70 protein-coding genes, 1 tRNA gene, 3 rRNA genes, 1 other RNA gene and 2 pseudogenes (1 of these 77 running past the window's edge) are annotated in these 82,302 nt (G+C 59.1%); 54 read left to right on the top strand and 23 right to left on the bottom strand.

The features are described 5' to 3' along the window. Positions 1-33: the 3' end of a sulfite exporter TauE/SafE family protein gene (locus HMPREF1267_RS03640; RefSeq protein WP_023028432.1), read on the top strand. Its footprint begins 987 nt before the window's first position; only the last 33 of its 1,020 coding nucleotides appear in the window; the start codon falls outside the window, past its left edge; the stop codon is at positions 31-33. Here HMPREF1267_RS03640 and cobA read toward each other — a convergent pair. Beyond that, complete coding sequence (gene cobA, locus HMPREF1267_RS03645; RefSeq protein WP_023028433.1) at positions 30-782, bottom strand: uroporphyrinogen-III C-methyltransferase; 753 nt, start codon at positions 780-782, stop codon at positions 30-32. The genes HMPREF1267_RS03640 and cobA overlap by 4 nt on opposite strands. A 41-nt stretch (positions 783-823) precedes the next feature. Here cobA and HMPREF1267_RS03650 point away from each other — a divergent pair, with 41 nt between their 5' ends. Continuing rightward, entirely contained in the window at positions 824-1,873 is a 1,050-nt protein-coding gene (locus tag HMPREF1267_RS03650) for a hypothetical protein (protein ID WP_023028434.1), read from the top strand. Positions 1,874-1,879: 6 nt separating this feature from the next. Next, positions 1,880-3,133, top strand: a complete 1,254-nt coding sequence (gene manA, locus HMPREF1267_RS03655) for a mannose-6-phosphate isomerase, class I (protein WP_023028435.1) — start codon at positions 1,880-1,882, stop codon at positions 3,131-3,133. Between the two features lie 76 nt (positions 3,134-3,209). Here the strand turns inward: manA and HMPREF1267_RS03660 are convergent, their stop codons facing one another. Then, on the bottom strand, positions 3,210-4,082 hold the full coding sequence (locus HMPREF1267_RS03660; protein WP_005277506.1) for a hypothetical protein: 873 nt from the start codon (positions 4,080-4,082) through the stop codon (positions 3,210-3,212). Between the two features lie 212 nt (positions 4,083-4,294). On the opposite strand from HMPREF1267_RS03660, the gene HMPREF1267_RS03665 reads away from it, so the two are divergent. The 8 genes from HMPREF1267_RS03665 to secA all read left to right on the top strand — a co-directional run bounded on the left by HMPREF1267_RS03665 (position 4,295) and on the right by secA (position 14,028). Continuing rightward, on the top strand, positions 4,295-4,648 hold the full coding sequence (locus HMPREF1267_RS03665; protein ID WP_005277508.1) for a DUF4259 domain-containing protein: 354 nt from the start codon (positions 4,295-4,297) through the stop codon (positions 4,646-4,648). Positions 4,649-4,711: 63 nt separating this feature from the next. After that, positions 4,712-5,326 (top strand): dTMP kinase, encoded by a 615-nt coding sequence (locus tag HMPREF1267_RS03670; RefSeq protein WP_023028436.1) that lies wholly within the window; start codon positions 4,712-4,714, stop codon positions 5,324-5,326. Positions 5,327-5,329: 3 nt separating this feature from the next. Continuing rightward, positions 5,330-6,022, top strand: coding sequence for an MtrAB system response regulator MtrA (gene mtrA, locus HMPREF1267_RS03675; protein WP_005281774.1), 693 nt, complete (start codon positions 5,330-5,332; stop codon positions 6,020-6,022). A gap of 90 nt (positions 6,023-6,112) precedes the next feature. Next, entirely contained in the window at positions 6,113-7,984 is a 1,872-nt protein-coding gene (mtrB, locus tag HMPREF1267_RS03680) for an MtrAB system histidine kinase MtrB (RefSeq protein WP_034667007.1), read from the top strand. Beyond that, a complete protein-coding gene (lpqB, locus tag HMPREF1267_RS03685; protein ID WP_023028438.1) occupies positions 7,985-9,730 on the top strand; it encodes an MtrAB system accessory lipoprotein LpqB in 1,746 nt (581 codons plus the stop codon). It begins immediately after the preceding gene. Positions 9,731-9,800: 70 nt separating this feature from the next. After that, positions 9,801-10,424 carry a ComF family protein gene (locus HMPREF1267_RS03690; protein ID WP_232215115.1) on the top strand — a complete coding sequence of 208 codons (624 nt, stop codon included), beginning with the start codon at positions 9,801-9,803 and terminating at the stop codon, positions 10,422-10,424. A gap of 136 nt (positions 10,425-10,560) precedes the next feature. After that, positions 10,561-11,205, top strand: coding sequence for a ribosome hibernation-promoting factor, HPF/YfiA family (gene hpf / locus HMPREF1267_RS03695; RefSeq protein WP_005277524.1), 645 nt, complete (start codon positions 10,561-10,563; stop codon positions 11,203-11,205). 237 nt (positions 11,206-11,442) lie between these two features. Beyond that, positions 11,443-14,028: a preprotein translocase subunit SecA gene (gene secA / locus HMPREF1267_RS03700; protein ID WP_023028440.1), complete on the top strand. Its 2,586-nt coding sequence runs from the start codon at positions 11,443-11,445 to the stop codon at positions 14,026-14,028. Between the two features lie 80 nt (positions 14,029-14,108). On the opposite strand, the gene HMPREF1267_RS03705 is transcribed toward secA, so the two are convergent. Beyond that, positions 14,109-14,492, bottom strand: coding sequence for a hypothetical protein (locus HMPREF1267_RS03705; protein WP_023028441.1), 384 nt, complete (start codon positions 14,490-14,492; stop codon positions 14,109-14,111). A gap of 176 nt (positions 14,493-14,668) precedes the next feature. On the opposite strand from HMPREF1267_RS03705, the gene HMPREF1267_RS03710 reads away from it, so the two are divergent. Together HMPREF1267_RS03710 and HMPREF1267_RS03715 are read left to right on the top strand one after the other, a co-directional pair. After that, positions 14,669-15,079 (top strand): HAD-IA family hydrolase, encoded by a 411-nt coding sequence (locus tag HMPREF1267_RS03710; protein ID WP_005281786.1) that lies wholly within the window; start codon positions 14,669-14,671, stop codon positions 15,077-15,079. Between the two features lie 38 nt (positions 15,080-15,117). Then, positions 15,118-15,594, top strand: coding sequence for a hypothetical protein (locus HMPREF1267_RS03715; RefSeq protein WP_051141756.1), 477 nt, complete (start codon positions 15,118-15,120; stop codon positions 15,592-15,594). A gap of 6 nt (positions 15,595-15,600) precedes the next feature. On the opposite strand, the gene rsgA is transcribed toward HMPREF1267_RS03715, so the two are convergent. Both rsgA and aroA read right to left on the bottom strand, forming a co-directional pair. Further along, the gene (gene rsgA / locus HMPREF1267_RS03720; RefSeq protein ID WP_023028443.1) at positions 15,601-16,635 is read right to left on the bottom strand and encodes a ribosome small subunit-dependent GTPase A; all 1,035 of its coding nucleotides are present in this window, start codon (positions 16,633-16,635) and stop codon (positions 15,601-15,603) included. Beyond that, on the bottom strand, positions 16,628-17,929 hold the full coding sequence (gene aroA, locus HMPREF1267_RS03725; protein ID WP_034666842.1) for a 3-phosphoshikimate 1-carboxyvinyltransferase: 1,302 nt from the start codon (positions 17,927-17,929) through the stop codon (positions 16,628-16,630). Before aroA ends, rsgA begins: the two co-directional genes overlap by 8 nt. Between aroA and HMPREF1267_RS03730 the strand changes: the two genes are divergently transcribed. After that, the gene (locus tag HMPREF1267_RS03730) at positions 17,928-18,575 is read left to right on the top strand and encodes an SOS response-associated peptidase (protein WP_023028445.1); all 648 of its coding nucleotides are present in this window, start codon (positions 17,928-17,930) and stop codon (positions 18,573-18,575) included. The genes aroA and HMPREF1267_RS03730 overlap by 2 nt on opposite strands. On the opposite strand, the gene ybaK is transcribed toward HMPREF1267_RS03730, so the two are convergent. Then, positions 18,561-19,064, bottom strand: a complete 504-nt coding sequence (gene ybaK, locus HMPREF1267_RS03735; protein ID WP_023028446.1) for a Cys-tRNA(Pro) deacylase — start codon at positions 19,062-19,064, stop codon at positions 18,561-18,563. The two genes, HMPREF1267_RS03730 and ybaK, sit on opposite strands and share 15 nt — an antisense overlap. A 36-nt stretch (positions 19,065-19,100) precedes the next feature. Here ybaK and HMPREF1267_RS03740 point away from each other — a divergent pair, with 36 nt between their 5' ends. Both HMPREF1267_RS03740 and HMPREF1267_RS03745 read left to right on the top strand, forming a co-directional pair. Further along, a complete protein-coding gene (locus HMPREF1267_RS03740; RefSeq protein WP_005277540.1) occupies positions 19,101-19,703 on the top strand; it encodes a sigma-70 family RNA polymerase sigma factor in 603 nt (200 codons plus the stop codon). Continuing rightward, a complete protein-coding gene (locus HMPREF1267_RS03745; protein ID WP_005281801.1) occupies positions 19,703-19,975 on the top strand; it encodes an anti-sigma factor in 273 nt (90 codons plus the stop codon). The genes HMPREF1267_RS03740 and HMPREF1267_RS03745 overlap by 1 nt, the downstream gene beginning before the upstream one ends. A 158-nt stretch (positions 19,976-20,133) precedes the next feature. Here HMPREF1267_RS03745 and HMPREF1267_RS13555 read toward each other — a convergent pair whose 3' ends face one another. Together HMPREF1267_RS13555 and HMPREF1267_RS03750 are read right to left on the bottom strand one after the other, a co-directional pair. After that, a complete protein-coding gene (locus HMPREF1267_RS13555; RefSeq protein WP_369707509.1) occupies positions 20,134-20,208 on the bottom strand; it encodes a 50S ribosomal protein bL37 in 75 nt (24 codons plus the stop codon). Between the two features lie 104 nt (positions 20,209-20,312). Then, positions 20,313-20,573: a WhiB family transcriptional regulator gene (locus HMPREF1267_RS03750; RefSeq protein WP_005277545.1), complete on the bottom strand. Its 261-nt coding sequence runs from the start codon at positions 20,571-20,573 to the stop codon at positions 20,313-20,315. A gap of 517 nt (positions 20,574-21,090) precedes the next feature. Between HMPREF1267_RS03750 and HMPREF1267_RS03755 the strand changes: the two genes are divergently transcribed. Further along, positions 21,091-21,570, top strand: a complete 480-nt coding sequence (locus tag HMPREF1267_RS03755; protein WP_034658073.1) for a membrane protein — start codon at positions 21,091-21,093, stop codon at positions 21,568-21,570. Positions 21,571-21,620: 50 nt separating this feature from the next. On the opposite strand, the gene HMPREF1267_RS03760 is transcribed toward HMPREF1267_RS03755, so the two are convergent. Together HMPREF1267_RS03760 and HMPREF1267_RS03765 are read right to left on the bottom strand one after the other, a co-directional pair. Next, the gene (locus HMPREF1267_RS03760) at positions 21,621-22,859 is read right to left on the bottom strand and encodes a hypothetical protein (protein WP_023028448.1); all 1,239 of its coding nucleotides are present in this window, start codon (positions 22,857-22,859) and stop codon (positions 21,621-21,623) included. Next, entirely contained in the window at positions 22,856-24,214 is a 1,359-nt protein-coding gene (locus tag HMPREF1267_RS03765) for a DEAD/DEAH box helicase (protein ID WP_023028449.1), read from the bottom strand. The genes HMPREF1267_RS03760 and HMPREF1267_RS03765 overlap by 4 nt, the downstream gene beginning before the upstream one ends. A gap of 74 nt (positions 24,215-24,288) precedes the next feature. On the opposite strand from HMPREF1267_RS03765, the gene HMPREF1267_RS03770 reads away from it, so the two are divergent. The 8 genes from HMPREF1267_RS03770 to HMPREF1267_RS03805 all read left to right on the top strand — a co-directional run bounded on the left by HMPREF1267_RS03770 (position 24,289) and on the right by HMPREF1267_RS03805 (position 36,641). Continuing rightward, on the top strand, positions 24,289-24,513 hold the full coding sequence (locus HMPREF1267_RS03770; RefSeq protein WP_005277549.1) for a DUF3107 domain-containing protein: 225 nt from the start codon (positions 24,289-24,291) through the stop codon (positions 24,511-24,513). 66 nt (positions 24,514-24,579) lie between these two features. Further along, the gene (locus HMPREF1267_RS03775; protein WP_042404025.1) at positions 24,580-25,533 is read left to right on the top strand and encodes a DUF3152 domain-containing protein; all 954 of its coding nucleotides are present in this window, start codon (positions 24,580-24,582) and stop codon (positions 25,531-25,533) included. Positions 25,534-25,543: 10 nt separating this feature from the next. Then, a complete protein-coding gene (locus HMPREF1267_RS03780) occupies positions 25,544-26,332 on the top strand; it encodes a hypothetical protein (protein WP_005277551.1) in 789 nt (262 codons plus the stop codon). Between the two features lie 32 nt (positions 26,333-26,364). Further along, positions 26,365-29,472, top strand: coding sequence for an ATP-dependent DNA helicase (locus HMPREF1267_RS03785; protein WP_198011994.1), 3,108 nt, complete (start codon positions 26,365-26,367; stop codon positions 29,470-29,472). Continuing rightward, positions 29,465-32,644 (top strand): ATP-dependent helicase, encoded by a 3,180-nt coding sequence (locus HMPREF1267_RS03790; protein ID WP_023016925.1) that lies wholly within the window; start codon positions 29,465-29,467, stop codon positions 32,642-32,644. Before HMPREF1267_RS03785 ends, HMPREF1267_RS03790 begins: the two co-directional genes overlap by 8 nt. Positions 32,645-32,743: 99 nt before the next feature. Further along, a complete protein-coding gene (locus HMPREF1267_RS03795) occupies positions 32,744-33,862 on the top strand; it encodes a TrkA family potassium uptake protein (protein WP_005277555.1) in 1,119 nt (372 codons plus the stop codon). Then, positions 33,863-34,594: an NAD(+) diphosphatase gene (locus tag HMPREF1267_RS03800; protein WP_023016926.1), complete on the top strand. Its 732-nt coding sequence runs from the start codon at positions 33,863-33,865 to the stop codon at positions 34,592-34,594. It abuts the gene before it with no gap. After that, positions 34,587-36,641, top strand: coding sequence for an ATP-dependent DNA helicase UvrD2 (locus HMPREF1267_RS03805; protein WP_005281820.1), 2,055 nt, complete (start codon positions 34,587-34,589; stop codon positions 36,639-36,641). Before HMPREF1267_RS03800 ends, HMPREF1267_RS03805 begins: the two co-directional genes overlap by 8 nt. Here the strand turns inward: HMPREF1267_RS03805 and HMPREF1267_RS03810 are convergent. Then, a complete protein-coding gene (locus tag HMPREF1267_RS03810) occupies positions 36,619-37,485 on the bottom strand; it encodes a hypothetical protein (RefSeq protein ID WP_232215101.1) in 867 nt (288 codons plus the stop codon). The genes HMPREF1267_RS03805 and HMPREF1267_RS03810 overlap by 23 nt on opposite strands. A 120-nt stretch (positions 37,486-37,605) precedes the next feature. Between HMPREF1267_RS03810 and HMPREF1267_RS03815 the strand changes: the two genes are divergently transcribed. Next, positions 37,606-38,124 (top strand): M48 family metallopeptidase, encoded by a 519-nt coding sequence (locus HMPREF1267_RS03815; protein ID WP_023016928.1) that lies wholly within the window; start codon positions 37,606-37,608, stop codon positions 38,122-38,124. A gap of 6 nt (positions 38,125-38,130) precedes the next feature. Here the strand turns inward: HMPREF1267_RS03815 and HMPREF1267_RS03820 are convergent, their stop codons facing one another. Then, positions 38,131-39,588, bottom strand: coding sequence for a zinc-dependent metalloprotease (locus HMPREF1267_RS03820; protein ID WP_023028451.1), 1,458 nt, complete (start codon positions 39,586-39,588; stop codon positions 38,131-38,133). Positions 39,589-39,681: 93 nt separating this feature from the next. On the opposite strand from HMPREF1267_RS03820, the gene HMPREF1267_RS03825 reads away from it, so the two are divergent. Beyond that, positions 39,682-40,746 carry a PDZ domain-containing protein gene (locus tag HMPREF1267_RS03825; protein WP_034653501.1) on the top strand — a complete coding sequence of 355 codons (1,065 nt, stop codon included), beginning with the start codon at positions 39,682-39,684 and terminating at the stop codon, positions 40,744-40,746. Between the two features lie 22 nt (positions 40,747-40,768). Here the strand turns inward: HMPREF1267_RS03825 and HMPREF1267_RS03830 are convergent, their stop codons facing one another. Both HMPREF1267_RS03830 and HMPREF1267_RS03835 read right to left on the bottom strand, forming a co-directional pair. Then, a complete protein-coding gene (locus HMPREF1267_RS03830) occupies positions 40,769-41,437 on the bottom strand; it encodes a hypothetical protein (RefSeq protein WP_023028452.1) in 669 nt (222 codons plus the stop codon). Positions 41,438-41,473: 36 nt separating this feature from the next. Beyond that, positions 41,474-42,010, bottom strand: coding sequence for a PPA1309 family protein (locus HMPREF1267_RS03835; protein ID WP_005277569.1), 537 nt, complete (start codon positions 42,008-42,010; stop codon positions 41,474-41,476). A 123-nt stretch (positions 42,011-42,133) separates the two neighbouring features. Between HMPREF1267_RS03835 and HMPREF1267_RS03840 the strand changes: the two genes are divergently transcribed. Both HMPREF1267_RS03840 and HMPREF1267_RS03845 read left to right on the top strand, forming a co-directional pair. Continuing rightward, positions 42,134-45,103 (top strand): UPF0182 family protein, encoded by a 2,970-nt coding sequence (locus tag HMPREF1267_RS03840; protein ID WP_034666844.1) that lies wholly within the window; start codon positions 42,134-42,136, stop codon positions 45,101-45,103. Between the two features lie 162 nt (positions 45,104-45,265). Then, positions 45,266-45,342 (top strand) — tRNA-Met (locus tag HMPREF1267_RS03845). 88 nt (positions 45,343-45,430) lie between these two features. Here HMPREF1267_RS03845 and HMPREF1267_RS03850 read toward each other — a convergent pair. From HMPREF1267_RS03850 to HMPREF1267_RS03860, 3 genes are read right to left on the bottom strand one after another with little or no spacing between them, the layout of a single operon-like run. Next, the gene (locus HMPREF1267_RS03850; RefSeq protein WP_005277575.1) at positions 45,431-46,261 is read right to left on the bottom strand and encodes an ABC transporter ATP-binding protein; all 831 of its coding nucleotides are present in this window, start codon (positions 46,259-46,261) and stop codon (positions 45,431-45,433) included. Next, entirely contained in the window at positions 46,258-47,373 is a 1,116-nt protein-coding gene (locus HMPREF1267_RS03855) for an iron chelate uptake ABC transporter family permease subunit (RefSeq protein WP_023028454.1), read from the bottom strand. Before HMPREF1267_RS03855 ends, HMPREF1267_RS03850 begins: the two co-directional genes overlap by 4 nt. After that, positions 47,373-48,398: an iron ABC transporter permease gene (locus HMPREF1267_RS03860; RefSeq protein ID WP_023028455.1), complete on the bottom strand. Its 1,026-nt coding sequence runs from the start codon at positions 48,396-48,398 to the stop codon at positions 47,373-47,375. The genes HMPREF1267_RS03855 and HMPREF1267_RS03860 overlap by 1 nt, the downstream gene beginning before the upstream one ends. A gap of 630 nt (positions 48,399-49,028) precedes the next feature. Here HMPREF1267_RS03860 and HMPREF1267_RS03865 point away from each other — a divergent pair. The 3 genes from HMPREF1267_RS03865 to HMPREF1267_RS03875 all read left to right on the top strand — a co-directional run bounded on the left by HMPREF1267_RS03865 (position 49,029) and on the right by HMPREF1267_RS03875 (position 53,573). After that, positions 49,029-50,045 (top strand): iron-siderophore ABC transporter substrate-binding protein, encoded by a 1,017-nt coding sequence (locus HMPREF1267_RS03865; protein ID WP_023028456.1) that lies wholly within the window; start codon positions 49,029-49,031, stop codon positions 50,043-50,045. A 339-nt stretch (positions 50,046-50,384) separates the two neighbouring features. Next, positions 50,385-51,368, top strand: a complete 984-nt coding sequence (locus HMPREF1267_RS03870) for an ABC transporter substrate-binding protein (RefSeq protein WP_005277584.1) — start codon at positions 50,385-50,387, stop codon at positions 51,366-51,368. Between the two features lie 348 nt (positions 51,369-51,716). Then, the gene (locus HMPREF1267_RS03875; RefSeq protein ID WP_023028457.1) at positions 51,717-53,573 is read left to right on the top strand and encodes a siderophore-interacting protein; all 1,857 of its coding nucleotides are present in this window, start codon (positions 51,717-51,719) and stop codon (positions 53,571-53,573) included. Between the two features lie 40 nt (positions 53,574-53,613). Here HMPREF1267_RS03875 and HMPREF1267_RS03880 read toward each other — a convergent pair whose 3' ends face one another. Both HMPREF1267_RS03880 and HMPREF1267_RS03885 read right to left on the bottom strand, forming a co-directional pair. Next, positions 53,614-54,975, bottom strand: a complete 1,362-nt coding sequence (locus HMPREF1267_RS03880; protein ID WP_023028458.1) for a DHA2 family efflux MFS transporter permease subunit — start codon at positions 54,973-54,975, stop codon at positions 53,614-53,616. A 74-nt stretch (positions 54,976-55,049) separates the two neighbouring features. Continuing rightward, positions 55,050-55,493 (bottom strand): MarR family winged helix-turn-helix transcriptional regulator, encoded by a 444-nt coding sequence (locus HMPREF1267_RS03885; RefSeq protein ID WP_034667011.1) that lies wholly within the window; start codon positions 55,491-55,493, stop codon positions 55,050-55,052. 317 nt (positions 55,494-55,810) lie between these two features. Between HMPREF1267_RS03885 and HMPREF1267_RS03890 the strand changes: the two genes are divergently transcribed. Beyond that, positions 55,811-56,428, top strand: a complete 618-nt coding sequence (locus HMPREF1267_RS03890) for a hypothetical protein (RefSeq protein ID WP_023028460.1) — start codon at positions 55,811-55,813, stop codon at positions 56,426-56,428. Positions 56,429-56,492: 64 nt separating this feature from the next. Here HMPREF1267_RS03890 and HMPREF1267_RS03895 read toward each other — a convergent pair whose 3' ends face one another. Continuing rightward, entirely contained in the window at positions 56,493-56,933 is a 441-nt protein-coding gene (locus HMPREF1267_RS03895) for a DUF1990 family protein (protein ID WP_023028461.1), read from the bottom strand. A gap of 210 nt (positions 56,934-57,143) precedes the next feature. Between HMPREF1267_RS03895 and HMPREF1267_RS03900 the strand changes: the two genes are divergently transcribed. The 4 genes and pseudogenes from HMPREF1267_RS03900 to HMPREF1267_RS03915 all read left to right on the top strand — a co-directional run bounded on the left by HMPREF1267_RS03900 (position 57,144) and on the right by HMPREF1267_RS03915 (position 60,950). Beyond that, complete coding sequence (locus HMPREF1267_RS03900; RefSeq protein ID WP_005277594.1) at positions 57,144-58,235, top strand: S1 family peptidase; 1,092 nt, start codon at positions 57,144-57,146, stop codon at positions 58,233-58,235. 272 nt (positions 58,236-58,507) lie between these two features. Further along, entirely contained in the window at positions 58,508-58,753 is a 246-nt protein-coding gene (locus tag HMPREF1267_RS03905; RefSeq protein ID WP_023028462.1) for a FeoA domain-containing protein, read from the top strand. A 3-nt stretch (positions 58,754-58,756) separates the two neighbouring features. Beyond that, positions 58,757-60,693, top strand: a pseudogene (gene feoB / locus HMPREF1267_RS03910) (ferrous iron transport protein B). After that, entirely contained in the window at positions 60,690-60,950 is a 261-nt protein-coding gene (locus tag HMPREF1267_RS03915) for a hypothetical protein (RefSeq protein WP_023028465.1), read from the top strand. Before feoB ends, HMPREF1267_RS03915 begins: the two are co-directional and overlap by 4 nt. Here HMPREF1267_RS03915 and hisN read toward each other — a convergent pair. Continuing rightward, positions 60,947-61,729: a histidinol-phosphatase gene (hisN, locus tag HMPREF1267_RS03920; protein WP_023016942.1), complete on the bottom strand. Its 783-nt coding sequence runs from the start codon at positions 61,727-61,729 to the stop codon at positions 60,947-60,949. The genes HMPREF1267_RS03915 and hisN overlap by 4 nt on opposite strands. Further along, positions 61,722-62,558 carry an inositol monophosphatase family protein gene (locus HMPREF1267_RS03925; RefSeq protein WP_023028466.1) on the bottom strand — a complete coding sequence of 279 codons (837 nt, stop codon included), beginning with the start codon at positions 62,556-62,558 and terminating at the stop codon, positions 61,722-61,724. The genes hisN and HMPREF1267_RS03925 overlap by 8 nt, the downstream gene beginning before the upstream one ends. A 60-nt stretch (positions 62,559-62,618) precedes the next feature. Between HMPREF1267_RS03925 and prfB the strand changes: the two genes are divergently transcribed. Continuing rightward, the gene (prfB, locus tag HMPREF1267_RS03930) at positions 62,619-63,722 is read left to right on the top strand and encodes a peptide chain release factor 2 (RefSeq protein ID WP_023028467.1); all 1,104 of its coding nucleotides are present in this window, start codon (positions 62,619-62,621) and stop codon (positions 63,720-63,722) included. A gap of 21 nt (positions 63,723-63,743) precedes the next feature. Here the strand turns inward: prfB and HMPREF1267_RS03935 are convergent, their stop codons facing one another. Further along, positions 63,744-65,366, bottom strand: coding sequence for an AbgT family transporter (locus HMPREF1267_RS03935; RefSeq protein WP_023028468.1), 1,623 nt, complete (start codon positions 65,364-65,366; stop codon positions 63,744-63,746). Positions 65,367-65,486: 120 nt separating this feature from the next. On the opposite strand from HMPREF1267_RS03935, the gene ftsE reads away from it, so the two are divergent. The 16 genes and pseudogenes from ftsE to HMPREF1267_RS13560 all read left to right on the top strand — a co-directional run. Next, positions 65,487-66,185 carry a cell division ATP-binding protein FtsE gene (gene ftsE / locus HMPREF1267_RS03940; protein ID WP_023028469.1) on the top strand — a complete coding sequence of 233 codons (699 nt, stop codon included), beginning with the start codon at positions 65,487-65,489 and terminating at the stop codon, positions 66,183-66,185. Continuing rightward, entirely contained in the window at positions 66,182-67,084 is a 903-nt protein-coding gene (gene ftsX / locus HMPREF1267_RS03945) for a permease-like cell division protein FtsX (RefSeq protein ID WP_023028470.1), read from the top strand. The genes ftsE and ftsX overlap by 4 nt, the downstream gene beginning before the upstream one ends. Positions 67,085-67,128: 44 nt before the next feature. Then, entirely contained in the window at positions 67,129-67,632 is a 504-nt protein-coding gene (smpB, locus tag HMPREF1267_RS03950; protein ID WP_023016945.1) for an SsrA-binding protein SmpB, read from the top strand. Then, positions 67,625-67,990 carry a DUF488 domain-containing protein gene (locus tag HMPREF1267_RS03955; protein WP_023028471.1) on the top strand — a complete coding sequence of 122 codons (366 nt, stop codon included), beginning with the start codon at positions 67,625-67,627 and terminating at the stop codon, positions 67,988-67,990. Before smpB ends, HMPREF1267_RS03955 begins: the two co-directional genes overlap by 8 nt. Positions 67,991-68,056: 66 nt before the next feature. Further along, positions 68,057-68,439, top strand: a transfer-messenger RNA (tmRNA) gene (ssrA, locus tag HMPREF1267_RS12630). 71 nt (positions 68,440-68,510) lie between these two features. Continuing rightward, positions 68,511-69,278, top strand: a complete 768-nt coding sequence (locus HMPREF1267_RS03960; RefSeq protein ID WP_023028472.1) for an amidohydrolase — start codon at positions 68,511-68,513, stop codon at positions 69,276-69,278. An 85-nt stretch (positions 69,279-69,363) separates the two neighbouring features. Next, positions 69,364-70,356: a siderophore ABC transporter substrate-binding protein gene (locus HMPREF1267_RS03965; RefSeq protein ID WP_023028473.1), complete on the top strand. Its 993-nt coding sequence runs from the start codon at positions 69,364-69,366 to the stop codon at positions 70,354-70,356. A gap of 68 nt (positions 70,357-70,424) precedes the next feature. Then, entirely contained in the window at positions 70,425-71,390 is a 966-nt protein-coding gene (locus HMPREF1267_RS03970; protein WP_023028474.1) for an ABC transporter permease, read from the top strand. Position 71,391: 1 nt separating this feature from the next. After that, positions 71,392-72,369 carry an iron chelate uptake ABC transporter family permease subunit gene (locus HMPREF1267_RS03975; RefSeq protein ID WP_051141748.1) on the top strand — a complete coding sequence of 326 codons (978 nt, stop codon included), beginning with the start codon at positions 71,392-71,394 and terminating at the stop codon, positions 72,367-72,369. Beyond that, complete coding sequence (locus HMPREF1267_RS03980) at positions 72,366-73,121, top strand: ABC transporter ATP-binding protein (RefSeq protein ID WP_023028476.1); 756 nt, start codon at positions 72,366-72,368, stop codon at positions 73,119-73,121. The genes HMPREF1267_RS03975 and HMPREF1267_RS03980 overlap by 4 nt, the downstream gene beginning before the upstream one ends. Before the next feature lie 587 nt (positions 73,122-73,708). Then, positions 73,709-75,226 (top strand): 16S ribosomal RNA (locus tag HMPREF1267_RS03985). Positions 75,227-75,740: 514 nt separating this feature from the next. Then, positions 75,741-78,819 (top strand): 23S ribosomal RNA (locus HMPREF1267_RS03990). A gap of 160 nt (positions 78,820-78,979) precedes the next feature. Next, positions 78,980-79,097 (top strand): 5S ribosomal RNA (gene rrf / locus HMPREF1267_RS03995). The 16S, 23S and 5S rRNA genes sit together here, the layout of an rRNA operon. Positions 79,098-79,211: 114 nt before the next feature. Further along, positions 79,212-80,393 (top strand): hypothetical protein, encoded by a 1,182-nt coding sequence (locus HMPREF1267_RS04000; protein WP_023028477.1) that lies wholly within the window; start codon positions 79,212-79,214, stop codon positions 80,391-80,393. 768 nt (positions 80,394-81,161) lie between these two features. Then, positions 81,162-82,075 (top strand): annotated as a pseudogene (locus HMPREF1267_RS13340) (IS3 family transposase); the annotation flags it as partial. A 64-nt stretch (positions 82,076-82,139) separates the two neighbouring features. Continuing rightward, positions 82,140-82,302: transposase (locus HMPREF1267_RS13560; protein WP_156906117.1), on the top strand; the 163-nt coding region annotated here is incomplete at its 3' end.

Consider the following 82,302-nt stretch of genomic DNA (forward strand, 5'->3'; position numbering starts at 1 on the left):
GAGGAATCCGCACCGCAGGCGGATAAAGCCTAATCGCTGGCAGGGTCGAGGCCGGCAACCTCGCCAATGACATACACGGCGGGGGAGGAGACGTTATTGTCCTCCATCGTCTGCGCCAGGCGTTCTAGATCGCAGCGAAATTCCCGCTGCGTATCCAGGGTGCCCTCCTGAATAATCGCGCACGGCGTCGACCCAGCAAGCCCGCCGTCTTGCAATGCCCTGGCAATCGCCGGGGCATTTTTCACGCCCATGATGATGGACAAGGTCGCGCCGGACTGGGCCAGGGCGTGCCAATCCACCAGGGACTTCTCGTGGCCAGGCGGCAGATGCCCTGATACGACGGTAAAGCCGTGAACCATTCCGCGCTGGGTGACGGGGATGCCAATGCCCGCGGGCACGGAAACCGCGGAGGTCACCCCTGGAATGACGGTGGTGGGGATAGATGCCTTGGCTAGGGCCTGTACCTCTTCAAAGCCGCGGCCGAACACGAAAGGATCGCCGCCCTTCAGCCGCGCTACCTTCCGCCCGGCTTGGGCGTGCTCGATGAGCAGCTCGTTGATCTTGTCCTGGGTAATCGACTTCTTGTAGGGCAGCTTGGAGACATCGATAAGCTCCTTGGCTGAAATATCGCAGAGTTTATCCAATTGCGGGGCCGGACCCAGGTGATCGGTCAGGATGACCTCGGCCTCCTGCAAGGCGCGCATGCCGCGAACCGTAATCAGGTCCCACGCGCCGGGGCCGCCACCGATAAGGGATACGGGGTGAATCTGTGCGGACGTCATGCCGCACCATCATAGTGGGAGCCAGACTATGCTTGAGCGATATGGATAACGGTTTCACTGAGGGTTCCGCCTATGACACCGAAACGGTGCGATTTTTTGATGTCGCCCACGAGGGCGCGCAGATTCGTCTGCTCGCCGGGCAAATGGAGCGCTGGGGTGAGATCCTCAACGGGCTCAATCCGCGCTCCCTGGTCATCTTGCCCACCGATGCCATCGCCCGCGAGGCAGCGCACCTCGGCGTCGGCTTGGCCGAACCGCTGCGCATCCCGCTGGTGGTGACGGAATCGCTGCCGCAATACGTGGGCGCGCTCGATATCGTCGTGGCGGTGGGCGAGCCCGCAGAATGCGATTGGGCCTCCCGCGCGCTCATTGCGGCGAGCCAGCGCGGCGCCACCACCATCCTGGTGGGCCCGGCAAGCGGCCCCTTGGTAGAGGATTGCCCGGAAGACACCCTGATTGCCCCGTCGCTTCCCACCGCAGAGGGCTGCTCGCCGGCGCGATTTATCACGGCCCTGTACGCGCTGTGCAGCATCGTTCATACCTCCCCGCGCGCGGTGTGCGAAGAATTAGAGGACCTTGCCGCCGCCGTGGACCGCGAGATCGAGCAGCTTTCGCCAGAGCGCGATGATGCCATCAATCCCGGCCGGCAGCTGCGCGAATACGCCGAGGGCGCGCGGATTATTCACTCCTGCGTCATCGATCCCTATGCATATGCCGAGCGCCGCGAGCGCGTACACATCGATACCTTGGTCGCCCGCATGGCAGCAACCATCTGGGCTGTGCACGGGTTGCCCGGCACTTTCGTCGAGCCCGCTGACCTGCGCGGCGCACTCGATCGGGGTGCTGAATCTAGTACGGCGCCCGCGCCTGCCGATGACCTTTTCTACGACCCCTTCATCGACGGTGCTGGGGCGGATGCACCTTTGATACCCTTGAAAGTGATTTTCTGGGGGCAGGAAGAGGCGAACCTGCCCAACTCGCTTGCAGTCCGCAGCACCGACCCGGAACCGGGCCTTGGGCATCTTGCCCGCTCACTGCAGCTTATTACGCGGAGTTTTGCCGCGACCGCCTACGAGATTTCTAAAGGATAGAAATAAATGCAATTACTGGAAGGCGCTACCCGCAACTACTCGTGGGGTTCGCGCACCCTCATCCCTGAGCTGCGGGGCGAAGAAGCCGCAGAAAAGCCGGTGGCTGAACTCTGGTTTGGCGCCCACCCAGGCGATCCCTCCACGGTGGATGGCCAGCTTCTCAATGAGGTTATTGCGGCGGATCCAGAAGGCCAGTTGGGCGCTCGAGTCTATAAAGAATACGGCGAGAACCTGCCGTTCCTGTTGAAGATCCTCGCCGCCGAAGATCCGCTGTCTTTGCAGGCCCACCCGTCTAAGGAGCAGGCCGAGGAGGGTTTCGCCCGCGAAAACGAGGCGGGCATTGCCCTGCAGGCTGCAAACCGCAATTACAAGGACGATAACCACAAGCCGGAACTTATCGTGGCGCTGTCGGATTTCTACGCCATGGCGGGTTTCCGTCCCCTGGCACAAACCCGCGAGCTCTTTGCCGCCTTGGAATGCCCGGAGCTTGAGCGCTACCTGGCCATGCTTGACGATGACCCCGCGGAATCCTCCGAGTCCGCCAACCTCCGGGTGCTTTTTACCACGTGGATTACCATCCCTTCGGCCAAGCGCAAGGAGCTCATTAAGGCCATCGTTGCCGCCGGCGAGCGCCTGATTGCCGTCGATCCCAAGGATTGGAAGGCGCGGGTCATGGCTACGGTGGTGGACCTTAATGACCGCTATCCTGGCGATATCGGTGTGCTTGGTGCGCTCTTGCTCAACCACATCGAGCTTGCCCCGGGTGAGGCCGTCTACCTCGATGCCGGGCAACTCCACGCGTATGTCTCCGGGCTGGGCGTAGAAATCATGGCCAATTCCGATAACGTTTTGCGCGGCGGGTTGACCCCGAAATTCGTGGATGTGCCGGAGCTGGTCAAGGTCCTGACCTATGCGGCCGCCAATGAGCCGCGGGTGCAGCAAAAGGATAAGCAAAACCAGGACAATGTCCACGGCGCCGAGGCGTGGTCCTATCCAGTGCCCATCGATGAATTCCTGCTCGACCGCGCCGAGCTCGGGCCGGATTCTTCCGTCGACCTCGACTATGACGGCCCCACCATCGCCTTGTGCACCGGTGGGTCCCTCAACCTGCGCAATGCTGCGGGCGAGGAATTGATCCTTTCCCCGGGCCAGGCCGCATGGCTGCCGGCCTCCGACGGCATGGTTACCGCCCAGGCTCACGCTGTAGAAAAGGAAAATCCTGAGGGCAGCACGGCGCAATTATTCGTCGCCCGAGTCTAAGCGGCCTCACAACTATGCCCCCTTGCTGGAAAATCCCAGCAAGGGGGCATTTTTAGGCGCTAGCCGCGGTGAAAAGTTAGCGCGCAGCAGAAGAACTGGCGGCTGAGCTTCCCGTTGCCGGGAGATCCGTGGGTTCTTGGTTTCCTGGCTGCTGCGTAGGAACAAGCTTCTCGGTTGCCTGCGGCTCGGCGTGGGACTTATTTTTCGTCTGCTGTGTACCAGAAGGCGCGCCCGCTCCTGCACCGTGTCCCTCTGTAGTGGCATCGGGAGCCGACGGGGTGCGCTGCGTGCTCGACTCGGGACGAGGCTTGTGCGGAGCCTGCGTCGCTGGCGGCGCCGGGATACCGGATTCGGCGGGCTCCTCCGGCTTACCAGGCTTGCCGGGCTCGCCACCTTGATCAGGCTTCTCTTCGCCCGGGGCAGGGGATGGAGCCGGTGAGCTCGGTGCCTGGGACGACGGTGCTAGGTTATCCGGCTTGCTGGGGTTGTCTGGGACCGCCTGCATGGTGCCGGTGCCTGTGCCGTTACCATTTTGCGGCACCTGCCCGCCCTGGTTAGACGGGGCATTATTAACGGAAGTTCCTGGCGAGTACACATTTTCGGGGCGGTACACCTTGGTAGGGCGGGTGGCCGCGTGGGGATGCGTGACGGCATTCGGCGCCAAGTATGGGTCCGTTGATTCAGGGTGCTGGTGGTCTGATTCACCGGCGCCAGAATTGGCCTCTGCGGGGGCAGAGTTTTCCGTCGAAGGCTTCTTATGCGTCGACGATGTCGTCGACTCTTCAGCGGAAGTATTTTTTGGTGCCACGGTAGAGGTAGGGGACTCATTCGCGGCGTTGGAGTAACGGGCGCTCGGCGTGCTCATGCGCCACACGCCCACTCCCACGACGACGGCGGCGATAAGGCCGAGCACGATGAAGACGTACACGCGACGTGAATCTGGTTTCATCGTGCCCTCCTTTCTTGGTTGCATAGGGTGGGTAACAAGTTGATAACGAGAGTATCATGTATTGGAATTTCCGCGACAGGCTGCGGATTCCGTGATATGTAAACAACGTGGAGATGAGAAATGGCAGTGCTTATGCAATCCTTTTCATGCCCGATTTTTCTCCGCCGGAAAAGCGTGTATAAATGGCGCTAAACCCGTCGAAGGAGTGATAGATGAGCAGCTGGGACGAAGAGATTTTTAGCACCGATCTCAACGTGGATTTTCTAGATGAATTAGCAAACCTCGATGAAGAAGGGGTAATCCGCGCAGTACAGGATGCCTGCGAGGTGGCCCGCAGCAAGGACGATATAACCGAAGAGGAACAACTCAACGCCCACGCTGCGGCCACGATCGCCGCCATTTGGGCGGGTGCGCCGTTCAGTGCCAGCGAAACCGTTGAGGACTACCCCTATATTAGGGACTTGGTGGGAACCGTTGACGATACCTTGACCGAAAATGCCCTCGAGATCTTGGACACCGTCGAAGAAGACTACGACGTGGAACCTTTTATCGAGGCACTTTCTTAAAAACCATGTCCTTCGGTGCCAAAGGCGCCGCCACAGAGCAGAAAGGATTCTGCGTATCTCACCATGCTCATAAGCATTGAAGGCATTGACGGCGCCGGAAAAAATACGCTTGCGACCGCAGTGCGAAGCGCCCTCGAAGTCCCGGTAAGGACCATAGCCTTTCCGCGCTATGAGACCTCCATCCACGCGCAGCTCGCGCGCGAGGCGCTGTACGGAAAGATGGGCGATCTCACGGATTCGGCCTACGGTATGGCCACGCTCTTCGCCCTCGACCGCTTTGGGATAAAAGAGGAATTGCGGGCGGCGAAGGAAACCCGCGAGATAGTCATCTTGGATCGCTATGTGGCCTCCAATGCTGCCTATTCCGCGGCCCGGTTGCGCGACGATAGCCTCTTCCAGTGGGTCTACGACCTAGAATTTGGTACCTTGGGCCTGCCGAAAGCGGACCTGCAGGTGTATGTGGATACGGCGGTGGAGGTGGCATCGGCAAGAGCGCAGTCCCGGGCCGCCACCGATTCCACCCGCGAGCGCGACCACTATGAACGCGATGGGGGATTACAGGAGCGCACCGCCGCCGCCTACCGGTGCTTGGTCGAATCCGGTTGGGGTGGGCGCTGGATCGCCACCGCCGATGCGGATACTATTACGGCAGCAATTAATGACCTTGTAGGAGATTAAAACGTGGCGCCAACGATTTTGGTCGTGGATGATGATCCAGCGATCTCGGAAATGCTGACCATTGTCCTTGAATCTGAGGGACTAAACCCCGTCCCCGTCATGGATGGCAACGATGCCGTTCCTGCCTTCCGCGAGCACGAACCGGATCTCATCCTTTTGGATCTTATGCTGCCGGGCATGAACGGTGTGGATATTTGCCGCACCATCCGGCGCGAATCCGCGGTGCCCATCGTCATGCTGACCGCCAAGACCGATACCGTGGACGTGGTCTTGGGCCTTGAATCCGGCGCGGATGATTACATCACCAAGCCCTTTAAGCCGAAGGAGCTCATCGCCCGCATTCGGGCGCGCCTGCGCCGCACCGATTCCGCGGAACCGGAAACCCTTGAGGTCGCCGACCTGATCATCGACGTGCCGGAACACACGGTGCGCCGTACCGATGGCACCGAATTGAACCTGACCCCGCTGGAGTTCGATCTCCTGCTGGAAATGGCGCGCCACCCAGGCCAGGTGCATACTCGCGAGTCACTCCTGGAGTCCGTCTGGGGCTACCGCAATGCCTCCGATACTCGTTTGGTGAACGTGCACGTGCAGCGCCTGCGCGCCAAGATCGAGCACGATCCGGAAGATCCGCAGATCGTGCTGACGGTGCGCGGCGTGGGGTATAAGACCGGCAAGGCCGGTGCCGGGGAGTAAGGAAACATCAGAATTCTGGACCGCGTGCGGCGCATTCGTGACGCCATAGTAGATACGCTGCGCACCTCATTGCAGGCGCGCGTTATCGGCATGATTGTGGTCGCCTCCTCGGTGGTCATGATCATCTTGGCCTACGCCTTGGTCTCCGTGCTGACCCAGCGGTTGGTATCCCAAAAAGAAGACGTGGCGCTGCAGGAACTCGAACGCGCCCGCACGGCGGTGGAACAGCAAATCGATGCCACCAGCTCGGCCAACTCGGTGCAGGTGCGCATCAACTCCGCCCGCGCTTCTTTGGATCAACTCTCTGCGCAACAAGGCGATGCGCAGGCCGTATATGAACCCGTCATCGTGGTGGAAAACCAAGATGGATCCATCACCACCTCGCCGGAGGATTTCCCGGTGCCGGAACAAATGCGGCAGATGGTGGGCCAGGACCAGATTGCGCAGCAGTATTATCCGGTCCCGCGCGGCAATGGCGATTACTATAACGCGCTCATGGTGGGCACGCCCACCGATGCCGAGATTCCGAATCTGCAGGTCTACCTGGCCCTGTCCATGGAATCGGAAGAGTCCACGATGGCGCTGATGCGCGGCCTGCTCTCTGCCGCCGGCGTGGTGGTCGTGGTCTTATTGGTGGGCATTGCCTGGTTGGCTACCCAGCAGGTCATCACCCCGATTAAGTCCGCGTCCCGCATTGCCCAGCGCCTGGCCGCCGGCCATCTCAAGGAGCGCATGGCCGTGGACCGGGACGATGAGATGGGCCGACTTGCCGCCTCCTTTAATAATATGGCGGATAAATTGTCCTCCCAGATTGCGCAGCTGGAGGAATACGGCGATTTGCAGCGGCAATTCACTTCCGATGTCTCGCACGAGCTGCGCACCCCCATTACCACCGTGCGCATGGCCGCAGACCTCATCGAATCCGAGGCCGATAGCCTGCCCGCGGGCGCGCAGCGCGCCTCCAAGCTCATGTCCAGGGAGCTGGACCGCTTCGAGGAGCTGCTCGCGGATCTGCTCGAGATTTCCCGACACGATGCCGGCGTGGCGGACCTGTCCACCACGGCCATTGACCTGCGATCCTGCGTGGATGCCGCCTACCGCCAGGTTGAGCACCTAGCCCAAAAGCTCGACGTGGAGGTGGTCCGCAATATGCCAGACGAGCGGATCACCATCCAGGCCGATTCCCGGCGCATCGAGCGCATTTTGCGCAACCTCTTGGCCAATGCCATCGACCACTCTGAGGGCAAACCCGTGGTCATCGATATCGCCACCACGGAGAAGGCCGTGGGCGTGGCGGTCACGGACCACGGCGTGGGCCTGAAACCCGGGCAAGAAGAGCTGGTATTCAACCGTTTCTGGCGCGCGGATTCCTCCCGTAAGCGCCACTCTGGCGGCACCGGGCTGGGCCTTGCCATCGCCCGCGAGGACGCGGTCTTGCACGGCGGCACGCTCGATGCCTTTGGCGTCTTCGGCTACGGTTCCCGCTTCCGCCTCATCATCCCGCGCGAGCCGAATACCGAGATCGGTGAAGAACCCATCTCCCGCGAGATTCCAGGCGCCCCGGGCACCGGTTCAGACGACGGGCATGATGCGCTTGCCGATGCCCCCGCTATCGCTGATCCCGCTACCGCCGGCCCAGCTACCGCTGCCGCCGGAGAAAACGGCGCCGCTGCTGACTTCGCGGCCGACGCAGCTCATGAGCCTGATACTGCGGATGCTGGGGAAGCGGCTGCTGGGGAAGCGGCTGCTGGTGCAGCAGAAGATGAGGGCGAGGGTGGCGCCGGTGGGGCATCGCCAAGCAGCAGCTCGGTGGTAGGCCGCGGAATTGGCATCGACGATGACTCGGCGGAGGTGGCCGAGGCGGATGGTGACGGAATCTTGTGGCCTTCTGAGCGCAACCGTGGGGCCGCCTCGCCCGAGAGGCGCTCCTATAAGGCGCCGGATTTTAAGGGGGATAAATAAATGAATTCGGTCATACGCAATGGATTGTGGCGGCGGAGCACCGCCGTGGGCGCGGTGGCGGCGCTGTGTTTTGCCACCGGCTGCTCAACCTTGCCGCACGATACGAGCCCCCAGGTCGTGGGTACCTACCACAAACAGGCCGATGGCCCGGAAGAGGTCATTGCCCCAGAGGTGGGGGCGGACCCGGACCTTACCCTGCGCGATTTTTATCGCGCCGCGGCCGTTCCAACCAATGACCACGATGCCGCTCGCGGGTTCCTCACGGATAACGCTCGCGGGGCCTGGGATGCCTCGGGCGATGTCATGGTGGTCGATAGCCTGGATATCGTGACCGCGCCTGATAAGAAGCAGAATACGGCGGCGGATGCGCGTTCCTTCAATGTGCGCGGCACCATCATCGGACGCCTCAAATCCGGCGGGGCCTATGTGCCGGAAAATGAGAGCTACGAAGCTACCATCGACATGAAAATGGTAGATGACCAGTGGCTCGTTGATAGTCTGCCGGCCGGCTTGGTTATCGAGCGCAATGAGCTGCGCAATCATTACACCCCGCAATCGCTCTACTTTTATAAACAAACCGATGACGTCCTCGCCCCGGACCGCCGGTGGCTGTATAAGGGCAGCGAGGAATCCGAGTCCACGCTGATTACCCTCTTGATGGAAGGCCCATCTAGCAGCATTGCTCCGGCCACCCGCCGGGCGGCGGATGAAAAGGTCACCTTCGCCGGCTATGACAACGAAAACGGCTACCAGTTCGAGGGCCTGTCGGACCTGGATGAAAATGACCGCACCCGCTTTGCGGCGCAATTGGTCTGGACGCTTTCTGATGCCGGGCATATCGGCCCCTTCAAGGTCAAGGCCGATGGCAGCAATCTGGTAGAAGGCATGGACACCGTCAGCGTGGATGATTTTGCTGACTATAACCCCAAGGTCAATAGCAATTCCCTGTCCACGCTGTACGCCTTGAACGAGGGCAACGTGCTGGAGGTCGATAGCGGGGTGGCCGAGCCGGTTAAGGGCTCTTTGGGCTCGAGCGGCAATGTGCAATCGGTCGATGTCACCGAATCTGGCATGATCTCGGCGGTTAGCCGGAAGCCTAGCGGCGACTTCAAGCTGCAGATGGGCGAGATTGGTGCCGCGCTGCAGGATTCGGTCGAAGGTAAGACGCTGGCGCGGCCCACCTTTGAATATAACGGGCAGGCCGTCTGGACGGTGGTCGATGGTGACCGTATCGTGCGCGTCGTGCGTTCCAAGACCACCGGGCGGATTTCAGAATCCGAGGTCGATGCCCGCAGCATCGACGATATCGAGGGCGAAATCTCCGTTATCCGCCTCTCCCATAGCGGCGCACGCGCGGCTATGATCATCGACGGCCACGTCTATATCGCTGCGGTAGCCCAATCCAGCAGCGGCGATAAGCGCATCGTCAACGCCCGCGAGGTGGGCCCTGAGGTCTCCGGCTCGGCATTATCGCTGGATTGGAATAACGATGGCTCGCTCATCGTGGGTACGTCCTCTGGGCAGTCGCCGGTATGGCGCATCGAACAGGATGGTTCCTCGGCCTCTACCATGCCGACGGGTAATATCACTGCCCCGGTAGTTGCGGTGGCTACCTCGCCATCGAAGCTTTATATTACGGATTCCCATGCCATGCTGGAGCTTCCCGCCATGGTGGTCGATGAGGTGAACTGGCGCGAGGTGCCTGGCCTGCAGGGTCGGCGCTCTTCGCCTATCGTGTCCAGTTAGAAGGCAGCGGCGCTAGGCGACGCTGCCGCAGAGGACCTTTCGGGGGATGGGGTGGTGTCGCGCCGTGAGCATGCGAGAGCTGATTTTTCCGCGTGCGTGTGCCGGGTGCCCCGCGCCCGGCCACGTCTTGTGCCCGCAGTGCCGGGAACACCTGCGCCAGCCTCCCTACCTGGTAAGCCGGCCGCGGTTGCTCGGGGCGCCGGTATTCGGCCTAGGGCCTTATTCCGATATTCGCCGCAACATCGTCATCAGCATGAAAGAACAGGGCAATAGGGAAGTGCGCGATTATATAGGTGCGGTGGTGGCCGCGGGCGTGGCGCACTTGGCCGCCCGTGGCGAGATTCCCCGCGAGCTGTGCCTGGTGCCGGCCCCTACGCGGCGCCGCTCGGCGCGCATGCGCGGCGGTGATCCCGTGACGGCCATGTGCCAGGGTGCGGCGCGCCGGCAGCAGGGCCTGCGGGTGCGCGAGGCGCTTGTCATGGGCGCGGATACGGCGGACCAATCCGAGCTCAATGCGCAGGATAGGTGGGCGAATCTGCAGGGGCGCGTGGGGATTAGCGCCCCGGTGGGCGGTGAGCAGGCGCTGCTTGTCGATGACGTTATAACCACCGGTGCCACCCTCGCGGCCAGCATGGCGGCCCTGCGCGCCGCTGGCGCTACGGTCTATGGGGCGTTGGCTTTTGCCGATGCTTAAGGCGCATCACACGGTAGGGTGCACGGTGTTACCCCCTAATGCCATCAGGTCATAACCACTGGTATTATTAGAGGTGTCACAGAGGAACAGTTACTGTGATTGTTTCTAGTCCCCACTACCAAAGGGAGGCATCTCAATGTCCCAGCCAAACAAAGCTCAGGTAACGATTACGGGCCGTAACGTTGATGTACCGGAACACTTCCAGGAGCGCGTCAACGACAAGCTGGCAAAGATTGAACGCCTTGATCCCACATTGACCTTCTTCCACGTGGAGTTGCAGCACGAGCCGAACCCACGCCGCGAAGCAGAGTCCGACCGCATCCAGATCACCGCGACCGGCAAGGGCCACATCGCCCGTGCAGAGGCTAAGGAAGACTCCTTCTACGCAGCGTTGGAAACCGCAATGGGCAAGATGGAACGCTCCCTGCGCAAGGTGAAGGTGCGCCGTGAATACGTCAAGGGCGGCCACCGCGCACAGAAGGGCACGGGCGAAATCGCCGCTGAGATGGTTGCGGAGGCAGAAGCACAGCGCGCTAAGGAAGAGCGTTTGGTCGATCCTTATGCTGAGACCGTCGAGGACGTTCGCCCCGGCCAGATCGTGCGCACCAAGGAGCACCCGGCCACCCCGATGAGCGTGGACGATGCTTTGAGCGAGATGGAGCTGGTTGGCCACGATTTCTTCCTCTTTGTCAACGAGGAAAACAACAAGCCATCCGTGGTTTACCGCCGCCACGCCTTCGACTACGGCATCATCTCCTTGTCTGAGGATGCAGAGGGCTAAAATCTCCCGCGCCTGGCTAAAGAGTTAAGCCTCTTTATTCCCCCTTCCTACCCATCACATTAGAACTCGATGAGGTTTGGAAGGGGGATTTGTCATGCTGTGAGTTATCTGTTTTCTTAGTGCCCTTAGTATGAAATCACTATCGTTTAATGGCGGGTAGAACGCGAGAAGGGCAGTGGCGTGAGTACAATTGCGGGAAGTTAACTAATGTGTCGCGACAAGAAGGACTAACGAATAGTGTTTGGACTTTCCAAGCTGCTGCGCGCGGGCGAGGGCCGTACGGTCAAGCGCCTGGGCAAGATTGCAGACGATGTAATTGCACTCGAGGATCAGTACGCGGAGCTTTCGGACGATGAGCTAAAGGCCAAGACTGACGAGTTCAAAACTCGCCTAAAGGATGGCGAAGAAAAGAACGACATCTTGCTCGATGCTTTTGCTACCGTCCGCGAAGCCGCTTGGCGCGTCCTGGGGCAAAAGCACTACCCCGTGCAGATCATGGGCGGTGCCGCCCTGCACTTTGGCAATGTTGCAGAGATGCGCACCGGTGAGGGCAAGACCCTGACCTCCCTGTTGCCCGCTTACCTCAACGCTTTGGAGGGGCAGGGCGTACACATCGTCACGGTCAATGACTACTTGGCCAAGCGTGACGCCGAGATGATGGGCCGTGTGCACCGCTGGTTGGGCCTGTCCGTGGGCGTTATCCTGTCTGAAATGCGCCCGCAAGAGCGCAAGGAAGCCTACGACTGCGACATCACCTACGGCACCAATAACGAGCTGGGTTTTGACTACCTGCGCGATAACATGGTGCGCACCCTCAATGATGTAGTTCAGCGCGGACACAATTTCTGCATCGTGGATGAGGTGGACTCGATTCTTATCGATGAAGCCCGTACCCCACTCATCATCTCCGGCCCGGTCGATGGCTCCTCCCAGTTCTACGGCGTCTTTGCGCAGTTGGCCCCGCGCATGCGCGAGGGAATCCACTACGAAGTGGACCACAAAAAGCGCACCATTGGTGTCTTGGAAGAGGGCGTGGAGTACGTCGAGGATCAGCTCGGCATTGATAACCTCTACGCGCCGGAGCACTCCCAGTTGGTTTCCTACCTCAATAACGCGTTGAAGGCCAAGGAGCTATTTACCCGCGATAAGGACTACATCGTCCGCAACGGCGAAGTGATGATCGTGGATGGCTTTACCGGCCGCGTTCTGGCAGGACGCCGCTACAACGAGGGCATGCACCAGGCCATTGAGGCCAAGGAGCAGGTGGAGATCAAAAACGAGAACCAGACGCTGGCGACGGTTACCCTGCAGAACTTCTTCCGCCTCTATGAAAAGATCTCCGGCATGACCGGTACTGCGGAAACGGAAGCCGCGGAGCTGCATTCCATCTATGGGCTGGATGTGGTTCCTATTCCTACCAATAAGCCGAACCAGCGCACCGACCACTCGGACCGCATTTACAAGACCCAAGAGGCAAAGTTCGCCGCGGTGGTTGATGATATTGCAGAACACGTCGAGCATGGCCAGCCGGTCTTGGTCGGTACCACCTCTGTGGAGCGCTCCGAATACTTGTCGCAGTTGCTTAGCAAGCGCGGCGTGCAGCACAACGTGCTCAACGCCAAGCACCACGAAGAAGAGGGCCAGATCATTGCCCGTGCGGGTCGCCCCGGCACCGTGACCGTGGCAACCAATATGGCCGGCCGTGGTACCGATATCGTGCTTGGCGGTAACCCGGAAGTTGTCCTCGATGAGAAGCTGCGCGAGCGCGGCCTTGACCCCTTTGAGGATGAGGAAAAGTACCAGGAAGCCTGGGAAGCCGAGATCGACGGCGAGAAAGAGCGCTCGAAGCGCTTGGGCGATGAGGTGCGCGAATCGGGCGGACTCTATGTCTTGGGCACCGAGCGCCACGAGTCCCGCCGCATCGATAACCAGCTGCGCGGTCGTACCGGCCGTCAGGGTGACCCGGGAGAGACCCGCTTCTACCTGTCCATGCGCGATGAATTGATGGTGCGCTTTGTGGGCCAGTCCATGGAGCACATGATGAACCGCCTCAACGTGCCTGATGATGTCCCCATTGAGGCCAAGATGGTCTCGAACTCCATTAAGGGCGCCCAGGCGCAGGTGGAGAACCAGAACTTCGAGATGCGCAAGAACGTGCTGAAGTACGATGAGGTGCTCAATGAGCAGCGCAAGGTGGTTTACTCCACGCGCTATTCCATCCTCGATGCCGATGACATCAAGGACGATATCCGCACCATGATCGATGACACGGTCTCTGCCTACGTCGCGGGTGCTACCGCCACCGGTTATGTCGAGGACTGGAACCTCGAGGAACTCTGGAATGCCCTCGAGGCACTGTACGGTCCCACGATGTCCCCAGAAGAATTGGTGGAAGGCTCCGAGTATGGTTCCCCAGGCGAGCTCACCGCGGAGCAGCTGCGCGATGCCCTCGTCACCGACGCGAACCGGGAGTACGACAAGCTGGAGGAAGCCGTGTCTGCCATCGGCGGAGACAAGCAGATGCGCAATACCGAGCGCATGGTCATCCTGCCGATTATTGACCAGAAATGGCGCGAGCACCTTTATGAGATGGACTATCTCAAGGAGGGCATCGGCCTGCGCGCGATGGCGCAGCGCGACCCGCTGGTGGAATACCAGAAGGAGGGTGGCGATATGTTCAATGCCATGAATGAAGGCGTGAAGGAAGAAACCGTGCGCCAGTTGTTCATGCTGCGCAAGCAGTTCAAGCAGCAGGAAGAAAACCAAGAGTCCGGCGGTGACTCGGGCTCTGGTCCTGCAGGCCAAGAAACCGTAGAGGCATAAAACCTCCGCGCTCTTTTGCGCCCCTTCCTTTTCCTCCGGCCCTCGCGCGGTGGGGGAAAGAGGGAGGGGTGCGGTCAGTTTTAGAGCAGCCGAAACGAGCGCAGGCCCTGGTCCGTGGCGGAGCCGGTAAAGGCGTGGCGCTGGGTGCCGATGACTGCGGAACCGAAGTATTCGCCATTAGGCCGCGCGTGCAGGCTGGTAAGGCGCAGGGCATCGGTGTCGTAGGGGCTTTCCCGGCGGTGCACCCAAGAACCAATGTGCAGGCGGATGGAATCCGAAAAGCGCGGGGAATTGAGGTGGGCAATGGGGCGGTAGCCGGCGGCGACCTCAAGGATAAAGACGACCCAGGCTTGGATATGGTGCTGGACGGCAACCTCGGCCGTAGTGGGCAGGCGGCCGTAATGGATGCGGTGCGGGGCGATATATAGCTTGAGATGAGAGTAGCCGGGAATGGGCTCATACATGGTGAAATGAGTGCTCCTGCGAAAAGGGCAGGGAGGCGAACGCGTGATAATTATCTCATGGGGGCGCTGCGCGCGCTATTTCTGGCAGTTTCCTGTATGAGGCGGGCGAGAATATAAGCGCAGTTCGCTATACTTTCGGGAGTTACAAAATATTCGTGTACTGAAGGATTAAATATATGCGTGGTCTCATCGTTGACTATGTCGGCGTCCTCGATGGCGCTGAAGAGGACAATCGCCGCTGGAAGGCTCTTCTATCCGCGGCGAAGGCAAATGGTGCCGCAACCGCTATCTTGTCTAATGACCCGGGCGGTTCCGGCGCTGAGCACATTCGCGAGTGGGAATACCGCGGCAACGTCGATGCCGTGGTGTTGTCTGGCGAAATCGGGGCGGAAAAGCCGGAGGTTGCGGCCTTCCAAGCGGCTGCCGATGCCCTCGAGCTGCCCTTGAGCGATTGCGTCATGGTCGATGATTCGATCCTCAACGTGCGCGCCGCCGTCGATGCCGGGATGATCGGTTTCTTGTACACCAGCTTCGACCGCGTGTCTGTAGAAATTCAAGCCGTATTCGATATTGAAGGGGAATTTTAGTGGCTGAAGCCCGCGTCTATATTCCGGCGACCTATGCCATGCTGGCGGAGCTCGCAGAAACCGGTACGCTCGCGGCGCGCTCTGGGTGGGGATTCATGGTCACCCCAGCCCTGCGCGATTTTTATACCGCAGGCGATGAAGAAGAGATCGCCTACTCCGCCTTCCTCGAGGCCTCCATGGCTTCGCTGCGCCTGTTGACCATTGGGGATGAGGAGAAGTTCCCGCACCGTCGTGTGGTCATTTCCATCGACGTTGATGACACTGCAGTCACCCCGCGCCCAGATATGGGCGAGCCGGTGGTAGAGCTTCAGCCAGCGCAGTTTGGCACCGATAACCTCGCCGCCATTCACGTGGATATTGAAGAATCCGAAGAGGCAACGGCCAAGGCCATCGAGGCCATCGATACCGCGGACCTCGGCGATGAGGATGCGGAGCTCGCGGTGGGCGATGCCCTGGATAACTTCATGGCCTTCTACCACCCCACGGAGCTGCCCTTCCTTGTGGAATTGCTTTAAGGTGTGCTAATTTTCCCACTCCACGTTGGTGCGCAGGGCTTGCAGCAGCCCGCGTACCGCATCGCGGCGGCGGGCGGTAGCGGTGCCCTCGGGAATGATTTCTGGATCATCGAGCCCGCATTCGGGATCCGCCGGTGGCCCCGCGTGCGTACAGCCGCGCGGGCATTCCTCAATGGCCGCGGCGAGGTCCTCGAAAACGCCGAGGACGGTATCCGCGTCCACGTGCGCCAGCCCAAAGGAGCGAATGCCCGGCGTATCGATGATCCAGCCGCCCTGGGAGTCGGTGCTAGGAGCGTCGGTGGGCAAGGGGAGGGCCACCGATTGCGTCGAGGTATGCCGGCCCTTGCCGATGCCCGATACTTCCCCCGTTTCCCTTTCCGCATCTGGGACCAGCCGGTTAACCAGCGTGGATTTGCCCACCCCGGAATGCCCGATGAGCGCGGTGATATGCCCATCTACCTGCGCGCGCACGGCTTCCAAGCCATCCTCGACCCCGGCCTCGACCACCGTGACATCTAGGTCAGCGAATTCTTCTGCAAACGGCGTCGGGTCCGCGAGATCCGTCTTGGTAAGGCACAAGATGGGGTGGAGGTTGCCCACGAACGCGGCAATCAAGGCGCGCTCGACAAAACCGGACCGCGGGGGCGGGTCGGCCACGGCAGAAACGATCAGCAATTGATCGGCATTGGCCACCACGATGCGCTCATACGGATCCGTGTCATCGGCGGTGCGACGCAGCACGGAGGTGCGATCCGCCAGCTTGACGATGCGCGCCAGCGTGTCCTTCGCACCAGAGGTATCACCAACCACGCCGACGCGGTCACCGACCTCGATGGCGGTGCGGCCCAGCTCGCGGGCGCGCATGGCGGTGACGTGGGGGCCATCGTCAAGCGCAACTCCCCACCGCCCGCGGTCCTTGGTGATTACCATTCCGTATTTGGCATTTTTGTGCTTGGGACGATCCTTGGTGCGCGGGCGCGAGCCCTTGCCGGGGCGCACGCGCACATCAGATTCATCAAAGGAACCGAAACGTCTAGCCATGTAAATCCTGTTGGTCGGGGTGCAGCATCGTCTCCCACATGCGGGCGAAACCGGGCAAGGTCTTGGAGGTGGTGGAAATATCCTCAATCTGGATATCAGGGACTTTCAAACCCAGAATGGCACCGGCGGTGGCCATGCGGTGATCGGCATAGCACGGCCAATTGCCGCCGTGGAGTTCGGCGGGTTCGATCACCAGGCCATCGTCAAGCTCGGTGACCCTGCCGCCCAGCGCATTGATATTCGCCGCGAGCGCCTGCAAACGGTCGGTCTCGTGGCCGCGCAGGTGGGCGATGCCCGTAAGCCGGGACGGCGTTTCCGCGAGCGCGCACAGGGCCGCAACGGTGGGGGTAAGCTCCCCGATATCGCCCATATTGCGCTCGATGCCCTGCAGCTTGCCTGCCGGGTTGCCCTCTGCCGTGACGCTGTTGTGCTCCTGGGTTACCATCACGCCCATATCCAGCAGGATCTGGCGGCTGGCATCGCCCGGCTGGGTGGTATTCGCCGGCCAATTCTTGATGGTCAGGCGCCCGCCGGTGACCGCCGCGGCGGCGAGGAACGGCGTGGCATTGGAGAGATCCGGCTCAATGAACCATTCGCGCCCGGCAATGGGGCCGGGATGCACCGTCCACGTCGTGCCATCCGAATCCACGCGCACGCCCGCCTGGCGTAGCATGCCCACCGTCATTTCCACGTGCGGCATGGACGGCAGTTGGCCGCCCTCGTGGGTGAGCTGGATGCCCTGGGAAAAACGTGCCCCGCTGAGCAGCAGGCCGGAGACGAACTGGGAAGAACCGGAAGCATCGATGGTGACCTTCCCGCCTTCTGGCAAGTCGTTGGCGGACACCGTAAAGGGCAGGCTATCGCCTTTTACATCAACGCCGAGGCTGCGCAGCGCATCCAGCGTCGTGGACATGGGGCGGTTATAGGCCTGCTTATCGCCATCGACGCGCACCGGGCCATCCGCCAGCGCCGCAACCGGCGGCACAAAGCGCATCACGGTGCCGGCCAGCCCACAATCCACCGTGGCACCGTGCAGCTTCCCAGGCTGGACGTGGATATCGGCGCCGTCATGGGTGAAGCGAACCCCCATGGCACTGAGCGCGTCCTCCATCAGTTGCGTATCGCGCGATACCAGCGGGGCGTGCAGGATGGACGGGGAATCAGCCAGCGCGGCCAGGATGAAGGCGCGATTGGTAATAGATTTCGATCCTGGCACCTGGTGTTCCCCCGTAACGGGGCTGGTAGCCAGCGGGGCGGTCCAAGGTTGAGACATAGTGTCCATAATAGAGGGCATGTGCGGAAGATTCGTTCTTTTTACCGAGTCCCTCCTCGATGAGGTGGGAAACCTCCCGGGTGTCCAGGAAGTCCACGCCCCACAGGGCACGCCGGGGCCGCGGTATAATATTGCCCCCACCCAGCCCATTCCCATCGTGCGCGTGCGCGAGGAGCTAGCGGAAGTCGATCCCGCGCGGTGGGCGCTCTTGCCGCAGTGGAAGAAAGACCTAGATGGCCCGCCGCTTTTTAATGCCCGGGCAGAAACGGTGGCGAGCAAGCCGTCTTTTCGCACCGCCTTTAAATCCCAGCGCTGCCTTATCCCCATGAACGGCTATTACGAGTGGCACAAGGATGGCTCCACCAAGACGCCGTACTACGTCCACCCAGACCAGGGACTGCTGTGGGCCGCGGGGCTCTGGGATACCGGGTTGGACCGGCTCTCTGCCACCATCGTGACCACCGCGGCTACCGAAGAGATGGAGTGGCTGCACCACAGGTTGCCGCGATTTTTGGCGCCGGAGGAGATGCGCACCTGGCTCGAGGGTAGCGCCGAGGAAGCCAAGGAGCTGCTAGCGCCCACGGGCCTGCGGGGATTTGAGTACCACGCGGTGGATAAGGCCGTGGGGACCGTCTCTAATGACTGCCCGGAGCTACTCAGCCAGTAGATCGGCAAAGTCTGCCCCGCACAAGCGCGCGAGGTCTTCTGCATCGAGCTCGATATCTAGGCCGCGGCGGCCGCCGGAGATAAAGACAGTATCGAATAGCACCGCGGATTCCTCGATCACCGTGGGCAGCGCGTTCTTTTGCCCGAGCGGGGAAATACCGCCATGCACGTAGCCTGAGGATTTCTCGGCATCGTGCACCTGCGCCATGGCGGCCTTAGATACGCCAAGGGCAGCGGCGGCCTTCTTGAGGCTTAAATGGTGCGTGGTGGGAATCACGCACACCGCCAACTCGCGGCGCGGACCTTTGCCCGCGGTGAGATCAATGATGAGCGTTTTCAGCACGCGTTCGGGTTCTACGTCTAAGGCCGCCGCGGCGTGATCACCAAAGTGATCCTTGCCCGCCTCGAAGGTGGATACGGAGTGTTTGACTCCGGCATCTTCGATGACTTTCAGTGCCGGGGTAGCGGCATGCGGGGACTTTTTGGCCATATAGGAATTTTAGCGTGAGACGTTAGGATAGATTGTGTGGTTAAAGAAACAGTGAGCGAGAAGGAGCTGCAGCGCCGCTTTGAAAAGGAAGCGCTCCCGCTGCTTGATCAGCTCTATGGCGGCGCGCTGCGCATGACGCGAAACCCGCAAGACGCGGAAGACTTGGTGCAAGAGACCTATCTCAAGGCCTATAAGTCCTTTCATTCCTTCAAGCAGGGAACGAACCTGAAGGCATGGCTTTATCGCATCATGACCAATAACTACATCAATTCTTATCGCAAGGCGAAGCGGCGCCCTACCGAGTCTTCTGCCGATGATCTGAGTGATTTTCAGCTCTATACCACCGCGGGGCACGATTCCACCGGCTTGGAATCCGCCGAGGTGGCAGCGCTTAAAGAGATGCCGGATAGGTCCATTTCGCAGGCCATTAATGACCTACCGGAGGACTACCGGATGGTGGTCTACTACTCCGATGTGGAAGGCTTAGCGTACAAAGAAATCGCCGAAATCATGGATACTCCATTGGGAACGGTGATGTCTCGCCTTCACCGTGGAAGAAAAATGCTCCGCAAGGCGTTGAAGGACGTAGCACGTGAACAAGGAATTGGATTAGAACACCCGGACATGGAGGACAAGTAATGGAAGGCGCAACCGGAAAGAACTGTGGTGCGTGCAGCTCCACTGAGGTACACAACCTATTTTGCGAGCTTCTCGATGAATCCACGACCTACGCCCGCGCTTTAGCCATCCGCGAGCACATCGCCCAATGCGATTTTTGTCAGCAACGCCTAGAGCGCGAAGAACTCGTCCGCTCCCTCGTGCGTAATTGCTGTGCCGGCCAAGCTAAGGCACCGCAGTCGTTGCGCCGCCGTATCTCGGTAGAAATTACGGAGATCGAATCCCGCTGGTAAGAAGCGTCCTTCAGAGCTGCGAAACCCTCTGGAGGCTTCTGGGGTTCCTGGGGCGCAGAAATTTCTTGTTTAGATCTTAACGTAGATATAGCAAAAGGCCCGGCTGGGTAGTGCTGAAATGCACTGCCAACTAAGCCGGGCTTTATGTTTGCTGTACGTTATGCGCCAGGACGCTTGCCGTGATTAGCGGCCTTCTTGCGGCGATCCTTGCGCTTGCGACCACGCTTGCTCATTGCGCACTCCTTCGTTGAGGGTTTCTGAACTTTATTCAACTGTAGCGGCTAAGGGCGCCGAAACGAAAATTGGGGTAGGGGTTAGGTTCCCCGGGGCCGCGCTTTTAGGCGGACACGCGGGAACGGCCGCGGCCGCGGTTGCGGCGGCGCTTGAGGGCGCGGCGCTCCTCTTCAGACAGGCCGCCCCAGACGCCGGCGTCGAGACCGGACTCGAGTGCCCAGTTGAGGCAGGAAGAAGCAACGGGGCAGCGGTTGCAGACCAGCTTGGCCTTAGCGATCTGGGTAAGAGCAGGGCCGGAGTTACCTACTGGGAAGAACAGCTCTGGGTCTTCGTCGCGGCAAACGGCTTCGTGGCGCCAATCCATGATTGATATCTCCTAACAAATTTTTGACAGCAGTAAATACGAGCGCAATCCGTGCGAGACAGGAAAGCACCTTGATTTTTAGGTGGTGTGTGAACTGGTCTGCTAGCAGTGGGGCCCGGTCTCGAGGTCGGGCCAGCGTCGCCGCCGCCTATGGTTCACGGTGTTGTTACCTGAAGTTTCCTCCAGGTTAAGAAGAGGTTTACGCCCTCTTTCTTTTTGCTACTAGAGAATCATGACATGTTTACCCGATCGCCGCTAGGGTTAAAGGCTAAATTGTGGTTAACATCACGCAAATAGGCGCAGTGTGGGGGCCATAAATGTCAAAATCGAATTTTAAAGAAGCCTGTGAGAATTGCCGTGAGCTGCGGTAATGGGTGCTATATGGTGAGTGTGGTTGCGCAGAGACCGTCAAATCTCCCAGCTCAGCCCCTTGCCCCCGCGCTACTGCAGGCAACATCGAGGCCCCGCCGTGGGTGGCACAGAAAAAATCCGCGCCGCATTAGTAGACTGGGGATTTGTGTCTAAGCAGAACAAACGCCACGTAAATAAGCAGCAGCGAGATAAGTCGGCAGCGCCAGCGGCAGCACCGGATAGTGCCCCGCAGTCGGTGCTTATAGGCGCAGGCATTGCCACGGTGCAATCCATCGCGGTTATTTGTTTTGGCATATTCCTCATCGTGCGCGAAGCGGTGGGCGCGGAAAATGACTCGATGGTTTCTGATTCCGGTTCGGGAAGCTTTGTGGGGCTTGGCACCGCCATCTTTATCTTCATTGTCTTTGGGTTTGTCATCGCAGGCTCCTGGGCCATGGTGAAAGGAAAGCGATGGGGAAGAGGCGCCGTGGTCCTCGTAGAGCTCATCTTGGGTGCGAGCGCGTTTCAAATGTATAGCGGTGGATCACCGGTACTGGGGACTATCACCCTGTTAAGCGCGGTCGCGGTGCTTTATCTCTTGATGTTTAGACGCGAGTCCTCAGAGTGGGCCGCCTCGAATTTCTAAGGGCCACTCGCGTTTGGGCCACTCGCGCGGGGCCCACGAGTGGCACTCGCTTAGTCGCTGCTGAGGCCAACGACGGTATCACCGCGGGTTTCTACAATGGTCTCGCCCGCCAACGTGAGGTGGACGGGACCGCGGTAATCTCCGCGGTCGACGGCAATTTCGCGCAGTACCTTACCGGTAGACCAGTCCACGACAGCTATGCCCTTTTCGGTGGGCATCAGCATGCGCCCAGCCACTGAAATCGGGGTGCCGATGGCGCCGTCGATAACGTGATCGACGCGCAAATCACTGGGGGTTAGGAGGTAGAGGCGCTGCCCATCAAACCACGTCATATGGTGCGGGAGATCCGCAACGGCCGGGGCGAAAGGGCTTGTGCCGGAATCGATGGCGTCGGAAGGCTTTACGGGGGTAGAAGAAAGCTTTTCGCCTTGGTTGTTATAAGACTCAATGCGGGGTTCTGGGCCGGGGACATAGACCGCGGCGGCGTCTTGGCCCACCGCGATAAGCCGCGCCCCATCGCGATCGACGGAGATATCGGCGTCCATTTCTGGTTCCCGGGAGTCCTCCGGGGTGGTGGTTTGAAACCTTAACCAGGTGGTGTGAGGTTCTTCCGGGCATGATTCCGTCAGCGCGAGATTCTCGGTACGCGTCAACGCCGAAGAAATGGTGCACTCCTCGTGCGGTTGCTTCTGCGCCTCCTGCTTGGCCTCTACGTCGCCGTATTCCACGGTGCGCACGAGATCTGAGCGCCACAGATCGATTCGCCCGGCAGAAACGGTCCCTACACGGTCATTGGATTGCACGGGTACAACATCCGGGGAATTAATAGCGCTGCGGGTGGAGTCATATTCACCCGTCGCGGCGTCGATGGCAACCGTATCCCCGCAGCCCACTCCCGTGCGATAGGTGGCAACCACCTTGCCCCAGGCGGTAGAAAGCGAGCAGAGTTCGGCATCGCTGCGGGTATAGGTCCAGGCCGTGGAGCCATCGGCATTGGTGGCAGTGAGCACATCGCCATCGTGGCTAATGCTCAACCCGTGGGCGGAAATGGCGCGGTATTGGCCGGGTACGGGCTGGGTGGGCAGGCTGTAGGCAGTGGTGAGGGAGGAGGGGACATCGGCAAGCACAGCGGCATCACCTTCCCCAGGAACCGCCTCTTGGTGCAGGTCAGCCTGGTGGATATTGGCGGTGGCGACCGCGCCGCCCACCGCGATGGCGCAGATAGCGCCGATGATGCCGGTGGCCTTCCAATCCGCCGCGGTTGCCCGCAAGATGGGGGCCTTAGTCATCGGCGCCCTCCTCGGGGCGTGCCCTTGCCGCGCCGAGCTCCGGAACGGGACCGCGACCGCGACTGGGACCGGGATTGAGCCTGTCCCGCGGACCGCTTATGCGCCGGAAGCTGGCCAATCACGCTGGTGGCAGGCCCCACCTTTTCCTGCACGCCAGCGGGGATGGACAGCGCCTGGGCAAGCTCCGGGGAGGTGGAAAACCACTGCGGTGGCGTGGCCGTATCTAGGCCTAGCTCATCGTTGATGACCCGCCATTTGGCCAGCTCATCGTAGCCAACGAGGGTGACGGCGGTGCCGGTATGCCCAGCGCGGCCGGTGCGCCCGATGCGGTGGATAAACGTCATGGGATCATCGGGAACCTGGTAGTTGATGACGTGGGTGACATCATCGACGTCGATGCCGCGCGCGGCGATATCAGTGGCGACGAGGATGTCCACCTCGCCCGAGCGGAAGGCCTGCAGGGACTTCTCCCGGGACTTTTGGCCCAAGTCACCGTGCACGGCGCCGACGCGGAAGCCGCGCTCAGCAAGGTCATCGGCTAATTGCGCCGCCGAGCGTTTAGTGCGGGTAAAGATGATGCTGCGCCCCCGGCCTTGGGCCTGCAGGATATGCGCGATGACCGCCACCTTATCCATGCGGTGGGCCTGAAAGGTGACCTTGCGGGTGGTTTCGTGCGTGACCTCATCCGCCTCCGATTCGGCCCGAATGTGTACGGGCTTATGCATGAACTGGCGCGATAGGTTCAAGATTGCGCCCGGCATGGTGGCAGAAAACAGCATTGTTTGGTGCGCATTGCCATCAAGCGCTTCCAAAATCGCCTCTATGGAGGGCAAAAAGCCAAGGTCCAGCATCTCATCGGCTTCATCGAGCACCACGATGGCGACGTGGCGCAGGACCAGATCGCCGCGCTCATGCAGATCGAGCAGGCGGCCTGGCGTGCCGATGACCACGTCGACGCCGCGCTGGAGGAGCTTAATTTGCTCCTCATAGGGGCGCCCGCCGTAGATGGCAGCGAGGCGGACCGGCAGGTGCGCGGCCGCGTCCTGCAGATCAGCGGTGACCTGCTGGGCTAGCTCGCGGGTGGGCACGACGATGAGAGCCCGCGGCGTCCCATCCGGTGGGGCAATATCCGCGTCATCAAAAACGCGATCGAGCAGCGGTACGCCAAAGCCAAAGGTCTTGCCCATGCCGGTGCGCGCCTGGCCAATGAGGTCTTGGCCATTGAGCGCAATGGGCAGGGTTAATTCCTGGATTGCAAAGGTTCGCGCGATGCCACGGTCAGCGAGCCCATCGCAGATTTCGGCGGCGACGCCGAGTTCCGCGAAGGTCGGTGGCTGGGTTTTTATGACAGACACACCTTGATAGTAGCCGGGATGGTTATAGTGGGGCCATTGGCATGTAAAACTCTCGTTAGAGGAGGATAATTTTTATGGATATCAAGTTTGGTTTTGCAGATACCCCGCGCGAGCTGATCATTAGCACCACCGGCGAGCAGGCGGAGCTGACGAAAAAGATTAATAGCGCCTTGGCGGAAAACTCCACGTTGGAGCTAGAAGATGACAAGGGTCGCAAGTACCTCGTGCGCACGGACCGCGTGGTGTACGTCGAGGTTGGTGCCGCGAAGAAGCAATCTGTCGGTTTCGCCGGCGCCTAAGCTTGGGGCTTTCTAAAGGTTTGCTAATTCAGTGTGTGAATAAGCAACCGGGTATCCTCAATGCCTATGGAAAGTAGGCAGAATCGCAAGGCTCAACAGGGCCATAGGCGAATTCCGGATCACCCGAACCCGGTGGTCCGGTTCGCCCACCGCTACGGCTGGTGGCGTGTGGTGGCTATCCCCGTGATGGTGCTGCTTACCGTCTGGGTGATTGTGGATATCGCGTCTGGCTCTTCGGCCGATGACAATGGCGATGCATCCAGCGCGGAGACTACCGCCGCCGCCACTCCTACCCACGAAGATCTCACGGGCCCGGATCCCGCAAATGCGGAGGCGGTAGAGCGCGAGATTAGCGAGATGCCCCCTGGAAGTGACTTCACCAAAAAGGGAAAGGGTACTTTCCACGGAATCGGCCGCCCCGGTGCTGTAGCCGGTGAAGGCGGCGAGAAGAAGGTCCGCTATTCCATCGAGGTAGAAGATGGACTTAATACCGCTCCCTACGGCGGCGATGATGCCTTTGCCGCAATGGTGGAGGCAACCCTTGCGGATCCACGCGGGTGGACCGCCCAAGGTGACTTCGAATTCGAGCACGTTGCCTCCGCAGACGATCCCGATACTCGCATCCAGCTGACCTCATTAGGTACGGCCGCGGAGCGGTGTGGTGAGAAGATCGAAACGGAAACCTCCTGCCACACCATGTTTACCGGCGAATCCACCACCATCATCAATGAGGCGCGGTGGGTACGCGGAGCCACGCCTTTTGAGGGCGATTTGGGCAATTACCGCCAGTACGTCATCAATCACGAATTGGGCCACGCCATTGGCTATGCCTCCCACCAGCAATGCGGCGGCGAGGGCAAATTGGCCCCGGTGATGATGCAGCAGACGCTGAGCTTGAACAATAAACAATTGCATGACCGCAATCCCAAGGAGGTCTATCCTGATGAGGATGTGACCTGCGAGCCTAACCCGTGGCCATATCCCAATCCGGAGCACAAGGATCCCCACCAACCCCAATAAGGAGTACTGGATGCCGCTTCCCCCAGAGCATGTTTTAAGCGCCTTCCACGCGGAGACCGGAGCGACAGGGTCGCGCCGGGCCCAAGGCGATCAGCTGGGCCCGGTTTGGGATAACGGCATCAAGGTGGGAGACGTTGTCTACTCCCAGGCCGGCCCTTTCGCGGCGTGGTCTGCCAAGGTGCGCGAAAGGCTCAGCGTGCCGGGCGCGCGGGTATCGAGGCCGGTTCTCGCGAGCGACGGGCGCCATACCGCGGCCGGGTGGAAGGCGACGCAGTTCCTTCCCGGCGAGGTCACCGGGCGCATCGATGAAGCGGCGCAGACGGCCTTGCGCTTGGACGATGCCATGGCCAATGCACCTGCGCCGCCGGGTGCGCACCGCGATGATGCCTTTGCCCGCGCGGAGCGCACCGCCTGGGCGGAGACGGGGGAGGCCTACGATAAGGCCGCGCTTGCCGATGTCCCCTTGGTCACCGCTCATACCGCTCTGCTGACCACCACGGTCTTTTATGGCGCGCACCCACCGGGAATCGTGGATCTCGTGCCGAGCCAATCTGCCCGCCCGGCGGGGTGGAGCGCAGCGCTCGTGATCGTGGACGGTTTGATCGCACAGGTGGTAGATGATGATATCTGCCAGCGGTTTGGCCACGTGCCGGGCATGCAGGAGCTTTTGCTGCGGGCGGTGTCTTACCGCCGGCATATCAATGATCTGAATCCGCGGTCGCGCTCGAATGTGCGTTCTAATATTGAGCGGGTAGAACAGTTTCTTGTGTCTAGGGCATCTGCGATACTGGGGCGGTGACTTACAATCCCCATTCCACCGCCCGCGCGGGAGTGGTCTTACCGCCGTCGCCCGAGGTACGACTCATCGCCCGCACCCCGTCCGCATACGCTCGTTCCTGGCCTGTTGAGCTGCCGGAAACCGGTACCTGGAAGGTAACCGGCACCGCTGGAACCGGCGTATCCAGTTTTCTTATCGATACCGTCATTCATGCCCTCGACCGCGCCCAGGAGACGGGGGCAGATCCCTCCGGCATCCTCGTTGTCGCCGCCTCCAAGGAATCCGGCGCCCGCCTGCGCCGCGAGCTTTCGGAACGCCTCGAAGATTATGCGGCACAATCCTCCATGGTCCGCTCCATCCACTCCTTGGCCTTTGCCCTTCTGCGCAGTGCAAGCGACGAGGAATTGCGCCTTATTACCGGCGCGGAACAAGATGCCGTTATCCGGGAATTGCTCGAAGGCCACGCTGAATCCGGCCACGGCGACTGGCCAGAGGAAGTCCGCCCCGCCCTTGAGTACGTAGGCTTTGCCCGCCAACTGCGCGATTTTCTTTTGCGCTCCATTGAACGAGGACTTAGCCCCGCGGATTTAGAGAGCCTCGGAGCTAAGTACGGCCGCGGTATGTGGAGTGCTGCCGGTACGTTCCTGCGCGAATATGAACGCGTCCAAGCCCTATCCGGGGCGCATTCCTATTCCGCGGCCGAGTTAGTCAACCAAGTCTTGCTGCGCCCAGAACTTACGAGTTCGCACCCGTGGCACACCATCGTGGTCGATGATGCCCAGCTATTAGATCCCACCGCGGGCAAGCTCATCTCTCGCTTGGCCTCCGATGCACAATTGCTGGTCATCGGCGGCGATGCGGACCAATCCGTCTTTGCCTTCCGCGGTGCGAATTCGCAGTTCCTCGAGGAATTTCCCGCGGAGAACTCCGTCGAGCTTTCGCAGCCGCACCGCAGCGGATCCCCGGCCTGCGTTTCCATCGTGGATTCTGAGGGCCGCCTGCGCGATGTGGTGGCCGATACCGTGCGCCGCCGCCATTTGGACGATGGCGTGCAGTGGCGCGATATCGCCGTCATTGTGCGCTCAACGGCGGATATTGGCCAGATGCGCCGCACCTTGCTGGCCGCCGGGGTGCCCGTGCATATCAGCCCAACCGACGTCATTTTGGCTGAGCAGCGCCTAGTATCCGCCATGCTCCTTGCCCTGCGCGCCTTGGAAGAAGACCTCAGCAATGCGGAGCTCGAGGAATTGCTTACTGGGCCCGTGGGCGGGGCGGATCCCGTCACACTGCGCCGCCTGATTCGCGGCCTGCGCCGGTGGGCGCCCGATACGCGCGGCATGGATAGCCTGCGAGAGCTCTTGCACGGCGAGCTGCCGGACTTCAACGGACAGCTCACGGAACGCGAGTTTTCTATCCTGGAGCGCGTGCGCGCGGTACTCGCCGCGGGGCGGCAGGCTATACAAGCCCAAGCCTCTGTGGAAGAAATCCTGTGGGAGGTATGGAGCGCCACTGAGTTGGATATGCGCCTGCAGACATCCGCCTTGCGCGGCGGCGCCACCGGCTCGCAGGCGGACCGCGACCTCGATGCCATGATGGCGCTTTTTGATGCCGCCGGTGATTACTCCGAGCGCCGCCCCGGCTCCTCACTGCAGTCCTTTTTAACCCACATCACCGAACAAGAACTGCCCACCGGCGTCCGCGACCGCCGCACCGCCATCCCACAGGCCGTGGAGATCATCACCGCCCACGGCGCCGTCGGCCGCGAATGGGATACCGTCATCGTCGCCGGAGCCCAAGAAGGCGCGTGGCCCTCGCTGGGGGAGACCGGGTCCATTTTTGGCCAAGAAGATCTCATCGATCTCCTGGACCGCGATATTGAGCCTGATACCCCTGTTAGCCACATCGCCTCCCGTCTGGCCGAAGAGCGCCGGCTCTTCCACGTCGCCACCACGCGCCACCGGAACCGGTTACTCATCGCTGCGGTGGAAAATCCCAACGAGGATGCCTTTGCAGAGCCTTCCCGCTTCATCGCGGAATTTACTGGGCGCGGGGTTGATGTTCCCGGCACAATGGCGCGCCGGGAAGCCAGCCGCGCCTTGCGCGCCACCCAATTTCCCCGCGAGCTGGGCTTAGACGTTCCCGAGCCAGCACCGGTGTCCCTGCGCGATGGACTCGAGGTCGATCCCCTCGATATATCGGTGCTGTCTGTACCTTCCTTCGTGGCGCAATTGCGCCGCGTGGTCGCGAACCCAGAATCCGGCGAGGCGGAGCGGCGTCAGGCGGCCCGGCAGCTGGCGCGTTTAGCGCAGGCGGGCATCCCTGGCGCCCACCCAGACCAGTGGTTCTCCGCGCGCTCTGTGGCATCCCATACGCAGCTGCGCGGTAGCAAGAGCCTATCGCCATCCCGGGTCGAAGCCCTGCTCAACTGCCCGCTCAAGGCGATTGTGGGAAACTTGGCCGAAGATCCCAGCGGCGCCGAGCACCTCTTGCGCGGCACCATGGCACACGCCTTCTTGGAGGCCATCGGCCGCGGCATGGATGCGGAAAAGGCCCGCCTGCTCGTCATGGAAGCCTATGAGTTCATCCTGGATGTTCCGCAGTGGCAGCTACAGAGCAAGTTGGAAGAATTCTCCCGCCTGCTGGAGCGCACGCAGCAATGGGCACAGCAATCCGAGGTTAAAAATGAACTCGCCGGGGTGGAAGTACCCGTCTACGTCGAGGTCGCCCCGGATATTCGGGTCGGCGGATTCATGGACCGCTTGATGCAGGACGGGGATGGAAATTACCTGGTCGTGGACCTCAAGACCGGTAAATCTGCAGCGACGCAGGCGGAGGCGGAAGAAAACCGCCAACTAATGACCTACCAATTGGCCTTGTCCCGGGGAAGCTTCGACGGGCAGTGCGTGCGCGATGGCGAAGGGATGCCGCGCGCAGGCGGAGTTCTTGTCTATCCCGGAAAAGATTCCAGCAAAATTACCACCCGCACACAAAGCCAGCTCACCGCAGAGGCCCTGGAAGAATTCTCCGCACTTTTGCCACCACTGGCGGCGGAATTGCGCGGTCCGCAGCTTACCGCCCGCACCAATAAGGATTGCGATAAGTGCCCCATTCGTACCATCTGCCCAGTGCAGGAGGAAGGAAAGATGACCATCCATGCCTAAGCAGAATTTTTCCCCGGAACAAATAGCGAAAGCACTGGGCAAGGACTACCCACCCACTGAGGAACAAGCCCACGTCATCGAGGGTCCTTTTGGCCCCAAGCTTGTGGTGGCCGGCGCGGGTGCCGGTAAGACGGAAACCATGGCCTCCCGCGTGGTCTATTTGGTAGCCAATGGCTACGTGCGCCCAGAGGAAGTGCTGGGGCTGACCTTTACGCGCAAGGCGGCGCAGCAACTAGAACAGCGCATTCGCCGCCAGCTCATTCAGCTGCGCGATTCCGGGCTCATCGTCCCCGGCAGCCCCGCTGCGGAGGCGCTTAACAATATCGCACCTACCGTGGCCACCTATGATTCTTATGCCGGCGAGCTCGTGCGCGAATACGGCCTCCTGGTCCCAGTAGAGCCCTCGGCGCGCATCATCACGGAAGCAGAGCGCTTCGCCATTGCTTATGACGTGGTGAAAAACTACGGCGGCAAATTATCGGATGAAAAGACCTTGGGTTCCATTACGGAAGTCCTGCTCAAGATCACCTCCGATATGGACAATTCCTTGAAGGATCCGGATGATATCGCCGAATTCGCACGGGATTTTCGCGCCGATATAGACAACCTGGAAAAGGCCCCGAGGACGAAGGGCGAGTATTCCAGGGACCTGCAGAAGTACATCAATGTCCAGGATCTACGCGTGCAGTACGTGCCTTTGATCGAGGAACTCAAGCGCGCGCAGGCAGAGCAGCAGGTCATCACCTTTGGCGAGCAGATGTCTGTAGCGGCGCGCCTCGCGCAATCGCACCCGGCGGTGGGCAAGCAACAGGCGCAGCGCTACCGCGTGGTCATGCTGGATGAATATCAAGATACGTCTTATGCCCAGCGCGTACTCCTGCGCAGCCTCTTTGGTGGGGAACACAAGGACATTTCCGTGACCGCGGTGGGCGATCCCATGCAGGCCATTTATGGCTGGCGCGGGGCTACCTCAGAAAACCTCACCGCGTTTGTGGAGGATTTCCCGCAAGCCGATGGCACGCCTGCTCCCAAGGATCAGCTCACTACCTCGTGGCGCAACCCGTCGGGTGCCTTGGAGCTGGCCAACTCGGTGGCGGCCGGGGTCTTTGGGGGCGGCCCGCGGCCCGTCGATGAGCTGCACGCGGCCCCGCACAAGGGCGAAGGCGAGATTGAGCTGGCCTATTTCGCCAGCGAAGACGAGGAACACGAGTTTATTGCGCAGAAATTAAGGCAGCAGTGGGATGCGCGCGAGGGCGATGGCTTTCGCGCAGCGGTGCTGGTGCGTACCAACCGGCAAACCGCGGCCATTGCAGCAGCCTTGGATGCCGTCGATGTCCCCAATGAAATCAATGGCCTGGGTGGACTGCTGTGGCAACCGGAAATCCAGGACCTCGTAGCGCTGGCGACCATGCTGGTGCGGCCGGAAGACGCGCAAGCGGCCCTCCGCATTTTCGCCGGGCCCATTTGCGGGCTGGGAATGGGCGATATTCAAGCCCTTGCCGCGCGCCAAAAGAACCTGGCGGGGGCAAAACAAGAGCGCCTGCAGTGGGAAGAGGGTATGGATCCTGAGGAGTATCTGCGCGCCCAATTAGCGCAGCTTACGGCTGAGGGCCCAGATCAAACGGTGGGGCTTGCCGATGCCCTGGCGGACCTCGGCGAGCGCGACCGCTATACCCCGCAGGGCTTGGCGCGCATGGAAGAGGTATCTGCCAAGCTGCGCTACCTGCGCACCTACTCGCTATCCAAGCCTTTAAGCGATCTCTTTGCGGACATCGAGGCCATCTTCAATATCCGTACCGAGGTCCTTGCCCGCGGCAGCGCCGGGGGAGCCACCCACCTGGATAAATTCGCCGATATCGTCGCCGGATTCCACGGGGATTCCCTGTATGCGCTCCTAGATTATTTGGAGCTCGCCCGCGAACATGAAGATGGCCTCGGGCTTGGGGAGGTGCCCGCCTCAACGGATCGCGTACAAATCATGACCGTGCATAAGGCCAAGGGCCTGGAGTGGGAACACGTCTATGTCGTGCACGCTGACTCTTCGAGCTATAAGGCCCAAGCAGAGACCTTTTTGTCCAAGATAGAAAAGGTGCCCGGTGACAATGACTACATCGAGGTCTCACCGGATGCGGTTACCCGCTCAGAATTCGAAAAAGCCTGCAAGGCATTCTTGGATGATGACCGCGCGCATAACGCGGAGGAAGCGGCTCGCCTGTTTTATGTGGCCCTCACCAGAACCGAGTCCACGTTGACCGTTACCGGCTCCGGCACGAATAACCGGACGGGCAAGGCTAAGAAGGGCCCGTACGAGTACCTCGAAAGGCTAAAAGAAACCTTCCCCCAGTACGTAGGGGAATGGACGGTGCCCGAAGAGCCGGTGGAAACCTCGGCTCATGCGGCAGAAAGTGGGCTCTTCCCGGCCCTTGAAGCAGATCCGGATTCCCTAGCCGGCGCGGATGCGGTCCTGGCCGCGATGGAGGACCTTCCTGAGTTAAGCCACGGCGAGACCTTCGAGTTGTGGGAACAGGATGCGGGCGCGCTCATTGAGGAATACAAGTCCTTGCAGCAACCGGTTGTGAATGTGGAACTTCCCAGTGAACTTACCGCTTCTGACATGGTGGCCCTGGGCAGCGATCCGCTACAGTTTGCGCGCCGGCAACGCCGCCCCGTGCCGTTTAAGCCCAATTCCTATGCCAAGCGAGGCACCGCCTTCCACGCGTGGCTGGAAGAGCGCTTTGGCAGCCCCGCGCTGCTAGGGGAAGAGGAATTGCCGGGCATCGATGAGCCGGAGGATTTCGATCTGGAAGAGCTTAAGGAATCTTTCCTGAATTCCGAGTGGGCGCAGCGCCAGCCGGACTTTGTGGAGGCGCCGTTTGAAATTACCATCGGCAGCGCGGTGGTGCGCGGGCGAATGGATGCCGTCTTCCGCTTGGCAGATGACACCTGGATGGTGGTGGATTGGAAGACCGGGCGGCCGCCGAAGGGTACTGCCATGGAAGCGGCGAAGATTCAGTTGGCGGTCTATGCCGAAGCCTGGCGGCGCATCCACGGCGGCGATAAAATCCGCGCCGCTTTCCATTATGTTCACGATGGTTATACTTTTGAGCCAGATACTTTAGCCCAAGGTGAGGAGCTGCGTAGCCTGCTTGAATCGTCAGTAGCAGGCCACTAGGGCTAAGGTATGGGGACGGAACGCGGACGATGAATGGATAGTTGCGTCCCCGTATAACCGGCGGAATCAAAAATCGATCCAGAAAAGAAGGCTGGGCCAGTGGCCAAAAAACATGCGAAGGTGCTCAAAGGGCGTATTAAACAGCGCTTTTTGCCGCAGGTCGAGTTGTCCTCGCAACCTGATCACGCGCTCCTTGATGTCATCACTGTGCCCAAGGATCAAAACGCCAGCCCGTGGCGCCAGTTGGCCAAACGCGCGCTGTGGGCATTTGGCATCCTCATCTTTGTCACCATCGTGGTGTACTTAGACGGTGAGGGCTATAGCGAGGACATGTCGCTTTTGGATTCCTCCTACTATGCCGCCGTCACCCTGACTACCGTGGGGTATGGCGATATCGTTCCCGTTACGGAGCAATCGCGGTTTATCAACCTCGTACTTATTACCCCAGCCCGCCTCGTCTTCCTTGTGCTGTTGGTTGGTGCGACGCTATCCGTGCTGACGGACAAGGCCCGCCGCACCTTTGAAATCCAGAACTGGAGAAAACAATTGCGTAACCACACCGTCGTTATTGGCTATGGAACGAAGGGCGCCGGGGCAGTCGCCGCGCTCTTGGCAGATGACGTGCCCACCTCCCAGATTGTGGTCATCGATAATAACCGCGCCTCGCTGGCTCATGCGGAACACCATGGGCTGGTCACCATCTTTGGCTCGGGCACCAAGCAGGACGTGCTTAAGATCGCCGGGGTGGAGCACGCAAACTCCATTGTGGTCACCCCGTCCTCGGACGATACCGCGGTGCTGTGCTGCCTATCCGTGCGCGAGCTTGCCCCCAAGGCCAAGATTGTGGCCTCGGTGCGCGAGTCCGAAAACCGCCATCTCTTGCTCCAATCCGGTGCAGATTCCGTGGTGACGTCTGCAGAGACCGCCGGCCGTCTACTGGGGCTTGCCACCGTGACCCCCACCGTGGTGGAAATGATGGAGGACCTGCTTTCTCCTAACGAGGGCTTTTCCGTATCAGAGCGCGCCGTGCGCGAGTTCGAGGTTGGTTCCAACCCGCGCCACCTGGCGGATATCGTGCTCGCGGTGCTGCGCAATAACGAACTTCACCGCGTTGATACCGCTGATGCCTCCGCACTGAAACCGGGCGACCGCCTGCTGTATATCAAGCATGACTTGGAACAACCCGTGGAAGTGCAAGATGAGGACGAGGAGGATTAATTGTATTTGCCCGTAACGCACACGGGTCTAGTGCCTGCCACCGCGAGCGGGGACGCCGCGTTGGTGGAGCAATTGCCGGAGGGCGTGGGGACACCGGAGATGGTGGACATCGGCACGCTGCACGTTTTTGCCTGCCCGGAAGCAATTGCGCGGCGGATGGGGCAGTTGCAACCTGCGACTTTTTTCGCCGATGATTCCCTCGTCATGCAGGCCATTGCCTTGATTCGCAACCGGCTGGAGCAGCGCTTCGATCCGCGCACGGGCCACCCGTTGGACTATCCCACGCCGGGTATTATTGGCCGCGATCCGCAGGATTCGCGCCGCATGGTGTTTCCGCGCCTAGACCCGGCGGTTATCGGGCTCATTGAACTCAAGGGCGAGGAGCAGATTTTGCTGGCGCGCAATCGCGGGCGCAATAGCTTCTTTTCCTTGATCGCTGGATACGTGGAACCGGGAGAGACCATTGAGGCCGCCTTTGCCCGCGAAACCATGGAGGAAACCGGGCGCCGCATTGACAATCTTCGCTACTGGGGATCTCAGCCGTGGCCGCCGAGTGGCTCGCTTATGCTGGGCTTTCACGCAGAGACATCGGATGTCCAGCCCACCTGCCATACTGATGGGGAACTGGAAGAAATTCGTTGGGTGACCCGCGCCGAGCTGCTTGAGCTCCCGTTGGCCACCGCGGGTTCTATCGCACACACGATGATTATGGAGTGGTATCACGGTGAATAAGCCGGATTTGTCCCTGCTGGATGAGGATCAACGCCGCGCGGCCACCGCCCCGCGCGGGCCGGTGTGCATTTTGGCGGGCGCGGGCACCGGTAAGACGCGCACCATTACCTATCGCATCGCCAATATGGTGGATCAAGGGTTCGTAAACCCCCAGCGCGTTTTGGCCGTGACCTTTACCGCGCGTGCGGCAGGAGAAATGCGGGATCGCCTGCGCATGATGGGCGTTGCTGGCGTGCAAGCCCAAACCTTCCACGCGGCCGCGCGGCGGCAGCTGAAGTATTTCTGGCCGCAGGTCGCAGGCGATCTGCCGTGGACTCTATTGGACAATAAATTCCCGCTGGTAGCCCGCGCGGTGCGCTCGGTGGGGCTGGATAATTCCAAAGACATGATCCGTGACGTGCTGGCGGAAATCGAATGGGCGAAATCCGCGCTGGTCAGTGCGGAGGACTATGAGAGCGTCATCGCGGAAACGGATCGCACCGCCCCGGCCGATGCCGCCAAGGTGGCCGAGGCCTTCCGGCGCTACGAGAAGGCCAAGGCTACGCCGGATATGATGCATTTGGACTTCGATGATCTGCTCATGCACATCGCTGGCGCCATCGAGAACGTCCCGGCCATTGCGGAGACCTTCCGCGAGCAGTACCGCACCTTCGTCGTTGACGAGTACCAGGACGTCACGCCCCTGCAGCAGCGCGTGCTGAATGCTTGGCTGGGCGATCGCGATGATCTCACCGTGGTGGGCGATGCCAACCAGACCATCTATTCCTTCAATGGCGCATCGCCGGAGTACCTGTTGAATTTTTCGCGCAGCTATCCGGACGGGACCATCGTCAAGCTGCAGCGCGACTATCGCTCTACGCCGCAGGTCACGGACCTGGCTAATCGGGTCATCGGCAAGGCTACGGGGCGCGCGGCGGGCACCCGCTTGGAGCTGCAGGGCATGCGCGAGCCTGGGCCGGAGCCGACGTTTAAGGCCTACGAGTCCGAGGAAAATGAGGCGCAGGAGGTGGCCGGGCAGGTGCTGACCCTGCTCAACCAGGGCGTGCCGGCCTCAGAGATTGCCATCCTGTACCGCATCAACGCCCAGTCGGAGCAGTTTGAGCAGGCGCTTGCCGATGCCGGAGTGGTCTACCAAGTCCGCGGCGGTGAAGGTTTCTTCCGCCGCCCGGAGATTCTGGAGGCCATTCGCGTGCTCATTGCCGCCACGCGCCGCGATGATTTGCCGGAGGACCCCGTGGCGATTGCGCGGGCCGCCTTCGTCGAGCTTGGGCTCAGCGCCACCGAACCGCAGGGCGCGCAGGCCCGCGAGCGCTGGCAATCGCTGAACGCGCTGGTGGGATTGATTGAGAAGATCGTGGAATCCACCCCGGGCATCGATCTCAACGGGGTGCTGGGTGAGCTGCGCCGCCGCTCCACTGATAAGCAAGCCCCCGCCATGGAGGGCGTTACTCTCGCTACGGTGCACGCGGCAAAGGGCTTGGAGTGGGACGCCGTCTTCCTCGTCGGACTGAGCGAAAAGCTCATGCCCATCAACCACGCCATTAAGGCGGGTAACGAGCAGATCGAGGAAGAGCGCCGCCTGTTTTATGTAGGCATTACCCGCGCCCGCGAGCACCTGGCCCTGTCGTGGGCATTGGCGAAGACCGCCGGTTCCAGGGCCTCCCGGGAGCGCACCCGCTTCCTCGACGGCATCGCGCCAGGCGTGGAATCGGCTGCGGGAAGTGGCCGCTCCCGCCGCCCGAAACGCTGCCGCGTGTGCAGCGGGGTTTTAGAGACCCCGGCGGAAAAGGTCATTGGCCGGCATGAAGACTGCGAGGGCAATGGCGACGACGAAGTCTTTTCCGCCCTCCGCTCGTGGCGCGCACAGGTTGCCCGCGAGGAAAAGGTTCCGGCCTACGTCATCTTCACGGACGCCACGCTGCAGGCCATCTCGGAAGAACTGCCGGTAGATGAGGCGGAGCTGCTGTCCATTTCTGGAATAGGGCCCAATAAGTTGGAGCGCTACGGCGAGCAAATCCTAGAGGTCATTCGCTCTGTGCGGTTGTAGCCAGGTTGACCTTGCCGCCGAAGCACACCGGGCACCGCGGATGGGCGATGGCCGTGCGCTGCTGGTGGCGGCCATAGACGTCTACCTCCCATTGTTGCCCCGGCCGCGGGAAGGCGGTCGGCGCGCCTGGCGGTAGGGGGCGTTTGCTTAAGCGGCGGATTATCACCTGTACTTGGGCCGCCACCGCATCGATAACCAGCTTTTCTGGCTGCCTGCGCACGCTGGTGAGCTGGGAGGCAATGGTGCTCCACTGCGGATCCGCATCCACGCGGTATAAGTGAATGCACAGCGGGCAGGGGCCTTGCCCTTCCACACGCAGGGGCCCGATGATGCCGCGGTTATCTTGTAAGGAAATGGGCAGCCAGGTTGTCGGGGTGCCTGCAAGCGCATTGGCGCAATCGATGGGGCAGTGGAGCTGGTCGATGGCAAGCACCGTAAAAAGCCCATCGAGGTCGTGGATATAGGAAAAGATATTGTCCTCATCAAGGGGGATGCGCACCGTATATCCATCTGCTGCCAAGCGGGCGCGCAACTCCAGAGCAAGCGGGGATTCACCCAGCATGATGATGGTTTCATGCTGCTCGGGATGTGGTGGCTGGGGCCAGAGGATGCCATAGTCCAGAGCATCATCGATGAGGCTGCTGGCGGCGGCGCTATCCAAGCCGGCCGCTTCCAACCGCGCCGCCAATTCCCCGGAATCGACCGGCTGATGGGCCGTGGCAAAAGCGCGGGCCACACCTTGCGCATTGCCCGTATCCGCCACCGCAACCCGGGTGGCGTCCATCCCAAATTGCACCACGGAATCCTCGCGGCAAAATACGCCACACCCTGGAGCTAATGTCACACGTTGAGCCGTGCCTTGTGAGGCAGTCACTGGTTTTTCCCTCGATTCCCCTTTTATCACCCCGAATACGGCATATGTGCCGCATGTGCGTCCATTGCACCACAGGTACAATGGCCTGTCATGTCGAGCACGCAACCACCAGGACGTACCCACCCTGAGGTCAAGGTTATCCGCTCTGCGCGGCGGCGAAAGTCCGTGCAGGCGCGCATGGTGGCCGGGGTATTGGAAGTGCGCATTCCGGCCTGGATGTCCGCCCGCGAGGAAAACGAGGCGGTACAGGATATGCTCGCGCGCCTAGAGAAGAAAACCGGTGGTGCGAAGACCGATGCGGCGCTTCTCCAGCGCGCCAAACAGCTCAACGCGCAGTACCTGGAAGGCCGCGCGTGGATTGGGTCCATCCGGTGGGTGAGCAATCAAAATACGCGGTGGGGTAGTTGTACTACTTCCACCGCGGATATCCGGCTGAGCAACCGCCTACAGCAGGTGCCGGATTATGTGCTGGATTCGGTCATCATCCATGAGCTCACCCATACCTTCATCCCGCGCCATGGGCGCGAATTCTGGCAGTGGGCCGATAGGGCGCCCCACGCCGAGCGGGCCAAGGGCTACCTTGAGGCCTACCAGCGCTGGGGCGGTTAGCGCGAGCTACTTATCCTCGCCGCCGTTGTCCTTTTCGGAGTTGTCGTCGCCGTCGTCCGCGTCGTCGCTGCTCTGCGCGTCCTTGTCTTCTGCAGAATCCTTGTCCTCTTCGGACTTGCTTTCGGAGTCCTCGCCGGAGCCCTCGCCGTTTTTGAGCATCTCTTCGAGCTTGGCAAATTCTTCCTCGAAGCCCTCATCCGGCTCATCATCCAAGAGGGAATCGATGAAGGCGGCCGGGTTATCGAGGTGCTCTGCGGTGGGCAGGAAGTCTGGGTGGTCCCAGGCCTTATCGCGCTTTTCGGCACCTACGGCCACGGTGGCGCGGCGCCACAGCTCGGCGGCCTCGGTGACCTTGGGGGCGTTGAGCTCGATGCCCACGACCTTGCTAAAGGCCCGCTCGGCAGACCCGCCGGTGCTGCGGCGGTGTGCCCAGGCCTCAGTGAGCTTGGAGGTGGAGGGGATGCGCTCGCCCAAGGCCTCGCTTACGACGTGCTCGGCCCAGCCCTCGACCAAGGCCAGCAGGGTTTCCAGCCTGGAGGCGGCGGCGGTGTTCTTGGAGGTAACCCGCGGAGAGAGATCCATTCCCTGCAGTTTGCTCATGGCTTCCTGGATGGCCTGCGGGTCGCCGGATTCCAGGTTCAGCTCGCGGGCGAGCTCTTCAATGTGGGAGGTATCAATGACCAAGCCGATGGCGTATTCCTCCACGGAGGAGACGATGCGCTCTACCAGCCACGGCACGTGCTTAAACAGGCGCTGGCGGGCGGCCTCGCGCGCGGCGATATAAACCAGTACCTCTTGGCCCGGAACGTTGAGCTCGCGCGCGACCTTCTGAATGGTATGCGGCAAAAGCGCCACCGTATTGGCCGGGGCGATGGGCAGGCCAAAATCGGAGCCGGTCAGTGCCTGGCTGGCCAGATCGCCCAGGGCGTGGCCTAGCTGCATGCCGAAATTCATGCTGGACATCTGGCCCATCATCTTGGTCATCGGGCCCATCATTTCGCGAGCCTCTTCCGGCATGGATTCCAGCTGGGCATCATTCATGTGCTGGGCCACGGGGGTGACCATGCGTTCCCAGGCGGGCATGGTTTCTTCCAGCCACTGCTTGGAATCCCATGCCTGCGTGGTACCGGAAGCGGTGGGGAGAATAGAGGCATCGTCAAGCCAGAGCTCCGCCAGGCGCACCGATTCTTCTACTGCCTTGGAATCTTCCGCGCTGATGTCTTTTGACTTGGGGATCTGCTGCAGGGCGATGCGCTTGGCCATATCGTAATTGACCGGCCCGGAGTTCTGGGGCGAGTTCATGGACGAGCCCATGCCGGATAGCATCTGACCGAACTGGTTCAGCATGTCTCCGAGGCCGCCACCATTACCGCCGCCGAATGCGCCGAACGGGTTCTGGTCACGACGGCCGTCATTATCGTCGTCATCGTTATTTGGGAAAGAAAAACCGAATCCGTTGCTCATGCGCTCCAATCTACCGGCACCGTGCGGAAAGTTTCCATGATCACAGCAACGCTGACAGCGAACAGTACGCCAAAGGTTGTAGGCTATTGCTTCGTGAATTCTCCTGCTAGCCGTCGCGTCCGCACCATCGCCTGGGGTGCTATCCCCGTTGTGCTTACCGGTGCGTTGGTATCGCTTGACCATATCCCGGGCACCGATGTCTCGCTGACCGTTCCTTATGCCGCCGAAGGCCCTGGCCCCACCGTGGATACGCTGGGCGAGGTTGATGGCACCCAAGTCGTTGATGTGCAGGCGCCAAAGACCTATAAGCCCAGTGGGCACCTGAATATGACCACCGTATCCGTGCGCACCAATATGACCTTGGCGCAGGCGTTGGGGCGCTGGACGCTTACCGATGACACCCTGGTGCCCATCGATACCGTCATTCCGCAAAACATGACCGATGAAGAGGTCCAAGAATCCAATAAGCAGGCCTTTACCCAATCGGAGTCCGCGGCCACCATCGCGGCGATGGACTATTTGCACCTGCCGGTCAAAATCACCGTGGCCGAGGTCATCGAGGACGGCGCCGCTTCGGAGCACCTTAAAAAGGACGATGTCATCACCGCCGTCGATGGCACCGAGGTCACCGAGCCAAGCGAGGTCCAAGACATGATCAAGGACAAAAGCCCCGGCGATAAGGTAAAAATCAGCGTCACCCGCGGGGACAAAGAGCTCAGCGAAGAGATTGAATTGGGCGAAAACCCGCACGATAAGGGCAAGGCGTTGCTGGGAATCGCCATGCTATCGCAGCCCAAGGACGATATTTCGGTGAACTACAACCTGCAGGATATCGGCGGGCCATCAGCGGGAATGATGTTTACCCTGGCGGTCATCGATAAGCTCAGCGATGAAGACTTAACCGGCGGTACCTTCGTGGCCGGCACCGGTACCATTCAGGCCGATAGCAAGGTTGGGCCAATTGGTGGCATCGAGCATAAAATCGCCGCCGCGCACGAGGCAGGCGCTGAGCTCTTCTTGGCGCCTAAGGACAACTGTTCAGCGGCGGCCGGCAGCGACCACGGCGATATGACCATTGCGCAGGTAGAAAACCTCGACGATGCCGTGGCGGCCATGAAGGACTTTGCGGCGGGCAAAGACGTCAAGGAATGCACCTAATAAAAACTCATAAGGCCGGGGCCTAGTCCTTTACTAGGCCCAATTCCTTAATTTTTTCTTCCGGGTCCACCTGGTCAGAAGAGATCATCTGCTGCATGACCAGGCCTTCCTTATTATCCACCACGGTGATAACGGCCGTGGCGCCCAACGTGGACCAGCCGACGACGCGATCGCCATCGTCTTCGATGGCATGGGAGCTGCGCAGCTCTGTAAGTACCTGGGTGGTCTGGGAGGCCTTGGAGCGGGACTTAAAGAATTGGAATTGCCCCACCTTAGGACCGGAGCAATTGTAGGAAGAATCCCCGCCGGTGGAATCGCAGCGCTCAAACTGGGCGAATAGGTCCTTGGGCGCCAGCGACTTATATACGTCGTAGACTTTGGCGACTGACTTATCCAATTCGCCGCCAGCACTCGGCTCGCTGGTGGTGCTTTCCTCGGAAGCCTCGTCCTCGTCCTTATCCGCCGATTCTGACTCCGAGGAGGACGCGGCGGAGGATTCGGTGCTTGATGCCGCGGACTCCTCGTCGTTTTCAGAGGTCGTGGTGGTGGCCGCAGAGGTGGTCTCTACGGGGGCATCGTCAGGCGCATCGGCATCGGAGGAACAACTTGCCGCAGCCACGCTGAGCCCTAGTAGCGCCGCCGCGGTAGCGGTGCGGGCAGAAGAACGGCGGGTGAAGGAAAGGCGTCGCACTGTATAGAACTCCTTGGTTGCGGGCTTAATTGCCACTTAGTCTAGTTCATCCGGATCCTGGTTGAGGCCATAGCGCAGCGCGGCGATTACGCCAGGGGCCACCTGCGGGCCGCCGCGGAGCTGAATATCGTCTTCAGCAAAGGGGCCGGCCGCCTCAAGCTCTTCTTCAGTGGGCCGCAGCTGCAGCAAGGTGGTCTCAATTCCTTCCTCGCGCAGGGCACCCGAATACAGGCGCGCCGGGCGAGGGGAGGGGTCCTCGCTAGAAGTATCCCGGAACTTGATCTCCTGGGCCAAGATGGCGCCCGCGACCTCGCGCGGCCAGGCCAAGCGGGAGACGTAATCAGCCAATTCCTCGGAACCCGGCTCGATGTTTTCCGGGACATTGTCTTGCACGATAAGGGTCAGCGGGGACGCGGTTTCCTCATCCATGGCCGCTAGCTGGTCCGCCACCAGATGGGTGGGAACAAGGGCGAAGATGGTGGGGCGGGCGTCCCAACCTTCAGCATGGACGAACTCCACGGCCTCCGTCATAGCGCGGTTTAAAGCTGGCTGAGATAATTCGGGGGAACTCATAGGCATCCTTATTCGTTATCTGGGTATTGATTCCTTAAACTGGAAAAAGTCTACATGTTTAATATTCGCACTATTTGATTGGAGCTGGCGTTGTCCCTAGGGTCATCCACACCAGCCGCCCCATTGAAGCGGCCACCTAAGGTCGCGGCAATTATTGCGGCCATCATTGCCGTCCTCTTATTCTTCGGACCCATGCTCGTGGGTATGTACACGGATTGGAGGTGGTTTGGCTCCATTGATTACCGCAGTGTTTTCACCACCGCGATTATTGCGCGCATAGTCCTCTTTATCATCTTCGGGCTCGTTGCTGCCGCAGTGGTGTGGGCAGCCGGGTTCTTTGCCTGGCGCGGCCGCCCCGATTCCCTGGATATGGGGGATTTGAATTCGCCGGTCTATCAGTACCGCCAGTCCATTGAGAAGTCCATGGGCGTGCTGTTCAAGGTCATCCCGGCCATCGTGGGCATCATCGCCGGTTTCATCGGCCAGTCCCACTGGCGCGATGTGATGCTATTCCTCAATGGTCAGGACTTCGGCGTACAAGACCCCCAATTCCACCACGACTTGGGCTTTTATGCCTTTAGCCTGCCCGTGCTGCAGATGGTGGTCAGCACCCTGTCCATCCTGCTTGTACTCGCCTTCCTCATTGCCCTATTCGGCCACTACATCTTGGGCGGAATCCGCATTGGCAATAAGGCCGCGGGCGTGCGCGGCTCTATCTCCCGCTCGGCGCGCCTGCAGCTTGCCATTACGGCCGGGCTGTGGATGGTGGCCCAGGTCGCCGGATACTGGCTGGAGCGCTACGGGCTGCTGTATTCCGAGCACGACCTGTTTACCGGTGGTTCCTACACGGATATCCACGCCTACCTGCCCGCCAAGATCATTTTGATGATCATCGGCGTCTTCGTCGCTATTGCGCTCTTTATGGCCATCGTCATCAAGGACCTGCGCATCCCTGGCCTCGCCGTCGTGCTCATGCTCGCGTCCTCGCTCATCATCGGCCAGGCATGGCCGCTGCTCATGGAGCGCTTCTCGGTACAGCCAAACCGCCAGGCGAAGGAAAACGAGTCCATTGCCCGCAATATCGAGGCCACGCGGTATGCCTATGGGCTTACCGATGACCACGTGACCTACAAGGAAAACTGGGGCGGCGACAACGTATCGGATGACAAGGTTGCCTCCGATAACGCCACCATCAATAACCTGCGCTTGCTGGATCCAGAGATTTTGTCGCCGACGTTTACCCAGATGCAGCAGCTGAAGAACTTCTATGGGTTCCCAGAAACGCTGTCCATGGACCGCTATGAAATCGATGGCAAGATGCGCGACTTCGTCGTTGCAGCCCGCGAGCTGGACCCGAATGAGCTGCGCGAAAACCAGTCCGACTGGATCAACCGCCACACCGTATATACCCACGGCAATGGCTTCGTAGCCGCGCAGGCCAATACCGTCGATGAGGTTGCCCGCGATGCCGGTTCTGCTCGCGGTGGTTACCCCATCTTCACCGTCTCTGACCTACAGACCCAGGCCGGCGAGTCCGAGGGTGAGGGCGAGACCCAAGATGCCGAGAAGTCCTTGGGCATCAAGGTAGACCAGCCCCGCATTTACTACGGCCCGGTCATCGCTAGTGCCGCAGATAATTTGGACTACGCCATTACCGGTACCACCGGCGAGAACCCAGTGGAGTACGACACCGATAGCACCAACTACACCTATGACGGTGAGGGCGGCGTTGAGATTGGCAATCTCTTTGACCGCACCATGTATGCCGCCAAGTACCGCGAGCTGAACTTCCTGCTTTCGGACCGCGTGGGCAGCGAATCCAAGCTGCTTTATGACCGCGACCCCCGCGAGCGCGTGGAGAAGGTTGCCCCATGGCTGACCACCGATTCCGCTACCTACCCGGCCGTTATTGATGGTCATCTGAAGTGGATCGTCGATGGTTACACCACCCTGGACTCCCTGCCGTACTCGCAGCGCGCTTCGCTTTCCGATGCCACCCAGGACGCCCTCAACCCCGATGGCACAACCCAGCGCTTGGTCAATGACCGGGTGGGCTATATCCGCAACTCCGTGAAGGCGACCGTGGATGCCTATGACGGCAGCGTGGACCTCTACGAGTTCGACAAGGAAGACCCCGTTCTCAAGGCCTGGGAAGGTGTCTTCCCGGATGTGGTGAAGCCGGAATCCGAGATCTCCGATGAGCTGCGCGAGCACTTTCGCTACCCAGAGGACATGTTCAAGGTGCAGCGTGACCTCTTGGCCCGCTACCACGTTGATGACCCGAACGTCTTCTTCAATAACGACGCCTTCTGGTCCGTACCGAATGACCCGACCGCAGAGGAATCCCGTGACCTGAACCAGCCGCCGTACTACGTGATGGCTGCCGATCCGGAAACCGGCGACCCGAGCTTCCAGCTGACCACCTCGTACCGTGGTCTGAACCGTGAGTTCCTGTCCGCACACATGGCGGTATCTTCCGATCCGGATACCTACGGCGATATCACCGTGCGCGTGCTGCCAACCAATACGCAGACCCAGGGTCCGAAGCAGGCACAGGACGCCATGATGTCTTCTGACCAGGTTGCCCGCGACCGCACCCTGTGGGAAGGCACCAACGATCTGCACAACGGTAACCTGCTGGCCTTGCCGGTCGGCGGCGGCGAGATCCTCTACCTCGAGCCGATTTACTCGCAGCGCAAGGATCAGGCATCCGCCTTCCCGAAGCTGCTGCGTGTGCTCGTGTCCTACAAGGGCCGCGTGGGCTACGCACCGACTATCGGTGATGCCCTTGAGCAGGTGGGAATCGACGCCAAGTCCGCCCAGGACATCGAAGAGATCGAGGGCGACTCCGGCGACGACGATGCCGATAAGGACAGCTCTTCTGCGGACAAGAAGGACGAGAAGAAGGAATCTACTGAGGAATCCGCTCCGGCTTCGGCCCCTCGTTCCTCCGATGAAGCAGGCGCTATCGAGGACATCAACAAGGCCCTGAAGGGCCTGGAGGATGCCCGCAATGGCTCCTTTGAAGAGTACGGCCGCGCCTTGGATGAGTTGGACAAGGCAGTTGAGTCCTACCAGAAGTCCGAGGGCTAAAGCCTCTCACTTCGCGTAGTAGAAACTCAGGAAATAAGGCACCTACCCAGGGGATTTGGGTAGGTGCCTTCCTGTCTGTATAGTTACAGAAGTCGCCGGGACAGAGCGAATACATTAAGTATTAACGCACTGTTCAAGCGCAGATGATGGAAGTCATCTCGACGCGGGGTGGAGCAGCTCGGTAGCTCGCTGGGCTCATAACCCAGAGGTCGTAGGTTCGAATCCTGCCCCCGCTACCAACTTCCAGGCCCTGGCCAGAAAAGATTCTGGCCAGGGCCTTTATTTATGCGCCACCCTAGTGGGTGGGCTTAACCCTTGGGCGTAGACCTAAGCCGGTTTCCTGAGTGGAACGATGAGTGGATCTCCAGTCTCCGGATCCTCAATGACCCGCGCCCGCAGATCAAAAGCCTCCTGCAGGAGCTCTGCGGTGATGACCTCTGCGGGTGTACCGGAAGCAATGACCTGGCCGTCTTTCATAACCACGAGATAATCGGAGTAGCGCACCGCCAGGTTGAGATCGTGTAGCACCATTACCACCGTTCTGCCTAGTTCCTGGCGCAGGCTATCGACTAGTTCGAGGATGTCCACGGAGGTCGCGAGATCAAGGTACGTCGTCGGCTCATCTAGGAAGAGGATGTCGGTGTTTTGCGCCAACACCATGGAGATCCATACGCGCTGGCGTTGGCCGCCGGAAAGCTCATCCAGCGTGCGGCTAGCAAGATCTGCAGAACCGGTTTGCTTTAGGGCCTCGAATACTGCGTCTTCGTCTGTGGAGGACCACTGGCGGAACCACGCCTGATGTGGGTGCCGCCCGCGGGCCACCAGATCGGAGACCAACAGGCCTTCAGGGGCCACGGGGGATTGGGGCAGCATGCCCAGTATGCGGGCGACGTCCTTGCGCTTCATGTCCGAGATATTCTGGCCATCCACACTCACGGTCCCGGTATCAAGGTTGAGCAGGCCAGACATGGCGCGCAGCAAGGTTGATTTACCGCATCCGTTGGGCCCCACGATGGTGGTGATCTTTCCGGCCGGGAACGTGGCGCTGAGATCGCGGATAATGGTGCGCTGTCCGTAGCCCACCGTGACCGAGGAAGCGACGACGCCACCGGCGGTATTTGGTCGGTCTGCGTTTGGCTGGGGAATGGGGGAGGTCATGCGTCTGTGCTCCTAGTGCGTTGAACGAGTAGGTAGATGAGGAAGATGCCGCCCAGTGCGGAGGTGACAATACCCACCGGAAGTTCCACCGGCAGAACCGCTTGGGTGACGATGTCCGCGCCGAGCAGCAGTACTGCGCCGGTAAGCGCCGACGCCGCAAGCGGGGGACTGGGTACGCCACACAACCGAAGGGCCACCTGGGGCGCTACGAAGGCGATGAAGCCGATGGGCCCGGCAGCGGAGACCGCTACCGCAGCTAGGGCTACGGCCAATGCCAGCATCGCTACCTGCACGGCGTTGACTCGCTGGCCCAGCGCTCTGGCGAGGTCGGGGCCCAGAGTGGTGGCCAGTGCTTGGTAGGCGATCCAGGCCAGCAACGGGGCGCAGACGATCACAAGGACGGCGATGGGGATGGTGGTACTCCACTCCGACCTCGCTAGGGAACCGGTGAGCCAGAACTGTGCCTGGCTTGCATCCCGCAGCTCCGCGCGGACCATGAGGAAATTGATGTAGGAACTCAGCAGCGCGGTAATAATGATGCCCACGAGGACGAGACGGTAGGAATCGGCTTGGCGTCGCCAAGCCAGCGCCCAAATCACCGTGGCGCTGAGAATCGCACCCAGCAATGCGGCCAGGGGAATGCCGATTCCGGCGAGCCAGCCGGCAAACCCACTGCCGCCGGCGCCAAGGACGATGACCGTTACGGCCATGGCGGAGGCACCCGTGGTGATGCCGAGGATATCGGGGCTGGCCAGCGCGTTGCGGGTGACTGTTTGGGTGAGCGCGCCGGACAGCCCCAGCGCGCAGCCGACCGCGATGGCGGTGGCCACGCGGGGCATGCGCCATTCCAAAACCACGAGTTTTTCCACGCGGCTTCCTTCCCCTTGGAAGATCACCTCAAGTACCCGGGGAACGGAGATGGGGTAATCGCCCAGCCCAATGGAAAGGGCACCCAAAAAGACAATGAGCGCTGCGGCGATAACGCATACCAGCACCACCCTCGGGCGCCAGAGGAAGGAGATGGGCCCAGCCCGGAATGGTACCCCGCCCGGCATCTGCCACGAAGCGCTTTGTTTATCTTGTACGGCCTGCGCAGCCTTGTTGCGTCGCATCACAGCGTCATCACCTTCTTCCGGTAAATCAAGGCGATGAAGAACGGTGCACCAACGAAGGCCAAAACGATGCCCACTTGGAGCTCGCCGGGGCGGGCGATGAGGCGGCCTACCACGTCCGCACACAGCAATAGCGCCGCGCCGGCAAGTGCTGAGTACGGCAAAATCCACTTATAATCTGGGCCGGTAAGAGCCCGGACGATATGGGGCACTACCAGGCCAATGAAGCCCAGCGGGCCCGCGGCAGCCGTGGCCGCGCCGGCCAGCAGCGCGATGATGCCCATGCCGCCCAGCCTTGCGGCTGCGGTGTTGATGCCGAGCCCTGCGGCGACGTCGTCGCCTAAGTTCAAGATATTCAGCTGCGGGCCGGTGGCGAACGCCAGGATCAGTCCCACCACTATGAAAGGCAAGATTCCTAGCGCGATGTTCATATCCCGGCCGGCGAGGGAGCCAACGGTCCAAAAGCGCATCCGGTCCAGGTTATTCTCATTGGTGAGAACGAATGCGCTGGTAATAGCGCTTAAGACCGCCGACAGCGCGGCACCGCCTAGCACTAAGGTCAAAGGATCGACCGCTGCCTTGCCCGCGGAGGCCAGGCCAAAGACGAGTGCGGTGGCCGCAATCGCGCCGAGGAACGCTACCACGACGGTGGCCCACGGGGCGGTGATGCCAAACAAAGCGAAGCTGACCACAACGCTGAGCGCCGCGCCGGAACTGACACCCAGGATTCCCGGATCCGCCAGGGGATTGCGGGTGTGGCCTTGGATTAGAGCACCGGCGACTCCCAGTGCTGCCCCCACGATGATGGCCAGGATGGTGCGCGGCAGCCGCAGCTCAGCTACCACGCGTTGGTTGGTGGAAACTTCCTCCTGGCCACCGCGTGCGGCCGGGAGTTCCCGCAGCGCAGTCCACACGTCCTCCGCAGGAATGGAACGGGCGCCATACAGCAAACTGCAGATAGTGCCAACGAGGACCAGCAGGAGCAGCGCCCCTAGACCCAGGAGGCGGGTAGTGCGCACACTCATGGCGTGGCCTCCAATCGCTGCTTCCGCTTGCCGATGCCCCCACGCCCAGCCAATAGTGCCCAGCGAGCACCGGTGCTGCGGAGTGACGCCACGGAAAGTACTGGCTCACAGGTTGCGATGGGATTCCCTAAGTCGCGGGGTGGAGAAAGGTACCTAGCTACTCCCGCTGGGCGGGGAGGGGAGCTTCGCCCGAGGCGTGGCTCAGGCTGTTGCTGGGTGTGATTGTCAATCATGGACAAGCATATTACCGTCTTCATGTAAGGTAAGCCTTCATTTAATTAAAAGACTGTAAAAGTGAAGGGCTGCAAGTCATCGCAACTGGCCCTAGGCGCCCACTATTTAGGTGAAACTCTATGCGGCACCTTTTGTAGTGTCTGTCTCAAAGTTGAGTGTGCTGCATGTGCATCGCATAGGCGGTAGCTGGAAATCTTTTGGTGACCAGCGTAACATTGATTATTTAGGCAAGCCTAAGTTATCTTTTTATCGTGCGAGAATATGTCATTGTCTCCAACGATTGGGGAACTTGGTTGCCCCCCATTTGGGTATAACCAACCAAATATTCTGAACTTTCCCATTTGTGAACGGACTAGGCCTTGCGCTGAGATCTGTCACCAGTAATAACGGAGAAAAATGACATTCAAGAAAATTCTTGTCGGTACTGCTACTGTGCTGGCTCTGGGCACCGCGGTGACGGCGTGTTCGACTGATGACCAGTCCGAGAACTCTGCAGACTCCCAGGCGGTCAACGCCGAGCAAGGCGCATTCCCCACCACCATCGAGCATCGCTATGGTTCCACCGAAATCAAGGAAGCCCCACAGCGCGTGGTCTCCCTAGGCTATACGGATCAGGACGCGCTGCTGGCGCTCGGAATCACGCCGGTTTCCGTGAAGTATTGGGATAGCATGACCCCAGACGGGCAGGCTGCGGGCAACTGGTCTAACGACAAGATCGAGGGGGATACCCCTCGAATCGATAAAGACACAGAGGTCAATGCGGAAGCCATTGCTAAAGACAAACCAGATCTCATCGTGGCCGTGTACTCGGATATTGATGAAAATACATACAAGAAACTCTCCGATATCGCCCCTGTCGTCGTGCAAAAGGGTGAATATAAAGAGCTGCAGCAACCGTGGGACGTGACCACGGAAGAGATTGGACAGGCCGTAGGAAAGCCTAAAGAAGCAAAACGTCAGGTGGAGCAGGTTAAAGCGAAGTTTGCAGACCTAAAGGGCCGTCACCCAGAGTGGGCCGAGAAGGAACTCGGTGTGGCCACCGTCTCTGCCGACAGCCTGGCCGTCTTTGCTGAAGAAGATCCGCGCAGCCGCTTCTTTACCGAGCTGGGGTTCAAGATCAACCCCGCCTACGCGGCAATCACCAAGGATAAATTCTACGGCGAGGTCTCCAAGGAAAACGCTGACCAGGTTGATTCCGACGTACTGGTGTGGGACCAGTTGTCCTACGCTCCGACGCAGGACAAGGCATCTGTTACTGAGGATCCAATCGTGAGCAAGCTACCCGCCGTTAAGGACGGGCACAGTGTCTACTTGGAAGGTGACCTAGAAAAGGCCTTCGGATGGCAGACCGTGCTGAGCTTGGACTACCTGTTGGATAAGATCGAGCAGCCGTTGGCGGACGCCACGAAGTAATAGGAGTCAATCGCTGAACCGCTCCCGCATGAATGTGAGGGGGCGGTTTTCGCTGTGTGGGAAGCCGGTCGCACCGCCGATCCGCTGCCCGGAAGTGCATCGTCAAGCAGCATTTTCTTTGGCCCCCGCACTTTTATAGCTAGGGGAATGGGTCTTGTGCAGGTGTGGGCTTAGGGGTCCTTTAAATAGGAAATATCTATAGGAAAATAGTTTAACAAATCTATTGCAACGTGGCCTAGGTAACGCTAACCTAACTTAAAAGTTGCTTTCGGGTCTACCGGAAAATCCGATGAAAAGAGCTGAAAGGCAACCTCAGGAAACCGACTTTAAGGAAAAGGGATGTCAGTAAAAAGGGGTGCGCGTTCATTTATCGCTGCCGCTATCTGTGCCGGATTGGTTCTGTCAGGCTGCTCGTCGAACGATTCAACCGATGAAGCGGCAACAACCTCCGAAGTTGCAGAGGACGTGACCATTGAGCACGCACGCGGCACGGATACGTATCCGGTCAATCCGCAAAATGTGGTTGCCGTGGGGCCGGCCGTTGATAACCTGCTGGAACTTGGAATTAAACCAGCAGCCGTCGTGCAGAATGCAAAAGACAAGAACTCGCCCTGGCGCGAGGGCAAGCTTGATGGCGTCAAGGTGATCGACCAGACAGATTTCAAAACTCTGCCACAAGAACAAATCGCGGCAATCGAACCCGACTTCATCGTTGGTGACTACTGGACAATTTCCGAGGCTAATTACAAGGAATTGTCTGCAATCGCACCGACTCTCGGCGGAATCTCCGATAAGGGTGAGGGAATTGGCTGGGAATCTCAGCTAGAAGCTTTGGGCAAGATCTTCAATAAGGAATCCGAAGCGAAGAAAGCCATTGAAGAGGATCAGAAGCGTTTCTCCGACGTGAAGGAGAAACTGCCTAACCTCTCCGGTAAAACCGGCATTGTTTCCCAGTTCGCCCAAGGCTCCTTTGGCGCCGTTGCTGACCCTGAGGATCCGGGTGCATCCTTCATCTACGATCTGGGCATGAAGTTCCCGGACAAGCTGACGGACGGATCCGTTCCAGTTGATAAGGGCCGTGTCACGCTTTCTCCGGAAAACGTGTCCTACCTGGCCGCTGATTTCATGGTTATTTATAACCGCACCGGCTCAATCGAAGAGGTTGAAAATATTCCGGGATACAAAGATCTGCCACAGGTGAAATCCGATGCGACTCTCGCTGGCGATGAAGCTGTCGTCGCCGGACTCAACAACCCCACGAGCTTGAGCCGAGCTTGGGTGCTGGATAAGACGATGCCGACGCTGGAAAAAGTTGGAAAGTAGTCAAGGTCCGCACAACCCTGATACCTGCTAGAAGAGGCTCGCTCCGTTGCATCAGGTAGTCATGAACGCCTTCCGATTTATCGGGAGGCGTTCTCTTCAATGGACTGTACCCAAGGCAGTGGTGCGTCCGTTCTTGCCCTTCGAAAACCGAAAACCTGGCCTCACGCTTCCCGCATATTCGCTCATCGGCACAGCACGATGACTGTATTAAAGGTGGGTAGGTGAGCCGGAAAATGCTTGGCGCTGGGAGAGGCGTTCAAGGCGTCAGCACAACTTAATAAGACAATTTAGGCCATCGAATAAAGTGAAATAAAAGCCATCAAAACCGAGAGGGGACTGGTCTCAAAAATGCCAAGGAACAGCCGGAGCAGGGAAATTTATCCAATTTCTTACCGGGAATTGTATGTGGAAAATATCGAAGATATATCGCCAGCCATGCGGCGAATTACGCTCAGCGGGGAGCAACTCCGAGACCACGATCGCGATGGTATTTCCGTTCCTTCGCTGATAAGCCATGGTTTTGACGACGACGTTCGGCTCATCTTCCCGGATCCGGAAACGGGGAAGCGGCCGCACCCAATAGCGCAAAATGATGGCAACTTATTGTGGCCAGAAGCCGTTAAAAACCTATTCCGCACATACACGGTTCGCTACTTTGACGCTGTACGCGGGCGATTAGCCATAGATTTCGCGCGCCATGGTCAGGGCTTGGCCGAAAACTGGTCCCAGAATGCCCGCATCGGTGACCCCATTTTTGTGGCAGGGCCGAAATCGTGTGCACAGTTACCCACGCATACCGATTGGCTTTTCTTGGCAGGAGACGAGACGGCGCTCCCAGCAATCGGCCGCTGCCTCGAGTCGCTCCCGGCTGGGCATGATGCGATTGCGGTGATAGAGGTTCCGACGAGCGCTGATATTCAAGACCTAGACATTCCCGATTCGGTACAGATCCACTGGGCCATACGTGACCGAGGCGAGGACTTCGTAGAAAAGTCGCGTGCGCTTTTTGAGGAGACTTCTCAGTCGGCATTGCCAGGTGGCGAAGCATACGCATGGGCGGCGGGGGAGGCCTCCCGGCTGAAACCGCTGCGGCCTTTGTTTAAGGCTTCCGGAATTTCCCCTGAGCATCGGGAAATCACAGGCTACTGGCGGCGTACCAGCCAAAGCGACGCTAAAGAAAGCGCATCGAACAGCAGCAATAGTGTTTTGCACAATATCCATGATCTGGCTGAGCTGAATTCAGCCTTTGCGCTCCGCACTGCCGTGCGTTTAGGGCTCTTCCAAGAAATCGATGCAGGTGCGAACACGGTCCCTGCTCTTGCTGCTGCGACAGAACTGCACGAGGATGCGCTACGGAGGTTTATCCGTTACCTGGCGGCTCTTCAACTCGTCGAAGTACGCGAGCGTACCCTCGCGTTGACCGCAATGGGAACTGAGTTGGCGGACCCAGATTCCAATGTGGTGCGTTGGTTAAGCGGGCCTGCGCATCTTGAGGCGATGGCGCTGATGCGCCTTGAACACAGCCTTCGTACCGGAGAGTCGGCGCCGCAAGGCGAAAGGGGATTGCCGTGGTCAGAATATCTTGGCCAAGACCCGCACCTGGCAGCCGAACGCTTTGAGCAAAAGAATGTGAGTGCTGGGTGGACTGCTCCTTCCGCGGCAAAGGAACTGCAGCAGTACCTGGATGACACCGCTCGCGTTCTCATCATTGGCCAGGGAGGTGCAGTATATGCGGATGAAATTCTCCGCCGATGCGAACATGCTGAGTGCCGGATTATCACCGATGCGTCCTCGGAAGCGGTGCTACGGGAAATCGCAGGAGCTTCTCGTGAACGATGCGAAACGAGTGGCGGCGAAAGCGGCTTTAATCCCACCGAAGCAGACTATGCGTGGGCGACTGACGTTATTTTCATCGATCCCTGGAGCGTCTTTGGTAGCGAGGCGGTGGCCGCCGAATTAGGCCGCGCGGTTGGTGGGGATAAGTCCCGCCGGGCTTATATCCTTACCGAGGTCCTCGAGGAAGCCGGCGGCGATGAGCATTCCTATGAAGAGGACTTGGTAAGGCTTTCCATGTTCGGCACCAAGGTGCCGACCCAGGACGATGTCAGCGCTGCTACCGCTGATAGCCGCGCTCTTATTTCTTCTGCCACGGCTGTTGGCTGGGGCAAACACCTTTTCGTCCTGGAGGCAGGAGCGGTTTCCTAAAGAGGAACCTCGGTAGGACAAATGCCTCGAGCTTCACCTTTTATTTTCGGACCACGGTCCCGCGTGGGAGGCGGGTAGCCGTTACAGCCATAAGTGTGGTGAACACGGTGAAGTAGGCGAACGTTGTCCAGCCGACCCCGTGGGTGAGGGTCATCAGCACCGTGCAGACGGATACGCCTAGTGCGCTGCCAAGTTGGGTCGCTATGCGGCCCGCAGCGCTGGCATGGACGACTTCATCTTTGGTTAAGCCGTGGTAGGTCGCGGACATCGTGAGCACCGTAAGGGCTCCGATGCCGCCGCCGCGCACAAATAGCGCGCAGCCTTGAAGGATGAGCCAGCCTGCCGCCTGGCCGGTGGGAAAGGCGAAGGGTAGCGTTCCGATAATAGTGGCGCCAATGCACATGTAGACGGTCTTCCGCGTACCCCATCGGGCGATGAATTTTTTCGATGCCGAGCGGCTGAAATAGGCGCCCACGCTTTGTAGGGCCAGCAGAAGTCCCGCATGCAATGCGGTGTAGGCGTAGTTGCTCTGATAGTGCAGTGGAATGAGGAAGAGCCCGCCATAAAATACGGTGCTTGCAATGGCCAGTGTTGCCCATGCTGAGGAAAAGGAGGGGTGGGTAAATAGGCGGACATCGATAAGCGGCGATGGCACCCGGAGCGCATGCAGCACAAAGTAGCCAATCAGCCCCGCGCCGGCGGCGAGGAGAATTCCGCTTGCCCAAGAACTCATGTGACCGATGGTGGTAAAGCCATAGACCTCCGCGAGCAAACCTGGCGCGAGTAAGAGGTATCCCATGCGGTCCAGCTGGGCTGCAGGGTCTGCTGGGGTCCGTTCTAGATAGTGCACGGCAAGGGCAATCGCGGCGATGCCGATGGGGACGTTGATGAGGAAGATGGCGCGCCAGCCGATGGCATCGACAAGCAGCCCGCCCAGTAGTGGGGCAATCGCAGGCGCAATGACCGCTGGTAGACCGATTGCGGTGATGGCGCGTGTGGCCTGGTCCTTTCCGGCATTAGTGACGATGAGGGTCTGCATCACCGCCACCGAGAAGCCCGCCGCGAATCCCTGCAGGATGCGGAAGGCGATGAGCATGTCTATATGCGTAGACATCGCGCACAGGATTGAAGCGACGGTGAAGGTTGCGAGCGCGGTAATCCAGAAATTTTTGGCGCCGAAGCGGCGCGTTGCCCAGCTGCTGAGCGGAATGGCCATAGTAGAGGCCAACCCGTAGCTGGTGATGACCCATTGGGCGAGGACGATAGGTGCGTTGAACGCTTCGCTGATGGAATGAATGGCGACGTTAACGATGCTGATATCTAGCAGCGGCAAAATTGAGCCGAAGACAAGGGCGATGACTACCCGCCTAGTCTGGGGGTCGAGTTTTTCTTCTTCCTGCATGAGGGGTTTCCTTCGAAGTGCGTGCGCAGATGGCGTGGTGAGGTGTGGTCATGATGGAGAGAGTGATGGAGGTATTAGGAGGCGAATGGTCCGTCGTGGGTGAGGGCGGTGAGCATTTCCGCGAATTGTTGTTGCGCGGGCTCCGGCCAGCGGGCGAGGAATTCTTCCAATTGTTGGGTCAGGCGCGAGCGCATCACGGCGACGTTGTCTTCTCCCAGTGGGGTCAGCGACAGTTGTATCCATCGCGCGTCGCGGGGATCGGTAGCGCGCGCGATGAGTCCGGCCTTTTCTAGGGCCGAGGCGTGGCGGGATACCACTGAGCGGTCTAAGCCGATGACTGAGGCGAGCTCTTTCGGAGTGGAGGGTCCACAGCGGTCTAGGCCGCTGAGCACCAAATATGTGGATTCGTTGATTTCTTCACCGAGCCCCTCGGTGAGGTGGGTGTACATACGTCGACGGAGGCTGCGCTGGGAAAGTTGTCCCAGTGCGTCGGCGACTTGTTTGCTTGGAGTGTCCATGCCAGAAGAATACATGCATAGTGCACGCGTGTCTAGGGCACGCGTGTTTATTGCATGCTAATTTTGGCGAGATGATCGCGGTAAAGACCGGAAAGCGTATAAAGCAACCGCGTTTGTCCATTTTTCGGGTCGATTTTTGGTGAAACGCGGTTGTTTTGGACAACGTGGCGCTCCCCCGAGTCTGTTTATGCTGGGCCGGCGTCTCAAACGTGCGAAAAGCGATGCCGATTCTTCCATTCTCGGTTCCCGTGCACGCACCTTAACTTTCTGGAACGCTAGGATAGGAGAAAATAGATCTAGTTAAGGAGTACAAAGCAATGGCTAAAGAAACTGCACGCGCCCTTGGCCACGAAGTAGACGTGGATCGCGAGAAATTTACCTACCTAGCATCCACTGATGCCGAGGGCAACAAGATTGAATCCGGCAAGGCTGCGGGAGCCGGTGTAGCCGGAGCCGCGGCTGGCGGGGCTGCTGCTGCCAGCGCCGCCGCAACGGCAAGCGCAGATGAGCAAAATGATGCTGCGGCGCAGAGCGATTACGAGCCGAAGAATCACGTCGTTACCGGCGCTGAGGAAGAGCACGTTGCTGCAGCGTCCGAGCAACCGGACCTGCAGGAAAAGCTGGATGAGGACAACGCGGACTATGAGCCTTCACAGCACGTGGTGGGCGAGGCTGAAGAAGAACACATCGCTGCCGCACCGGAGCAGCCGGCAGAGGATGCAGCTGATGAAGAGCGCGATGACTTTGATGACCTGAAGGACAAGGTCACCGAGGCCGGCAACGTCGTTGAAGAAGCCATCAACCGCGCCAAGGACTTCGTGGAAGACAAAGCGCAGGAATACCAGGAAGGATCCCGTAAGAAGGGCGGATTCTTTGACCGCGTGAAAGACGTTGTGCGCGAGGCTCGCGATAACCTCGATGAGAAGCGCAAGTAATTAACTACGCCTAGGCCGCTGCTTTTCCCGTAGGGGGAGAGGAAGCGGCCTTTGTGCTGCCACGCTAGTCCAGCGCGTGCAGGTAGAACCGGCGGATGAGGAGGTGGCGGGGGATATCGACAAGCGGGCGCAAGAAGGGCAGGAAGGGCTCGGAGGCGGCATCGATAAGCAGCAGCGTCCGGCCATCGCGCAGGCGCTCTAGGGTGAAGGTTTCCTCGCCGCGCTCGAGGTGTCCGGGCAAGGTGCCGTAGGTAAAGCCGCAGCGGCCATCGCCGGCGAAGGTCTCGACCACGCGGCAGCGGAAATCAAATGGGCCAAGGCCCATGGTGATTTCGGCGCCTTCTTGGACGACCGGGTGGGTAGGTCGCACGCGGAAGAGGCCGCTGCGCTGGATGCCCCAGCGAAAGAGCCGGTGGGCTGCGGTATCGAAATCGGCGTCGATGACCCGGCTCATGTGCAGCTGCGGGAATCCGGCGGTATCGGAATAAGAAAGTGGCTCTGGCATCTCAAGCGCCAGCGTTTATCTGTGGGGAGCTCATGGGGGTAAAGAATAGGGCATCGAAAAGTTTTGGGGACGGATTGATCGCGGGATCACCCCCGAAACCTGAAAGAACGGTAACGGCTTGGAAACAGTCACAGGACTTAGCTGCTTTCACACGCGATCCATGTCAGGATTTAGCTAGCACGATCTTGACAACTGAAAGAAGGTAGTTTGATGCTTCGCATTCCGCACCTAAAGAAAGTCCTGGTGGGCTCGGCTTTCGCTGGTGCGTTTTTCTTGGGTTCCCCGGCAGCAGGAGCCCAAGAATTGCCCCAACCGGATATTGACTCGGCAGGGTTTATCAACCACGTGCGCGAGGGCCTCGCGGGCTTTGGTGTTGAGACCCCAGAGGTGGATAAGCAGGTCACCGATACCGTGGATTCCGCGCTGCAAAACGCCCGCGACACGGTGGCAAGTAACGTCCAGCAGGGGGCTCAGTATGCGGAGCCGGCCACCAACCCGAATCCCTTCGGGCTGCTGGAGCAAGCCACCCAGGTAGAGCAAAAGCCACTGGGTAATAACCCCAACTACCAGTGGAAAAATGATGGTTTTTCCAAGGTAGCTGCGGGCAAGCCCGATGCGGACTTTGTTTTGCACCGCGTGCCGGGCTCCTTGTTCGATGCCCCGCGCATCCCCGAGGAATCCGATGCCGCCATGAACCAGGGCAAGTCCCTCTATGGCCCCGGCACCCCTATCTATGTCAATGGTGAGACGATGTGCACCTTGAGCGTTGCCGGCAATGACGCCGCCGGCCGCAAGGTGGGGCTAACCGCAGGACACTGCGGCAACGAGGGCGATGCGATTACCTCGGCCGATTCTGATCACATTGGCCCGACGGGCACCATCGTGTCCAAGAACGCTGCGTTGGATTACTCGGTGATCGAATTCGGCTCCAACGCTGAGGTCACCCGCACCTACAACGGGGTTACCGTTAACTCCCTAGGCGGGACCGTCAACCCGGGTGAGACCGTGTGCAAGCAAGGCGTTGCCACCGGCAAAACCTGCGGTATGACCTATCAGCAGGCGCAAAGCGTCCAGGTCAACCAGGTCTGCGCCATGATGGGCGATTCCGGCGCGCCGCTGCTTGCCGGTGACCGCCTCATCGGTTCCATCTCCGGCGGCTTCCTGCCGGTGAACTTCCCGTGCCGCACCCCGCTGCAGGGCGCGGTTCACAACCCCACCGCCGCTACCAACATGGATACCGTCCTGGCGGATATGAACCGCCGCGGTGGCGTTGGCGCGGGGTTCAAGCTCCCCGAAGCATAACCGCGAAGCAGGTAGCGCCCCATTCGGCATCGAAAGCCGGACGGGGCACTTTTTTATGCGCAATTTCTATAGCCATATAACGCGCATCCGCCCCGCCAAAGCGGGGGAAAGCGAAGGCTATCCTTGTTCGCGGACAGCGGCCTAAACTAAACTGAGACTTACCTATTGGCCACTTAGGGTTAGTCAATATCTGCTGTGGATGCCCCGTCCGCAGCTAAGTTTGAACCGAGGTTTCCCTATGCACCAAACCCATCCCACCAGAAACCGGTCCCATGCGCGCGGACCAAGCACCCACCGACGCCGTGGTGGAACTATCCGCTGAGTGCCTGCACAACGCGGTCGAGACTCAACCCGCGCTGGCCGTGCGGCTGCGCGAGCTGGGCTTTCGGCCCGGCACCCGCGTGCAGATCGGCCGCACCGTCGCAGGTGGCGCGCGCGTGGTGAGCATGCGCACGGCCCGCTATGCGGTGGATGCGCACACGCTGCGCCAACTCGAAGTCATTCCAGTGGAGGCATAAGCCATGGCACATAACTCCACGGCCCCAGCAAGCTGCCACAGTACCTCTAGTATGCGGATAGCGGCGGAAGGCACGCCGGTGCTTGCGCTGGTGGGGGCGCCCAACTCCGGAAAATCCACCCTCTTTAACGCATTGACCGGCGCAAAGGTCCAGACCGGCAACTGGCCGGGCACCTCCGTCGAGGCCAGCCGCAGGCTCTGGAGTGCGCAGCCAGAGGCCTTCGACATCATCGACCTACCCGGCGCCTATTCCCTAGACCCCATGAGCCCGGATGAAGCCTTTACTAAGCAGATGCTCATTGATTGCCCTGCAGACGAGCGCCCCGATGTCGTCGTGGTCCTCGTGGACGCAACGGCCCCGGCCCGTGGGCTTAACCTGGCCCTGCAAATCGTCGCCGAGCCGTACCGCGTCGTCCTCGGCGTAACCAAAGAGGATATGGCCGAGCCGCAGGGGATTAGCATCGATACTGATGCGCTCTCTCGCGCTACCGGCATGCCAGTAGTCAGCGTCAATGGACGGCGCCGGCGCAACCTCGACGGGCTGGAAACCGCCGTGGCGCAGGCCATGCGCGCCGAGCCCACCGTCATCCGCCCGGATTCCGGCCTGGATCAGCGCTTTGCGGCTCTCGATGCCGCCGAAAAAGCCGCGGTCCACCGCGTGGAGGTGGGTGAGACCCTCACCCAGCGCGTCGACCGCGTGGTGCTGAACCCGGTGGTGGGCCCGCTGCTCTTCCTCGCGGTGATGTGGGCGGTCTTCTTCATCACCACCACGGTGGCAGGGCCCATGCAGGACGGCCTCGAGGACCTTATTACCGGTCCGGTCTCGGACGCGGCCCGCGCCGGGCTGGAAGCCATTGGCCTCGACCATTGGCTGATTGCGGGCTTGCTTGTTGATGGCCTCATTGGCGGCGTCGGCATGGTCCTGACCTTCGCCCCGCTGCTGGCGCTGATGTTCTTGTGCCTCGCGGTGCTGGAGGATTCCGGCTACATGGCGCGCGCCGCGGTGGTCACCGATAGGGTGATGCGCTCGATTGGCCTGCCCGGCAAGGCCTTTATCCCCATCGTGGTGGGCTATGGCTGCAACGTGCCAGCGATTTCGGCCACGCGCGTGCTTGGCGATGTCCGCCACCGCATCCTTACCTGCCTGCTCATCCCGTTTACCTCGTGCTCGGCGCGCCTTATCGTCTTTATGATGCTGGCGCAGGTCTTTTTCCCAGATCACGCCGGATCGGCCGTCTTTGGCATGTATGTCTTATCCATCGCCTTGGTGGTCGCCGTGGGCCTGGCTCTGCGCAAAACGGTCTGGCGCGCCATGCCGTCCGAGGCGCTCGTTATTGACCTGCCGTCGTATCAGCTGCCCACGTTCAAGCTATCGCTTTCGGTCATGTGGGTGCGCCTGAAGGGGTTCTTACACACCGCAGGCGGCATCATCGTGGCCACGGTGGTGGTCATTTGGCTGCTCATGTCCATCCCAGTTACCGGTGGTCATCCCTTTGACGAGGAAGCCGTCCCGCCGGAGGACTCGGCGTATGGCGCGGTTTCAAAGGCGATATCCCGGCCTTCGCGCCGGCTGGCTTCGATTCGTGGTCGCTCACCGGCCCGCTGGTGACCGGCTTCGTGGCGAAGGAAACGCTCATTTCCACCTGGGCGCAGACCTACGCCGTCGATGACGTCACGGATGCGGATCCTGAGGAACAGGCCGAGTCTTCGCTGGCCGATCACATCCGCAGCGACTTCGACGCCGCCTCCGGCGGGCACGGCCTGGCCGCGGTGTGGGCGTATATGGTCTTCCTCTTGGCCTATACCCCGTGCGTGGCTACGGTGGCCGCGCAGCGGCGCGAAATCGGCTGGAAGTGGACGCTCATCGGCTTTGTACTGCAGCTCGTCACGGCTTGGGTCTTGGCCGTCGGCGTCTTCCAGGTGCTGAGGTTATTCCTATGAGCCCTACAGACAAGGTAAAAGAAGCGATCCGCGGCGGTCACTCCACCCCCGCGGACATCGCCCGGGCAACGGGATTAGGGCAGGGGACGGTGGAGGTTATCCTCGCCCACCTGGAACACAGCGCGCAGCTCGTGCGCGAATCGCTGTCCTCTTGCCCCACGGGCGGCTGCGGAAGCTGCTCGCACAGCGATGGCTGCTCGGGCGCCGAGGACGGGCGCCGAGAACCGGTCCTATTGAAGCTTTCGGCCCGACCCTAATCCTGCAGCATCTGCAGCGCGGCCTTGTGCAGGCGGCCATTGGAGGCAATGGCCGATCCGCCGTGCGGCCCGGGATTGCCGGATAGATCCGTAAACGTACCGCCGGCCTCGGTCACGAGCAGGGACGGGGCGGCGAGATCCCAGAGGGAGACCTCCGGCTCGGTGGCGATATCGACGGCACCCTCTGCCACGAGGCAATAAGACCAGAAATCGCCGTAGCCGCGCAGACGCCATGTCTTATCCGTCAAGTTGAGGAACTTATCGCGCAACCCGCGCTCGGACCAGCCGGTCAGCGAGCTCATGGCCAGGGATGCGTGCCCAAGCTTTTCGATCTGGGAGACGTGCAGGCGCTTCGGCTCGCCGCCAAAGACGCGGTAGGCACCGGCGCCTTTCGCCGCGTACCAGCGACGGCGCAGGGCAGGCGCGGAGACCACGGAGACGACCGGTTCGCCGTCCTCAAGCAGGGAAATAAGCGTGGCCCATACCGGCACGCCGCGCACGAAGTTCTTCGTACCATCGATGGGATCGATAACCCACTGGCGGCCTTCGTAGCAGGCCTGACCACCAAACTCTTCGCCCAAAACCTCATCGCGCGGGCGGGAACGCTTCAGCGAATCGCGGATGTGCTTCTCGCAGTTCAGATCCGCATCCGAAACCGGGGTCAGGTCCGGCTTTTCCTTGACGGAAAGGTCGGTGGCCTCAAAGCGATGCATCGTGACCACATCGGCGTGACCGGCTAACTCGAGAGCGAGACCTAAGTCTTCTTTGAATTTACCCACGGAGCCATTCCTCCATTTGTTGAACTACCTGTTTATTTCCGGCCAAGCACCACTCGACGCCACCGGCTTCTACCTTGCGGGCGGCACCACCGGCGGCCTCAATGAGAGCCTTGCCGGGGAACCAATCCCAATCCGCTACCGAATGCTGCATCCATGCGCCCCACGTGCCTTCTGCCACGGAGGCCAAGTCCACCGAACCGGCACCAAGCATACGGACTGTAGCAAAGTTTTCGGTCACCCGCTGCCACGCAGCACGAATTTCCGGATCCGCTAGCGATGTGGGGTGTAGGTAAGACGAGAGCGAGATTTCTCCCGCCGGCTTATCCTCCAGCGTGGACACGTCCTTACCATCCAGCGAAGTGGGGTAGTCGCGCCCGCCGAACCAGGTATAGCCCATGGCGGGGCGGTGGACGGCGCCGAGGGCGACCCCGGAGGCATCGGTAAGCGCGAGCGCCGAGCACCAATAATCCGAGCCAGAGGTGAAATTGTAGGTGCCATCGACCGGATCGATGACCCAGTTGCGCCCGGATTGGGACTCGCGGGCAGTGCCTTCCTCACCCACGAGGCCGTCCTCGGGGCGCACGGCCTCTAGCACGCCTGCGACGAAGCGCTCGGCGGCGCGGTCCGCATCCGTGACCACATCAGAAATAGAGGTTTTCTGCTCAACCGAGACGCCCATCTCGCGCAAGCGCCAAGCCAAGCGTCCGGCGTTATACACAAGCGCCTGCGCCAAATGGGCATCCCCATCGTCTGCATGCGCGACAATAAACGTTTTGATGACCGCATCGATCATCTCCTGCAAGCTTGGCTTTTGATCCATGCACACCATTGTCACCCGAAATCCAACCAATGGCTAATTCTGTGGGGTAGGTGGGTAAGATTGGGGCCTATGCGTCCCGAAGTAATTACACGGCTCAAGCAATTGGACACCACCCTGACCACCATTGAAAAGGTCATGGACCCGGAAGCCTTGGCTGCGCGCATTCGGGAATTGGAAGCCCAAGCTGGGGATCCCTCGCTGTGGGATGACCCCGAACATGCACAGAAGATCACCTCTGAACTTTCTTCCGCGCAAGCAAAGGTCCGGAAACTGGAGTCATTGCGCGGGCGCTTAGATGATATGCCGGTGATGTACGAGCTCGCGGAGGAAGAAGGCACCGCCTCTATTGCAGATGAAGACCTTGCTGAGCTGGAAAGCGCCATCGAATCCCTCGAGGTAACAACCATGCTCTCTGGGGAATATGACCCGCGCGAGGCCGTGATCAATATCCGTTCCGGTGCCGGCGGGGTAGATGCGGCCGATTGGGCGGAAATGCTTATGCGCATGTACACCCGCTGGGCGGGAAAGCACGACCACAAGGTGGATATTTACGATATTTCCTATGCCGAGGAAGCAGGCATTAAATCCGCCACCTTCGTGGTGCATGGGGAATACATGTACGGCCAGCTTTCCGTGGAACAGGGCGCGCACCGCCTCGTGCGCCTTTCGCCCTTTGACAATCAGGGCCGGCGACAAACCTCCTTTGCAGAGGTCGAGGTCCTTCCTGTAGTGGAGCAAACGGACCACATTGACGTGCCAGATAATGAGGTGCGCGTGGATGTGTACCGTTCCTCCGGGCCTGGTGGACAATCGGTCAACACCACCGATTCCGCGGTGCGCCTGACCCATATCCCCACCGGCATCGTGGTCACCTGTCAGAACGAGAAGTCACAGATCCAAAATAAGGCTTCTGCCATGCGGGTTTTGCAGGCAAAGCTGTTGGAGCGCAAGCGCCAGGAAGAGCGGGCGGAGCTCGACGCGCTCGGCGCCGGCGGCAATGCCTCTTGGGGCAACCAGATGCGCTCATATGTTTTGCACCCGTACCAAATGGTCAAAGACCTGCGTACCAATTTTGAAATGGGCGATCCCTCCAAGGTGCTCGATGGGGATATCGACGGATTCTTGGAAGCCGGAATCCGGTGGCGCATGCAACAAGAGCGCGGCGAGGATTAACCTCAACCGCGCTCTGCAGACTTAAGCTGGGTAGTGCATTGGTGCGCCCGGTCCGAGCGGGATGCCCAGCAGGTACCACACGATAAAGAAGAGGAACCAGCCGACGATCATGGCGATGGAATACGGCAGCGCCAGCGACATCAGCGTGCCGACACCCGCCGGCTTGTAGTACCGCTGCAGGAAGGTCAGCGCGAGGGCGAAGTACGGCGACATCGGGGTGATGATATTTGTCGGTGAGTCACCGATACGGAAGAGCATCTGGGAGACCTCAGGGGAAATTCCCACATACATCATCATCGGGACGATCACCGGCGCCATCAGGGCCCATTGTGCGGAACCTGAGGTAATGAACAGGTTGAGGATTGCCACCATGGCCACGAGCGCGGCGAACATCAAAATAGGCGGCAGCGACCATGCTTGCAGCAGCTCAGAGCCCTTAATTGCGGTCCAAACGCCGAGGTTTGACCACTGGAACCACGCCAGGAACTGGGCCACGGCGAAAAAGAGCACCAGCATGGGAACCAAGGTTTTAATGCCCTTGGCCATAAAATCTGGCACGTCGGAAGCAGACTTCAGCGTGCCGGCATAGATGCCGTAGACGATGCCGCAGACCAAGAATGCCAGGGCAATAGGAACCGCAATCGCGCTAATTAGCGGCGATTCCATGAAGCTATCTTCCTGGCTGGCCAGCGGGGAGCCGGGGATAAAGAGCAGGGCGAAAAATCCCGCGAGGAAGATTAGCAGCGCGATGCCAGAGGCAGCCAAGCCCTTTTGCTCCTCCGGCTTTACCCGCAGCTCGTCTTCTTCTTCCTCGAAATCAACGTCGTTTTCTTCCTCGTCCGCCTCGTTATCAGCGGCGCCGGCGGCCTGGGAGAAGGAGACTTCCTCGTAATTGATCTTGTCGTGGTTGACCAGGTCGCGGGCCTTTTTCACCATGAACCATTCCGTGACGGCGGTAATGATAAGCGATAGCACGATGGCGGATGGGATGACGAAAAAGATATTGGCCAGCGGGCTGACCTCATAAGCCTCATCCACAAACTGTGCGGCAGGAGTGGAAATACCGGCCAGCAGGAGGTCAGTGATGTTGAGGATCAGCGAGGCGTTGAAGCCCGCCGAGGATGCCGCAAAGGCCACCATGGCACCCACGATGGGGGAGCGGCCCACCGAGTGGAAGGCCATCGCGCCCAGCGGGATGAGGATGACATAAATGGCATCCGAAGCCACGGAACCGGTCACGCCGGCCAGGGCGACGATGAAGGTAAGGAACTTCGGGCTGACCTTGGTCACCATGGCGCGCACGAGCGCGGACAAGAGCCCAGACTGCTCGGCCACGGCCACACCCAGCATCACGGCGAGGATGACGCCCAGTGGCGGGAAGCTCGTGAAGTTCTCCACCGCGTCCGTGACCATGCGCGAGATATTCTCGGTGGTCAGGAGGGATTCAACCTCGATGGTATCGCCGGATTTAGGATCCTCGGCGCTCATGCCAATTAAGTGGCCAATCCATGAGGTAATGGCGACGATGATCGCGAGGATGACGAAGAGCCAGAAAGGATCGGGGAGTTTATTGCCAATCTTTTCTACGGTGCCTAAAAAGCCGCTTGCTTTCTCCGGTTTTTCTTTGGTTTTAGTCTCGGCCATAGTATCGGCACTTTCTGTCGATCGGGTCGGGCATCATTGCGTACCAGATTTTGTGTTCTAGACTACACTACTAAATAGCGTTCACAGGTCACTGTCAACTTTGGTTGCTACAGTGGCGGGGTGATTACTTTCAATAACGTGACTAAGGTGTATTCCGCCCAGTCCCGCCCCGCGCTCGATGGGGTGTCTTTTGAAATTGCGGACGGTGAGTTTGCGTTCCTCATCGGCCCTTCGGGGTCCGGAAAGTCCACTTTTCTTGAGCTCATGGTGCGCTATAGCAATGTGACCTCGGGCGATATTTACTTCGGTGACTTCCACGTCAACGAGCTAAGCGGCAAGGATATTAACGCCCTACGCCAATCCATTGGCTACGTATTCCAGGACTTTCGGCTGCTACCCAAGCTGAACGTGTACCAGAATGTGGCGTTTGCCCTGGAGGTCATCGGCAAGAGCAAGCACCGCATCTCCACCGCGGTGCCGCAGGTACTGGAGATGGTGGGGCTGGAAAACCGCCACCATGCGATGCCGCACGAGCTTTCCGGCGGTGAGCAGCAGCGCGTTGCTATCGCCCGCGCCCTGGTCAATCGCCCGAAGCTGCTGCTTGCCGATGAACCCACGGGCAACCTCGATCCCGCCACCGCCGACGGGATCATGGACTTGCTGTTGCGCATCAACAAGCGTGGCACCACCGTAGTGATGTCCACGCACAATTCCCGCGCCGTGGATAAGGCGAAGAGGCGCGTGCTGGAATTGCGCGATGGCACGCTCGTTCGCGATGAACACAACGCCGCCTATTCGGCGCAGGAGGAGCAGGCATGAACCTAGGATTCATCTTCCGCGAGGCCACCAAGGGCTTGGGCCGCAACCTGACGATGACCATCGCGATGCTCATTACCACAGCCATTTCTGTCGGCGCCGTGGTTGCCGGCATCATGGTCACCAACCTCACCAAGGATACGAAGGATGTCTACTTGGACCGCGTCGAGGTTATGGTGCAGCTCAACGAGGATATTTCAGCCACGGATCCAAACTGCTCCACTCCCGCATGCGCGGACTTAAAGGACCAGTTGGAATCCGATAGTTCCGTAGAGTCCGTGGAATTTCGCAACCGGGAGGCTTCCTACGAGCGCTTCCGTGAGCTCTTCCAGGACACGGATCCGGTGATGGTGGAACAAACCTCGCCGGATGCGCTGCCTGCAGCATTGCACGTGCGCCTCGTTGATCCGGAGGAAGCCTCCGCTATCGATGCCGTGCGGGATAACCCGGCGGTAGAAGAGGTCGTGGACCAGCAGGAAGAGGTGCGCGAGGCGGCAAGCAACCTCGATTCCATCCGCACCGCCACCTTCATCGTGGCCATCGTGATGTCCATTGCAGCCATCTTCTTGGTGGCCAATATGGTGCAAATCGCCGCCTTCCACCGCACCCGGGAGACCGAAATTATGCGCATGGTGGGCGCCTCGCGCTGGATGACGCAAGCGCCGTTCGTGGTAGAAGCGGTGCTCGCCTCCCTTATCGGTGTGGTCCTGGGCGGTGCCGGGCTGCTCGTGGCGAAGTCCCAAGTGATCGATCCTGCGCTGCAGGGCCTGTATGAATCGCAGTTGCTGGCACCGATGAAGTTAAGCGATCTGTGGATAGCACTGCCGCTGGTGGGGCTGCTCGCCTTGGCGGTCACCGCTGCCACCGCGCAGATTACCCTGCGTTCCTATGTCCGCCGCTAAGCCGTTTGCCGGGTGCGGTAAACGAGCAGTACACTGAGGCAATTATGGCTAAAAAGGGCAAGAAGAATAAGAAGGCGGCTTCCGGGGACGCCACGCTTGCGACCAACCGCCGGGCCCGGCACGACTATAAGATCCTCGAAGAATTCGAGTGCGGCATCGTCCTGCTCGGCACGGAGATCAAATCCCTCCGGGAAGGCAAGATCTCGCTTAATGATGCCTTCGCCACCATTGATAATGGCGAGGTGTACTTGCGGAATCTACACATTCCGGAGTATTCGATGGGGTCCTGGACCAACCACAGCCCGCGGCGCACCCGCAAGCTCTTGCTGCACCGCCGGGAGATCGACAAGCTCTACGGGCAGGTGCGCAACGGCAATAAAACCTTGGTGCCGCTCAAGGTGTACCTCAAAAATGGGTACGCGAAGTTGTCGCTGGCGCTCGCGCAGGGTAAGCAGGATTATGACAAGCGCGAAGACATCAAGCGGCGCGACCAGAACCGCGAAATCACCCGCGAGCTCGGCCGCCGCGTGAAGGGGATTAATGCTTAAAACGGTAAAGGTTCACGATGCAGTCAAGGGCGAGGACTCCATTTCCGGAACCGGCGTATTGGTAGACCGCCTGTGGCCGCGGGGCATCGCCAAGGCGGACCTGGACTATGACGAATGGTTTAAGGACGTGGCGCCCAGCCCCGAGCTGCGCAAGTGGTGGGGCCATGACGAGGATTCCTTCCAGGAGTTTTCGCGCCGCTACCACGCCGAGCTCGATGACCGCGAGTCCGAGGAACTCACCCGGTTGCTCTCCTTGGCAAAGGAGGGGGACCTCACCCTGCTCTTTGGTGCTGCCGACCGCGAGATTAACCACGCGGTGGTCTTAAAAGACTGGCTGGAAGAGTACTTGGAGAAATAAAAGCGTCTGCGGTAGTGTTGGAATAACCGTAGGGAATGATGCACTATCCCGTCCCTACAGTGCTATGGGGTTGATTTGGTTTCGACTTCGTACACTGCGCCAGGGGAAGCGTGCCGGTGAAGGCTATCGACCACCGTTTAAGCGTCGTAGCAAACAAATAAACGCAGAGAAGAACTCTCAGCGTGACTACGCCCTCGCTGCCTAATTACAGCGACGCGTGTCTGTCAGCCTAGGTTTCGTTCCTGACCTAGAACCTGGCATCGACTAAGGAACTTGCCGTCTGGCTGTGTCATCAGGACCAGATGGGACTCTTACTGGTGACTGGGCCCATCATCCGGTACGAGTTCGCCCGAACCGGAGGGCCGAGCAGAGATCATGTGCGAACTGCGCACGGAGAAGCCCTGGCAAGGTGACGAAGGACCCGGGTTCAAGTCCCGGCAACTCCACCGAGAGCCCCAGCTGGAATTAGTTCTAGCTGGGGCTTTAATCATGCTTTCCACGCGCGGCTAGGGTAGTTGCCATGCAGCGTGTATTTGATTCCCACCTCCACATCATCGATTTTTCCCACCCCATCCATGAGAATCAGGGTTATACGCCGCCGGAATTTTTGGTTCCGGCCTATGACGCATGGCGCGAAAAGCTGCGCGGCGAGGGTTATAATATCACCGCCGGCGCGGTCGTTTCCGGATCTTTTCAGGGCTTTGACCAGGGGTATCTGGCAGAAGCTCTGGGGGAGTTGGATAACTTCGTAGGCGTGACACAGCTGCCTGCTGATGCCCCCGATGCCGAAATCCGCCGCCTCGATGGCCTGGGCGTGCGGGCGGTGCGCTTTAACTTCCGGCGCGGTGGCAGCGCAGCGCGGGAGGACCTTGAGGAACTCGCCTGGCGGATCTATGACCTAGCCGGCTGGCATGTGGAGCTGTATGTCGACGCGGCCGCGCTGGGCGATATGGCGCCGGTGCTGAAGAAGCTGCCGGCCGTGAGCATCGACCACCTGGGTCTGAGTGCGCAGGGGGTAGATGACCTCTTGGAGCTTGTCGATGCCGGAGTAAAGGTCAAGGCCACCGGATTCGGGCGCGTGGACCTCGACCCGGGGGAGGTGGTGCGCCGCATTGTTGACGTCGATCCAACCGCGCTCATGGCGGGTACCGATCTGCCCTCACAGCGGGCGAGCCGGGTGTTTTCGGTAGACGATTTCCAGCTCATTGGGGAGGCCGCGGGGGTGCATGCCGATGCCGTTTTCTTCGCAAATGCAGCGCGTTTCTACGGTCGGGACGATGCGCTTTAGGAAAGGTTACCCTCAACCTTGAATGGTTAGGGTGACTTAAGATAAGTTAATGGGGCATTTGTTTCTCGTCTATAAGGAAAGCACAATGAAGAAAATTCATCGCGCTCTTTTGTCTGTCGTAGCTGTCGCCTCCTTGGCACTTACCGCATGTAGCACTGCGGAAGAAGAGGACCAGGGTTCGAATAAGGGGACATCGGAAAGCGCACTGCAGATCGAAGATAATAACGGCACCCACGAGCTGGACGTACCGTTCGAGCGCGTCGCGGTAACGGATAACCGCGCCTTCGAAATCCTCGCGGACTGGGACCTCAATATCGTGGCTGCCCCGCTCGGCATTGTCCCAGATACCCTCTCGGACAAGATCAATGAAGACTCGATCGAGGCCAACCTGGGTATGCACCGCGAACCTGACCTGGAAGCACTGGTTGCCGCAGAGCCGGACATCGTCATCAACGGTCAGCGCTTCACCCAGCACCAGGCTGATATCGAGGCACTGATGGAAGATACCCCGGTCCTCGACTTCTCCCCGCGCGACGATAAGGACATGGCGGAAGAACTCATCCGCCAGACCGAAGCACTGGGCAAGATCTTTGACCACGAAGATGAAGCAAAGAAGCTTGTCGATGACTTCAACAAGGCGCTGGACCGCGCCAAGGATGCCTACGATCCTGAGAAGACCGTCATGGCAGTCAACACCTCCGGTGGCGATATTAACTACATCGCCCCAGGCAAGGGCCGCTTCTTCGGGCCATTCTTTGACCTGCTGGGCATGAAGCCATCCCTCGAGGTGGAAAACGCCAGCGATGACCACGAGGGCGATGACATCTCCGTCGAGGCAATCGCTGATTCCAACCCTGACTACATCCTCATCATGGACCGCGACGGTGCTATTGCCAAGGATGAAGCAGGCTACACCCCAGGTAAGAAGCTGGTAGAGGATTCCGCGGCACTCAAGAACGTGACTGCCGTTAAGGAAGGCAAGATCGTTTCTGCTCCGCAGGATACCTACACCAATGAAAACATCATTACCTTCACGGAGACGCTCAACGCGATGGCAGACGCGTTTGAAAAGAACTAGCCACCACTAAAAACCGGAAACCGGAGGGATTTTGTGCCCTCCGGTTTTCAGGTGCGTAAAGGATAGTTATGGACACCACCACCCGCACAAAGGTCTGGGACTGGAAGCTGGGCCTTGGCATACTCATCGTCGCCGCGTTGCTCGTTACCTCTTTGTTGACCGGGCAGTACGACGTTTTTGGCGCTGATGATGGCGCCGCCATGTTCGGCATTACCCGCTTACCGCGCACCATTGCCTTGGTGCTCGCCGGCGCGGCCATGGCCGTCAGCGGCCTGGTCATGCAGCTGCTTACCCAAAACCGCTTCGTTGAACCATCTACCACCGGCACCACGGAGTGGGCCGGGCTGGGCCTGCTCTTCGTCATGGTCGTCGCACCCACGTCCTCGATTCTGGTGAAGATGATAGGTGCGGTGATCTTTTCCTTCCTGGGTACGGTGGTATTCTTCCTGTTCCTGCGCCGGGTGACCCTGCGCTCCTCGCTCATCGTGCCGATCATCGGCATCATGTTGGGCGCCGTGGTTTCTGCGATTTCGACGTTTTTCGCCCTGATGACGGATATGCTCCAGCAATTGGGAATCTGGTTCATGGGCTCATTTACCGCAGTATACAAGGGCCAATACGAGGTTTTGTGGATCGTCCTCTTGGTGCTGGTGGCGGTGTATATCTTCGCCGACCGCCTTACGGTCGTTGGCTTGGGCGAAGACGTTGCTACCAACGTGGGGCTGAACTATAACCGCATGTTGTTGCTGGGAACTGGTCTTATCGCCATTGCTACGGGCGTGGTCACCGTCGTTGTGGGGTCCCTGCCATTCTTGGGTCTTATCGTGCCCAATATTGTCTCCATGGTGCGCGGCGACGACCTGCGTTCCAACGTGCCTTGGGTGTGCCTGCTGGGCATCGGCATCGTCACCGTGTGTGACCTGGTGGGCCGCGTCATCATCGCCCCATTCGAGATGCCGGTTTCGGTCATCCTTGGCGTCATCGGCGCCATCGTCTTCATCATCATGATTGTGAGGTCGACCCGTGCTAACTAAGATGTCCGCCCCGCCCAAGAAGTACTGGATCACCCTGGCCTGCGTATGGATCCTGGCTGCATCTTTGGCTTTTGCATACCTGGCCTATGGCAACCCGATGGAATTTGGTACGCGCAAGTTTTGGCTCATCGCCCAGCGCCGCGCCGATGCCCTCATCGCCATGGCGATCGTCGCTGTGTGCCAAGCCATGGCGACGGTTTCTTTCCATACCGTGACCAATAACCGCATTTTGACCCCGTCCATCATGGGCTTTGAGTCCCTGTACGTTGCTATTAATACCGCGACCATTTTCTTCCTGGGCACTAGTGGGCTTAACGATGCCCGTACCGTGCCCACCTTCCTGATGCAAATGGCCGTCATGGTGGGACTTTCCCTGGTGCTCTATTCGTGGCTGCTGACCAATAGGAAGCAGAATATGCACGCCATGCTGCTAGTCGGCGTGGTCATCGGCGGTGGCTTGGGCTCGCTATCGACCTTTATGCAACGCATGCTTACCCCCAGCGAGTTCGACATACTCACCGCGCGCCTGTTTGGCTCCGTCAATAACGCCGAATCCGAGTACTATCCCATCGCCATTCCCATCGTGGCCATCGCCACCACGCTTTTGGTACTCAATGCGCGCAAGCTCAACGTGATTTCCTTGGGCGCCGATGTCAGTACTAACCTGGGCGTGAACCATAAAGCGCACGCAATTTACACGCTGGTGTTGGTCTCGCTGTTAATGGCGACGACCACCGCGCTGGTAGGTCCCATGACCTTCCTGGGCTTTTTGGTAGCTACGCTGGCTTATCAATTTGCCGATACCTACGATCACCGCTACATCTTTCCGATGGCGGTGGGCTTAGCATTCCTCGTGCTCATTGCGGCCTACTTCCTCATGCAGCACGTATTTTCCGCCCAAGGCGTGGTGTCCATCATCATTGAGCTGGTAGGTGGCTCCGTGTTCCTGTTTGTCATTATGCGAAAGGGCCGACTGTGATCGAATTAAAGAACGTTTCTAAAACTTATTCCGCCGAGACCGCTATTGGTCCGCTCAACCTGACCATCCCGCAGGGAGGCATCACCGCGCTGGTGGGGCCGAATGGTGCGGGTAAGTCGACGATGCTCACCATGATCGGGCGCCTGCTCGACATGGATGAAGGCAGCATCGAAATCGCCGGCTATGACATTCAATCCAGCAAGTCCGCCGACCTGGCGAAGATTGTGTCTATCTTGCGGCAGGAAAATCACTTCGTCACGAAACTAACTGTGCGCCAGCTCGTGGGCTTTGGCCGCTTTCCCTATACCAAGGGGCGGCTCAACAAACACGATGAAGAAGTCATTTCTAAGTACATTCACTTCCTACACTTGGAAGAATTGCAGCACCGCTACCTTGACCAGCTGTCTGGTGGTCAGCGCCAGCGCGCGTACGTAGCCATGGTGCTGTGCCAAGAAACCGATTACGTGTTGCTGGATGAGCCGCTGAATAACCTGGACATTTCGCACTCGGTGGACATGATGCGCCACCTGCGCGAGGCTGCCCAGGAATTGGGGCGCACGGTCATCGTGGTTCTGCACGACATCAACTTTGCTGCCCGCTACGCGGACTATATCTGTGCTTGCAAGGACGGGCAGATCGTCGAATTCGGCCCGGCCGAGGACATCATGCGCGACGATATCTTGACGCCCATCTTCAATACTCCGGTGCGAGTAATCGATGGGCCCGATGGAAAGATCGCCTGCTATCACTAAAAACCAGCGTTGGCCTGCGAGTTTGCGTTGTGTTGTGGGGTGGTATAAATTTTAGCGAGTCGCCGAGAGGTAGCCGGTTGGTTACTTTTGAGTGACTTTTTGTACTGACTTGGTTCGAGGATTTGACTTGGTTCAGGTTGTTGGGTAAGTTGGCACGAGCCGCCGCTGAGAGGTTAACGTTTGGTTAATTTTCTTGTGGTGTGTGGATGTTGTTTGAGAACTCAATAGTGTGCCAATGTACTTATTTTTTATTTTTGTGTGCATGGTTGTGTGTTGATTGGTCTGTTGGCCGGCGAACCTAGTGTGGTTTGTTGGTTGGTGTGTGCCGGTAAGGTGTTGGAATACGCATCTTTTTGAATACTGTTTAGTGTTTCGGCTGCATTGATGGATTGGTTGGCATGTGATTGTGTTCAACTTTTTGTCTCCCTTTTTTGTGCCCCGTCGGGTTGGGGAGGCAGTTTATTTTTCTTTGTAGTAATTTTTGGACGCCAGCATGAGCCCTTTTGTGGGTTTGTGGTGGTTTGTTCTTTTGGTTAGGTTTGGGCTTTTCACGGCCTATTTTGGAATTTTTGTTCTGAAATTTTCTTTTTGTGGAGAGTTTGATCCTGGCTCAGGACGAACGCTGGCGGCGTGCTTAACACATGCAAGTCGAACGGAAAGGCCCTGCTTGCAGGGTACTCGAGTGGCGAACGGGTGAGTAACACGTGGGTGATCTGCCCTGCACTTCGGGATAAGCTTGGGAAACTGGGTCTAATACCGGATAGGAGCCATCTTTAGTGTGGTGGTTGGAAAGTTTTTTCGGTGTAGGATGAGCTCGCGGCCTATCAGCTTGTTGGTGGGGTAATGGCCTACCAAGGCGGCGACGGGTAGCCGGCCTGAGAGGGTGTACGGCCACATTGGGACTGAGATACGGCCCAGACTCCTACGGGAGGCAGCAGTGGGGAATATTGCACAATGGGCGCAAGCCTGATGCAGCGACGCCGCGTGGGGGATGAAGGCCTTCGGGTTGTAAACTCCTTTCGCTAGGGACGAAGCTTTTTGTGACGGTACCTAGATAAGAAGCACCGGCTAACTACGTGCCAGCAGCCGCGGTAATACGTAGGGTGCGAGCGTTGTCCGGAATTACTGGGCGTAAAGGGCTCGTAGGTGGTTTGTCGCGTCGTCTGTGAAATTCTGGGGCTTAACTCCGGGCGTGCAGGCGATACGGGCATAACTTGAGTGCTGTAGGGGTAACTGGAATTCCTGGTGTAGCGGTGAAATGCGCAGATATCAGGAGGAACACCGATGGCGAAGGCAGGTTACTGGGCAGTTACTGACGCTGAGGAGCGAAAGCATGGGTAGCGAACAGGATTAGATACCCTGGTAGTCCATGCCGTAAACGGTGGGCGCTAGGTGTGAGGGTCTTTCTACGACTTTCGTGCCGTAGCTAACGCATTAAGCGCCCCGCCTGGGGAGTACGGCCGCAAGGCTAAAACTCAAAGGAATTGACGGGGGCCCGCACAAGCGGCGGAGCATGTGGATTAATTCGATGCAACGCGAAGAACCTTACCTGGGCTTGACATACATCAGATCGCTGTAGAGATGGTTCTTCCCTTTGTGGTTGGTGTACAGGTGGTGCATGGTTGTCGTCAGCTCGTGTCGTGAGATGTTGGGTTAAGTCCCGCAACGAGCGCAACCCTTGTCTTATGTTGCCAGCATTTGGTTGGGGACTCATGAGAGACTGCCGGGGTTAACTCGGAGGAAGGTGGGGATGACGTCAAATCATCATGCCCCTTATGTCCAGGGCTTCACACATGCTACAATGGTCGGTACAACGCGCTGCGACACTGTGAGGTGGAGCGAATCGCTGAAAGCCGGCCTTAGTTCGGATTGGGGTCTGCAACTCGACCCCATGAAGTCGGAGTCGCTAGTAATCGCAGATCAGCAATGCTGCGGTGAATACGTTCCCGGGCCTTGTACACACCGCCCGTCACGTCATGAAAGTTGGTAACACCCGAAGCCGGTGGCCTAAACGTGTTAGGGAGCCGTCGAAGGTGGGATCGGCGATTGGGACGAAGTCGTAACAAGGTACCCGTACCGGAAGGTGCGGGTGGATCACCTCCTTTCTAAGGAGCTTTTATTTTGGCTGCAGTTGCAGCCAATGGCCCACAGTTGTGGGTTGCCCACTGTTGTTTGATGGTGGGTTGGTGGTTGAGTGGGCGAGTGTTCTGCTGCCACCGAATATGGAAATTCCGGGTAGGACATACACCTTAATCAGCAGGGTCTAAGTGTTGAGACAGTGCTTTGTGACATGCGTAAAAGTGTCCATGCATACAGGAAGTAAAGTTGATTGGTAAGTCGTTGGTGCATTGTTGGGTGTCTGGGGCATTATCCCCTTTTGTGTGTGCCTGACTGGTTGATGAGCATCGTTTGTTGTGGTGGTGTTTGTTGCTGGTTGGGGTGTTGTGTGAGAACTGTATAGTGGACGCGAGCATCTCACATGATGCCGCCTGCTTTTGTGGGTGGTGTCTTGTGTGTGTGATGTGATTTTTCTTTTTGTTTATTTTGTCAAGTTCACTTGTTGCTGCCACATGCTGGCTGCATGGCTTCGTGTTGTGTGGTTTGTGTGTGGTGGTTGGTGTGTTCGTTATTTAGGGCGCATGGTGGATGCCTTGGCATGCTGAGCCGATGAAGGACGTGTAAGGCTGCGTTAAGCCTCGGGGAGTTGTCAATAAAGCGTTGATCCGAGGATGTCCGAATGGGGAAACCTGGCCCTGGTTATGTGGGGTTACCCTTCAGTGAATTCATAGCTGTTGTGGGGGTTACGCGGGGAAGTGAAACATCTCAGTACCCGTAGGAGGAGAAAATAATAATGATTCTGCTAGTAGTGGCGAACGAACGTGGATGAGGCTAAACCGTGTGCATGTGATACCTGGTAGGGGTTGTGTGTGCGGTGTTGTGGGGCCTGATTTTGTGTCATCTACCAGTGGCACGCCCTGTGCATTGTTGTTAGGTGAAGTGGTTTGGAATGATCTGCCGGAGTAGGTGAGAGTCCTGTAGCTGAAGATGATGATGTGGGGGTTGTTGGGTTCCCGAGTAGCAACGGGCTCGTGGAATCTGTTGTGAATCTGCCGGGACCACCCGGTAAGCCTAAATACTCAGTGTGACCGATAGTGGATAGTACCGTGAGGGAATGGTGAAAAGTACCCCGGGAGGGGAGTGAAATAGTTCCTGAAACCATGTGCTTACAATCCGTCAGAGCACCTGTTTGTGTGTGATGGCGTGCCTTTTGAAGAATGAGCCTGCGAGTCAGCGGCATGTCGCGAGGTTAACCCGTGTGGGGTAGCCGTAGGGAAACCGAATCCTAATGGGGTGATAAGTGGCATGTCCTGGACCCGAAGCGGGGTGATCTACCCATGGCCAGTGTGAAGCAGCTGTAAGAGGTTGTGGAGGCGCGAACCCACGTAGGTTGAAAACTGCGGGGATGAGCTGTGGGTAGGGGTGAAAGGCCAATCAAACTCCGTGATAGCTGGTTCTCCCCGAAATGCATTTAGGTGCAGCGTCGCATTTAGCTTGGTGGAGGTAGAGCGACTGGTTGGTTGAGCGGGACTACAATCTTAGCAATGTCAGCCAAACTCCGAATGCCATCAATTGTGTTGTGCGGCAGTGAGACTGTGGGGGATAAGCTTCATAGTCGAGAGGGAAACAGCCCAGATCGCCGGTTAAGGCCCCTAAGGGTGTACTAAGTGGAAAAGGATGTGGGATCGCGAAGACAGCCAGGAGGTTGGCTTAGAAGCAGCCATCCTTGAAAGAGTGCGTAATAGCTCACTGGTCGAGTGGTTCTGCGCCGACAATGTAGTGGGGCTCAAGTACACCGCCGAAGCCGCGGCAAGCAACATTTTTTTGTTGTTTGGGTAGGGGAGCGTCGTGCATGGGTGGAAGCGTTACCGTGAGGAGGCGTGGACTGTGTGCGAGTGAGAATGCAGGCATGAGTAACGAATTGTAAGGTGAGAATCCTTACCGCCGGATGACTAAGGGTTCCTGGGTCAAGTTCGTCTTCCCAGGGTGAGTCGGGACCTAAGGCGAGGCCGACAGGCGTAGTCGATGGATAACCAGTTGATATTCTGGTACCCGTACATGTGCGCCCATGATAAAGCACGGATACTAACCACTGCGGATACGCTACCTTTTCACTTTTTGAGTGTTGGTGGTGTTGATGTCGTGGGGCCTGATGTGTGGTTCAAGTGATGGGGTGACGCAGTGAGGTAGCCGCGCCACTTAGTGGATTGGTGGTGTAAGCGTGTAGGCCGTGTGGTAGGTAAATCCGCCACACATTGTGGTTGAGGCGTGATGCGTAGACCCATTGGGGTTGATGGTGGTGATCCTGTACTGTCGAGAAAAGCCTCTAGCGAGTGTGTGTATGGCCCGTACCCTAAACCGACACAGGTGGTCAGGTTGAAGATACTAAGGCGTTCGGGTGAACTGTGGTTAAGGAATTCGGCAAAATGCCCCCGTAACTTCGGGAGAAGGGGGGCCCTGTGACGTGAAGACCCTGTGCGGTTGGAGTGTTGTGGGGTCGCAGAGAATAGAGGGAAGCGACTGTTTATCAAAAACACAGGTCCATGCGAAGACGTTAAGTTGATGTATATGGACTGACGCCTGCCCGGTGCTGGAAGGTTAAGAGGACCGGTTAGTAACCTTTGTGGTTGCGAAGCTGAGAATTTAAGCCCCAGTAAACGGCGGTGGTAACTATAACCATCCTAAGGTAGCGAAATTCCTTGTCGGGTAAGTTCCGACCTGCACGAATGGCGTAACGACTTCTCTGCTGTCTCGACCACAGGCCCGGTGAAATTGCATTACGAGTAAAGATGCTCGTTACGCGCGGCAGGACGAAAAGACCCCGGGACCTTCACTATAGCTTGGTATTGGTGTTTGGTTCGGTTTGTGTAGGATAGGTGGGAGACTGTGAAATCATCACGCTAGTGGTGGTGGAGTCGTTGTTGAAATACCACTCTGATCGGATTGAGCATCTAACCTTGGCCCATGATCTGGGTTGGGGACAGTGCCTGGTGGGTAGTTTAACTGGGGCGGTTGCCTCCCAAAATGTAACGGAGGCGCCCAAAGGTTCCCTCAGCCTGGTTGGCAATCAGGTGGTGAGTGTAAGTGCACAAGGGAGCTTGACTGTGAGACAGACATGTCGAGCAGGGACGAAAGTCGGGACTAGTGATCCGGCACCTACTTGTGGATGTGGTGTCGCTCAACGGATAAAAGGTACCCCGGGGATAACAGGCTGATCTTCCCCAAGAGTCCATATCGACGGGATGGTTTGGCACCTCGATGTCGGCTCGTCGCATCCTGGGGCTGGAGTAGGTCCCAAGGGTTGGGCTGTTCGCCCATTAAAGCGGCACGCGAGCTGGGTTCAGAACGTCGTGAGACAGTTCGGTCTCTATCCGCCGCGCGCGTTGAAACTTGAAGAAGGCTGTCCCTAGTACGAGAGGACCGGGACGGACGTACCTCTAGTGTGCCAGTTATCCCGCCAGGGGTATCGCTGGTTGGCTACGTACGGAAGGGATAACCGCTGAAAGCATCTAAGCGGGAAGCCTGTTTTAAGATGAGGTTTCTTTTGAGGTCCCCTAAAGACTATGGGGTAGATAGGCCAGACTTGGAAGCACTGTAAGGTGTGAAGGCTACTGGTACTAATTGACCAAAACAAACACACCACAACAAACCCAAACACCACGTGTGGGGATGATTGTTGGGTGAACTTGTGAAGCGAGTAAACAAACAAAAATACACATTATCGTGTGTGTCGCGTCCACTATGCAGTATCTGACACAACACCCGCACGCACATGTGGTGGGTAGTGTTCTGATAGGTTTGTCGGTGGTTCATAGCTACAGGGAAACGCCCGGTCCCATTCCGAACCCGGAAGCTAAGCCTGTACGCGCTGATGGTACTGCAACCGGGAGGTTGTGGGAGAGTAAGTCACCGCCGACACCAAACAACACAAACAACAAAATAGTGTTAGTACTGAGAGGGGCAAGGACACCGATTCCAACGGGGTGCTTGCGCCTCTTTTTCGTGATGCCATAGTTTTCTATAATGTAGCCTATGAGGACTCTTGCACAGGCGGTAACCGATCTCGTTCGGACCAATGACCCTGATCTGTACAAGGGTGAACGCGGGGTGTATTACAGCGACCGCATATTTGAAGCTGCTGAGCTATTAGAACAAGCAGTGGAGAATCCTGCACAACTTCTCGGGATTGTGCTGCCGAGTCCGTCCGATATTGTGCTTGTTTCTCTAGACGCTGTAGAAGAGATTCTCAAGACTATCCCTAGGGTGAATGATTATGCCCATGCCGTAAGGGATGCCGGCGAAGTCTTGGCGCGGGTAGTTCCTTCCGCGGCACAGCAAGCTAGTTATTCTGGTTGCGCTTTGGCTGGCTGGTTTATACGAATGAATGAGATTCTCCCAGCGGAAGAAATCGACCTCGACCCAGTCTATTTGGCACCTGCCTTTGGTGAAGAGGGGGTGGCTCGCATCCGTTCGTGGAATACGGCGGAGCAAGGTAGTGGATACGTGGGGCGTCGGCTAGCGGTACTAGAAGGAGCTAGTGAGGCCGTCCTTCGTACCCATGGTCTCAAGGGAAGTGCGGCGTCGCGCTATGAGGAGATTATTGCCGGCCTTTGTAATATCGGCCGCTACGATCTTGCCTTCGATTGGTCCGAGAAGGCAGTTGGTGAGTGCGCCCCAGCGGAAGTCCGAAATATCGCTTCGCGTTGGGCCGTACTTGCTAAGGAGCATTTTCCCGAACACTCGGAGCGCGTGGCTCGCAGTGTATTCGACACATATCCAGAACTGTCGTCCGCTCAGCAACTCTATGCTGCGGGCACCGACAAGGCGAATTCTGCGACGCATATACAAGCCACGTTGGCGGCGAAGCCGTGGGACTTAGCGATGTTCCAGCACTTGTGCCTTGAAGACCCTGGACTTGCCTGGAGAACCGTCGCAAAGGCGGGAATGGAACAGTCAATGGCGCAACGGTTCCTTGATGACCTCCCGGAGCAGGCTCTTCCCTTCGTTCGCGACGATGTCGCAATGTATTTAGATTCGACTCGGGTTGGTCGCGATATGGGCATCGAGCTGCTGCAGACCATGAGGGAAAAGTCGGCGGAGCTAGGGGAGCCCTGGGAAGCGGACTTCAATGCATTCTTGACAGGCCTGCGCCGTCGCTACGCCGAACGGCATGTCATTTTAAGGCGACTGGACGAGGTTTTTCTTATTTCTTAATTCGACTACCGCTAAAACGCCCAGGTAGTTCCTATAGGCAACCATGAAGTCAACGGCACCAGGTAGGGACAGCAATGTACGGACACTGCTCACGGGTGTACAAATCCGTTAACTTGTTGTAAGCGTGTTTACATGAGCGAGTCAGTGATCAGTTTGCGCGTTAACGCGAAGCAAAAGGAGCGCCTAGATGCGCTTGCTTCGCGGACTGGACGGACAGGGGCCTTCTATCTTCGCAAGGCCCTAGATTCCTACCTAGATGAACTTGAGTATGTGTATGCGCTCGAAGCCGAAGCCGAAGCAGCCCGATGCGGAGAATTGGACACAATCTCGTTGCAGGAGTTAGAGGACGAGTGTGGCTTGGTCGATTGAGTTCACCCCACGTGCGGTTAAGTCGTTCCGTTAGGTCGGACCAAACGGGGGTCAGCTCCGACTGATTTAGACGATTTTGGTCCTCCGCTTTGCTAACGCGCTTCGCGGTATCAAGAACGGCCTTCCGTAGGGGATTCCGACTACAAGGTGATCATGTTGCCCATCACGCTTGGCTTATTCGACTAGAATTATTGAAAACTATTTGCGACACTCTCGTAGATTAAATATTCTAAACAGGGCTATCTAACCTGATTGCTATCAGTATTTTAGTCTTTGACGTGATTTGCATGTATCCATTTGCCGTCCAGTTGCAAATCTGTGTACTTAGGACCTGACCCCCATTTGGTGGACACCTGATATCCAGCCCAGTCGAGCTGGGAAGAAAGGTAATCTACCATCATGTCCAGGTATTCCGAACAGTTCAAACGCGATGCCGTGGCCCTCTATGAGAACAATGAGGATCTCTCGCTGAACTCAGCATCAGCCGAGCTCGGAATCAATCGAGCTTCGCTGCATTCTTGGGTCAAAAAGTACGGCACCGGCAAACGTGCCCGCATAAAAGCAGTGCATGATAAAGCCCAAGCGGCGAATGATTCTGCGCGAATCCGCCAGTTAGAAAAGGAAGTCTCTAAGCTGCGCGAAGAACGCGATATTCTGCGTAAGGCTGCGAAATATTTTGCCGAAGAGACACGCTGGTGATCCGCTTCCAGTTTGTCGATGACCACCGAACCGAGTACTCGGTTAAGCGGATGTGCGATGTGTTAAAGCTGAATCGTTCCTCGTTCTACAAATGGGTCCACACCCGTCAAAAACGCAGGTTAAAGATGTATTCCGACGGTCTTATTGGTGCAAGAATCAAGACCATCTTCGATGATGAGCACGGGCTTTACGGTGCTAAACGCATCGCCGCAAGCCTCAAGGAAGACCTGGTGTATACCCCGGTCAATCACAAGAAAGTTGCACGCATCATGAAATCCATGGGACTTCAAGGCTTTAGCAAACGGCGTCGATGCATCACCACTAGGCGCAAGCCTGGTCACCGTGTCATGCCGGATTTACTAGGCCGTACATTTACCGCTGATACGCCGAACTGTGTTTATGTCGGCGACATTACCTACCTGCCGTGCAAGGGAGGCAAAAACATGTACCTTGCCACAGTCATTGATACCTATTCACGGAAACTTGCAGGTTATGCACTCGCAGACCACATGCGTGTCTCGTTGGTCATTGATGCTCTAGCCCACGCACACGGTGTGCGTGGCAGTCTTGACGGGGCTATTTTCCATTCCGATCACGGCAGCGTGTACACCTCACAAGTGAGGTTACCCTCGTTTAGTGGACACCCGATTAGTGCGGATCTTGTGTCCGTAAGAGAGGATGTTCATTGTGAGTCAACAACGCCAGAAATACACGCCGGAGTACCGGCGTGAAGCCGCGAACCTGGTAATCGAGTCAGAACGCCCGATTGCTCATGTAGCGAAAGAAATTGGTTTCGCACCTGGCCTTTTAGGCCGATGGGTGAAAAATGAGCGTCAACGCC

It is taken from the genome of Corynebacterium sp. KPL1824 (assembly GCF_000478095.1).
Classification (GTDB): domain Bacteria; phylum Actinomycetota; class Actinomycetes; order Mycobacteriales; family Mycobacteriaceae; genus Corynebacterium; species Corynebacterium accolens.

Coding starts and splice junctions, on each gene's coding strand:
- ybaK (WP_023028446.1), bottom strand. CDS start 19,064: ATGGCCAAAAAGTCCCCGCATGCCGCTACCCCGGCACTGAAAGTCATC.
- HMPREF1267_RS03850 (WP_005277575.1), bottom strand. CDS start 46,261: ATGACCTCCCCCATTCCCCAGCCAAACGCAGACCGACCAAATACCGCC.
- HMPREF1267_RS03900 (WP_005277594.1), top strand. CDS start 57,144: ATGCTTCGCATTCCGCACCTAAAGAAAGTCCTGGTGGGCTCGGCTTTC.
- HMPREF1267_RS04000 (WP_023028477.1), top strand. CDS start 79,212: ATGAGGACTCTTGCACAGGCGGTAACCGATCTCGTTCGGACCAATGAC.
- HMPREF1267_RS03760 (WP_023028448.1), bottom strand. CDS start 22,859: ATGACTAAGGCCCCCATCTTGCGGGCAACCGCGGCGGATTGGAAGGCC.
- HMPREF1267_RS03650 (WP_023028434.1), top strand. CDS start 824: ATGGATAACGGTTTCACTGAGGGTTCCGCCTATGACACCGAAACGGTG.
- lpqB (WP_023028438.1), top strand. CDS start 7,985: ATGAATTCGGTCATACGCAATGGATTGTGGCGGCGGAGCACCGCCGTG.
- ftsX (WP_023028470.1), top strand. CDS start 66,182: ATGAACCTAGGATTCATCTTCCGCGAGGCCACCAAGGGCTTGGGCCGC.
- HMPREF1267_RS03915 (WP_023028465.1), top strand. CDS start 60,690: ATGAGCCCTACAGACAAGGTAAAAGAAGCGATCCGCGGCGGTCACTCC.
- HMPREF1267_RS03820 (WP_023028451.1), bottom strand. CDS start 39,588: ATGAGCAACGGATTCGGTTTTTCTTTCCCAAATAACGATGACGACGAT.
- HMPREF1267_RS03775 (WP_042404025.1), top strand. CDS start 24,580: ATGGAAAGTAGGCAGAATCGCAAGGCTCAACAGGGCCATAGGCGAATT.
- HMPREF1267_RS03670 (WP_023028436.1), top strand. CDS start 4,712: ATGCTCATAAGCATTGAAGGCATTGACGGCGCCGGAAAAAATACGCTT.
- HMPREF1267_RS03905 (WP_023028462.1), top strand. CDS start 58,508: ATGCGCGCGGACCAAGCACCCACCGACGCCGTGGTGGAACTATCCGCT.
- HMPREF1267_RS03870 (WP_005277584.1), top strand. CDS start 50,385: ATGTCAGTAAAAAGGGGTGCGCGTTCATTTATCGCTGCCGCTATCTGT.
- HMPREF1267_RS03890 (WP_023028460.1), top strand. CDS start 55,811: ATGGCTAAAGAAACTGCACGCGCCCTTGGCCACGAAGTAGACGTGGAT.
- HMPREF1267_RS03975 (WP_051141748.1), top strand. CDS start 71,392: ATGTCCGCCCCGCCCAAGAAGTACTGGATCACCCTGGCCTGCGTATGG.
- HMPREF1267_RS03715 (WP_051141756.1), top strand. CDS start 15,118: ATGCTGGCGGAGCTCGCAGAAACCGGTACGCTCGCGGCGCGCTCTGGG.
- HMPREF1267_RS03960 (WP_023028472.1), top strand. CDS start 68,511: ATGCAGCGTGTATTTGATTCCCACCTCCACATCATCGATTTTTCCCAC.
- cobA (WP_023028433.1), bottom strand. CDS start 782: ATGACGTCCGCACAGATTCACCCCGTATCCCTTATCGGTGGCGGCCCC.
- HMPREF1267_RS03660 (WP_005277506.1), bottom strand. CDS start 4,082: ATGAAACCAGATTCACGTCGCGTGTACGTCTTCATCGTGCTCGGCCTT.
- HMPREF1267_RS03745 (WP_005281801.1), top strand. CDS start 19,703: ATGGAAGGCGCAACCGGAAAGAACTGTGGTGCGTGCAGCTCCACTGAG.
- HMPREF1267_RS03730 (WP_023028445.1), top strand. CDS start 17,928: ATGTGCGGAAGATTCGTTCTTTTTACCGAGTCCCTCCTCGATGAGGTG.
- HMPREF1267_RS03935 (WP_023028468.1), bottom strand. CDS start 65,366: ATGGCCGAGACTAAAACCAAAGAAAAACCGGAGAAAGCAAGCGGCTTT.
- HMPREF1267_RS03895 (WP_023028461.1), bottom strand. CDS start 56,933: ATGCCAGAGCCACTTTCTTATTCCGATACCGCCGGATTCCCGCAGCTG.
- HMPREF1267_RS03860 (WP_023028455.1), bottom strand. CDS start 48,398: ATGAGTGTGCGCACTACCCGCCTCCTGGGTCTAGGGGCGCTGCTCCTG.
- HMPREF1267_RS03750 (WP_005277545.1), bottom strand. CDS start 20,573: ATGGATTGGCGCCACGAAGCCGTTTGCCGCGACGAAGACCCAGAGCTG.
- HMPREF1267_RS03955 (WP_023028471.1), top strand. CDS start 67,625: ATGCTTAAAACGGTAAAGGTTCACGATGCAGTCAAGGGCGAGGACTCC.
- hpf (WP_005277524.1), top strand. CDS start 10,561: ATGTCCCAGCCAAACAAAGCTCAGGTAACGATTACGGGCCGTAACGTT.
- HMPREF1267_RS03705 (WP_023028441.1), bottom strand. CDS start 14,492: ATGTATGAGCCCATTCCCGGCTACTCTCATCTCAAGCTATATATCGCC.
- mtrB (WP_034667007.1), top strand. CDS start 6,113: ATGATTGTGGTCGCCTCCTCGGTGGTCATGATCATCTTGGCCTACGCC.
- HMPREF1267_RS03970 (WP_023028474.1), top strand. CDS start 70,425: ATGGACACCACCACCCGCACAAAGGTCTGGGACTGGAAGCTGGGCCTT.
- HMPREF1267_RS03925 (WP_023028466.1), bottom strand. CDS start 62,558: ATGGTGTGCATGGATCAAAAGCCAAGCTTGCAGGAGATGATCGATGCG.
- HMPREF1267_RS03690 (WP_232215115.1), top strand. CDS start 9,801: ATGCGAGAGCTGATTTTTCCGCGTGCGTGTGCCGGGTGCCCCGCGCCC.
- HMPREF1267_RS03790 (WP_023016925.1), top strand. CDS start 29,465: ATGCCTAAGCAGAATTTTTCCCCGGAACAAATAGCGAAAGCACTGGGC.
- prfB (WP_023028467.1), top strand. CDS start 62,619: ATGCGTCCCGAAGTAATTACACGGCTCAAGCAATTGGACACCACCCTG.
- HMPREF1267_RS03855 (WP_023028454.1), bottom strand. CDS start 47,373: ATGCGACGCAACAAGGCTGCGCAGGCCGTACAAGATAAACAAAGCGCT.
- HMPREF1267_RS03865 (WP_023028456.1), top strand. CDS start 49,029: ATGACATTCAAGAAAATTCTTGTCGGTACTGCTACTGTGCTGGCTCTG.
- HMPREF1267_RS03710 (WP_005281786.1), top strand. CDS start 14,669: ATGCGTGGTCTCATCGTTGACTATGTCGGCGTCCTCGATGGCGCTGAA.
- HMPREF1267_RS03885 (WP_034667011.1), bottom strand. CDS start 55,493: ATGGACACTCCAAGCAAACAAGTCGCCGACGCACTGGGACAACTTTCC.
- smpB (WP_023016945.1), top strand. CDS start 67,129: ATGGCTAAAAAGGGCAAGAAGAATAAGAAGGCGGCTTCCGGGGACGCC.
- rsgA (WP_023028443.1), bottom strand. CDS start 16,635: ATGGCTAGACGTTTCGGTTCCTTTGATGAATCTGATGTGCGCGTGCGC.
- HMPREF1267_RS03835 (WP_005277569.1), bottom strand. CDS start 42,010: ATGAGTTCCCCCGAATTATCTCAGCCAGCTTTAAACCGCGCTATGACG.
- HMPREF1267_RS03770 (WP_005277549.1), top strand. CDS start 24,289: ATGGATATCAAGTTTGGTTTTGCAGATACCCCGCGCGAGCTGATCATT.
- HMPREF1267_RS03965 (WP_023028473.1), top strand. CDS start 69,364: ATGAAGAAAATTCATCGCGCTCTTTTGTCTGTCGTAGCTGTCGCCTCC.
- HMPREF1267_RS03665 (WP_005277508.1), top strand. CDS start 4,295: ATGAGCAGCTGGGACGAAGAGATTTTTAGCACCGATCTCAACGTGGAT.
- aroA (WP_034666842.1), bottom strand. CDS start 17,929: ATGCCCTCTATTATGGACACTATGTCTCAACCTTGGACCGCCCCGCTG.
- HMPREF1267_RS03815 (WP_023016928.1), top strand. CDS start 37,606: ATGTCGAGCACGCAACCACCAGGACGTACCCACCCTGAGGTCAAGGTT.
- HMPREF1267_RS03875 (WP_023028457.1), top strand. CDS start 51,717: ATGCCAAGGAACAGCCGGAGCAGGGAAATTTATCCAATTTCTTACCGG.
- HMPREF1267_RS03880 (WP_023028458.1), bottom strand. CDS start 54,975: ATGCAGGAAGAAGAAAAACTCGACCCCCAGACTAGGCGGGTAGTCATC.
- manA (WP_023028435.1), top strand. CDS start 1,880: ATGCAATTACTGGAAGGCGCTACCCGCAACTACTCGTGGGGTTCGCGC.
- HMPREF1267_RS03780 (WP_005277551.1), top strand. CDS start 25,544: ATGCCGCTTCCCCCAGAGCATGTTTTAAGCGCCTTCCACGCGGAGACC.